This window comes from Neobacillus niacini, from assembly GCF_031457145.1.
Lineage (GTDB): Bacteria > Bacillota > Bacilli > Bacillales > Cytobacillaceae > Neobacillus > Neobacillus niacini_J.
In genome coordinates, this window is sequence record NZ_JAVDVZ010000012.1 from 57,672 (window position 1) to 170,869 (window position 113,198).

Consider the following 113,198-nt stretch of genomic DNA (forward strand, 5'->3'; position numbering starts at 1 on the left):
GTAATAGGAAATTCCGGCCACCACTAAAAGAATCGACTTTATACCATCTTCCAATTGTCTTTGTTGCTTCTTTGTTTTTCTCTTGCTCAATTAAATTCCCCCATTAAGAGCAGCATTATTTCTCACTCTCATTCTACCATTTTCAACCAATCCCCAACCTTACTCCGAATATTATCGTAGATTTCTTTAGTAAATCTTAAGGGATTCTCAAGACAGCCGCCATATTAGAAATTTATTCACGGCAACTGGATTCATTTTTTAAATGACCTTTTTCTATTACTATTGGATGGTGCCCCAGGTTTATACAGTTTTCCAGTTACACAGTATCTATTGAACTTGGGTATTTTTACTTTGATGGACAATTATGAAGGATTTCACTATAGTTGTTTTAAAAAAGGATTAGGAGAAAACAGTATGTATTTAATGGATTATCATCATCACACCAATCATTCCTTTGACTCCATCGCTAGTATGGTGGATATATGTAAAAAGGCGGTAGAAAACAAGATACAAGAAATTTGCTTTACCGAGCATTTCTCTGTTAATCCCCTTGCGCCAACCTATGGGCACATGATTTTTGAAAAATATTTGAATGAGATTCGATATTGTCAAAAACAATTCCACACCCGATTAACTATAAAGGCTGGCATTGAACTTTGTGAGCCTCATCTATTAAAAGATCAATACGACGAAACACTCAAACCCCTAGACTTAGATTTCATCTTGGGTTCCGTCCATAATCTCAACAACCAAAAACTTCGTCTGGCCCTCAATGAGGATCAACCAACTGCCTATAAACGGTATTTTAATGAACTATTGTCTATGGTATCTGCAGCGGATATAGATATCATCGCTCATTTCGATTTAATGAAGCGATATGCACATAAAGAAATAGGACTGTACACCTTCGATGAACATTATGAAATGATCAAGCAAATATTGAAAAAGGCGATTGATAGAAATATAGGGATTGAAATCAATACCTCTGGTCTCAGAACTAGTTTAAAACAGACACTGCCATCCATTGAAATTATAACGCTGTATAAAGAATTAGGCGGAGAAATCTTAACCATTGGTTCTGACTCCCACACAGTAGACGATGTTGGGGCAAATATGACCGATGCCTATAAGCTAGCCAAGGAATGCGGATTCAATTATGTATTTACCTTTGAAAAAAGAAAGCCCATTCCAGTAAAAATTGCGAATATCTACTAGCTAGTTGTACCAAAGAAGATATATTAACGCAAAAACTCGCAGCTCCTTGGCAAGTTTTCTTTATAAGGCGTATGAGGACCAAATCCCTTCAGAAAACCGGAGAACGTGGTCTTCATCAAGGCTGGAGTGACCGAAGAACATGTAGAAAAGACGTTTGGGTAAATGCAGGGAGCCTGGAGTGACCGAAGAGCATGTAGAAAAGGCTTTTGGGGCAATGCAGGGGGCCTGGAGTGACCGAAGAGCATGTAGAAAAGGCTTTCGGGGCATTGCAGGGAGCCTGGAGTGACCGAAGAGCATGTAGAAAAGGCTTTTGGGGCAATGCAGGGAGCCTGGAGTGACCGAAGAGCATGTTGAAAAGGCTTTTGGGGCAATGCAGGGAGCCTGGAGTGACCGAAGAGCATGTTGAAATTGCATTTGGGGCAATGCAAGGAGCCTGGAGTGACCGAAGAGCATGTTGAAATGGCGTTTGGGGCAATGCAGGGATCCTGGAGTGACCGAAGAGCATTCAGAAAGGGCATTTAGGTCACTGCATGCAGGCAGGAGTATCACTTTAAAAATATTATTACATACCCTCAATTCCCTATTCTAAATATTCTCTAGTTTAAGAGCGAATAAGGAAAGGGAGCAATCACTTTTTCAGCGCTATCCACATGAAAATATTCCTTTAACTTTCCTTCATACACAAATTGAAATTTGCAAACCTTCTGCAAGTCATGTGGTGCGATAAGGGATAGCGGCTTCTCAAATTGGATGATGTTACATTCGATTAATATCGTGGCAACAAACTGAGAACAGAAAAAGGCTTTCTTTCGATCAATTGGCTTATTCAACATAACCCCGAATAATCCTAAAAAATTATAACGATACTGTTTCTTTGCTGCTTCGATTTCTTGTAAATAGTGTTTCATCTTTTGCATTTGAGCCTCTGTTACGGTAAAGGAATAGATGGCACAGTCTGCTTGCTTAAATAAACTTGCCCTTACATCCTCCTTTACGAATCCTCCAATAAATGGGTTTCCTGCTATTTTCCTCCCAAAACTATATACCTCTGTTAAAGCGTAATCAAAGGCGATGGACGCATGATTATATGGTTTTTTTGTATATAGCCTTATCAATTTTGTTAATACCGAACGAGTATTTGTTAAAAGAATATACACCTCTGTCATCATTAGCCTCCTCAACAGTTACCACGAAAACTTCTATGTTATAACTATACAAACAAAAACCTAAGAAAAGATTAATAGAATCCTTAAGAAATTCTTAATCTTGGGTACGTTACTAAGCCCACACAAAAAGGAGTAGGAAAACTATCCTACTCCTTTGTTAAAATGGGATTATTCACTATACTTAGGCAAAGAGATCATCGTCTTGAATAAATCTCCATCGACTTGAATAATAAATTTCCCCTTTTGGATTTCTATTAGGCTTTTCGCAATGGATAGCCCTAATCCGCTTCCACTACTAGTTCGGGATTCATCGCCTCTTTTAAAGCGCTCCATTAATTCATCTGCTGAAATATTTAACTCATACGCTGAAATGTTCTTGAAGGTTAGTAGAATTTCGTTTCCTGCATCTTCGATATCGATGTAGACCCTTGACCCATTGAGAGCATATTTAAATATATTGGATAAGACATTCTCGATGGACCTCCATAATAATTTTCCATCAGCTGTAATATATACCTTATCCTTCGGATGATTGAACTTAAATGCTAAACCTAGATCTTCAATTTTATCATTAACTTCACCAAGCCCCTGGCTTATTAATGAGATAATATCAATTTGCTCCAATTGAACCGGGATACTTCCGCTGGACGCCTTTGCCGCGTCAAATAAATCATCTGTTAGGATTTTTAGTCTTTTTGATTTTTGGTCCAGTACCTCGATATATTGTTCTACCTTTGCAGGGTCCCTTTCCGTTTTCAATAAATCCACATAGGTAATAATTGAAGTGAGTGGTGTGCGGATGTCATGAGACACATTGGTGATCAGTTCTGTTTTTAATCGCTCGCTTTTGAGTTCACTGTTAACGGCTTTTTTCAGACCATCAGTGATGCTATTAATATTGGAGGCAAGTTTTGCAAACTCTCCCTTTCCATCTACATCGATGATATGCAGAATATCACCATCCTTTATTCGCTCAACTCCTTCTTGTATAGCCGTAAACCTCTTGACCCGCTTAAAAGCAAACCAGGCTGCAATCCCGAGGGTGACCGGAAACATGAAAAACGTTACCGCCACCAATAGTGGATAGCCGATGACGATCAATACCGTCTTTACTCCAACACTTCCGCTCTTATATACATCTCCTACAAAACGAATCACTTTACTGACCATTTTAAAAATAAAGGTATGTGTAAAAAACGTTCCATTTTTAAAATGCTTCACGAGTGATAGAAGTAGTATGAATCCCAGAATGGCAATCGGAATCGTGATGGGGATGATCACTTTATTGATATTTTCAAATAAATTATCTACCAAGATTATCCAAAGTGATAAAAGACTGATAAAAATCACTATATTGATATCATTATATAGTTTATCACCTGAATGTAAGTGCAGTTCTTGATCCTTAAATGACTTTCTTCCAATGACCAGGACAAGATATACAAATGAAACGATAAACCCTGCCAAACATACAAATAATAGATAAAAGCTCTTTGTAGCAAGTTCTTTATTCTCTTTCCATTCTTTTATGTTAGAGTTTAAAAACTCCTCCGTGAAAGCAACATAAATAACTTGGCTTTCTGGTTCCAACTCATACACTCGTTCGGTAATCTGATGTACGTATTGATTCTCTTCTAATTCCTTTGGGTAAATCTCTCTTTTATAGCCCTCAAATAGTATTAAGAAGGATAGGTTTTAAACTGTTCACTTTCTGTCTTCGTGGTGTTCGTATAGACATTTACACCATCACTTGCATAATAGAGTGGTCCTTCGACCTCTTCTAGCTTTTGAAGCGTTAAATGAAAGTCTCTTACATCATTTTTTATCAACCTATCCCTTACTTGAGAGATTTTATCTGCATATTCTTCTTTAAACTTTTTATAATTTTCCTCTTCACTTAAATTTGGATTGTAATTTCGGGAATTAAATTGATACCCATCAAATAGGCTTTCTTCTTCACTTTTTAATTGATCCTCATTGATTGTCCCGCCATTTACAATATGCTCCTCACTCTTAAATTCCCCTATCAGTCTGGTTAAGTCGCCCGCAATATTTTCACCTTCCTGGACAAATGTACTGCTAGAAAGGTAGTCATCTTCAAAGACGATTCCAAAATCACCATCATTGACTACTTCTGCCTCAACGAAGGCTTTGATGACACCTGTAAAACAGAGAATCATGATAATAAAAACAATAATCTTTGTTGTCAGTAAGTGGCTATATTTTTTCAACTTTATATCCAACTCCCCACACCAGCTCTTTCAAATCATAGCAAATCGTAACATTTGCCTTAGATTTTTAAGTAAAGACACTTGTCCAACCCTTCGCTGGTTTAGGGTTTAACCTTCGTATGAACACCTATGTCTTTCGGTCTCTTCTATCAGAGCACACCATAGGGCAGGGGTTACCTGGGCTACCTTTATCCTCTTACGGCAATCCTTCCGTGGGAATTTTCACATTCTGAGAATGTCCGCACTAAAATAAAGGCTTGAGTATCGTTATACTAAACATGTACGTCTGATAAAGTCATCTATCCACCAATGTTTGTATGGTTCATGATTTTGATTAGCCAGTTCCCTTAGGGATGAAAACCAGGCCTGTACTTTCTTCCAATGTTTAAATAAATCACTCAACGAATGCCCCTTTTCTGCTTCCTTGGCAAAAAGGACTGACATTATCTGTTTTGGGATTTTCTCATTAAAACCCATTGCACGACGGGCTAGTACTAAGGCTGCACTTTGATGAATCGATAACCCGTATGCTTTCTGATATTTAACCCGTCCTATTAAAGAAGAATAATAGGCGGGAACCTGCGCAAGAGTTACTCTCTCCTTAATGCTTTTAGATATCAAAATGGTGATGATTTTTCGATACACAAAATGACTGCTCATGCGATTAAATTTTTTATTTTTGCTCAAATCGTTTTTGAAATATAAATCTTCAATGGCGATGATGTCGATGCCAAACGATTTTACCCAATCGATGACGGAAGCGACGATATTTCCGATCATCCAATTCCCTTTCTCGGAGCGAACGCAATTGACATCATTCATCCAAAATACTTTGCTTACTCTAAAATTCCCATTAGAATGGACGATGGTCACGGCTAAATTGTCTGGATTGATGTCGATGCCTGCACAGCCATTTGTAAAATCATAGGCGAATTCTAACTGTTGATTGAGGGTTAGGTGAACATAGTATTTTCCGTATTCTCTTAGAATTCGGACACTATAGGCCTTTCTACTTGAAAGATAGTTGAGTATTGTCAAGATGTGTTTTTCGGAGAATTGGACCTCAAATTGTAGTCGGTCATTTCTTTTAGAGGATAATGGGTTTAGTATATTCATATCTACGGATCGGTCTTGTAAATAATGCAATTTGATATTTTCATTCCCGGCTTTTGAGGATTCCCCGCGAGAAAAAAGGGCGTTGGAACGTGAATCGACCCACTCCTGTTTAGTGATTTTTTTCTTATTTAAAAGGATTAGCCTTTTCTTCGTACCGTCCACTACTTTCGGAACGCTGTCATTTTCAATATGAAATTGATAATACTTCATTTTCTTGGTTAACTTTTTGATTCGGTCCTGCTTATAAAGGATGAGGTCTTCCTTATTGGGCTTTCTGGAATTTTGGATTTTCTCTATTTTCTTTTCAATTTTTTGTATAGCTGTCTTGTATTGCTCAACATATAAGGGCAACAATTCCTTTTGCGAGGAGATGGAAGCTTCTGCTTCAAGAAACGCGTCCCTCATGAAGCGGGAATTATTTAGAAATAGTGGCTTAGCTTTCGCAACAGCATTCTTTCGGTCCAATCCATCAAAGATGCGTTCGCGAATAAAACGTTTAGCGGATTGAAATTTACGCATGAGTTCGTCCAGAATCATCGATTCGCTTACCGGTGGATTTATGATAACCCCTGTGAATGTAATGGGCTGTTCATTCTCACTCTTTGACATCCTGATCCTCCTTTTCCAACTCTAAAAACGTCTTTTTCATTTTCTCAGAACCTCTTCGACCATTTCCTCATTAAGCTCCTTTTTCTCCTGTTGTTCAATACCTTCGGTGACCGTCGCTTGTTTTATAGACTTTAATTTTACCCTGTCCTTCCCAACGTAATATGGTGGTTCGAGTAATATATAAAAAATACCCGCGCCTGATTCTGCGATAAAAAAGTAGACATAGAGAATCACCTCTATTTCTATTTTACTACTATTCGGAATACTTTTTACAATATGTTATTGTACATTTTATTATATTTTTTTATATTTTATTGACAGCTGTTTTTACCACCTTCAAATATTTTGGCTCCTTCGGATTGATCTCTATTTTCTCTCTGATTTTCCTAATATGAACAGTTACCGTATTTTCCGGACTAAAAGCTGTTTCATTCCAAACCTTCTCATAGATCTCCTCTATCGAGAAAACCCTGCCGGCGTTTGCTGTCAGCAGCTTTACGATCTTATATTGCACCGGTGTAAGGTGGACGGCCTCCCCATCGACAGTGATCGTTCTCGTTTCGTCATCGATGACGAGCCCCCCTGTTTTAAAAACATTGCTCTTGGTTTCAGCTCCACCAAAGGTTGTATACCTTCTCAACTGGGATTTAACTCTCGCAATCAGCTCTAATGGATTAAAAGGCTTCGTTATGTAGTCATCTGCCCCTATATTTAATCCTAGTATTTTGTCGTAATCCTCCGATTTGGCAGAGAGCATGATTAAAGGTATTTTATTATCTTCTCGAATCTTCATCGTCGCTCTTATTCCATCCATCCTCGGCATCATAATATCCATGATAATGAGATGGATATCCTGACGGTCAATGATTTCGATGGCCTCTATTCCGTCAAAGGCTTTGAAGACTTGATAGCCTTCATTTTCTAAGTAAATTCCGATTGCATCCACAATCGCCTTATCGTCATCACAGACCAATACGTTCATAAAAGTCCACTCTCCAATTTCCCCTTTTTTCTCTTATACGTTCATGATACACATGAAATCTTAACAAACTCTATATGTAAATCTTAAGATTTTCTTAGCATTTTTTATTCTTACATTATAGTGGAATTTAAAATGTTTGTTTGAAAAAAAAAGTGAAGTGAATGCTCGAAAGAATAAGGTGGATTTTTATGGGGGCTAGAGTGAAATAAAAGCATAGTAGAAATGAAAAACGCCTGGGTTTAGACCCAAGCGTTGATAGGTGTAATGTTAGTTTTTTTTCGATGTCTATTTCAACTGTTTGAATAATGGACTTACTGTTAAAGATTATCTGTACTAATCCTTGGTGTTTCTGTTTCAAGAGCCGCTGCTGCCCTAGCATTATCATTATGTCGGTCGTTTTCTAATGTATTGTATTTTTCTTTTTCTTCGGAAGTTTCCTTTTTGTCAGCCACCTTATCACCTCCTACGGATAATATGTCCAACTTTTCCTCGAAAAAAATAATAACACATATTTTTAGACTTCCTTCAATCGGATGGTATTCATGATTGACACCAGCATGAAGGCTTCATGGTTACCACTTTTTCATATCCCTAAAAGATTTCGGTCATCTAAGTAAACAACTGTATCGCTATATGCTCAATACTTAGCAAAAGGCTGCCATTTCTGCTGGCAGCCTTTGTTAAGTAAAAGTAAATTTAACCTTTAATATATTCCATCAAGTATCTTCCCGTGAACGAATGCTCCTTATTGATGATTTGCGAAGGTGTGCCCTCGAACACCAACTGGCCGCCGTTACTGCCTCCGTCCGGTCCCATATCGATGATGTAATCAGCCTGACTGATTACATCAAGGTTGTGCTCGATGACAATTACCGTATTGCCGGCATCGACGAGGCGGTTCATCATCTCGAGAAGGTGACCGATATCTGACATATGCAAACCGGTTGTCGGCTCGTCCATCACGTAAATGCTGCCCTTCTTATGGAGCTCGCTTGCTAGTTTAATGCGCTGGCATTCTCCTCCCGAGAGCGTGCTGAGCGGCTGGCCGAGTGTAATATAGTTGAGCCCAACATCACTCATCGCCTGGAGCTTACGCACAACCTCTTTTAGCTGAAAAAATTCTAATGCCTGCTCCACATTCATCTCCAGCACATCTGCAATGGACTTACCGTTCAGTTTGTACGCAAGCACTTCTTCCTTGAACCGCCTGCCTCCGCATACTTCGCATGGTAGCTTCACACTGTCGAGGAATGCAAGGTCTGTATACACAACACCAAGTCCTTGGCAGTTCTCGCAAGCCCCAGTGGAGTTGAAGCTGAACAAACCTGGTTTTACCTTGTTCGCTGAAGCAAACGCCTTCCGAACATCATCCATAATGCCCGTGTAGGTCGCGGGATTCGAGCGTGTTGACACTCCTATCGCCGATTGATCAATGACAATCGCATCCGAATGCTGACGGAGGAATACTTCGTTAATCAACGTACTCTTGCCAGAGCCGGCAACTCCCGTAACGACTGTTAGCACTCCGGTTGGGATATCTACACTCACGTTCTGCAGGTTGTGCAGTGTGGCATTCTTGATGGACAGCTTGCCGGATGGCTGCCGAGAGTCTGTCTTCAGTTGGAGCGGCCGCTTCATATGGGTGCCTGTCAGTGTACCTGACTCCAGCAGTCCTTGAAAGCTTCCTTCATATACAATGGTACCACCGCGCCCACCGGCATGAGGTCCAACATCTACGATATGATCCGCCACTTTGATCACATCGGGATCATGCTCAACAACAATCACGGTATTGCCCTTATCGCGCAGCTTCCGAAGTAAGTCATTTAACCGGTGTACATCACGGGGGTGCAAGCCGACGCTAGGCTCATCGAAGATGTAAGTGACATCCACAAGACTACCGCTCAGGTGCTTCACCATCTTGACGCGCTGCGACTCACCGCCGGACAATGTATCCGTCTCACGGTCCAGTGTCAAGTAGTCAAGACCAATATCCACAAGATGCTGCAGCCTCTCCGTCAGCAACCTGACGATTGGCGCAGCTTTCGCGTCGTCAATTTCCCGAATGACACGGATGAGTTGTCCGACTTCCATGGACGACATCACCGCAATGTTTAGCCCATTGATCTTACAGCTGAGCGCAGCCTGACTAAGCCTCGCACCGTGGCAGCTGGGGCATGGACCCTCGGAAATGTACGGTGCAACAGCTTTTTGTGTACGCTCGGACTTCGTCTTTACATCCTGCTTGATATATTTGTTAGTGAACTTCTCAATGACGCCTTCCACCGTAATATTCATTTCCTTACCGGCAAAATCCACCTTCACCTTCTTCGCCTTGCCGTAAAGCAGCTGCTCCAGCTCCTCATCCGAATAATCGCTTAGTTTCTTATCGGGGTCAAAGGAACCTGACTGCACAATTAAGTTAAAATCCCAGCCATCCACCTTATAGTCCGGCAGCATAATGGCCCCTTCTTTCAACGACTTTGACATATCCACTGCCTTGCTCATGTCTACACCAAGCTTGCGCCCGATCCCGTTACATTCGGGACACATGCCATGTGGATCATTAAACGAGAACATGTTCGCTTGTCCAACATAGGGCTGACCCACTCGGGAGAAGAGAAGACGGAGAATAGGAGAGATATCGGTAATCGTGCCCATTGTAGAATGGGAACCGCCGCCTAGCCGTTTTTGATCCACAATAACAGCCATGCTCAAATTCTCAATCGAGTCTGCATCCGGCTGTGGATAGCGGGGCAGGAATGTACGCACGAACATACTGAAGTTCTCATTTAGCAAGCGCGTAGATTCAGCAGCAATCGTATCGAAGACGATCGATGACTTGCCCGAACCGGATACCCCGGTAAAAATCGTAATCTTTCGCTTGGGAATGCGTAAGGATACGTTCTTGAGATTGTTTTCCCTCGCACCCGAGATGACGATATATTCCTGATTCAATTCGCTCATGAATAACATCCTTCCGATAGTGTTAATTTTTCTACTATCACATTGTACATTCATCGTGAATAGAAAGTCGAGCAACTGACAGTCAGCGAAAAGGACCGTCTTTATCCAAAATCTTGGCTCATGAGAATTTCCATATCGATCACAAAAAAATCATGGAGCCTCCTCCCTCCGCTCGGGCTAGAGAGGGAGGAGTACACCCATGATCAAGATGTTTATATTTAGCTATACCGTCAAATTTAGGCTGCTACATCTCTCCGTGTGAATAGGAGCCAGGAAACCAGATTGAACACGAGGAAATAGACAGCGAGCACGCCGATGGAAAAAGACAGTGTCATTCCCTCTTGGAAAGGGTGTCCCTTCAGGTACTGGGTGAGGTCGGTGTTGGCGAATAACAAGTACTTGCTCCAGTCGTACCGCTGCAGTACTTCGAGAATAATATTGCCCGCAAAGAAGGCGCCGATGGAAAACCCAATGGCCATTGTGCTGCTTCGGAAGGCGGACGAGATCATAAAGGCCATGGTTACGTACATGACCGTGGAGACACTGTTAAGCATATACGTTTTCCACAGGTTGAGGACCATATTGCTTTCGACGTTTTTCCCTTCCGCATTCATGCTAATCAACGGTAGATCCATATATCCTAAGCCGTATAAAATTCCATTCATGACAATGGATAGTACAAACAGGATGAGTAATAACAGCATGCCGAACAACAGAAACGAGATATACTTGGAGAGGAGGATCTTGACCCGGTTAGCCGGCCTTATTAGCAGCAACTTAATCGTACCGGTTGAAAATTCAGACGCTACACTGTCTCCCGCAATGATGATGGTGAAAAGGGTAATTAAGATGACCAGATTGGCCGAACCGTTTACGCCATCCCACATCGTTCCTTTCGTCGAGCGAATATTCTCTTCCAAATGATAGTTGTTAATGGAAATCTGCTCCTGGTAGAACGTTCGGTTCTGCTCATTCAGTTCGGGCAGCTTCAGCATTTCACTCCATTGTTGATTTTCCTGTTGCAGCTCTGTCCGCCAACCTTCGCCTACTGCCTTTTTTCCGCCGGAATGCCATTCGATAAAGTTGATATACAGCACAAGAGTGGCCATGAGTCCGATCAGGACCCAGGTTCTTACCCGTCGATATATCTTCATATTTTCATTGAGTACTAGATTAACCAATCTGCTTACCCCCCGTTATTTCCAAGAATCGTTCTTCCAGAGATTGTGAAACCATCTGGACGCCATAGATGCGAATATCGTTTTGCATCAGTCCGACTAGAAGATCCGGGACACGTTCCTGTTCGGTGCTGACCTCGACGAACCCTTCCTGAGTTAGTTTGACCCCCTGGACCCCCTCCATCTGACGTAAGGTCGCCAACGCCTGTTCCGGTGGCTGCGCTTGAATCAGATACGTTTGGGCTTTATCGGTTCTTCGGGTAAATTGCTGAACTGGCATGATATCGACCAGTTTTCCGCGCTGGAGGATAGCGACCCGGTCGCACATGAGCTCCATTTCAGACAACAGATGGCTGGAGACGACCACGCTGATTCCTTCCGTACGAGTCAAATGCCGCAAATAATCGCGCAGATCACGAATCCCCGCTGGGTCAAGACCGTTCGTCGGTTCATCAAGAATCAACAATGACGGCCGATGCAGCAGGGCTTGGGCGACTCCCAAACGCTGGCGCATGCCGAGCGAGTACTTTTTAACTTTGTCATGAATGCGTTCCTCCAGTTTGACAAGCGCTACCACTTCGTCAATCCGTTCCTTGGTTACCCCCGGCACCATGCGGGCGTAATGGATAAGGTTTTGGTATCCGCTCAGATATTTGTACATTTCCGGACTTTCCACGATGGCGCCGACGTGGCGGATCGCTTGCTCGAATTCGGTTTTAATATTTTTCCCCTTAATCAATATCTGACCATTGGTAATCGACATTAGTCCCACGATCATGCGGATGGTGGTCGTTTTACCGGCTCCATTTGGACCAAGGAATCCGAAGATTTCTCCTTGCGGTACATCAAACGTAAGATCGTCAATGATGGTAGTCCGGCCAATTCGTTTGGTCACATTACTCAAGCTGATGATAGTTTCGTTGCTCATACATGCCCTCCTTAAATCACGTTGAATTTGGATGTTTCGTCCTTTTGTTTACATTGCCAATATGAATTTAACATATAATTTATCGTTTTACAATAAAGTATTATTGAATTTAATAATATTATTATTGTTTCATGGAATGTCCTTTTATTTTTAAACAACATAAAAAGCATTTCAAATTATATAGAAATGCTCAATATCCTTATTGCAACGTGGCTGTTTTAGCATCGTTGGCGACATTCTGTTTATCCCACAAAGGATTGGCCGAATAAATAAAAGCCGGAACATCATTCCGGCTTCCTTCTATCTATTCTAATGCTGCCTTCACTTCTTCAACCATGGATTGTGTTGAAACAATCCCGTTTCCTGCGATGTACCAGTTCACAGCGTCTAGGTAGATAATCTTTCCATTTTTATACGCATTTGTTTTCTGTACTAACTCATTCTCAATGGTATCTTTTGCTCCTAATTCTCCACCAATCGCGGCAGAGCGGTCGATGACAAATAGAACATCTGGATTTTTTTCTAAAATATATTCAAACGTGACACTTTGACCGTGCTGTGAAACTTCCAGGTTTTCGTCTACTGCTTTGAAACCAAACACATCATGGACAAATCCATAGCGTGATGCTGGGCCAAAGGCACTTACTTTTCCTTCATTTGCTAATAAAATTAATGCTTTGCTGTCAGAGGCGGATGCTTCTTTATTTAACGTTTCAATACTCGCTTTTAGCTCATTCATTTTTTTATCCAGCAGGTCTTCCTTTTCAAAAACTTCAGCTAAAAGTTTGAAATTCTTTTCAAGCGAGGACATGTAGTTTGCATAATCTACATCTACAAAAACTGTTGGAGCAATTTCTGCAAATTGATCATATAGCTCTGCCTGTCTTCCAGAAATGAAAATAACATCTGGCTGTAATTCATGCAGCGCTTCAAAATCAGGTTCTTTTAAGCTTCCAACATTGGTATATTCTGAACCTGCATACTTCTCTAATGTCTTAGGTACAATTGCTTGCGGAAGACCCGCGATTTCTACACCTAATGTATCTAATGTATCAAGTACTCCGAAATCAAATACAACTACTTTCTTCGGGTTCTTTTCAATGGTAACTTCTCCGTATTTATGGGTAATCGTGACTTCTTCTGTTTTTGCTTCTTCAGAACCTGATGATTTACTCACTTCCTCTGCGCTGCCGCACGCAGCTAATAAGAAAATCATTGCGATCATAATAGCTATAAATTTTAATTTTTCCATCCTTTTATTCTCCTTTAGAAATAAATTTGGCCATAATCCCTATGTACAACCATCCTTTAGAACATCCGAAAAGTCTCTCTGTCTATCAGTTGAACTTTGTGATCAGCCCCTTCTCTCTATCGATTCAATTGAAAATGATTATCATTATCATATTTATATATTATTATCATAAGAAAATTGTGTCAATAGGTAATTGAGAATTATTTTCAACTAGAAATCTCAAAAGGAATGAAATACGGATACAAACATAAATATTGGGGTAGTTGAAACGAAGAGGATACTAAATTAAGACAAAAAAAAAGGGAGAAATTCTCCCTTTTCTTTACCATGAAACAACAATCCACTCATCCTGCTTTTCGATGGTAAAATCATCGCCAAATTCCTGCGGACCTGTTAATTGAACACTTTCTCCCGTTTCCGCCACCTGTTTGATACCTTCGATAATTTCTATTGCATAGTCTCCTTTATCAACCATCAAGTCACTAAGAATATCGATACGGTTTGGTGCAGCACTCGCAACCCCAGTACTCATACCGACCAGCACTTCCCCCTCTTTCACAATGGCAAAAACATCAGAATACGGAATCGCATAAAGTGCTGCCCCGTATTTCTGTGCAACATTTATCCAATCTTGAAATTTTTCTTCCTGCATGAGATTAATATATTTCGAATCTCCGATCATAATAGAATCCTCGGCAGGTGTTTCTTCCTTTTCCTCTACTAGGAGTTCCGAAGGTTTCTGTGATAGGGTTGGGATTTCATATTCCTTTTCTTCTCCTGTCTGAGAAGAAATTACAAGGGGACTTTGCGTTCCAACATTGTCATTATTTTCACTGTTTATCAGTTGAATATCTTGATTGCTCTCAATCATTTCTTTTTCAGTAATCATTTGGGTTGGTTCCAAGGTGATAGTTTGTGGAGTCAATTCATTGGTAGTATCTACCTTCTCCAGAGAGACATCCTCTGAAGAACATGCAGTCATTAACATTAAAAGAGTGATCAAAATTAAACCATGCTTCATCTTTTCTACCTCCCAAAATTATCCTATACTTATTAAACGATTTAGAATTCAAAATGTTCCCTATTTTTTCAAAAATAGTCCAATAGTTGCGGTTTTGAAATTCAACCACAAAGTCACGCCCATTAAATTTGCTAGTTTAAACGAAGTTTCTAAGTCTCTTTTTAATTACCCAGATCCCCATTGAAATAAACCACTGTTTATGAATTTTTCACTCACTTTGCCAACTGTGACCTATCCCTCGAATTGATGGTTTTAGTAGAAATTCCGGCAGTAGTTTTAAATGGAAGTTTGTATTTCTTTTGAAAAATGGTGAAACAGAGGAGTTTGGACCATTTGCCTACTCAAAAAAGACTCCCTACATATTAAAGAACTTTTAGCTGACAAAAAGATCTCTCTTACTACCGATCAATTATTTGCTAAAGAATGGGACTTTGTTGAGATTGACATGGAATTTGAAGAAGATGCTAATCCTGAAGATTTTTATTCAGTTTTTTCAATACAATCCGGAAACAAAACAGTACTATAATGTCTCGTATGATTGAGTATTGTTCGTTTGAAAAAAGGCAAAGTACGAATTTGCATGCAGCCATCAATCACTACAATTTTAATGTCATCTTAAATCTTTAAATAAATCGAAGTAACAAACGCTCTGTAGAGTTAACACAGTCTTAAAAAAGGTTATTTTCACCAAAAGGAGAATTTATAAAGGAGTACTAAAATTTTGATTAGAGGGAAATGAAATGATTACATTAAATCAAGTAAATAAACATAACTGGCTAGACATTATAAGACTTAGCAGTGCAGAAGATCAACAAAACAGAGTATTCGAAAAAACAATTGCATCAAACTGTTTATCGTTAGCACAAGCCAGTATTGAAGAGGCTTGGACAGTTAAAGCAATTTATCAAAATGATACGCCAATAGGTTTTACCATGTATGGTTATTCGGACGAACTCGCTGGATATGAAATTTGTAGAATTATGATTGATTACAAGTTTCAAGGAAATGGGTATGGTAGGGAAGCATTACTCTTAATCATAAAAGAAATGGTAAACCAATTTAAATGTGACGAAATATTTATAACCTTTGTTCCCGAAAATGAAAAAGCAAAACAACTATATTTATCAGTAGGATTTAAAGATACCGGCAGAGTAATAAAGGCTGTTGATGATGAATTACTCTATTCCATAAATAGAGGAGATTATCATTCATAATACTTTTTATGCCGCAAAATCAGTTAAATAAATTGGTGTCACAACTAAAAAAATCCATTTCGATGAAAATGGATTCTTTTTATGTCTTCAACTTTCCATTCATAATCCACACCTGATCGTTACTGAATCTCTCAGTCTTCTATTTGTTATTAAACGTAGGAAAAATTAAATAATATCGAGGAGTGAATAGATCCGGTTAAAAGTAGTGAAGTCAGTCCATTATAGCCAAATAACACCCATCTGTTAGAAGACGGGGATTTTTAGCGTCAACATAGAACGTTATCTTTTTTTTCATTTCTTACTAATTATTTTGCATTACCGATTTAAGCGATAAAATCCCTCTTGCCTCGTCAGGGATGAACGTGTTATATCCCTGTAATTATTGCCCCATTTTGAATGAAAATGCTTGTATTAATAAATCTTTAAACCTTTGTTCATAGTTTATTCATCAGTTCGGGTTATGATAGATACATGAAGAGGAAAGCCTTTTTAAAACTTTTTCATAACCCCCCTTTTTTTTATATAGTTTTTGGATTCGGCAATCGGCCGGATCTATTTTTTTGTCCATAATCGACTAACATAATGGCATTTATAACTAATCCCAATAATTATAAATTACCTCCCCGGCCGTTTGAGGCTTCCAGAAAAAATATCTTGTAAATCATCCTTATTTAAAGTATTTTCGTTCTCAACAGGAGCTTTCGTCCATCAGGTTGTATAGGTTCATAAAGTTCACTTGTTGTTAAATCCCGATAATCCTTGTTAAAAGCTACTATTTCTTTTGATAGTGTCTGATAATCCATAAAGTGGATGTTCATGTATTCCACTTTAGAAGCAAACGCAAAAAATGGGTAGGAGCCATTTCGTAAAATATAGATCCCCTCATCATCCAGGTTAACTTCCGCATGATAAAAGTTTGTCCCATTTGCGAAAAGGGCTGTCAACGGGCTTGAAGTTTGTGAGGTTTTTTAAAAGCTCTTCTTAGAAAAGGTCACAAAGTTTGCGAAGCGCTAGCGTAGCACCCTTGGCTGCCCAAATGAGCAAACGATTACAATCAAGAGAACAAAGAAGGAGATAAATAGGGTCCGGGCGTATAAAGCGATCCAACGGGCTCCCATTGGCTGGGTTTGGGCGAGGAGCCCAAGGTCTTAACGGTTTATGGCTCGTTTGGTACGGCGGCCTGCCGTAAATGGAACAGGAACCTACGGAATGTAGGCGTCAGCCGTACAGACCGTGGTTATCGGGCCATATAGTGCCAAAGCGACACGTACGGAATGACAGAAAGATGTTTTTCCTTTCTGATTAATCCGTAGTGCTTCCGCCCAAAGTAAGTCCTTTATACTTTTGACCTAAACCTTTAAAGTACTTGTTTTTCTAAAGAAAACACACAGCCTTAAGGCTGTCTTGCTGTTAAAAATGGTTTATCTATAGGTAAAAACTAGAACATAGATTATCATAGTTAATTAGTTTACTAATAAACTACTTTTTATTCATAAAAAACACCAGGTATCTTTTTAAACTGATGAACAGTATCTGGAGATTCCTGGTGTTTGAAAATAACTAAATAACAAAGTAATATAGGTAATCTGTGAGTGTATAAACACATTATTATAATAATTCAATCAATTATTTTTGTTTATAATTGATTCCAAACGACAAGTTTCGTTTCAGTCATTTCATGGATTGCATATTTTAAACCTTCTTTACCAGTGCCACTTTCTTTCACACCACCATAGGGCATTTGGTCTACACGGTAAGTTGGAATATCGTTAATCATGACACCGCCTACTTCAAATTCTTTTGAAGCTTTGAATGCTGTTTGAATGTCATTTGTGAAAATCCCTGCTTGTAGACCATAATTTGAATTATTAATGGCTGCAATTCCTTCTTCTACAGAAGAAATACTGTTCACAACTACAATTGGTGCAAAAACTTCCTGGCAAGATACCTTTAGAGTGGGGTCTACATTTGTTAAAATGGTTGGCATGAAGACACCGTTTTTAATATTGCCGCCTGTTACGATTTTAGCACCGTTCTCCACTGCTTCTTGTACCCAGCTAAGTGCTCGTTCTTGTTCATTGGGATTGATCATTGCTGAAATATCCGTTGTTTCTGCAAGTGGGTTTCCAATGACTAACTGCTTAGTAGCATTTGTAAATTGTTCAATAAATTCATCAAATAATTCATCTATTACATAGGTGCGTTGTAAAGAAATGCAAACTTGACCTTGGTTTGAAAAAGCTCCATTCACACATTTAGGAACGATTTGGGATAAATCAACATTTTTGTCGATAATTAACCCAGCGTTTGAGCCTAATTCAAGAGCAACTCTTTTTAGGCCAGCTTTGTTACGAATACCGATCCCAACAGCAGGAGAGCCAGTGAATGTAATCATTTTTACTTTTTCGCTTGTAACCAATGTATCACCAACGGTTCTGCCACTACCGATAATAACGTTAAAGGCACCTTTAGGTAAAGCTGTTTGATCCATTAACTCAGCTAAAAACAGTGCTGAAAGAGGTGTTTGCGATGCAGGTTTAAGAACGATTGGATTACCAGATGCAATCGCAGGTCCCACTTTATGTGCTACTAAGTTTTGTGGGAAGTTAAATGGTGTAATGGCTCCAATTACCCCAAGTGGTTGCTCAATCGTGTAACCGAATCGATTTGCGCCGTTTTTCGCTGCATCTAACGGAATCATTTCTCCAGTTAAACGTTTTGCTTCTTCTGCTGCGAATTTATAGGTTTCAATCGTACGATCTATTTCACTTAATGCGAACTTTATTGGCTTTGCTGCTTCTAAGGAGAGAATTTCAGCTGCCTTTAATCTATTTTCACGTAACAAACTGACTAGTTTTTCTAATATTTCAGCCCTTTCATATGCCGTAAGCCTTGCCATTGCTTCTCGCTTCTTATAAGCAGCATCAATGGCGAAATTTACCTGTTCATTAGATGCTTGAGGAATCTCAGCAATTTTCTCTTTTAAATAAGGAGAATGTAAATCTATATATTGTTCAGATTCATGCCACTCACCATTAATATACAATTTCTTTTTCACTATTTATTTCACACCTTTTTTATTTTCGCCTACATAGTAATCCACACTTTACTGGGATGAACGTATTTTTATTGAATAAAACAGGTCGGCCTCTGATAGACTTTTAGTGATCAAAATAACAATAATATACCAATAATAAAAATCATTGAATGAACAACCTTAAAGAATGACTTTTCTGATATTTTATTATGAACCCATTTACCACCTAATGCTCCCATATAGATAAACGGAATATATAATACAACTAATAGGAAGTTTTGTATGGATAGTATACCGAAGTACATGTAAAAAATAATTTTTATAGTGTCCATTATGGCTAACATGACAACAATATTTGCAGTGAACGCATTTTTATTTATTGTTCGATCGTTCATAAAGAGTACTATCAGTGGAAGTCCTCCAGAATTTGCAGTTGCTCCTACAAATCCGGATATAAATGCCCCTAAATGATATATAATTCCTCTTTTTTTAGGTTGATCGGCAATATTTTCTTGGTTTTCTTCTTCTCTATCATCATCTTCTTTTACTTTATTTCGAGATATAAAGAGCAAGATACCCATTGTTATAGCAATAATCCCAATACTGGGTCTTAACAACTGGTCATTTACATAGGAGAGTACAAAACTGCCCAACAATGTACCTGTTAGGGCCATCGGTAACATTTTTTTAATTAGATCCCACTGTATTGATTTCCTATGAGATCTTGCTCCAGTAAAATTACTAAACCAAAGAATAGGTGCTAGTAAGGTAACGGCAGATGCCGATGAAACAAATAATGTTAAGATAGGGTTTAAGATAATACCAGCACCAAAACCAAAGCCTACTTTTGCAAGACCACTAAGTGTAGCGAATAGTATTAAAACCCCCACTAATATGTCCATTTTACTTTTGCCCCTTTAGAGGTTTTGTTCATTTAGTTCGAACATAAACGGTTTTCCATTCTGTATAAAACTTTATTGCATGAGTGCCTAATTCGCGAAAGCCGCCAATTCCTGTAGATTTTATTCCGCCAAACGGCATTTGTGGCTCACTGTAAGTAGAAGGTAAGTTAATATGAACAAGCCCTGACTCAATTTCATCCACATATTTCATTGCAGCAGATATATCTTTTGTGTATATAGTTGATGATAATCCGTACTCGATGGCATTCGCCTGTTTTAAACACTCATCAAAGTCTGAAAACTGAATTAACGCCAAAACGGGTCCAAATATTTCTTCCTTTGCAATCGTCATATCCTGTGATACGTTATCGAATAATTTTGGTTTAATAAAATAGCCATTCTTCGCCCATTCTTCCTCGGGTTCGTCACCACCGTAGATGAGTGTAGCCCCATCTAATTTTGCTTGATTGATGTAAGACCAAATATTTTCGTATTGTCCTTGGTCTACAACCGGTCCAATAATCGAGGCTTCCTCGGTTGGTGGTCCTAATTTTACCGTTTCTAGTACTTCCAACATTTTTTCCCGGAAAGCAGGATAGATCGAAGTATGAACAAAAATTCGACTAGTCGCTGTACAACGTTGGCCTGCATCTAAAAGACCACCTGCGACGATGTCCTTACATGCTTGTTCAATGTCCGCATCAGCCATGATGATGAATGGGTTTTTACCACCCATTTCAGCTTGAAAACGAATACCTCTTGTCGCTAAAAGTTTATTAATAATTTTGCCCGTTTTATTAGAGCCAGTAAAGGAAACAGCTTTAATATTCTCGTTTTCCGCAAACGTATCACCTACTACTGGACCTTCAGCTTGAACCATTGCCACAAGATTTTTAGGTAATCCAGCTTCTTCAAATAACGCAACGAGCTTTTGAGAAATGAGTAATGATTGATTTGCAGGTTTCCACACGACACTGTTTCCGGCAACTAATGCTGGTGCAATTTTCCAAATGGGAATAGCTAAAGGAACGTTCCACGGCGTGATCACTCCAACCGTCCCTAAAGGTTGTTGCTTAGTATAAGCTAAGACCCCTTCTTGTTTAGAAGGGATTGTTTCTCCCGTCATACGGTACCCTTCTCCAGCAAAAAAACGTAATATCGAAACACTTCTATAAACTTCCGCAACTCCATCTCGTATACATTTTCCAACTTCTGTTGTCAGTAATTGTCCCCATTCATCTGCACGCTTTTCCAATAGATCTGCAATTTTTAATAAAGCCTCTCCTCTCGATGGAGCAGGTATTTTCTTCCACTCTTTTTGTGCTTCTACTGTAGCCAAAATGATTTCTTCAATTTCCTCTTTGTTCATCATTTGAAACTCGGCGACAATTTCTTTCGTTGTTGGATTTAATGAAAGATATTTTTGTTTCTCTATAATATGTTTCATAAATATTCCTCCAGGTATTTTAGTAATAAAAGTTTTTAAATGTTCACTACGAAATATGGTAGAAACAGGTAAGCGACCAATTATTCTTTGTATAATGAACAAGGTCGCTTACTTTGGGGGATTGGATTATTCGGTCTTTTGATGAGAAAACAATGTGATCAAACGATTCCTCTTAAATCATTTTCTAGACTATCATCTATTAACTTACATGTATCGAGCTGTGACCATTTTTTTTCTTGTATAAAACTCTACACCATCTGTACCATTTGCATGAAGATCCCCGTAGAAGGAATCTTTCCACCCAGAGAATGGAAAGAATGCCATTGGAGCTGGTACCCCTACATTTACGCCTAACATGCCAGAATCGATCGTTTCACGAAACTTACGAATGTGCCTGGCGTCATTTGTATAGATACAAGCACCGTTGGCAAATTTCGAGTTATTGGCTGTTTCAACAGCTTCTTCTAATGTTTTGACACGGATGACGGATAAAACAGGAGCAAAAATTTCATCTTGCCAAATTTTCATTTCTTGTGTCACATTGTCAAAAATAGTCGGGCCAACAAAATACCCTTCGCCTTTAACAGCTGAATCTTTTCTACCATCGCGAACGAGATGAGCCCCAGCTTTCACGCCAGATTCGATATAGTCAAGCGTACGTGATTTGTGTTCTTCACGTATGACAGGGCCTAAGAATACATTTTCATCTAATCCGTTTCCGATTCCCATGTTGTTGGCTTCTTCTAATAGTTTTTGAATCAAAGCATCCGCAACGTCTTCTTGTACTGTGACAACAGAAGCCGCCATACAGCGCTCACCGGCAGATCCGAATGCAGCACTTGCAATTTGAGAAGCTGCATCAGCAAGATTTGCATCGTTTAACACGATGGAGTGATTTTTTGCACCGGCCAATGCCTGCACACGTTTTAAGTTTTCTGTTCCTTTTTTATAGACAAACTCTGCTACTGGCTGAGAACCTACAAAAGAGATAGCTTTTACTAGTTTGTGTTCCAAGAGACCATTTACGACATCATGAGCACCGTGTACGAGATTCAAAACTCCTTTTGGTAATCCAGCTTCTTCAAATAACTCAGCCAGACGATTCGCTAAAAGGGGCGTGCGCTCAGAAGGTTTTAACACAAAGGTATTTCCGCAAGCAATAGCAAGAGGAAACATCCAACATGGGACCATCATCGGGAAGTTAAAAGGTGTGATACCTCCCACAACTCCAATGGGATAACGATACATGCCAGATTCCATATTAAGCGCGATATCTGGAAGTTGTTTTCCCATCATTAATGACGGAGCACCCGCTGCAAATTCCACACACTCAATTCCTCGCAATACTTCACCATGAGCTTCTTTGAAACTTTTTCCATTTTCAATCGTGATGAGCCTTGCCAGTTCATTCCAGTTATCGACTAGTAATTGTTGATATTTAAATAGAATACGAGCACGCTTTGGAACGGGTACTTGAGACCATGATTGAAAGGCATCGTTTGCTACCTTTACAGCTTTATCCACATCTTCCCTTGTGGAAAGAGGGACCTCTGCGATCACTTTGCCTGTCGCAGGGTTATAAACGGGCTGTGTAGCCGTTGTTGAACTTTCAACCCATTTTCCTCCTATATAGTTAAGTAACACTTTTGATTGAACAAGCATAAAAATTGCTCTCCTCTAGATAAATTTATACGCCACTATACCAATTTCTGTCATACTAACTGTTTTTAGTATGCTTGGCTTGCTATTGCACCTTGTTTTTTCGTATCCATTGCTTGGCGATATGGCATTGTTGGTGCTTGCCATTCATCTGTATATACATTAATAACACTTGGACGGTTTGCAGCTAGTTCTCGTTTTAAAATCGGACCTAAATCTTCTATGTTTCTTACATCTTCTCCAACGATTCCATAGCTTTTAGCAATAGCTCCAAACTCGTAGCTTCCAAGTTCAACAGATTGATTGTTTCCAGTGAAGTTTAGTTGTTGAGTCCATTTTGACCAAGATAGAACGGCATTGTTAAATACTACATTGATAACAGGTATATTTAGTTGTTTTAAAGTTGCTAGTTCTCCAACATTGTAACTGAATGCTCCATCTCCACTGATCGCGATTACACGAGATCCTGGACGAGCCATCGCAGCACCCAACGCAAACGGCAATGAAGAACCTAATCCTGCAGCTCCACGCGGAAGGATGATTTGACGACCTTGTTGTTTTAATTCAAGGAAACCGCCAGCCCATCCACTAGAGAAACCAGCGTCACACGTTACAATGTCATTTGGTCCCAATTGGTCTACAATAGCTTGAACGGCAGCCTGAGGCCAAATTGGATTGCTTTTGCTGGAGGACTCCTCATTACGAGCTTGCAACCATTTTTCCTTTTCTACTTTCACGGTATTTAACCATTCACTTGATGTTTCGAAGCTTGAATTTTTCAACCCAGCTAGGACTTGTTTTAGAACTTCGCGCGCATCTCCCCAGAGGGCAACATTTGCATTAATAATGCGGCCGAATTCAGCAGGATCGATATCAATATGAATGAATTGCTGATCTTCTCTTGGCCATGTCCAACGATACGAGCTATTTTGAGAATGCTTATATCCGATAGCCAAAATAACATCTGCTTGGTCCGAAATGACTTTTGCACATGGACTTCCTAGTTCGCCTAATACACCAAGGCATAGTTCATTGGTTTCAGCGACACTTCCTTTACCAGTCAATGTAGTAACTACTGGAATCTTATATGTTTCAATTAATTGAGTCATTTCATCGTACGCTTGAGAAAGCTGAACTCCTCCGCCCGCAAGAATAACAGGTTTTTTAGCAGTTGAAAGAAGACGAACAGCTTTCGCTACTTCTGATTCAGGGGCAGAACTTCTGTATTTTGGATGATAACTAGTTCCTGATAGTGGTTCTAGCTCAGTTGTCGCTAGAAATACATTTTGTGGAATTTGCACAACGACTGGTCCAGGACGGCCCGAAACAGCTGTGTGAATCGCCGCGGATACGACTTTTGAAAGCATTTCAATGCTTGGAACATTAAACGTTTCTTTGGCAAATGGCTTCAACATATCCAGTTGATTTCCGCCTTGGCTAATACGGCCATATTGTTGTAAAAGAACGGAATTTTGTGGGTGATCACTGACAAGAACGAGAACTGGTACAGAGCTATTAAATGCTTCCATTAGTCCGGAAGGAAACTTGGTTGCTCCTGGACCTACTGTCGCATCACAAACCCCGATTCGGCCTGTTACTCTGGAAAACGCATCGGCTGCGAACCCAGCAGTTGTTTCATCTCGAATTAAAATATGTGAGATTTCTTCTTTCCGTTGAGATAAAGCATCGTAAAACGCATTCGCCTGTCCTCCAGGCATTCCAAATACATGAGTAACTCCATGATTAATCAGTGTCTCTACTAATACATATCCTCCGTGACGTTGCATAACAATTCCTCCTAAAAATTCATATATTTTTTTATAAAATAAAAGAGTAGAAATTTACTAGAAGACTATTTTATAGCTTGAAAAGTACTTTGGCTTTTTCCTTATTTTTAAATGCATTAAAGGCTTCTTTCCATTGTTCGAGGTGATAGAAATCCTCAATGAAATGTGAAAGATCGACTTTACCAGCTTGTAGGATACGAAGAGAGTTTTCCCAATCGAGTTTCGAGTGACCGATACTTCCGGTAACTTTAATTTCCTTATAGGCAATTTTCATAAAATCAACCTTAATCGGTGTGCTTCGCGTACCGATTTGCACATATTGACCGCCTCTTCTGCACAACTCTAACCCTTGATTTACGCCTCCACCAGTTCCTGAACATTCTAAAACAATGTTTGGTCCTTGGTCGTCGGTTAACTCCATCAAGGCGGCTTCACTGTTTTCTTGATCCGAAACTAAAACGAGATCGGCTCCCATTTTTTGAGCTAAATCTAGTCTTTTTTGGTCTTGTTTGAGTCCAGCTACCACCACTGTTGCACCGTATGCTTTGGAAAGGAGGACAGACATGAGTCCAATCGGTCCAGGACCAATGATAAGTACCACATCCGATGGCCTAATCGTAATGGGGTTTAATGCATGGACCACGACTGTAAACGGTTCGATGAGTGCAGCTGTGATCAAATCAATTTCTTTTGGCAAAATGTGAATTTGGTCTTGATGAACTTTTACATACTCGGCAAAAACGCCATCGTGGTCAAAGCCAATTCTCGTTTTTTTCGTACATAGGCTTTGTCTTCCTTTAATACATGATTCACAATTTCCACAAGAAGAGTAGATGGTACGAGCCACAACGTTTGTACCAATTGCTATATCTTTCACCTCAGCACCCACAGTCTCTACTTGACCACTAAATTCGTGACCAAGGACCAATGGTTGTTTGTATGAAGGATAATGATTATCAAAAATTTTCATATCCGTTCCACAAATACCGGCAAAATGTACTTTCACAACCACTTCATATGGGCCAGGTTGTGGTTTTTCTATGTGTTGCAATGATACATCTTCCGGTTCATAACTTTGTTTTAGTAAGGCTTTCACCAAAATTCCTCCAATATATTTCTATAGAAATGTTCAAGTAACTCTAATCATTATCTACATCATTAATCTCCCACCGTTTATGTCTATCACAACTCCAGTAAGGTAACTGGATTGTGGTGTAACAAGAAATTGAATCGTATTGGCTACTTCTTCTGGCGTACCTAGTCGTCTCAATGGAATATTATTAACGATTTGCCGGTTCACTTCTTCTGGAACGTCTTTAATCATTGGAGTGTCAATACGTCCTGGGGCCACAGCATTTACATAGATCCCACTCGGACCAAGTTCTCCAGCCATTTGCCGCGTAAGAGAGATCAAACCTGCTTTACTGACCGCATAATGAGCTCCCGTAACGGGGCTATAGGATCTTCCTGCTTGAGAGGCGATGTTGACAATATGACCACCGGCATTTTCCTTCATCAACCTCACAGCCACTTGCGAACAGTAAAACGCTCCGTGTAAATTAATGTTGACCACTCGAAGCCATTCTTCTGCATCCATGTCTTCGACCGGGACTCGACCTTGTTCTCCTTTTGGAGAAATCCCTGCCCCATTTACCAGAATGTCAAGTCGACCGAATGTTTTTTTTATGATCTTACCAACGTTTTCGACAGCTTTTTGATCTGATACATCCAGTTGTAATGGTAATGCCTCAACACCTTCATCTTTTAATTGGATAGAAAGATCCTTAGCACGATCAAAATCTATATCTGAAACCACGACATGACTCCCAGCCTGAGCTAAAACTTTACATGTAGCACTTCCGATACTCCCTGTAGATCCAGTTATCCAACTGACAGAATTGTTTAATATCCTCATACAGCCTTCCTCCTTTTTTTGAAAACGTTAACAATTCGACAGGTAAAGAACTTTCTTATTTATTAAACACTTAAATTGATAGTTTCTATTGAAATCTTGATTGAAAAAGGATAGATTATCCGATAGAATATACCTCCTATAATATTTTTAAATATTTCAAATATTTAACTTAGTTCAAGTGTAAGAAAACCTTATCGATATGTAAAATACCAAAATGATATGATATCCATATGAAATTAATATGCTTATGTTTATGTATTAATTTCCATCCCTATAAAAAGATGAAGATGGAAATCTATTTTTCTTTTATATATTCAATCAACAATATTACTAGTTTTAGAAAAAGAAAGATCACTAAATTGCACAATATTGGCTTATTAAGTTCTTTAATTTTAATACAATAGGATTGGTTTCATTTTTTCGCCAGATGACAGCAGTAGGGATGTAAATGTCTGACTCTCCAAATGGTACTACTTTCAAATCCTCTGTTGAGTGAGAACTACCCGTCTGTGGAGCAAGCCCAATTCCCGAGTTATACTTTACCATCTTAAGTAGAGTAGAGGCTGTTTCCGTATGTGCAATGATATTCGGTTTTATCTTAGCTTCTTCAAAAGTCTGCAAAATTTGTGTAAACGCACTATGAAACGTACTTCCCCGAATTAATATTAACGGTCTTCCATTTAGATCTTTTGGAAGGATCTTTTCTTTGAAAGCTAATGAATCATCCTTTCGAAGAAACACTCGAATCGGATCATTTCCAAGAATAGAATAATTCAGTTCAGAATTATCAATAGGTAATCGCGAAATCCCTACATGGGCTTCTCCACTTTGTACTAATGAAACATTTGATTTTGTATGACCTTCTTTAATGGAAAAATGAATATTTTCGTTTTCTCTCCGCATATGGGCCAATGCTTCACTTATCGAATCCGAAAAAATAGGTAAAATAGCCAATGAAATGTTACCAAAAGCTAAATTTTGAGGATCTGATAAATCGTCTAGGAGTTCATTATACTGGCGAAGTAAAGGTCTTACTTTTTGTAAAAGGAGTTTTCCTTCATCTGTAAGGAGAACTCCTTTTTTATGTCGCTCAAATAACTTTACCCCTATTTCATTCTCCATATTTTGAATCTGCTGACTAAGGGGGGGTTGTGACATATTTAATTCTGTTGCAGCCTTTGTGATATTACCAACCCTTGCCACAGCCTCAAAATATTTGATATTTCTAAAATCCACGAGTTTTCACCTGCCATTCTTAAATGAATCAATTATTAAATAGATACATAATCATTTTTCCTACTAATCTTCCAAATACGTAACTTCATGAATATAGTGTCATAGTTAATTTTGTTTAATTAATAATCATCATATGCTGTAGATATGTCACTAATATTAGAATGGTATTGTACATTTGTAAAGAGTTTGTTTAACATAAAAATACAATATTTGAAATAATCAGCATACTCTAAAATTTGAAAAATAAGGAGGAGATTTTCTGCCTGAAACGAATATGTAAAAGGAATTGCTATTCTAATAGTATTTATCGTCTATTAAGTTGAAATGATCTTCTTTATACTTTTTACTGCCTATTCTAGATTCTTTTTTTGTCAAAAATACAAGCGCTTACAATGGAAGAGTTGTTTCTAAACTATTAAAAGGAGCATTCAAAACAAACATTGGGTTTGACAACCCCCCCCAGAATTTACATTAAGTGTATTGCAGAGCGAAATGATGGTATTCATAATTGTTCTCCTCTGTGCGAGCAATTCGAAGTCTTAAACAACTCGTGTGTTCCATAAACATCATATAAACCTTGAAGCTTCAGGAAAATTAATGTATTCAAAGTAACTATGAGAATAATGAGGAGTGTGGAAAATTAATGAAAAAGCTGAAAATGAAAAATCTTTTTTTGGGCTTAGGGTTGATGGCCACTATTCTAGCAGGTTGTAGCTCTAATCAAACTGAAAATGCATCTACAGAAGAAAAAAATGATTTTCCAACAAAATCTCTGAATCTAATTGTTCCTTTTGCTGCTGGTGGAAGTACCGATACAGTTGGTAGAGGGGTTGCAGAGGTCGCTCAAAAATATCTTGGGGAATCCATGATTGTTGTGAACCGTGCAGGTGGTAGTGGTACGATCGGAGTTTCTGAAACAGCTAAATCAGAAGCAGACGGACACACGTTGGGGCTTATTACTGGTACGACTATTGCAATGCAACCATTTTTAAAAGAATTAGACTACTCTATCGAAGATTTTAAATTTATTTCAAGCGTTGTGTACAATCCTTTACTATTGGTAGTTGATGGGAAGAGTGACATCAATTCAATTCAGGATTTAATTGATTCATCAAAAGGTAAAACGCTGAAAGTTGGTCACCCAGGCGTGGGTACAGTAAATGATATTGCTCATGCTGCATTGTTTAACACGGCTGGCATTAAAGCGACAAATATTCCATATAAAGCAAATAATGAGTCGATTGCGGCTATTATTGGTGGACACATTGATATTGCAGCAGTTCATCCAATGGAATCAGCAGAATATATTAAATCTGGAAAATTAAAGGCTCTAGGAATCTTTACACCTGAAAGAAATGATTTATTCCCAGAAATCCCAACAATTGCAGAAGAACTAGAAAAAGCTGGAGTTGAGTTTGAATTTAGCGATGTTGACTTCTCAGCCTGGTATTACTTAGCAGTTCCGAAAGATACTCCAGATGATGTGGTAACGATTTTGCGTGACAATATGAAAGAAGTTATCGACGATGCTGACTTTAAGAAAAATGCAGAAACATTAAAAATGTCTGTTCGTTTAGTTGAAGGTGATGAAATTACGGACCAACTGAATGAGATGAAAAAAGTAAATCAAAAAATGATTGAGAAGTTTAATATCGGTAAGGAATAAGATACAGTTTGAATCAATTACTCTATTTGATTCAAACTGTTATGAAAAATTTGAATCAGTAGGTGGTGATACTTTGAATAAAAAATTGATAACAAACATATCGAATGCCGGTTTATTTTTGTTTTGTGTATTGTATTTATTTTTTTCATTCAAAATGTCTATTGGTAGTCCTGAGATGCCAGGTCCGGGCTTTCTACCTATTACGCTGGGCGTAATAGGTAGCCTTCTATCTTTAGGGTTATTGATAAAAGGGGCAGGGATAGGGACAAAAGAGATGAAAGAGAAAATAGATGATTTCTCAAAACAAGGCGTTCTCCGTTTTGCTAGTTATTTCCTCAGTATTGTCCTATTTTTATTATTCTATAAAACTATTGGACTTCCAATGTTGTTTTTATTAGTTTTTAGCCTTGCTAAGATTTCTGGTTTTCGCGGATGGGTTTATCCAATTCTTTTTGCAGGCATTTTTACAACGCTTGTTTACCTCTTACTAACTTTTCTTCAAATTCCATTCCCTTCTGGGATCCTTTAAGGGAGGGTATATATAAAATATGGATGCACTTGCAAATTTATCAAATGGGTTAATGTCTGCTCTCTCATTAGAAATGTTATTAGTATGCTTTATAGGAGTATTGGTGGGACAAGTTACAGGTGTTTTGCCGGGAATTGGGCCAACTGGAGCGATGGCGATTCTATTACCTTTGAGCTTCGGAATGGATCCAGGGGCTGGTCTCATTATGCTAGCAGGGATTTATTATGGATCGATGTATGGGGGTTCTATTACGTCTATCCTCGTGAATTTACCAGGTGAAGCAGCCTCTTTAGTCACGACGCTGGATGGGTATAAAATGGCAAGAAAAGGCAGAGCAGGCGCAGCGTTATCAATTGCAGCGATTGGTTCTTGGGTTGCTGGGACACTTGCTATTGTCGGACTAATGTTTTTCGCACCGATTTTAGCAAATGCAGCTCTTGCATTCGGAGCGCCTGAATTTTTTGCACTAGGACTATTTGGACTGATAGTCTTAAGTAACTTAACGGGAGGCTCCTTTGGAAAGTCCTTTTTAATGGTTATTATTGGATTAATGATCAGTACGGTAGGGGTTGATTTGGTAACGGGTGAAGACCGCCTTACCTTTGGAGTCATGGAACTGTCGAAAGGATTTGATTTAGTACCAGTCGTAATGGGACTATTTGGTCTTGCAGAAATTTTTTCAGTAGCCTTAACACCTTATACAAGCTCCAATATGATTAAAGTTAAAATGAAAGAGATGTATCCGAATAAACAAGAAACGAAACGATCGATATGGCCGATCCTTAGAGGAACACTTGTTGGATTTCCGATGGGATTATTGCCAGGTCCAGCTGGGTTTATGTCCACTCTCATTTCCTATCGATTGGAAAAGAAAATGTCTCGCCATCCTGAAGAGTTTGGAAAAGGCGCGATTGAAGGGGTGGCTGGACCGGAATCAGCCAATAATGCTGCTTCAACTAGTGCAATGATTCCATTTCTAGCACTAGGGTTCCCATTTTCTCCTCCCACTGCACTATTACTTGGAGGATTACTCGTTCATGGAATTACCCCTGGTCCAATGTTTATTTCTCAACATGGTGATTTATTTTGGTTAGTAGTAGCAAGTATGTATATAGGTAATGTCATGTTGCTTATTTTGAACCTTCCTCTAGTAGGAGTATTTGCCTCATTAACTAAAGTTCCAATTAAGATTCTTATGCCAACTATTACAGGTATTATGTTTATCGGAGCCTATAGCATCAATAACAGCATATTTGATTTATGGATCATGCTTGTCTTTGGATTAGTTGGTTTTATCATGAAATATTGTGATTATGAACCTGCACCATTAGTGGTTGGATTAGTATTAGGAGCAGTTTTTGAAGAAGGTCTTCGTCAAGGATTAATAATGACAGAAGGAAATTTCCTCATGTTCTTTGAAAGACCAATAACAGCGACTTTATTAGGGATTGCTATTGTCATTGTGTTATGGAATATTTTTAAAAAGGCGTTACCGTTTAAAAAGGCCTCAGCAAGCAATGAACAAGAAGAAAAAGAAGAAGACATTACTATCAAAACATCATAATCCTAAAACTTTTGCTAGCTTGAATTAATAAGGAAAAACATGAGCTGACCCAAAAAGTCGTGAGTCACGGCTTTTTGGAGTAAGCTTTTCTTTTGTTTTACAGAGTATACATAGGATTTGAAAATTGAATGTGAAAAGAGGCGGGTTTCATGACAGCCCAACAGGAAGCGTTACTTTCGATCAATAAGGCGCAGAAGGTACAAGGAATGTTACTGGGCGGCCTTGCAATTAGTTATGTTTTATTGCAGGTACTTCCCTTTGCTGAGATGGAGTTATTTTCAGCTTATTTATTCTAAATATTTTCATTTGGATATTACCTGGAGTTAGAGGAACAACCTTGATCTTGATCATCATATACCTCAAGAAGGAAAAAAAGAGGGATTTACCCCTCTTTCCTCTCTTCCACTTCTTTCATCATGGATTCGATCCACTCAATGGCTTCTTGTTTGCTGCTAAGATCATCGTGAGTCGAACAAATGGTGTCATGACTTCGTCTTCTTGAAAAAATCTTCCGACATAATAGCCTTTACTTGATTTTGCTACCTTCAACCCATAAAAACTTGTTTCCATTCTCGATCACTCCTTTTTTGTTTGACCTCTCTGAATCTTTGCGAAAAGGGCTGTCAACGGGCTTGAAGTTTGTGAAGTTTTTAAACGCTCTTCTTAAAAGTTCACAAACTTTGCGAAGCGCTAGCGTAGCACCCTTGACTGCCCTAATGAGCGAACGATTACAATAAGGAGAACAAAGAAGGAGATAAATAGGGTCCGGGCGTATAAAGCGATCCAACGGGCTCCCGTTGGCTGGGTTTGGGCGAGGAGCCCAAGGTTTTAACGGTTTTCGGCTCGTTTGGTACAGCGGCCAGCCGTAAATGGAACAGGAACCTACGGAATGTAGGCGTCAGCCGTACAGACCGTGGTTATCGGGCTATTTAGTACCAAAGCGACACGTACGGAATGACAGAAAAACATCTTTCCTTTCTGATTAGTCCGTAGTGCTGCCGCCCGAAGTAAATCTCTTATTCTTTTAAACTACATTTTTAAAACACTCATTTCTAAAGAAAAACCACAGCCTTAAGACTGTCATTCTGTAAAAAATGGTCCATATCATTGCTTGAAGGTATCGTGTTGATTCCTTGAAAGTTAAGCAATCATTAAAGCAAAATGTCTTAATTAAAAGAATTAATAAAAGAGTTTGACAATTCAAAAATATCTATGTATTATGTATAATGTACAATGTATACATAATACATAGGAGTGAAACAAAATCGATAAGCTAAATGTAAATCCAATTAAACTCCAGACAACAAAGGAAATTGTTTATGACGAGATTAAAAATGCCATTTTCAACGGGAACATTAAAAAGGATGAGATTATTACCGAAATGATCCTTGCTCAGTCTTTTAATACTTCACGTACTCCTGTGCGAGAGGCGGTAGGTGACTTATTGAAAGACGGTCTATTAGTAGCTGTTCCTAGGAAAGGGTTAAAGGTTCGGGAAATTACGCCGAGCGAAAAGGAACAAATTATTTTTCTCAGGGTTTCAATTGAAACGGAAGGATTGAGAAGAGTTATTCCAAGTATTACTGCTAATCAAATTCAATTTTTAAGGGAAGTAATTGAGCAGCAGAAAACGGCTATGGAGAAAAACGATCGTATTGAATTTATCGAATTGGACCAGAAATTCCATAGAAAAATTCTTTACTTTGCTGAACAGCACTTGTTAGGAGACATCTTGTTAAATTTATACAATTTAACAAGATTAATAGGGCACAAGGCATTAGCCAAAAATGGCCGTATGGAGGAGGTCATAGAAGAACATTTGCGAATTGTAGAAGCTTTGAAACTAAAGGATGTTAAACAAGCAACAGAGTTAATGGAAGAACACTTGGTTCAGACAAAGGAATCCATTGACATTGTCGAAGGTAAGTGAAATTTTTTAATAATCGTTTGAAAGCATTATCAAACATAGGGGGAGAAAAAATGAAAACAATGAAAACAATGAAAGCAATGAACTCAATATTATTACCATTGACAGTTAACAACGTACAAAAGGAAATCAAGGTCAAGCATGTTTATTGCATTGGTTACGCAGGACGAAATATTGAAAAAACAATGGAGCACATCGTTGAACTTGAAAAAATTGGGGTTCCTAGACCAACTGAAGTTCCTACCCTTTATCCAGTTCGTAGAAACAGCCTTAGTCAGACTGAGGAGATTGAAGTACTTGGCGATAAAACAAGTGGTGAAGCCGAAATTGTTTTAGTATTTGGAGATACTGCAGAGGAAGTATACATAACCGTTGGAAGTGACCATACAGATCGTTCATTGGAAACAATTGATATTAATCAATCTAAGCAAATTTGTGATAAACCCCTAGCTCAAGTGGCTTGGAATATCAATGATGTTATTGATCATTGGGACGACCTAATTTTAACATCTCAAGTGTATTTAGATGGTGAGTGGCAAAATTACCAAGAAGCAAAGATTAACGAAATTATCCCTTTGAATGAAATAAAAGGGTTCCTAAATAAAAAAGAAATAACCTTACAAAATACCGTTGTATTCTCAGGAACTGTACCGTTATTGGAAGGTTTTAAATACGGTTCCAAATTCAAAATGGCATTTATAGATAAGGTCCGAAACAATGAAATACATGCTGAATATGCAATTACACGATTGGATTCGGAGGAATAAAAGTATGAAAATTTCAATCTATCAAATGGAAATTATTCCAGGAAATCCATTAGAAAACTTTAAAAAAGTCGAAGAATGGTTGGAAAAGGAAATAAAGAATTCTGCGCCGGATGTGATTGTCCTGCCAGAAATGTGGACAACTTCCTATACATTGGAGGATATTCACATTCTTGCTGATGATAATGGGAAGGCGACTGTGCCATTTCTTCAGACGTTGGCTAAAACATTTAATATCAATATTATCGGAGGCTCTTTTGCCAATAAAGTTAATGGAAAAGTATATAACACAGCAGTTGTTATAAATCGACAGGGAGAAGTCGTTTACCAATATGACAAGGTTCACTTAGTGCCAATGTTAAACGAGCCGGAATATTTAACAGGCGGACAAAAGGTACCTGAGGTATTTGAGCTTGATGGTATCAAGATGGGACTAATCATTTGCTACGACCTTCGTTTTTCAGAAATTATCCGTCCGCTTGCTTTGGAAGGTGCAGAAGTATTATTTATCATTGCAGAATGGCCGATTGCCCGTCTGAAACATTGGAAAAATATCCAAATTACTCGGGCTATTGAAAATCAGATGTTCGTTGTATCATGCAACAATGTCGGCACGTATAAAGAAGTTACCTATGGCGGTAGCTCCATGGTCGTAAATCCTTGGGGAGATACTTTAATAGAAGGATCGACTACTGAAGAGGAAACCCTAACGACTTCAATTAAGGTTGAGGAAACAGTAGCAATTCGAGAAAAAGTACCTGTGCTCACAAGTCGGGTACCGCATTTATATAAACAAGGGTTATAAGGAGAAAATCAATCAGATAAACGGGGGAGAAATGTTTATGAGTAATCTTGCTGAAAAGAATGTTCAAAACGGTCATATTGATCACGGTAAGCAACAAAAACTTGCCGGTATCTCGAGTGTTTTAGGGTCAACAATAGAATGGTATGATTTCTTCCTTTATGGAACTATGGCTGCCATTATTTTTCCACAATTATTTTTTCCGATGCATGATCCATATGTTGCTACATTATTAACGTTTTCAACTTATGCGATTGGATATATTGCTAGGCCGTTAGGTGGAATATTTTTTGGGCATTTAGGTGATAAAATTGGTAGAAAAGTATCTTTAATCGCTACCTTAATCATCATGGGGATAACGACTGTTCTTATCGGTTTACTACCTGGCTTTGCAAGTATTGGGTTATGGGCACCTGTATTAGTCACAATCCTTAGATTTATTCAAGGGATTGCGATTGGAGGGGAATGGCCAGGATCTGTTCTCATTTCTATGGAGTGGGGAACAAAAAATAATCGAGGTTTTATGGCCACATTGCCTCAAATTGGCGTGCCGCTTGGATTAATACTAGGAACTGCAGTCACATCCCTTTTTATTATGATTTCAGGCGATAGCTTCCAAACATGGGGTTGGAGAGTACCATTTATTCTAAGTTTAGCTTTAGTTATTCTTGGGTTACTCATTCGAATGAATTTAATGGAAACGCCTTCATTCCAAAAGGTTCTTAATGAAAAAGAAATGCCGAAGTTGCCATTTGTTTCTGTTATAAAAGATTATCCTAAACAAGTAGTTTCGGGCGTATTTGCAAATGTAAGTAGCGATATTGCTTTTGGAGTATTTGCTTTTTATACGACAACGTATGGAATCACACATCTAGGACTAGATAAATCAATTTTCGTTAACGCGACATTAGTAGGGGCAATGATCGCTGTTGTATCTATTTTTGTCACTGGATATGTTAGTGATAAAATAAGTCCTAAAAAAATTCTCGGATTTGGTAATATACTACTTATTCTATGGGCTTTACCATTTTTCTACTTATTGAATACGAAAAGCACAGGCTTAATTTTCCTAGCAATAATTGTTGCATTTATCATTCATTCTACAATGTGGGCACCATTAGCCCCAGTAATCGCTTCGAGTTTTCCAGCGCATCTCAGGTACAGCGGCTCAGCTATCACATTCATGCTAAGGAGCGTTATTGGTGGAGGATTTGCTCCTTTGATTTCTACTCTTCTTCTTCATAAATTTGAGAGCGGTTACGCGATTAGTGCATATATAATTTTAGCGGCAATAATAGCGCTATTTGCACTCAGATATGTGGATATTAAATATCATAAAGCAGATTGATGTTCCAATTGTTAGGATAGACGATAACCGTCTATCCTGTTTTTATTAAAGAATGTAATATTGAAACCTTATTTTTCAATACTCTCACTTCAGTATTGAAAAAGAGCACTTCGTAGAATACGATAAATGTACCAACAAAAGGGGGGCTATGATGACGGTATATGCAAGCATTTCTCTCATGCTTGCATTTGGTGTGTTGATTATAGCACTGCTGTCATTCGGACAAGGAATTCTAGTTCCTACGGATATCATTACAGAGCCTTATCCAATTATCTCAGCTGTCCCAGAAAGAACAAAAATACGTTTTGACCGCCGTACCCTGCTTGGTGAAAAGGATGATGATTTTGGATAATATTAGCGAAGTATTGTGCAATGCTGGTATCAAAAACTTTAAACTTTAAGTCAGCGTAAGTGAGTTGACTGCTTATACTGGCGAAAAATATACGAGAAAAGTGTCGTTAGCACCTCTTCCCCATTATTTAAGGCGATGAATGATGGCACTAAGACGGTTTTAGGTGAGGAGCCTGTTGTAACTACATGGACCTGCTGCACAAATGGTTCAGAGACTTCTGGTCATCGTAATATCCCGACAATTGGTATGGGACCAGGTTCAATTTTGCAAGGACATATTGTTGATGAATATATTGAAATCGAACAGATAAATAAGGTTACTGATATTTATTTAGAGTTTTTAAAGAATTGGTCTCCAGCGGATTTGATCTAAGAAGTACAATTAGCAAGTTAATATAGGATTGAAAAAGAGTTTACTGTTAGAATAATATAAATACAGTAAACTCTTTTTCTGTATTATACAGATGAATAAGTAAAAGATATTAGGGGGTTACATGATTTGAATAGCATTAAAATAGTATATGGCGGTGTTTGTCAAGTAAGTTTTTACATTTAACTCAACTTTCGCAGAGTGAAATTACTAATTTGCTGTAGCATCTACTTATCGGAAGATACTCCTATTTTGACATGTTTCTTCTATTATATAGTGACCATTTTAAAGTCTTCCAGATGAAGATGTACGTCGCTGTATATCTCTAGGAATGGAAAGTAAACGTATCAACAGTGCCGAAGAATACTTATTCAGAGGCCATTCGTAAACACTTTGAAGAAGAGCCTGATAGCCTAGATCCACGCACTTTAATGACATCTCCGGTATTAATAACTATACATTGACTGATGTTCCCTATCTTGATCTTGATAAAATCCGCAATATTTCTTCATTTCATAACGGCCAATAAGGTATTGAGAGCATTCAGTGCGGCTATTTAAATATTCGTTGAGCACCTTTTTTGCCATCAGTTAAAGTAATACGGTCATAAATATGATTTTTTTGTGGTATACCGGTAGTGACTCTAACAAGTCCAATTAAGAAATCGCCAACCGGGTCAATATCATTTCCACCATCGATAAAGGGTTTATTATTCTCTAGAAAATTGTTAAATAGTTCTTTTTTTATACTCCCTTTATCCATGGAGATGAATACAAAATCAGCAAAAAGGGATATAGGATTGTTACCATGACTTAAAATTTCGGCAAGGCATCAACAGCATCCGCCAAATCACTATACGAATCCTTCAAATATCTACTTGTTGTTGCAATATTGCTGTGACCGGCCAATCTTCGCACTTTTTCAATATCATTATTCGTAGCTTTTAGCATCCACTTACAAAACGTGTGCCGGATAATCTCCCGGGTCTTGACTCGGGAGATTGTGTTACTAGTCGAAGCTGAAGGCAATAATGAAAGCTCGAACGTTAATAGAAAGGCTCAGAGTCGACTCTGAACCTTTCTTTCTGATTTCGCTCCATCCTAAACCTTTCCTTGAAGGAGGGAGTGTCCGCCTGAGGTGGAAAGTGTCCACGGGCGGTGACAGGCACCCCTAATTATTTTGCATGACCGATTTAAGCGATAAAATCTCCCTTGCCTCCTCAGGCGTAGCAAGCTCTTTTCCTACTTCCTTTACCAATCTTTTTGCTTGTTCCACAAATTCAACATTGGATTTCGCCAGTACCCCTTTTTGAATAAAGATATTGTCCTCCATCCCTACTCGCAAATGGCCGCCCAATGCCAATGTTGTCATCATAATCGGAACACTCATTCTTCCTACTCCAAATGCACTCCAGGTTGTATTTTCCGGAAGTAATCCCTTTAAAAAGACTAAATTCTCAACCGTAGCTGCTATTCCGCCAGGTGCTCCAAGGACAAATTGAACATGCAGCGGTTCCTTAAGAATTCCCTTTTTTACATAGTACAGGGCATTATACAGCATCCCCGCATCAAATACTTCGATCTCTGGTTTCACATTGACCTTTAACATCTCGCTTCCTAAACGCTCTAAAAATTTAGGATTGTTATCAAAAACGGTTTCGTGTCTCCAGTTCATTGTCCCTGCATCAAAGGTCGCCAATTCGGGAAGCAATTCAACAAATGGACGAATGCGGTCATCTTCGTTTAATCCTATACCGCCTGAGGAAGTAAGATTAATCACGATATCGCATCGCTCTCGAATTAACGCGACGGTTTCTCTGAATTTTTCTATATTCATAGAAGGTGTTCCATCATTCTCACGAACATGAATATGGGCAATCGCAGCTCCTGCCTGATAACATTTGAACACTTCATCCGCTATTTCTTGTGGGGATTGAGCTAAGTAGGGGGTATCTTCTCTCCTGGTGACCGCACCTGTAGTGGCAACCGTTAGGATTACTTTATTTCTCAAATGGTCCATGCTCAACATTAACACTCCTTCTTATTAATCTAAAATTGCAACTGCCCTCACCCATCCGGCGCTGGCATTCTTAATTTTCACTGGAAAACAAGAAACTTTAAATCCGCAACGTGGTAGTTTATCTAAATTTGTTAGTTTTTCAATTTGGCAATAGGCCTTTTCAATTCCTGCAAAATGACCTTCCCAAATCAGGCTTTTATCATGAGTCCTAGCAAAATCCTCCGCAATGAAGCCGAGTGGACGATCCCAACTCCAGGCATCGGTTCCCATTGTGCGAATTCCTTGATTGATCAGCCATAAGGTGACTTCTCGACCCATTCCGCAACCTGTTGTTAAATACTCCTTTGTGCCCCACTTTTTAGAAGCACCTGTGTGGATTAATACGATATCGCCCTTTTTTAAGGTATAATTGATTTTCTCGAAATACAGTTTAAAATCCTCTATAGTTGTGGCATACCCATCAGGTTTATCTGAAAAATCTACGACCACACCATCACCATAAAACCAATCTAACGGAACCTCATCAATGGTCCATGACCTCTCACCACTATTCATCGTTGGGTGGTAATGCCAAGGGGCATCGACATGTGTTCCGGAGTGTGTTGTAAGCTTTACATTTTCTAGTGCCCAAGCCAAACCATTTGGAAGGTCGTCCTTCGTTGCCTCAGGGAAAAAACTTAACATATAATCGATTTGATCTTCATGACTTTGATAATCAATTTCGGGAATCATTTTAGGTGGATCAGACGGAAGATTACTTTCAATCGCAACACTTAGATCGATAATTTTCATATAGAACCTCCTTTCTACTACTTTAGAGGAAAATAGGAACCTTGTTTTTGGAAAATTGGGTTCGGGTACTAGTCTGATTCCCATTAGCATGATTTTTCAGGCTCAACGGTAACCAAGGGGCTCGTTTGATTCCCGCTAGCATGATTTTTCTGGCTCAACGGTAACCAAAAGCCTCGTTTGATTCCCGTTAACATAATTTTTCAGGCTCAACGGTAACCAAAAAGCTCGTTTGATTCCCGTTAACATAGTTTTTCTGGCTCAACGGTAACCAAAAGCCTCGTTTGATTCCCGTTAGCATAATTTTTCAGGCTCAACGGTAACCAAAAGGCTCGTCTAATCCCGCTCCCATGTTTTTTCGCGTTCAACGGTAACCAAAGTGTTTGTAAATTTCGGACATTATTGAAAGCAACAAAACCTTAGAAATGCCTATGTAAAGGAGGAATTCATTTATGTAATAATTCCGAGGTGTCTGCAAGAATTCCTCTTTTTTAGAGATTACTAGTTTTCTAGCGTTTCTTTTTGAAGAATTGGTTCTGTCATCTTTTTCAATGCTTGGCCAAAGGTAGCGGATGGATTAATGTTCGGGTCGAGTTTGCCTTCCCAGTCAAGTTTCTCCCATTCCACTAAATTAACAGAAGTTTCAACGACCAATTTAGACCGTTCAATTCTTTGCTCCATAAACTTAGCTAGTAATCTATCAATATCCTTCTCACGAGCAACTAGATCGGCTAATACCACGGCATCTTCAATCGCAAGTGCTGCACCTTGTCCCAATTGTGGCGGCGATGAGTGGACAGCATCACCTATAAGCAATACACGCCCTCTGTACCAAGGTGACGGCATTAAAATTTCCTCGTATGGTCGGTAAACTACTTGCTTTGGATCGACAATCTTTTCCCGTAGCTCTGCCACCATACCGCCAAATTCTTTTAATCGATCGCGCATTAACTCGTGCAATTGATCCTCCGGCATGTGAGCATCACGTGCCTCTGGAGAAACCGCTGTAAGATAGATCGAATCCGGACCCATAGGGACGATGACCGCTTTATTTTTTTCACCGTAAACAAGTCCACCCCATTCAAGGCCTTCTGGTTTCGCCATTGGGTATCTCCAACCGCCCTGCCCAACAAAATTAGGCTGGTATTCGTTACCAAACACCTTGCTTCTAACCTGTGACCGAACCCCATCTGCACCAATGACTAAATCGTATTCACCGGAAGTACCCTCTGTAGATTCTACATACACACAATCCTCACGATTCTCTATTTTTGAAAAAGTAATGCCCATTTTAACGGTTGCACCGTATTTAATGGAATTATCGAGTAAAATTTGATGCAAATCTCTGCGGGAAATTCCATTATTCGCTGGATAGTTGTCCGCCCTAGGAGTTGGTACCTCAGTTAAAACATCGCCCTTGGCATTATAAAATCGCCACCCTGGGAATTCGCAGCCCTTAGCTAAACATTCATCCGCCACTCCTAATACGCCTAATTCCCTTAATTGATTCGACGCTTGAATAATTCCCACTCCATAAACATTCCACTCACTGTTTTTTTCCCATACTTCTGTTTGGACACCCTTTTTTTGTAAAGCAATGGCAGTCGATAAACCGCCAATCCCGCCGCCAACAATTAGAACCTTTTTAATTTCTCCCACAATAACATCCCCTTTTTTTACGGAATATTCAAAACCCTTTAGGCAGACCGGAACTGAACAATTATTTACTGCTGACTAACTCGCTCTTTGGAAGTTTCGCATTAAGCTGCTGCTGAATCCAATCAAACAACGGAAAGGCTTGCGTTAGATTATCCGATTGACAGTGAGCTGCACCTGTTTGATCAGGTGTCACAATGTTTAATACTTTTTCACAGGTTAATGCATTGTAGACACGGTATGCTTGGTCAACATTAGCTTGTTTATCCTCTTCACCATGAAGAACATAGGTAGGACATGTTATTTTTTCAGCTACGCCGCGTAAGTTGTAGTTCTTCAATTTTTCTCGTGCCTCAGACATACTTTCTACACCCATTACATGTAGTAAAATATTGGCTAACGGATGATCATCTGCTCTAGTTTTCCACATATCGTTATAATCATAGACTGCGCTATAGATTCCACAAGCCTTAAATCTTGGTTCGAATGCAGCGATTCGAGCAGCCATATATCCGCCCATCGACCAAGCCATGATCGCCATTCGGTCCGAATCAATAGCTGGATGGTTCTCAGCCCAATCCGCCACAGCAGAACCTGCCACTTCAAAATCATAGCGAGAAGCAATATGGTTTAATCGTAAGGCAGCACCCTGCCCTGGGCCATCCACGGCAATCAGTCCCAAACCACGGTCGTATAGACTTTGAGATAAAGCAAAATAAATTTCCTCAGCGGTAGAATCAAGTCCTCCGAACATCACGACAACAGGCGATTTTTCTGCTTGAGGACCACGGCAGAAATAACCCGGTAAAAAGGAATCCTCATAAGGGATTTCAATGATTTCAGGAGGGTTTTCCATCAATTTTGCCCCTTTTCGAAACACTTCAATTCCCTTTACATACGTATCCATTTTCCTTGGGTCATCCGGCTGAAGGAAAAATTCACCGAGACGAGTATAATTTGAAGCACGTAAGAAATGAGTACGCGCTGTGACAAGATTTCCTTGATCAAATGCCTCATGTCCTTGAGCTAACACCCTGTCCCCTAATCTCGTCCATTCGGTGTACCAGCTATCATAATCTCCAAGCTTAATTCGTTCAGCCGCCTGTAAACATTCACTAAAATTACTGCCGCCAAAATTAGAATGTCCAATGATTCGTACTAACTGATACGACCACATATAGCTTTCTGGCCAATAATGCCACATATTATATAACGCATCCTTCCTAGTAGGTTCTTAATTTATATGTTTAGCTGTATTTTAAACTTCCATCTGGGTTAAATAGATTAAAGGAAGACCAGGCATCATTTGGGTTTTCAGACACTTTCCACTTTTTTGGACCCCAATCAGGTGCAAAGACTAAATGTGCTCCAGCGTAAAGTTCGATTCGATTTCCACCTGGCTCGATTGCATAAAGGTTTAGTCCTTCCGCAACCGCATGTTTACCTGGGCCGGATTCAATTTCAAAACCGTGCTCGCGGATGGTATCGGCAGCGTTTAGTAATTCTTCTCTACTCTCAACCGCAAAGCATACATGATGGAATCCACCTTTAAATCCCGCATTAATAAACGCAATATCGTGGGAAAGGTTTGACACAGACATCCAAGCGCCAATCTCATCACCAAAGTCTGAATAAATCCCCTCATTGTAACGAATCCCTAAATCTTGATAGAATAAACGATCCACAGTTGTATTATCCGTTAGTACCGTAACGTGGTCTAAGCGACGTACCCCAATTCCACGGCGCACTTGCTTTTGCGGGCGGTTTTTCCAAACGCTCTCTTTTCCTTCAGGTGCCTGATACCATTCAACATCCCAAAACACCTCAGATAAGTGACCTCCAGGAGTGATAAATTGATAGGCTTTACCGTGCCCCAAATCCCCTTCAATCCAGCCTTTTCCTAGTTCTGTCCGCTCAAGGTGCTGAACAACATTCTGCAATGCACCTTCACTGTCAGCTCTCCAGCCGATATGACCCAATCCAGGACCAGCAGCTTCTGTGATTTTTAAAGAATGGTGAAAGTAGTCTCCCCAAGCTCGTAAATAGACAGACTGTCCCCGTCTAGTAGTCTCTTCTAGTCCCCATACTTCCTTTAAATAATTAACGGTTTCCTCAGGTTTAGGAGATAGCAATTCTACGTGAGCCAACTGCGATAAAAAATGTGGATTTACCATTATTCGTCACTCCTTAGGTTTTATAATTTCCAAAAAAAAATCACCATTTTTTAAAAAGTGAAATTCCTCATTAGAATGTCAACGCTTTCAAAAATGATGAATAGAATAACAGTTGTTTTGTTAATAGTTAACATGACAACTGTTTGAGATTATTCTATCAACAGGTGAATTGTTGTGTCAATATAAAAATTTAAATATTATGAATATTTCACATCCATTCTTGCGGCAAATTTACAAGAATGAAACATTTCTATAAGATAAGATAGTAGTATGAGAACGAACCATTAAAGGAGAAACACAGAGTGGAAAAAAGCTTACTTGACTCATCCGTTGGTTATTTACTAAATAGAACAGCCTTAAATTTAAATAATTTGTTTGCCCGAAGATTAAAGGACTACAATATAACGCCTGAACAATTTGTGTTAATATCACGATTAGTGGAGGAAGAAGGCATCACCCAAAAAGAACTGGCCTTACGCTCTGAAAAAGATCCTCCTGGTATTACCAGAATGTTAGACAACATGCTGGCAAAAGGATTAATCACAAAACAACCTAACGACAGACGCTCCCTCGCGATTTTTTTAACGGAAGAAGCCCGGACGATCTATAAAGACCTTTTAATCATTGAACATCAAACCATGAAGGATATTATAAACGGGATGACAGAGGAACAAATTCATTGTCTTAAAACCTTGTTAATACAGATTAAGGGAAACATTGGGAAATCGGATTGAGTTTTTGCTTAATTTAGTGGGGCATGCATAGGGAAGATCCTTCATGAGGACTGCTTTTTCTATTTTTTATTGATTTTGGTCACCATGGAGCCTTCATGGTGACCACTTTTCCTATTTTTCTTTGACTTTGGTCACCATGGACCTGAAAAAAGGCTGGGGATTGGAACGTTTTTACATGACTCTCTTTTCGACATTATCCTCGCAACAAAGGTCGCAAAAAACTATTCGTGGCAAGCATGAAAGGGAATCTAATTAAACGTTTAGTTAATAGCGATTCCACTAATCAATCAATTGATTAAATTGCGGCTAAACCCTTATAGAAGGTGGATTTCAGCCTTTTTTCTTATAAAAAAATTGTCGATAGAAATAAATGACCTTTTTTAGAAAAGACCAAGAGAGCCAGGCAACAGCCTGGCTCTAGTAATACTATAGGGTAATCAATCCAAAATAGAACTAACTTTTTAAGCTCTTCGGCCTTCTTTGATAAAACCGATGTTTATTTTTCAAAGGCAATTTCACCACGGCAGAGAGTTAGTAATACTTCCCCTTGACGGTCAATGAGAAAAATATCTGCATCTTTTCCTTCTTTAATGGAGCCTTTTCGATCGAAAACGCCTAATTCTTTTGCTGGGTTGACAGATGTCATTTGGATCATCTCTTGAATCGTGGCATTCGTCCATTTTTGCATATTGCGTCGTCCCTCAGATAGCTTTAGAACACTTCCTGCTAATGATCCAGTTGGAAGAACAGCACGTCCATCTTCCACAATGACATCCTGTCCGCCTAAATCATACGTACCATTTTTCAAGCATTTCGCTCTCATGGAGTCCGTAATTAATACAACTTTTTCAGGACCCTTTACCTGAAAGGCTAATTTGAGCATTTCTGGGTGACTATGAATACCATCCGCAATCAATTCAACCATTAATTCGTTGTGCAACAGCGCACCGCCTAAAGCACCTGGCTCACGATGATGAAGAGGACTCATCCCGTTATATAAATGGGTAACATGCGATACACCCTTTTCAACCGCTTCCTTCACTTGTTCAAAGCTTGCACTCGTATGACCCATGGAAGCAATAACATCGGTTTCAACCAAATGACGCGTTAGCGCTAGATCCCCATCTAGTTCTGGTGCCAATGTCACTAATTTAATGCTGTTGTTTGATAGGTTTTGCCATTTTTTAAATAATTCTACATTTGGTTCAAGGATATAATCTTCATTTTGGGCACCCTTTTTTTCTTTATTAATAAAAGGTCCTTCTAAATGGATACCAATAATCTCGGCCTGGCCCGGGATGTTTTCAGCAAAAATAAATTCACCAGCATTCGTTAATGCTTTTTCAATACTTTCTTTCGGGCTCGTGGTCGTCGTAGCCAAAAATGAAGTTGTCCCTTCAGCAGGCAGTAGTCTTGCCATGGTTTCAAGGGCGTTTGGTGTTCCGTCCATTACATCACTTCCACCAGCCCCGTGAATATGTACATCAATCATTCCTGGAATTACCCATTCTGCTTGTTCACAATTGATGACCCTATCAGCATGTTCGAGAGATGGACAGTTTTCCATATCACCAACAGCCTCGATGTTATTACCTTTAATCACTAAATACCCATTTTCAATCACATTCGTTTCAGCAGCAATGCGGGCATGAATAAGGACAATTGTTTTCATATAATCACTCCATATTTTATAAAATTTAAATAAAAAAACGGGCAAAGCTCCGCCCGATTTTTAAACAAATATGTACTCAGCATTCATCTTACTCAATCATGTTTTCAGACTTGAATGCTAAGAATGCAGCCCCCATGATACTCGCATCATTTTTTAAAACGGCTGCTTCTATTGAAGTAGTAGATTGATAGATGGTCATCACTTTATTCTCAAACGTTTTTCGAATATCATTGATTAATCGATCACCGTTTTCAATAATGCCGCCGCCGATAATAATACTTTCAGGGTTGATAAAATGAGCAATGGTCACAAGCCCACTAACGATATAGTCAATGAATCTTTGATAACAAGTGATCGCAATCGGATCATTTTGAGATAGCCTTAACATATATTCCTCACCTGAAATTGCCTTACCATCAAGTGATTCCTTTTGGTAATCTCTCAATAATGCTGAAGTGGAAGCATATTGCTCGTAACAGCCCGCTGCTCCACAGCCGCACAATCTACCCTCTTGCTCAATGATCATGTGTCCTAATTCTCCTGCAAATCCATTGTTTCCTTTTATTAATTTCCCATCAATGACCACAGCCCCGCCGATGCCCGTTCCTAACGTTAATAAGACGAAATTCTCTTTTCCTACAGCACTGCCTTTCCACATCTCTCCCAGACCAGCGCAACGAACATCATTTTCTACGTAAACGGGAAGGGATAACCTCTCAGACAATTGCTTTTCAATCGTAAAACCGGTATAACCAGGAATATTAGCCGAAAGCAACACTTGACCGTTCTTAATGATGCCGCATGAGGAGATTCCGATAGCGGCTATAGTCCCCCGTAATTGATACTGTGAAACCATTTGTTGGATTTCAGCTAGTAAATTGGTTTGTGCTTCAACTTTTGGAGTAGGTAATTTACCTTTTTCGATTATTTCTCCATCCTGATTAATCAACGCATGCTTCACAAAAGTCCCGCCAATATCAAACACGGCTACATTCACTATTGGTAACCTCCTTTCTCACACGTTCAATTTGAATCTCATTCAGTAGTGTCTCAACCTGCTCAAGTTCCACATTTCCAGTCTGTGGATTTATCGCATTACTTACACCGCAGGCACATCCATATCGAAGTGCTTCTGGCCAACTTTTCCCATTTGAAAGAGCATACGTAACGCCTGCTAATAGACTATCACCCGATCCAACGGGGTAAGCCTTTTTTAAAGGAGTAACATTCGCCTTCCAAACTTCCTTATCACTTACTAATAAAGCTCCCTTTGCCCCTAAAGATACAAGAACATTGGCTGCACCTTTTTCCATCATATCCTTGGCAGCATCAATAATATCTTCCTCGGAATCTATCGCGGTACCACTAAATAGCTCTAATTCTTCTAAATTTGGCTTTACAAAAAGAGGCTTTGCCTTCAATGACTGATTTAGCACTTCTCCACTAGTATCCAGATAGACAGGTACGTTCTTTTTATTAAAAATTTGTATTAACTCTTGATAATACGTATGAGGAACTCCTCTTGGGAGGCTGCCAGAAATAACACCCGCAGTCATCCCATCACCAAGTGCCTCCACAACTTCCTTAAGCTTTTCCTGCTCTTCCGCTGATATCTCTGGTCCTGCTTCTAACACTTCAAATGGCTGGAATTCTTCCGGGCCGCTGAAGGACAAACAAATCCTCGTATCACCTTGAACCTCAACAAAATGTTGTTGTATTCCGTGATTCATTAAACTATCTTGAATCCACTGTCCATTATATCCCCCAGAAAAACCAGTACAGACAACATCATTTCCGAGTTTTTTTAATACCCTTGCAACATTTAATCCTTTTCCGCCCGCGGTTCTCTCTACCCTCGTAACCCTTTGGACCCCCGGTTTAAGAGGGGAATCCATAAAGTATTGTGTATCAATAGAGGGATTTAATGTTACAACCAATATCTTAGGGCTCATTACCCCATTCTCCCATTACTTTTACACATGATAATTTTTTGTTCTACCACTTGTTTGAGCTCATCGATACCCGGCTTAAAATAATGACGAGGATCATTTGCATTAGGATTCTCATTTAGATAGGTTCGAAGACCATGAACAAAAGCATTTTTCAATTCGGTTGCGATATTCACCTTACAAATTCCTAGATCAATCGTCTTTTGCACAAGTGCTTCAGGTAATCCTGATGCCCCGTGGAGGACGAGAGGAATGGAGACTTCTTTTGCAATCGCTTCTAATCTCTCAATATCAATTTTCGGTTCTCCATCATATAAACCGTGAGCCGTTCCAATGGCTACAGCAAGGGAATCAATTTCTGTCCGGTCCACAAATTCAGCAGCTTGAAACGGGTTTGTGAATTTAGAATCCTTCTCATCTACTACAAGATCATCTTCGATTCCGCCTAAACGTCCAAGTTCTGCCTCAACAGCGACATCATATTTTTTTGCAAATGTTGTCACTTTCCTTGTTATTTCAATGTTTTTTTCAAAATCATGGTGCGAGGCATCAATCATCACGGATTCTGCCCCTTTCTCAATTAAGGCAAAAATATCGTCTACACTCTCATGGTGATCTAAGTGAAGAAATACAGGAACGTTATACTCCTTTTGAGCCACCTTCACAAGGTTAACGAGAAAATTGTCACCCATATAACGAACGGTTCCAGGTGTAGCTGCAAGAAGCACTGGTGATTGAAGCTTTTCTGCCGTTTCCATCACAGCTTTTAGAATTTCTAAATTGTGGATATTAAAAGCTGGAATCGCATATCGTCTCTGTTTGGCATCTTTAAATAATTCTTTAGCACTTATGGTTTGCATGATCATCAGTTTGATCCCCTTTCACTTGTAAGACGATTTTCAATTGGGTAAATGGTAACTCCCTTAACCACTCGATTTACCTGGCCGCTAGGGGAAGGATTATCGGGTGCTATTCCTAATAATAGTGATTTTTCAAGGGCAAGCTTTTGTGCCACCATGACCATTGGGAAGGCCAAATACACATCATTTGGTGCATCATAATTCAAATTAACAAGGTGATCACTATACTGTGCAGCTTCCTCATCTTCTCTATGAGAAACAGCGATTATTTTTCCACGATTCGTTTCATGATACAACTCTTCCAATATCGATATATCGTACTTACGGGTATGGGGATTACTAGATAACAAGACAACCGTAAGTGTTTCCTCATTCATAATCGATTTCGGACCATGTCGATAGCCTAAGGATGTATCGAAAAATGTAGCTACTTTTCCTGCAGCCAGTTCAAGTGATTTAAGTGCTGCTTCACGTGCTAACCCTTGAAATACACCAGAACCTAAGTAAACAAGTCGATTATATGAATTCTGTGCGATTTGTTGGACATGATTTGTTAGCTTCCGTTCTACTTCTTCACCAGCTTGAACCAATGCTTCGATTCGTTCTTCTTGCTTATCAATTTCTTTATCAAATAATAAAAATGCCGTTAACATCATCGTGGTAAAACTGCTCGTCATAGCAAAACCTTTATCATTTGATCCTTCAGGCATGTTTAGCACTAAATTACGTTCCCCATCTATCTTCGCTAACTTACCTTCCGGATTACATGTAATGATAATATGATAAATATCCTTTACCAGCTGAGAGGCCAAGTCAATTGTTGCTACGCTCTCAGGACTGTTACCTGACCGGCCAAAAGAGATTAATACCGTAGGAATATCTTCGAAAAAATACTCTAAAGGATTGGATACAAGATTGGTGGTCGCAATACTTTCCACGGTCACTTTATCCTTTGGTTCAATGACCTTAAGAACATGCGGCAGCAATGTATCACCCACAAACGCCGACGTTCCCGCACCTGTAAAAATCACTCGAACCCTAGCATGTGCTGTATAAATCTTTTCTAAATACTGTTGGATTTTCTCTCGATGCGTATGAAAATATTGATACGCTTCCTTCCACAATCTCGGCTGATGCGCGATTTCTTTTACTGTATTTCCCCCCCCTAAAATGGAGTGGTTACGATCTGTAGTTGTACTCAAAAAACTCATCCTCTCATAATGTCATCATTACCAGATAGCGTAAATGTATGGTACTTTTCCATACATTTACGATTTATTGGTTGGATTTAATTCAATTGAATACGAGAATTTATCTCCTCTCGCATAAGATACAGTATATTCAACGACTGTATGATTTTCATACGTGGACCGTTCAATCCTCAGACTTGGAATGGACTCTGGTACATGTAAGATATCCATTACTTCTTTCTCTATTAAGACAGCGTGAAATCGTTCATGAGCCTTTGTAATCTGCACTCTGTAGTCTTTACTAAAAATTTCATACATCGGTAAATCTTCTAAACGCTCTTTCGTAAAGTTCGGAAACCTTTTCGTTGGCAGATAGGAAGTTTCATACATCATTGGTTCCAGGTCTGCTAAACGAAGTCGTGTAATCATATAAACTTCTTCACCTTTTTCAAGATGTAATTTCGATGCAATTTCAGTATTACAAGCAACCTTTTCAAAACCAAGTACCTGTGAAGAAGGTGTTTTACCAAGGTTCTTCATTTCATTTGTAAAGCTATAAAAGTTAACAAGGCTTTGATCATAAACTTTCGGTGCAACAAAACTACCTTTGCCATGCTTCGTAACAATGTATCCATTTTGTTCTAATAATTGCATGGTCTTTCGAACAGTAGTACGGCTCATTTGATAATGATCGCACAGCTCTCTTTCAGAGGGTAACTGATGGTGCTCTGGCCATGAATTATCTTCTATTTTTTTTACCAGCATTTCCAACAGTTGATAATACAGTGGCAGTCGAACATCGTGAGTCATAAATACAAATCCCTCTTTCATTTAATCAATCATTTTATTCACATTTTATCATTTCAATTAAGGAAGCGATACCAACGTCCGATGATTTTCAATAAATTCATTAAAATCAACCGTCTTCCCCGTTTTTCTAGATTCTTCAGCGGCAAATACAATTAAATGACTATCCACTGAAACAGATGGAGAAGATAAACTATCCGTAATTCCATTTGCTACACGATAGACAAAGTCTTCCATAATACTTGTATCCGCACCCATATGACCTCCATCCATGGTCATTGGCGTTACTGTTTCTGTTTTTCCATTGAAGTAAGATACAAGGATTTCATTTTTCGTATCATCACCCTCAATGGTCCCTTTTGTCCCCATAATTTTAAACTGACGACAATTATTTGCTGTAAATCCAGACATCGTAAAGGCGACTGTAATATCTTTGTCAAAAAGTAAATTCACGGTTTGATGGTCGACTACATCATTGTCTGAGCGCCACACACAACGGCCATATGGTCCTTCTTGAATGGCTTTCAACCGGCTATCGATATCAGAATGAGCCGTTATTGTATTTGCTGGCCATTCGTCCCTTTCATGCAAATACCATTTAACTGCCGAATATGGACATTGTTTTTCTATTGCACAATCCACACAGCGGTCTCCCGATCCTTCCGGTGCGTTTTCTTCCTTGAAATAGGATAATTGACCAAACGACGATACTTTTTGGCACTTTTCGCCAATCAACCACTGAAGCATATCCATGTCATGACATGATTTCTGTAAGAGCATCGAGCTGGATGTTTCTTCTTTTCCCCAATTCCCACGAATAAAGCTGTGAGCTTGACGATAATAGCCAACATTTTCAATCCATTGGATAGACATGATGTCTCCTATTACCTTTTTATCTAAAATCTGCTTCAGCTCTTGATAAAATGGGGCATAACGTAATACGTGACAAACACTTAGCAAAACACCTTTTTCTTCTGCTGCTTCCGCAATCGCTAGTGCTTCACTTGGTTTAGGGGACATTGGTTTCTCTAAGAGGATGTTGTACCCCTTATCAATCGCCTCCATGACGGGTTCATAATGCATTTGATCTGGTGTACAAATCAGGATCGCATCACAAAATTTGTCTTGAGCTAATAATTTTTTCCAATCATCAAAACATTGATTCTCTTCAATGCTATGAGCTTTAGCAAACTTGTTACGTTTTTTTTCGTCCGGGTCAGCTACAGCTACAAATGAAATTTCATTCGGATACTTTAAAGCATAAGTACCGTATGAATAATATCCTCTACCACCAGCTCCAATTAGTGCTGCTGTTATCATGTAAAAACCCCCTTATTTTCCACCTGTAAGTGCAATACCTTCAATAAACTGCTTTTGTAAGAACATAAATACAACCAACATCGGGATCATCGCTAAAAACGAACCTGCCATTAATACCGGATAGTTTGTCGCATACTGTCCTTGTAAAGAAGCTAATCCAACCGATAAAACCATTGATTCTGGCGAGCTATTCACAATTAACGGCCACATGAAATTGTTCCACGCGAACAGCGCTGTATAGATACCAAGGGCAATGAGACCTGGTTTTGCTAGCGGGAGCATAATTTTCCAAAAGATTTGGAAATGGTTACAGCCATCTAAACGTGCTGCTTCTTCTAGTTCTTTTGGTAAACCCATAAAGAACTGGCGCAAGAGAAACGTCCCAAAAGCACTAAACAACCCGGGTATAATAATCGCTGGCAATGTATTAAGTAATCCTAAATTCGCCATAATTTCATACTGAGGTAATAAAAACACCTGACTAGGCACCATTAATACAGAAAGGACGAGTAAGAATAAAACATTCCTGCCGGGAAACTCGATTCGAGCAAACGCATAAGACGCTAATGAACAGAATACTAATTGTCCAACCGTGATTCCAATCGTGACAATGAACGTATTCTTTGCGAAAGTTAAAAACGGCAGTAATTCAAATACTTCTACATAATTACTCCAATTAAATGATGTTGGAAACAACAATGGAGGTACTTGAACGGACTCTGCATATGTCTTAAATGTTGTAAGGATCATCCAAACAAAAGGGGCAAGCATGGATATCGAGCCTATGATCAGTAATAGATGGACAAGATATTTCCCCTTATTGGAACTAACTTCCATTTCATTTCCCTCCTTAATCGTAATGAACCCATTTTTTTTGTAACTTCATTTGTATTGCTGTAATTAAGAGAATAATCACGAGCAATAATGTAGTGATAGCTGAAGCATAACCCTTATCACCTAATACAAATGCATGTTGATAAAAGAGGTAGACAATTGATTGAGTCTTATCAATGGCAATACTCTTATCGCTGACAATCATAAAAATTAAATCAAACACTTGAAAGGCATGAATAAACGATATAATTGATACAAAAAAGATGATTGGTGAAAGTAATGGTAACGTAATACTAAAAAAGGTTCGGTAGGGACCAGCACCATCGATTAACGCGGCTTCATAATACGTTTTAGAGATTCCCTGCAAACCGGATAAGAAGATGATCATGTTGTAACCAATACCACCCCAAATTGCAACCACAATAACAGCATAAAGGGCGAATTTAGGATCTGATACCCAATTTGGTCCTTGAATACCAATCTTGGATAAAAGGAAATTAATTAGCCCATAATCACCGTTATACAACCATTTCCAGACCATCGCAATGGCTGCTGGCATCGTGATAACCGGCAAGAAATAAATCGTACGATAAATGGATTTGCCTTTAATCTTTTGATTTAGCAATACTGCTACAAGGAAATCGTTAATCCAATCATAACGGGCGCGATCATGAGGTATCCCCAAAAATAATCAGACCGTTTTCTTGATTTTCCATAAGATGTTGCTTTAGTTTTCCTCGCTTTGTTTATTTTCCCCATCTCTTGGATTTCGGTCATAGACTTGCTCATACTGTCACCTCACTTAATTGAATGGAAGGTCAAGCACTACACACTTGTACCTTCCTTGTATTTTACTTATTCAAAATTTTATCAGCTGAAGCTGCTAGTTCTTTTGCCGCATCCTCAACGCTTATTTCTCCACTAAATGCTTTCTTTAAAATGTTTGTTTCTTCTGCCCATAATGCACTGGTTTGTTCAATATTCGGTAATGGGTGTGAATATTCTAATGCGTCAATAAAGACCTGTAAGTTCATGGTAGGTACTGATTCTAACCACGCCTCCTGCATACCATTTAATGCCGGAATAACCGTACCTGTTTCGGCAAATACCTGTGCTGCGTCTTTAGATCCAAGGTACTTAACAAATGTCCATGCAGCCTCTTGGTTTTTTGTTTTAGCTGAAATGACATTCGCTAATCCGTGAATCGTAACGGCACGCTCTTTTCCTTGTGGCAATGGCGCTACATCTAAATCTGGATTGTCTTTAAAAACAGCTACCCTCCATGAACCGTCAAACGTCATAGCCAATTTACCAGACATAAACATGTCCGTAGAACGAGTTTCTGTTAACTGTGCATAAGTAGGTGATGCTCCTTCTTCGGTGAAACTATACCAATACTCTAACGCTTCAATCACTGCTGGATCAGCAAAACCGGTGCTCTTACCATCTTTAGTGATGATTTCCCCGCCGTTTTGCCAAATAAGATCATAGTAGGAACCTTGATTTTTCAATTCAGCTGCAATGCCATAAATTCCAGCCTCTTTGTTTGTTAGTTTGACGGCAGCTTCTTTTAAATCTTCCCAAGTCCATGTCTCATCAGGATAAGGAACACCGGCCTCGTCAAATATTTTTTTGTTATAAAATAGTCCTGTTGTATCAAAGTCTTTTGGAACGCCATAAATATCATCATTAATGGTGTATAGGGATGTCAGTGTTTCTGGATAATTGGACATCTCAAATTTATCTTTTTTAACAAGGTCAGTTAATGGTAAAAGCGCTTTACCATTTGCGAAGCGAGCCACATTCGGACCATTCATCCAAAATACGTCAGGCATTGCCCCACCATTGGCAGCGGTTTCAAGTTTTTGAAAATATTGCTCACGAGGTGTTAATTCGATTTCCACCTTAATCGTTGGGTTTGCTTTCTCGAAATTCTCAATAATTTTTTCAACTGCTGGTACTTGATCCTTATTCCACATCCCATATTTTAGAGTAACGTTTTCCCCAGCTTTTTTTTCTCCACCTGAATTACCACATGCCGCCAACACAATCATTGTAATTAGTAGCATTAAAAAACCAATACTCTTTTTCATCCTTGTTCCTCCCTTAATCATGTTCAACAAATAATGATGTCATTACCAGTTTACCACCGGATAAAGAATGATGGTATTGCCAGAATACCGATGACAAGTAATGTTGTCATTACCAGTTGAATTAATTTCATTATAACACATAAAAAAACGCTTTCAATACTTTTTTTCATAATTATTTATCTACTAAATTGGCTGCCCAATCCAGTGCCTATTAGGTGGAAATCCCGCTCATGAGGACTGCTTTTCCTATTTATCTTTGAATTAGGGCTTCATGGGGGCTTTCATGAGGAACATTTTTTCTATTTATCTTTGAATCTGGGCTTCATGGGGGCTTCTTACCTAAATATGTAGTTGCTCAACCTGCTAATTTTATTCGTTTTTTATCTGCCTAATCCATTTGTTTATCTGCCTAATTAATTTCAGTGGGCCCAAAATCTAAAAAGCCTGGCGAACATTCGCCAGGCTTAACCGGTGAGTGACAGTGCGCCCCTACCGAGCATGCATAGTGTTAGGATGTGACCCTCTACGTCGATTGCGATTAAGTTCATTGATTTGGTTCATTTCATTGGAAGTTAGTTCGAAATCAAATACATGAAAGTTTTCTTCGATTCTTGATGGGGTAACAGATTTTGGAATGGCAATAGTATTATTTTGCAAATGCCAGCGCAACACCACTTGTGCTGGAGATTTTCCGTGCGCCTGAGCAATCTCTTTAATAACTTCATCTTGCAGCACATCTCCACCTTGCTCTAGAGGACTCCATGCTTCAACAAAGATATTATGTTTGGCACAAAACTCTTTTATCTCATTTTGAGCAAGATAAGGGTGACACTCAATCTGATTCAATACCGGCACGACTTCACATTCTTTTAAAATTCGCTCCAAGTGTTCAATTTCAAAGTTACACACCCCAATGGCCTTCACTCGACCATCATGATAAAGCTTTTCTAACGCTTTATAGGTATCCACATATTGATCAAAATCAGGAGTTGGCCAGTGAATCAAATATAAATCAACATAATCAAGACCTAATCTCTCCAAGCTTTCTTCGAATGCACGAATCGTACGATCATATCCCTGATCGCTATTCCAAACTTTGGTGGTAATAAATAACTCTTCACGAGGAATGGAAGATTCAGCAATCGCCTTCCCAACGCCCTTTTCATTTTTATAAATCATTGCCGTATCAATAGAGGTGTAACCACCCTTGAGTGCGACGGCAACCGCCTCAGCTGCTTGATCACTCTCCACTTGCCAAACGCCAAATCCCAACTGCGGCATTTTTAAACCATTATTCAGAGTTACAAAATTCATGGTACCTTTCTCCTTTTCCAATCAATATGTATTTTTCTTTAAACGTTGTTAATTAACTTCATCCCAAAGGTTAAGATCTCATAATTATTTTTTAAAATAAAACCATAATTATTTTTATGGTCGATCACGATATCACCGTCCAGATGGCTAATCACCAGTGGGTCTATTAAGATTGAAATTTCACCGGCCTTAAATACCTCTTCATTTTTCATCTGCTCGACCTGAGCAAGTTCGTACATATAGGTGGCACCTCAACCCGTTGTTCGGATTTCATTAAGCCTAATAGTTGGTTCCGCACCAAGGACTTTGATAAGCTGCTCATTTGCATCTTTCGTTATCGTAACCTTCATTTTTTCACCCCTATATAAATTTACCCAACCTGCCTAAATTCAAACAAGTTAAGTCGTCGCTCCTGCGGAAGCAGCTCCTTCGTCTGCCTTCACACAATCAATTGCGACCACAAGTGCAATTATAATGGCTTCCATCTCTTCATTCACTATTTGAACCTTGTAGCTATCGCCCCAAGTAAACCACTCCTTGCTCACATTACCGACGACTTCACCATGCTGTAAAACCTGAAAATCCATATCCCACCAATTACCATGGACTTCAATGCCTGCCGCATCAATCGTATAGCGTGCTTTAAAGAAAGAAAACTCCTTCTTAATCGTTAACTCCTCTCGCCCATTCACCTCAACAAAAAACTTCGGTAAAAAGCTAAATGTCTTTTTCGTAATGAGCGCAACTTCCTCTCTTTTAGAATTCATAATGGAGAAAGTCTTTGGAATTTGCATAAAACTGCCCTCCACAAAGTAAACATCCTTCTCCTGCTGATCCTTTACGGTAAATTTGCCACTTAGACTGAATACCTTCTGCTTGATATAAAGTTGCTTCATAACTATACCTCCTTTGATAGAGCATATTTCTAAAAGTATATTATGGTTCTATCTTACATGATTACATTTCATTCGACTATGAATGAGACGAGTGAGGGTCCCAATAGCAGAAAAATTAATTCTTAATAGCAAATTTAAATCCTATGAAAAAAAGTGAATCATTCATTCGTTCACCCTAGATCTGAGAAACTTATGATTTATAACTAGGTATTTTATGAAAAAGTACTCCACTGACGTTACTATCAAATTTGGCCAATAACCAAATAGAAAGTTCTGAAAAAATAAACATTTACAAAGTTCATAACATAACATATAATCCGTATAAGATTACTTGGTATTGAGGACGGTGAATTATGAAAAAGTTAATTATTTTTTCAGTAATTGGGTTTTTAGCTCAGCTAGTTGATGGTTCTTTGGGAATGGGATTTGGAGCAACATCTTCCTCATTACTATTAATGTTTGGGATAGCCCCTGCGGCTGCCTCTGCCTCGATTCATATGGCAGAAATTGTAACAACTGCGGCATCTGGTGCATCACATCTATGGTTTAAAAATGTAGATAAGGGAATTTTATTGAAATTAACGATTCCTGGTGCGATCAGTGCGTTTATAGGGGCGGCCTTTCTAAGCAGTTTACCTGGTGAAAACATCAAACCATTTATCTCGATCTTTTTAATAGTATTAGGAGTCTATATTCTAATCCGATTCCTATTTTTTAACCATACATCATCTAAGAATCAAGGATCACCCATTTCAAAAAAGCTCTTAACTCCCCTTGGTATTGTTGGCGGCTTCTTTGATGCCGTTGGAGGCGGCGGATGGGGACCAATCACTGCTCCCGTATTGATTGCAAGAAGAGGAATTTCCCCTAGAAAAGTGATTGGAACGGTAGATACAAGTGAATTTGCCATTGCTGTATCGGCAACGTTAGGATTCATCCTGTTTCTAGGACTGGACCAGTTCCAATGGCAACTGGTCATAGCCTTTATGATTGGCGGAGTGATTGCGGCACCGATCGCGGCTTGGCTAGTAAGAATCGTTCCTTCCTATATGTTAGGAGTGTTAGTGGGAGGATTTATTATCCTAACCAATTCCATGACGATTATTAAAACCGTCGCATTACCCGTTTCTTTGGCAACGATAGCTTATGCTCTCATTATCGTATTATGGATCGTTGCGATTTTCTATCAAGTAAAGAACCGGAAACGTTTTGTCGCAGTTAATCACTAGGCAGTACCACAGGGACGGTTCTCATGGTTCGATGGAAGCAAAAGAATTATTCCCATGCTTCTCTAAGTTTTTCTGATTACCTGGCAGCTTCTTTTTTACTCGTAGAGTTCAGAATATCCATTATTTTTTTCTATTCACATTTCCAGTAATCTGGTATTCTATAAGATGAGTCTAGAAATATTGTAGATTCTTGGAGGAATGCGTTAAATGAGAACTGAAAAAAGGAATAAACGCAAATGGCTAAAAATAACTGGAATCGTATTATTGTTATTACTCGTAGCTGGAGTAGGCTATGGGTATACTGTATATAAATCACTAAACAATGCAGTTGAGACGATGCATGCACCGCTTCAACGTGAAATATCAGAGAAGCGTCCTGAACCGGTGGTATTGGAAGAGAAAGATCCCTTTTCCGTCTTAATGTTGGGTGTCGACCAGCGAGAGGGAGATCGTGGGCGTTCGGATACGATTATTGTCTTGACGGTTAATCCAAACAACAATTCTGTGAAAATGCTCAGCATTCCGCGCGACACACGAACTGAAATAATTGGAAAAGGCGTTGAAGATAAAATTAACCATGCCTATGCCTTTGGTGAAGTTCCGATGGCGATGGATACCGTTGAAAATTTCCTTGATATACCAATCGATTATTACGTGCAAATTAATATGGAAGGTTTTCAGGATATTGTCGATGCAGTAGGCGGTGTAACCGTCCAAAATGATTTAGATTTCTCTGTGGGTGAATTTAATTACCCGATTGGAGAAATAACGTTAAATGGCGAAGAAGCATTAAGTTACTCTAGAATGAGATATGAAGATCCAAGAGGAGACTTTGGCCGCCAAACGAGACAGCGCCAAATTATTCAAGCTGTGATTAAAGAAGGTGCAAGTTTATCCAGTCTTACGAACTTTTCAAATATATTCGCAGCGCTTGGGAACAATGTAAAAACAAATCTTACATTTGACCAGATGATGGATATCCAAAAAAATTATAAGGGTGCCGGAAGTAACATCCAACAAATGGAAATAAAGTCACAAGGTACAAAAATCAATGGAATTTATTACGGGCTGGTATCAGCAGAAGAAAAGCAACGTATCCAAACGGAATTAAAAACCCAGTTAGAATTGAATTAGATAACAAAGCTGATTGATAAAAATCAATCGGCTTTTTTTTGCAAATTTTCGTGTCATGAAATTGATAAAAATTATTCGTTGCTCACTCGGCACCACCGAGCACACTACAGAGAGGGCAGCAGCATTTGTGCGGTAAAATCCCCGCCATTCCCTATTTTAAAATCCTGAATGTTCTCCCATTGATTCGCACATTGCTCCTGACCTCTCCCATTTACCTCATAATAAAATACAAAACCATCATTAAAACCGAGACTCCCTGCCCAACGGCGAGCCCAATCAGCCATTTTTTAAACAGCCCTTCTCTCCTTACACCACTCTTAACACTTAGCTCCCACTTTTCTTCCCACTTGTCCTGGACATCTTTTTGGACTTGCACAACCTGCTCCTGCAACTGCTCGAATTCCGCCTTGTGCCTGTTTCCAACCGCCGTAAGCTCCTGTAAAATCAAATCTAACCGATCGCTCACCACTTCATATTTCACAATCAAGACGGCAGACTGCTCACTCAATGCTTCAGTCAGCTGCCTAACACAAGTCAGCACCCTATCCGTTTCACCAACAATAAACGCTTGATCCTCCTGCTGAAACCCCTTTGCGTCTGCTAACAGCTTGTCGGTCTTCTCCAGATATTCCTGATATTGCTGGTGCCAAAAGGAAATCTTCTTTTCCAGCACCAAAATATTTTCATCCAGCCGTTCCATGCCACGATCAAATATCTCGGTCTGATGGTCAATGACCCCTTCCTTTAGCTGCTCGCTGACCTGTCCGGGGAACCTTTCCATCGATTTCTTCATGTTTTCAATAGATTCATAGACTTCTTCATTCAGTCCTGCAATCATTTCTTCCCGATCTTTTATCAGCTTCTTCAGGTCATCATAGAAAAGTTCGTTATTAATTTTCTTTAGTGATTGAATGGCCTCAGTATATTTCTCATCAATTGTATTCGAAGTATTCATTTCCAATGATCCTCTCCGCTTGCTTTAAGATAATTTGACAGTACTGGTGATACACCCAACGTTCCTCATCAGAAGCATTCTCCGCGAACAGCTTCTCCTGCCAACAGGTCACAGCTTTCACAAACTCTTCTTTTAAAAAATCATCTAACAACTTAGGCCGCAGCGAATCTTGTTTCCACTCCTGCTTCGCCCAAACCAATTGGTCCTGTAGTTCTACAAGACGAGCCGCATTTTTCCTTTTCTTTTCCTGCAGCTCTAATACGTTTTCGTCTACTAAACGTTTGTGCTCATTTTTCATCGTCCATAGCTGTACCATTTCATCCTTGCAATTGGTAATAAACTGGCTAATCTGACTTACATAATAGTCATAAACAATACTGTTATTTCGCTCCAAGGTATCAAGCACAATCCTATAATCCTCTTCAAAATTGCCAGGCTTTAAATATTGATCCAGACCCCGTCCATGATTCAATGAAACGCTTATTAAAGGTGGATGGGTGTTAAAATCAAACTTGGCAGTAGATGAAATATTCTCCATGCTGCGCGTCAACAACAACCATATGTTGGATAACTGCTTTTCGTAATAATCAAGCATTTCCATCTCGACCATCTGGTAGCTTTCCATCAACTTGGATATTTTCCGTTCCTTGAAGATTACTTGATCCTTTTTATCAAAGTTGAATTTTCCATCTAAATAGCACGTGAATTTCTCTAGTTGAATCCCGTCCAAGCCCTTCTGTTCACCCTTATAAACCTCAAGTTCCTTATGTAAATAATCAAATGTTGACTCCAAACTCTCGAGAGTTCGCTGATCTTTTTCCATGCATTCCTCAATCGAAATAATCTCATTCTCCATCCGTTCCAGATCAAGATTCTTCTGCTTCCTCATGCTAAGCTCAAAATTTTTAAGCTGGATCATCTGATCTTCAGGCGTTTGTTCCGCCGCTAACTCATATTTTTGACCACCAAACCGCTCATAGAAACGGTCAATCGCTTCATAAATCCATTGGTCCTTTTCTTCTTCCAACCTAGTAAGCAAACCGGCAATCATGCAATCGTCACCTTCAAATCAAATGCCCGGCACTCCCCTGCCATCACTCTCATCCTGTTATAAAGATTCTCCAACATCCATTCCCCCTATGGGACTATATATTTCCATTTTACTATATTACCAGGCAGACTTCGACAATTCACCACCAAAATTCCTTCCAATCAAACGTTTAATTAAAAATGAGTTTATTCTTGCTAATAAAGGAGTTTAAGAGATTTTCCTCCAAAAAGCTTGTCGGAGTAGGAAGCAATTAAGCTCGAATACAGCTGCTACTCTAATAAAAAGAGTAATTCCCCGATAAATCAACAACCATTGACAGCATTCACATTTTATCGTCATTACACAAACGATTGATTAAAAGCGTTACGAGCCCTTTTAATAAACGAACTTTGGCTTCATTTCAAGAAAATTTATAGTCGAGGATTGGCGCGGTTTTTTATTACGATTCTCCAAATGAAAATTTTTGACATCGACCCAGGAAGAACGACGGAAAAGGTTTATATTAAAAACTGAACTTTGGTTCTAGGTATATTTAAATGACTTTGTTAATAAGATTAGAACAATTGCATTATTAAGGGGGGGGTTTTAAGAATGAACGGAGATGAACACATGTTACATGCTGATACTGGTGTGACATCTGGATTGTTTGTTGAGCGCTCTTTAAATGAAATACGTTTTTGGGCTAGGATCATGAAAGAACATTCTTTATTTCTTCGATTGGGTTTTAGAGCAGAGGATACTCAACTAATTCAAGAGGCTAATCAATTTTACCGAACATTTGAACGCATCGAACAAGTCGCACATTCATTAACTAATCAAACGGATCCAGAACAAATTAGAAGATTTAATTCAGAAGTACAACAAGCTGCTTCAAATATATATGTATTTAAACGGAAAATATTAGGCTTAATTATTACATGTCAGTTGCCGGGAGCCAATAATTTTCCACTGCTAGTTGATCATACAAGTAGGGAAGCTAATTACTTTAGAAAACGACTAATTCAATTAAATGAAGGCAAATTGGATGCCCTTCCAGACGCCATTATTAAAGAAAATGTCTTCTTCTTAAGGATTATGGCTGATCATGCTAAATTTATTGGTCATTTGCTGGATCCATCCGAAAGAAAATTAATTGATACTGCACGTGAGTTTAGTAATGATTTCGATCAATTATTGTACCAAGCCAGAGATTTGGACTCGATGAAACCACAATCTCAAACAATTCCTCTTTTGGATCAATTTTTGGACCAAAACCGTGTATCGGTCTCATCCCTTCGTGACTTTAAGAAGACTGCACGTGATTTAATTGAGGAATGTAAAATTAAGAGTATCATTCATCCACTATTAGCAGACCATGTTTTTCGGGAAGCCGACAGGTTCCTTGAAATCATTGATATGTTTGATGCCCATCTTACTGCCGGTAGCCCACAACCTAAAAATTCATATTAAGGACCTCTTTTATATAACGTTAGAAACTAAGCATGAACTCTTTATCAGTAGTTAGTATTCCACTATGTATAACATCGTTTTTACGTTTGATTGAGGATTTGTACTTAAACTATAGGTTGCTCTAGTTATTATCTAAAATTATTAATAAGTCGAAAATATGCATATTTTCATTCATTTCATGCATATTTTCGGTTTTTCTTTTTCAAAAAACATTTTTGTTAGTTGTAGGGGTCCATCTCTCTTTCCCAATACCGCCAATTAAAAAGCCATCAGAACCGTCCCCACGGTCTCGGGATTTTTAATTAATTTAAACTATTCACTAAACTTTCTTTTTTATTTACCGATACTATGTACATAGTCTTTTTTTGAGGTGAGAGAGTGAAAGAACAGCTGATTAAACAATATCATAAATTGCGTTATAATTACTTTTACCAACTTTATAATGATTGCTTAGATACTAGCTTAAAACAAAAAATATTAAAGTTGGCAAATTATCATCGAGAAAAACTTTTAGAGTGCTATGATTAATAGCACTTTTTTTGTTTATTTTTCAACATTCGTATCTCATTAACTTATGATACTGCTCTCCGTTATCTACATCAGGTTTTACAATTTTATTTCTATACTTTTTAAATGTTTAGCAAATACTAAGTACATCTTGTTTTCTGATGGAGTGATTTGAGTGCCACGTAAAAAAGGAAGTTCGATCCATTTTTTCTTGTTATTTGTTGTTATGCTTGTTCTTATTTGGTCCCTAATTAAACCTGAGGAAGGTTATAGGGTTTTGTTGATGGAGACGCTACCTTCAGTAGTAGTTTTAATATTCTTGATATCAACATACAATCGGTTTCGCCTTACCACTGTTTCCTATGTCATTATTACCCTTCTTGTCATTTTAACGTTTATAGGAGGGCATTATTCTTATTCCAAAGTTCCTCTCTTTACATGGATCAAAGATTACTTTGATTTACAAAGAAACAATTATGATCGGTTTGGACATTTTCTTAAGGGGCTTATGGTTATAGTTGTAATAGAGATATTATTAAGGAAAACAGCTTTATTAAAAAGTAAAACGACAAATTTTATTGCTGTATGTATAACACTAGCAATCGGGGCTCTCTACGAAATCATTGAGTGGGTAAGTACAAAAATAGGGAAAGAAGGGAAAGCCACAAAAGATTTTTTAGGCATGCAAGGAGACATATGGGACTCCCAGAAGGATATGGCACTTTTACTAGTCGGTTCGATTCTTTCGCTTTTATTCATAAAGATCCTTTATCAATCATTGGAAAAATATAGATAATAAGTTGTGAAAGCGACTGTTTATAACAATATCCAAACAAAAAATACCTTTGATTTATAAAATCAAAGGCCAAAGATGAACTTAGTGGTCTAGGCTAAGTCCAATATAGGAGGTCTAAACTCAGAAGAATTTAAACTATTATTATAATAACACTTGGTGAATAATTATGCAATATATTAAATATTTATACAATCTAGATCAGGGCGCACTCGAAACGAAAAAGGAAGCTACTAAAATAATGATTTAGTGCTTCCTTTTAAAAATGAGTTATCAGTTACAATAACTTATTTTTAATAAAGTGGATTCGTTTTTAATTTCGTATAAACAGTGGTGCGTCCCCTACCACAGGCACCGGTATTAAAAAGCCATTCCGCTGCAAGTTTGGAATGACTTTTTCATTTTAACTTTCGTTCTTTGTCGTAAAATTTGGTACGAGCCAATGGATGAGCAATCCAGCAATGGTAGCGTAGGCGATACCATTATGAGCATATCCAACTCCGATGATGAAGATAATCGCGACAATGACCAAATTTTTCATATTAGCCAGACTCACCTTTTCCTCAATGAGGTGACGGATTCCCATTGCAGCAATCATTCCAAACAACAGGATACATATACCGCCCATCACTGCAACTGGAATGGACTGGATAACAGCTCCAACTTTACCGAACAAGCCAAGAAGAATCGAAAGAACAGCAGCGCCTTGAATAATCCTACTGGAAAACTGTCGTGTGATGGCTAAAACCCCAAGGTTTTCAGCATAAGTGGTTTGCGCCGGTCCTCCAATGAATCCGGAGAAAAGGGTGGCAAGACCATTACCCACAAGAATACGCCCGAAGCCAGGATTTTTTGTGACGTCTTTTCCAGTGATCTCGTTTAATACAAACATATGACCTAAGTCTTCTATGATGGTAACAAGCGCAATCGGTGCCATGCCAAGGATGACAACCCATGTGAACTCAGGCATCACAAAATGCGGAAGTGCGAAAATGGGTGCATCGGCAATGTTTTGAAATTCAACATAGCCTTGCACAGCGGAATAAACATACCCGACTAAAAGTCCGATGATGATTGGGAAGAGGCGGATCGTCTTTGTGCCAGCAAGCGTCGCAATTATTGCTGCAAGAAGGCTTACGATGGCAGCGTCCCAGTTTGTCGATGCCATATTGGTGACAGCCGTTGTGGCCAAGGAAAGCCCGATAATACTGACAACCGGCCCTACGACGACCGGTGGAATCGCCTTACGCACTTTATCAAAGCCAACCGTTGCTATGATAAGTGATACGAGTGCATAAACAACGGATACGCTGATAAGTCCAGCGACGGCTTGACCCGGTGAATTCAACTTCCCCACGTATAACGCAAGTGGAGCAATAAAGGCAAAGGATGAACCTAGATAAGTAGGAACCTTTCCGCGTGTAATAAGGTGGAAAATCAAGGTACCTACACCACTGGCAATAAGTGCACTTCCTGGATCAAGACCGGTGAGTGCGGGCACCAAAACTGTTGCACCAAACATCGCAAACAAATGTTGTAATGATAACGGTAGTGCGCTTAAAAAATTTTTCAATCGTGTTTCCCCCCTTTAATAGTTCCTTATTACCTATTTTTCTATTTGATCAGTTGTTTTTTTCGTACCTCAACTGTAACCCTCCTAAAAAGGAAGAGTGTGTCTTGTGAATAGCTTCTCGACCAAAATGAGAATAAGAGATTTTTACAATCTTCATGATTTAGGGCTGAATTAATTCTTCTAGACATCAATCAACCCAACAATTAAGGGTGGGTTGATGTTAGTTGCATGTGTCGTTTTCTGCCAGGACGTTTTTAACTTCAAAGAATAAAGCCATTACTAATACACCAATTAACATACCTTTCGTAATAGCATTGTAAAAAATTCTTTGATTTTCATTAATGTCCTCCTTTCAATAGATGACAATCAAACAACACGTACGACCCCCCCATCACTAACAAGATAATGCTACGACAATTAAATAATATGCTATTAAATATAGCCTTATGTATCTTTGTACTATTTAGGTTAGGCATTGAAAATGAGGAGATATTTGATCATTTATTAAACTAAAAATGGCCCTAAAGCTCAATATGAAACCTCAACATTATAAAAGTGATGGTAACTAATCAATTGATTAGAAATACTGCGAAGCCATGATAACAATGATGAATAAAAAAATTCTGCTTGAAAAAGGTGCCATATGGTACAAGCAGGTAATGGGGGTTTTTGTTTTGATTTACCCTTTACTCCTAGATAAAGCCAGCCTTTCATACTAACGGGTTCTGTTACCTGTCACTTTTTATAAAAATGCGTTTAAAAATGTCCTTATATTTGTTATACATTTTGTCCTGCAAAATGCAGGGCTTTTATGAAAAAATAGTACAAAGTGCCACCTAATGTATTTTATGGCCAAGGCTTTGTTATACAACTGAATGTTGATTTCACTGTGTTTGAAAAATAACCGGAAAAATTCCGTTTAAATTGGGAAATACCCTTATTCCCTTAAAAATAAGCGGAGTTTTTCCGCTAATATGATCCAAATCTTTGATTTTTAGCTTATTTAGAGCAGTTAACCGGAATTTCTCCGCTTATATCTGCTTCTTCTGCTTCCTCTTTATCCATTAGCCGGAAATTCTCCGCCTATGAATTCTCATACCTACACGAAAATCAACAATCAATAATAACAGGGCTAAGGACAAAGAAAAACGTGGTTTTGTAAATAAAAAACACAGCATTTTGCAGTCCAATTTGCAAGGTACAGAAATCTCTGTAATCTTACATTTTGATATACAAATTGGACTACAGTTTCACGCCTATTTTTATAATTTTTCACGTTATATCAATAAAAAATGACCATCAAATTCAAATACAATTTAATGGTCATTTTAATATACATTTTGGACTTTTGTGACAGGTAACAGAACCAGTTACTTTCATACCGCTTCTCTTTAACCCTCTGATTAAAGTATTCACAAAATGAATACTATGAAGGATTGGAAAATGGAAACCGTATCGTGACTGTAGTTCCATGACCTATAGAGGAATGGATGTCAATCGTGCCTTTAAATTTTTCAACGATGTTAAAGCATATCATCATCCCTAATCCTGTTCCTTTACTTTTTAAAGAATAAAAAGGAGTACCCAAAGATGCTACTTCTGCTTCTGACATTCCTCGTCCATGATCAATTACTTGAATGACAACAAATCCCTTTTCCCTTCCGGCGGTCACAAGAACTAGGTCACCAATAGTGGAAGCTTCAATGGCATTTTTTATAATATTTATGAGTAATTGTTTAAACTCTATGGTGTTAGCTGAGATCGTACAATCCCCGGTTACTTTTAATTCAATCCGATTATCATGTAGTAGTCCATATGAATGAAGCAAATCTGTTACACTCTGAAGAACAGTATTTACATCGACATTTTCAGTTACATTCTCTTTATCTGGCTTAGCAATCGATAAGAATTGCGAAATAACCTGTTCAGCCGTATTTAATTCATCAATCATTAAAGTAAAATGTCCTTTTCGCTCATCGCTAAAGGAAGAGTCTTGCTCAAATAGCTGCAAAAATCCTTTCACAACGGTCAGAGGATTTCTAATTTCATGCGCAACAGCCGCTGCAAGCTGGCCGGTTGTCTTTAATCGCTCAGAATGTTGTATTTGTTCGTAATAGATTTGTTGTTTTTTAATTCGTCCATTCGTTAAATAAAAAATAAAATAGATAATGATTTGACTCGCAATAAAGTTAATGAAATTTCCTATTAAATCCTCTTCTATATAGGGATATTGCAGTCCTCGATCTATCAACATAATATATCCAAATATAATCGTGATTAATATAGCGTTTAATAACAAGGAAAAGTAAAAAAGCCTTGAATCAAAAAATAAGATTGAAAGTGCTGGAATAAAACATAGAAAAATAAAGGTAGACCACGTCTCTGGATAAAAAAGGAAAAGTGCATAAAAGTAAACAGATGCGACAATGATGATGGTCAATCTTAGAATATCAGTACCATTCTTAGGATATAGCAGTAAACATACAGACAGTATGAAAACCAGTATACTGTGGGATATGTAAACAACTCCGGATTCACCAAATCGCGGGTTATCAATTAACAATCCAGATATCATAATGGCTATTATTATCCACACGATAATATAATATATTTTTTTATTAAATGTAATCGAATTCTTCTTCATACAAACCCCTTTTGTTATAATCTGAAATGCACACTATAAAATATACCATTTATAGATATATAGGGGAATGCTACGTATCCGCGGGGACGGTTCTCATGGTTCGATAACGGTTTGGTATCGCCCAAAATGTGGTAGGTATTGATCATTGAACTATTTCTCACTGGGAACTCCCCTGATTTGTCTTTCATCAACCTTTTATTTCGTTTTACTAATAATCAACAATGAAATTTAACAAAGCTAATTAATAAAAAATAAATAACTACATATATATTAAGAATGGTAAATGATTAGATGTTTCAAACGAATCGAAGGAAACTTACTACGGTAATGTTAAAAATTTTACCATTTTTTAATAAAAATTGAATTATAGAATGAACCACCTTGATAGTATTAGCATACCTATAGTAATAGCTTTTAATTATTCAAATAAGGGGTGTTTTTTTTTGCATATTTTTAATTTATAATTTTGGAGGGAGTATATGAGCAAAGTAAAAGTCAGCATTTTAATCTTACTTTCTCTTTTATTTTTTGGTGCTGCGGGCTATTTTGGGTATACCTATTTTGCAGATGATAAACCTCACAAAACAGCCGAGCCCGTAACGACAACCGATTCAAAAAGTCAAGAAACCCTTCTTTCAGAAGAAAATAATTACTACGAACTAAAAGAGATTGTGATATCACCTGAAAATCTAACAGCCAAACCTGGAGAAATGATTGAATTAGAGATTCTGGGCAAATATGTGAATTTACATGATGCAACCGAGTTGGAAAAGAGTTTATTAGTCGGAGATGAAAATTATAAAAAATTAGAATTGCACTCATCTGACTCACAAAGCGCAGAGGTAAGTATTAGAAAGGCAGCACCAGTTTCAGGAACCATAACGGAGAAGAAAAATGAACCAACGATTAAAATAAAGGCGGAAAACGAATACAAAGCCTACGTTACAATTCCAAAAGAACCGCTAGAAGATACTGTTACCATTACGGTCGAATACGATAATAAACATACCGCCGAGGTGGTAGTAAAGATCGAAGGAGTGGTCAAAGCCGTACCAAAAGAAGAAGTAAAAGAAATTGTTCGTTCGCTTATGGAAGGAGTGATGATGACTTTTCGGGAAGCAGGAGAGAAATACAATTGGGCAAACACAGCAACCAAAGCGGATTTCTCCCTTTTGCGTCCAGAGCTCATTAAATTTGCTTCTAAGAGCTTAACCGATGGGGAATTAAAAGAACTGTCACAAGAATATTATTGCCAGTGTGATGCACCTTTTTTCCCATCTGTTGAATATGACGTACGATTTACCATTCACGAGAACACCATTAAAAAAATGGTCGCTTCGTCGATTGATATTATGAATGATTTGGGTAACGGAGGAAATACGGTTTATTTTACGGTCATCCAAGAAAATGGTAAATGGGTGTTGGATGACTGGGAATATGTAGACTCTAACCAAGAACCACTCCAGCTAACATGGAAAGAAATCGAAACGTATGAAAAACAATTTGATATAAACGTGAAACTAGTAAAAGAAACAACGTATCAAAATCGTAAAGTGTTTATCTATCACCTAGAATCTTCTAATAGCAATAAGTTGATGTTTGCGGACACCAGCGAGGTGTTGTATGAAGTTCCACCAGAATTGCAGGAATAGAACCAAAGAACTTTTACCTGCATGCTAGGAAAAATCATGTCGATGGTAAAATTCCTCTTGGCGAATTAATCTTGTTCCAATATTTTCGATAACTAAAATGCGGTGGAATGGGGGTCTTACCCACAATTCCACCGCATTTTAGTTAATTATTTAGTACCAATTTTTCAATAGCATAGGCTACTCCATTTTCATTATTGGACAATGTATGGAACTGAGCCACTTCTTTTACAACAGATACTGCATTGCCCATTGCCACTCCACAGCCGGCATACTCAACCATACTTAGATCATTTTCGCCATCCCCGATTGCTATGACCTCTTCCTGTTTAATCGAAAGTTTCTCGGCAAGTAGTTTGACTGCATTTCCTTTGCTGACACGTGGGTCAAGGATTTCTAAAAAGAACGGAGTACTTTTAACAAACGTATATTTATCCCAAAATGATTCAGGGATGTTTGCAATGGTCGTTTCCAAACGTTCCGGTTCATCAATAAACATTACCTTCGGAATAAGCATGTCCGTTGGTACTTCATCCATTGGCCGATAATGGATAGGAACTTGATTGATATGGGCTTCATGAACGGTGTATTTGCTTATCTCTCGATTCGGTGTATACAGATTTTCTGTATCAAAGAACTGGAGCGGTGAATGGAGCTTTAGGCTTAATTCGTATAGTTCTTTTAAGTTTTCATAGGCTAAGGTAATTTGGGATTCTACTTCATGTGTGTACGTATTTTGCACAAGAGCACCATTAAAGGTAATCACATAGTCATCTTCGTCGTTTAATTTTAATTCCTCAATAATTGATTGAACCCCAACGATGGGCCTACCGGTACATATTACCACCTTCACACCTTTTGCTTTAGCAGCTTGAATGGCCTCATTTACTTCTTTAGTTATTTCTTTCCGATCATTCATCAGCGTTCCATCAATATCTATTGCCACTAATTTATACAATTCTTGTCCTCCTGCTCTAGTTGTGAATAAAGCGCATAGTACTATACTATAAGAAGAAAAGCCAAAAAGCCACAGGGACGGTTCGGTTCTCATGGTTCAATTACCGTTAACTGCTTACCCCGATTACAAAAAGCCAACAGAACCGTCTAACGGGTTCTGTTCCCTGTCACTTTTTATAAAAATGCGTTTAAAAATGTCCTTATATTTGTTATACATTTTGTCCTGCAAAATGCAGGGCTTTTTGTTATGAAAAAATATTACAAGGTGCCACCTAATGAAATTGTATAATGCATTTTATGGCCAAGGCTTTGTTATACAACTGAATGGTGATTTCACTGTGTTTGAAAAATAACCGGAAAAATTCCGTTTAAATTGGGAAATACGCTTATTCCCTTAAAAATAAGCGGAGTTTTCCGCTTATATGATCAAAATCTTTGATTTTTAGCTTATTTAGAGCAGTTAACCGGAATTTCTCCGCTTATATCTGCTTCTTCTGCTTCCTCTTTATCCATTAGCCGGAAATTCTCCGCCTATGAATTCTCATACCTACACGAAAATCACCAATCAATAAAAACAGGGCCAAGGACAAAGAAAAACGTGGTTTTGTAAATAAAAAACACAGCATTTTGCAGTCCAATTTGCAAGGTAACAGAAATCTCTGTAATCTTACATTTTGATATACAAATTGGACTACAGTTTCACGCCTATCTTTATAATTTTTTGCGTTATATCAATAAAAAATGACCATCAAATTCAAATACAATTTAATGGTCATTTTAATATACATTTTGGACTTTAGTGACAGGTAACAGAACCAGTTAAGAACCGTCCCTCCGATCTGATGTATATCTGCGTTAATTCAATAATATCTGCGATACTCACTTTCCACCTATAATACGAATTAAAAAGACGATTCGCGGGGAACGAATCGTCTTTTTGTGCCTACTAGTTAGGCTGTTGCTTTATATTTTTTAGTATTAGTCTTTGTTGCTTTGCGGATGAATGGTACCACCCAGCATCAGAACCGTCCCCATGGTTTTAGGAACCCCTATGATTTTTAATAACAACCTCTTTGACAGAAAGGTTCTTTCTTGGTTTCATATTGTCCATAATTATATCTGCGATGTCATCCGGATCCATCAAATCCTTGATTTCATCCTTTTGGTAGATTCCATCCCAAAATTCCGTTTTCATCCCACCCATGTATGCCGCATAGATTTTAACTTGTGAATCTTGCAGTTCTAGGAATAGGCTATCGGAGAAGCCGCGTACCCCAAATTTGCTGGCACAATAGACGCTTTCAGTAACTTTTCCTTCCAGTCCCGCAGTTGACACGATATTAGAAATAATTCCCTCATTTCGATCTTTCATATCTGGCAAGACCGCTTGTGTACAAAATATTGTCCCTTTCAAATTGATATCAATCATTTGGTGAACAGCATCTTCATTTATGTTTTCGGCAAGGTCGAATACACCGATACCCGCATTGTTGATTAATATATCAATTGGTCCAACTTCTGCTTTTATCGATTGAAAAACTTCAGTTACCTCATTCTTTTTTGAGACATCCAATTCGTATATGGAATAGTCATTTGTTAACATGTCTGCTGTTCGCTGCAGTCTTTCGCGAGTTCTACCAAGTAAACATATACGGAAACCTAAACCGGAATATTTTTTTGCTAATGAAGCACCTAGTCCGCTTCCTGCTCCAGTAATGACAACATTTTTTTTGACCATCACAATTGCCTCCTATCTATATTTTCTATCAATCAATTTTACAATTTTCATATTAACGTAAATGGACAAGATTATATGTTGACGTTTACACTAGTTTGAATGTTATTTAACTAATATGCGGGCAACAATTCTTGTCCATATATTTTAATCTAATTAAAACCAAATTTAAATCTTTTGCCCCTTCTTTGGAGCGATAAACAGGCTCGTAACGAATGCTAGGATGGTGATGGTAATCGAGATCCACAAGGCTGTGGTATATCCGGTTAAAGATCCTTGAGCGGCAAACGGAGCCACTAACCCAATACCTAATCCTGCCCCTACGCCGAATGCGGCCCCGTTAATTCCTGGTAACGCTGATGGTGCATCATCCGGTGAAAGAAGAACTCCCAGTCCATTAATAGTGGTAAGAATCAATCCGTTGTAGGTAATACCTAATACAGCAACCGCAGCGAATACGATCCACTTGCTTTCCGAAAATAAAGCGATAACAATTAGGACTGCAATGGAAACGAGAATACCAATTCGCAACATACGAATCCATCCCAATTTACCTGCAAGCCAACCAGATAACGGAGCAGAAAAAATACCAATTAAAGCAGCTGGCGTTAGAAATAGCAATCCTGACATAGCAGCGTCAAGTCCGAATCCAGCTTTCTGATCCTGACTAAGCAGGACAATAGTGAAGTTGATAACGGCAAAGACACCAGTTAGAGCGAGCAAAGTGGAAGCAACCACTGGCCAAACCTGACGCGAACGAAGATGTTGTACCGCAATCATTGGGCTCTCACTTTTCTTCTCAATGTACCAGAAGGCAATAAATGAGACAAACATACCTAAAAGAAAGATAAGCGTGATAGGCGCAAACCAACCAGCCGAAGAACCTTGAGCTACGAAGTATGTTAAGAAAATTAATCCAACAGAAAGTGCCGCTGTACCCCACCAGTCCATCTTACCAGTTGTTACAGATCCCTTTTCTTTTGGAACAAAGCGCATAACACACGCTATTGTGATAAGGACCACCACGAAGATGACAACGAAGATTGAACGGAAACCATACTTGTCACTGAGCACACCGCCAAGGTAACCATCAAAGCCTCCGACTCCTCCGTTTACAGCTGTGAGGATACCAAGAACAACTCCGAATGTCTTAGCATTTAGCTTCTCTCTTAAGATTACATAAGCTATCTGAAATGTAGCACCTGAAGCCCCTTGAAGCACGCGGCCGAGTAACAGAACTGTAAGATTTGGTGCAAAGATACACAGGATTGTTCCTACTGCCAGTGAAAGAAGAACGATGACTAAGGCATGTCTTCGGCCGATAAAGTCACCCCAGCGACTAAGTGCAACGCCGCCGATTGAGCTTGCTAGGAAAAATAAAGATGACACATTCGATACAAGATCAACACTAACATTCATCGACTTTGCGATGTTTGGAAGCGATGGTGTGAGCATACTCGCATTCAATTGGAAAGCTAAAACGCACAAAATCAGTGTTACTACTAAACTCACAAGACGGCTACCTTTATACGATACTTGACTTTCCTTCTGCAGTTGTTTCGCTACTGCTGCTTGTCCCATGATATAAAACCCCTTCCATTTCTACCAAGAATATAAAAATATGAATACTATTGCAGATAAAACGGTTACAATTGTTTAAAAAATCAGATATGAAATACGAATCATATTTTCATATCTAGCATATTTTTTATTAATTCCCACTAAATTCCTTCACTTTAACTGTTTGAAATAGAGACAATAAAGTTTCATTTAATTCTTTTACTAGATATGGTGAATCTACTCCAATACAAACTTTTACATTTGGGTTAGGATCTCTTAATTTTTTCGGATCTCCTATTGTTCTTCCCTCTGCTTCTCCCTCAGTAATGACAGTCATATGCATTGGCAGCATAGTAAAATATTCCGGATGAACAGCGTTTATTGCAGCAGACGGATCGTGGAGATAGCAGCCTTCGACTTCAAAATGTTGAGAGATATAGTAATCTACCATATCTGCATATGTCTTTCCTGCCACGCTTCCAGTCTCTCTCCAGATTTGTGTATCAGCCTTCGTTAATAGAGAGCGCGTCGTTACATCTAAGCCAACCATCGTAACATCGATACCACTTTCAAAAACATATTTGGCCGCCTCTGGATCTTGTGAAATATTAGCTTCTGTATATTGATTTACATTGCCTGGTATTGTTAAGGCCCCTCCCATAAGCACAACTCTGCCCATTATGTCCTTAATTTCCGGAGCTTTTTTAAGAGCCAAAGCAAGGTTTGTCAAAGGTCCGGTAGGGACAATTACTAATTCCTTGCCATATTTCTTTACAGATTCAATCAGAAAATCAACCGCACTTTTTGTTTCTATTTCCCTCGGGGATGTTTCGATCGCAACTTGTCCTACACCATTATCTCCATGGATACGTGCACTAACTTCTAATCTATCAAAATGATTTTGATCCATTGCATGTGTTGCCCCAGCAAAAACCGGAATTCCATTTTCATTGCACATATTCAGGATATTTAGCACATTTTGTACGCCTACTTCTGTATATACATTCCCAAATGTTCCTGTAACACCAATTAACTCAGCCTCTTTAGTCCCGATAGCATAAGCTAGGGCCATTGCATCATCTATCCCTGTATCTAGATCCAAAATCATCTTAATCATAAAAATTCCTCCTATTTATAAAAACCTTTTTAATTCTTCTATTGAAGGCATTCCGCTTTGTGCACCAAGGGCTGTTGTCGATAGAGATGCACCAGCACCTGACATCGTTATTGCTTCTTGTAATTTCATTTCCTCTGCGATTGCGTAAGCTAAAATTCCATTAAACGTGTCGCCTGCACCTGTAGTATCCACTACATCCACATGAATGCATGGAACAGTATGGACTTTTCCATTCTCAATATAAGATGAACCTCTTGATCCCCTTGTAACAATTAAATTCACATGGTGTTTTTTGCTCCATTCAAGCATTTCTATTTCCAAGTGTTCTGGGTTCTCTATTGTCCTTCCAATCAAACTCTCAAATTCAGTCTCGTTTGGTGTAATGTAATCAATATACTCAAACAATCCTGTTGGTAATTCTTTGTAAGGAGCAGGATTTACTATGGTTTGAACTCCAAATTCCTTCGCTTTCTTTAATGCAAATTCAACAGTTTCCATAGGAATTTCTAATTGAGTTAGTAACACATCAGCTTGTTTTATCATTTCGATATTTTCTTCCACGACTTGTTGATTGCAGCACTCGTTAGCTCCCGGTATCACCACAATGGCATTATCGCCTTTTGTTTTAAAAACGGTTGCTATACCTGTAAAGATATTTTTTTCACTTTTTACGGAAGAAATATCTAGCTTCTCTTCGGATAAATGTTTCAGTATTTTTTCACCAAATGTATCGTTACCTACACAACCGATTAATGATGTCGATATGCCCATACGAGATGCAGCTACAGCTTGATTTGATCCCTTTCCGCCCATCATATAGTGTATATGATCACCGTGGATCGTTTCACCGATTACTGGTAATCGTTCGGTAGTTAAAACCATGTCCATATTTAAGCTTCCTAACACGACAATCTTCTTCATTCAGTCAGTCACCCCCAGCTATCTATACACAAGTAATACAAACCGTGTATACTTGTATGTGTTGTTGTATGCTTTATACATACAATAATAAATCCGTTTGCAAACGTTGTCAACACTTTTATTAATGAATAAAACAAAAAAACTTCCTGGTTTTGATTTCTCAAAACCAAGAAGTTTTCATACTAAATCAAACTTTAATTATTCCTAAAAACTTTAAAAACCGCACGTTCAAAAGGGATATAGTATTTGTTATAGGCGATAAGGTTTCCATTCTTATCACTAATACGTTCAATAATCATTTGGTAATACTTTGAAACATTCCCCTTGTTGGCTTCTTTTATATTTTCCATAGCCGGCACTAAGCGAATTTCAAGCATAGAGGAAAGTCCATATTCATAAATCTTTGTTTCTAGGAAATCTAAAACTTCATTTTCATTATTTAAATTAATTGAATTAATATAATCAAAATCAGTAGCGACATGGGAAAAACACGAGCCTTTTATACTATCTTTTTCTTTATAATACCTATATATAGCAAGTGCCACCGAAGTTTTCCTGTTAAAAATCCGTTCGACATGCTCGGTTGCTGCTTCAAATTCCATCATGATTTCAACATTATCAATAGTATCGATGCAGCTTTTATAAAACGGATTTCCCATTCTTTCAAGCCCAACATTGTCTTCATTTAGAATTTTACGAACAAAGTTCCCTATTCCCTTTTTAGCTTCTATAATACCATCTTCCTGTAATAATCCTAATGCTTGTCTTAAGGTAGACCTACTTACACCAAGCTGCTCTGCTAATAAAGGTTCAGTAGGCAACTTACTTCCTTCCGAATATAAACCATCTCTTATCATTTTTAAAATTTTATTATAGGTAATAGCATATCTTGCCGCTTTTTTATTTGACCGATTATTTTCAATCATTTTATCCTCCATCTAATTCCAATGCTTACGTCATGTCTCTAATTATAAAAGACATCTTATAAAAATGGGATAATATCAATTTCCAATTGCACCCATTACCACAAAATTATACATCTCCTGTCCTTTTCATACAAGCTCAACTTTCACACCAATAGAATAAGTGCTATTCATCGATAGTATTATGATGGAGAAAATGGATATAGGTAAGTATTCTAAAAATCCGCTGGTTTACAAAGACAGCTGGCATAATTGTGTATGTGTTGTACATGCACAACGAGATTTATACAATGCATTTTAGCTAGATATGTAACAAAATCAAATCATGTGGATTATTTGTGAAAACCACCCTTTTGCTCGCGACGGCGTAGGGTACAAAAAAACGCCTACTCCAATACAGGAGTAGGCGCCTCCACCACTGGCACCGGAATATCAGAACCTCCCATACTTTAAGAGTGCAGCAAACTCATCTGCAGGTATTGGTTTGGAAAATAAGTACCCTTGGATATGGTTGCAGTTGTACTCTTTTAATATTTCTAGTTGTTCTGTTGTTTCCACGCCTTCAGCAACCACATCCATTTCTAGATGGTGTGCTAATTCGATAATCGTTTTTGTAAAAAAATTAGAGCCATCCACGTTTGTTCGGCTTAACTTGTTAATAAAGGACTGATCAATTTTTAAGGTATCTATCCTCTTTTTAAATCGTTTAAGGGAGGAAAGTGATGAATAGCCTGTGCCAAAATCATCCATAAAAATCTTAATTCCTATCTTCCTTAATTCATCTAAAATAGAGAAAACCACCTTTTCATTTTCTAGAAGAGATGTTTCCACGATTTCTACCTGAAGATACTTTGGATCAAGTTTCGTTTTTGCTAATATATCTTTAATATTTTCAAGTAAGTCCTTTTGTAAGAAACGATGAGCCGAAAGATTGATAGAAATGGGGATTGCTGGTAAGCCGGCATCCTGCCATGCCTTATTTTGAAAGCATGCTGTTTCTTTAATCCATTTCCCTATTTCTATAATCATTCCTGTTTCTTCTGCTATCGGAATAAATTCACCAGGGGAAACCAGCCCCCATTCCGGATGATTCCAACGAATAAGGGCTTCAGCCCCAATAATTTGCTGAGTACCAACAGAATATTGGGGCTGATAATATAATTCCAATTGATTCAATTCCAATGCTTTCCTGAGGTCAGACTCCAATGCAAATAATTTATAGGCTTCTATATTCATGGATGAGGTGAAGATTTGATAAGTATTCTTCCCTTTGGCTTTCGCTTTATAAAGAGCCGAATCGGCATGCTTGATGAGAGTTTCAGCGTCTTCTCCATCATAAGGGAAGGTACTGATTCCAATGCTTGCTGTAATGAAAAGTTCGTAGTTCTCAATATGAAAGGGTTCTTCTAATGATTCTATGATTGTTTGTGCATACTCTACAACTTGGTTTGTATTTCCTGTGTTTGGTAATAGCGCAACAAATTCATCGCCGCCTATCCGTGCAAGAACATCATCATCCCTCAGATACATATTTAATCTTTCGGAAACTTTTTTGAGTAATTTGTCCCCTATGGAATGACCTAATGTATCATTAACATACTTAAAACGATCCAAGTCTAAAAACATGACGGTTAATTTTTGTTGTAAGGTTTTACTGCTAATTAACGCATGTTCCATTTTTTTATAAAATGACCTTTGGTTAGGGAGATCTGTTAAAAAATCATGATAGGCTAAATACTCATTTAATTCTTCCGCCTCTTTACGTTCTGTTATATCTTGAAGTGATCCTACTACATGTAACTTATTTTGGAGATAAACATTTGCTGCATGTGACTCAATATGCAAGACACTGCCATCTTTCTTGACGATTCTAAATGCATGGGTAATACCTTTTTCGCTATTAATTAGGATTTTACCGAGAGAATCCAAATTAGGCCTATCTTCTGGATGAACATAATCTCGAAAATACACCTCGGTTCTACTGTCTGTTATTCCTACTATTTCATAGAATTTCTTATTTCCATATGAAACTTTCCCATCTTCTTGTACAATATAAACTCCAATAAGGGCTTCTTCTACAATACTACTAAATTTCAATTCAGACTCAGCCAGCCTGATTGCAGACCTCTTTATATTCGTCATATCTTTTGCTATTACAAAAATGCCTATAACCTTGTTTTCGGATATTGCAGGTATCATATCAAGACTAATATCAATGGTATTACCATTTTTGTGTAATACTGTCGTGTAAGCATATTGTGTTTCTCCAGCAATAACCTTTTTAAAAGTCTCTTTATAAATTGAAATTTCACTTACTGGCAATAATTGTTCTAAGGGGCTTAATCTGATTTCCTCTTGTGTATATCCAAGGGTTTCTGAAAATGCCCCATTCGCTTTTGCAATGATTCCATGAATATCCAAATAGAAGACCATATCAGGGTTATACTCAAATAGCGAACGATAAAACAGATCAGAATCTACAATTGCATTCGTACTAGAGCAAACATTCTGTGGATTTTTAATTAAAGTGTTAACCATAATCTTACCCCTTTATATCCTTCGATACTATTGACCAATACACATGGTTTTTTCTAATTTTGTATTAATTTCCTATATTTTCTCTTATATGTAACTATAACACGATTCCCCTATGTTTATGTGATTTAATTCACAACTACTTTCTACCAGTTTTCTAATGAACATTAGCAGACTAGTTGAGACACAAATTGAATATTTTACAACAATATCCAAACAAAAAAATACCTTTGATCGATAAGATCAAAGGTCAAAGTTGAACTTAGTGGTCAAGGCTAAGTCCAGTATAGGAGGTCTAAACTCAGAAGAATTTAAACTATTATTATAATAACACGAAATGCATATATATACAATATAACAAATATTTATGCATGTACTATTTTTTAATTTTTTCAATAACTTATGATTTTCACAATCGTTCTTAGTACAGTTTCTCTAAGAATCTACAAAACTATTCATGGAAGACAGTCTACGACAAAAAATGGATTAATTAAACGATTAGTTAAATGTGAAGGAAATCCCACCCGCTATCTATTACGACCTAGGCTCGGCCGCACAAACGATTGATTAAAATTACCTTATTCCTTTTTAATAAAAGACCTTTGAATATTTTCTAGGAAATTTTTTGTCGAAGTTTGGGTATTATTTGGTCCTCTAGTTCTCGAGAACCACAGGGACGGTTCTCATGGTATTTAAAATGGCTAGTGCAGACCATGAGAACCGTCCCCATGGTCCTTGGGCACTCATCCACCCTTTGAGTGACAACCGGAAGGTGTCTGGCACTCCATCTTATTTAAAAAGATGGCTTTCAAATATATCTGCTTTTGCTTTATCCAAATGCTCTTGCATATACTTTACTGCTTTTTTTGCATTCCTTTCATAGATTGCCTGAATGACAGCACCATGTTCCTTGCATCCGCTCGTGATTCGTTTTTCATTTTGAACCGCAATAATCCTTAAAGACAACGAGTTATTCCACATCTTTATGATTAAATTCTCGAGTTCTGAATTTCCTGAAAGATGTGCAATCATAAGGTGAAACTTTTTATCATATTCCTCAAACTTTTCAATTTCATTTGGTTGAATGTCTAGCATGATCTTTTTGAGTTTATATAATTCTTCAATCTCTTCCTTTGTTGCATTAAAAACGACCTGCTTTGCCGCATAGGACTCTAGCATCGTCCTTAAATCCCAATTATCCTCTACGAATTTCGCCGATAATTCTGCAACCGAAACCCCTACATACCGAGTGTAAGTCACTAGCCTTTCACTTTGAAGCATTCGAAATGCCTCTCTTAATGGTGTTCTGCTGACATGCAGTTGTTTACATATCTCTTCTTCTTTTAACTTTGTTCCTGGTTTCAAGGTTCCACTAAGAACGAGTCTCCGGAGCTCAGAAGCTATATTTTCAGCGGTTGAAAAATTGTCTTCCTTATTAGATTCTATAATTGAAAACATAAAAAAAACCTCCTTTGAAAAATTCTAATTACCCGTAATAAATCTAGATACAAAAATTGAAATAGCCCCCCATATTGTACTACAATACGAGGGGTTACTTCAATTTCGTATACAATTAATTCGCAAAATATATCTTTTCCTGTCAAGATTTCCATATTTTTATGCGATCCTACATCTTGCTAATACTCGAGAAGGGCAGCTGAAAATATTTCAACTGCCCTTCTCTACATTCCATCATGATCATCGTTTCTAACTCACATTTTGCTTTTCTATAGGAACGCTACTAACCGCTGTACTTCTGTCCTTCAGTGTTAAAGTCAAAATACCTGCAAGCACCAATGCACCTGCCAAAATTAAATACGCCATTTGGTAGGAGCCTGTATGCGTTTCACTAAATCCAACTAAATAAGGGCCAACCCAACCACCAATATTTCCGATTGAATTGATTAAGGCAGTCGCAGCTGCTGCGGCTGAACCTGATAAGAATGTAGTTGGTACTGACCACCAACAACCTTGACCAATATATACACCTAAACAAGTGATACTAATAAATATTAAGCTTAATGTTGGATTACTCGTAAATGTACCTGCTGCCATACCAAACGCACCAATAAACAATGGGGTCGCGATATGTCTTTTTAATTTACCAGACTTAGAAGCCGTTACACCATTAATAATAAAACCAATTAATCCAATAGTCATTGGAACAAGCGTTAAGAAACTTACACCTGAATTACTTAATCCAGATACGGATCGTAAAACCGTTGGCAACCAGAATCCAAAAGCCCAGAATCCACTAATCCACAAGAAGTAAATGAGACATAACTTTATTACTGTTTTATCGGCAAACACTTGCCATATCGTATATTGCTTTACAGAGCTTTTTGCAGCTACTTCTTGCTCATACGCTTCCATAGTAGCCTTTCTTTCTTCTTCCGTCATCCATTTAGCATCTTTAGGCCAATCTTTCAACCAGTATAAAAGGAAAATTCCAAAACCAACTGCTAAAACTCCTTCTAACAAGAATAATATCTGCCAACCATGAAGCGTAAATAATGCAAAATCTAGATCCAATCCTATTAATAGACCAGCTAGAGGTGCACCGACAATGCTAGAAACAATCAGAGAAGTGACCATAATGGAAAGTGCTGCAGGTCTTTCTTTCATGTTAAACCAACGCGGGATAATAACTGAATAACAAACCGGATAAAAACTCGCTTCTGCTGCACCGATTAGAAAGCGCACAAAATAGAATTGACCTGGTGTTTCAATAAATGCCATAAGGGCACATGACAACCCCCAAGTAACCATGATCCTTACTAGCCATTTGCTTGGACTTCTTTTCTCAGCAAATACAGAGCCTGGTATTTCAAATAATACATATCCAGCAAATAGAATTCCTGCCCCCATTCCAAAAACCTCAGCAGAAAAGCCTAATTGCTCATTCATGGTTAAGGCAGCATATGAAAGATTGAGTCTGTCAAGATATGCTAGTATCGAACCAATAAAAAGCGGTAATATAATGTGTAGGTATTTCCTTCTTGCAAGGCTGCCTCTTATTGCCATACATTATTCCCCCAGTAAAATAAATTTAGAGATAATGGTTGAATCTTAACATTTCTCCTATTTTGTCTAGCAAATTTTTTGCATTGATCGACCCTATCAAGCTAATTCGTGTTGAATCATGACTTTATATTCGAGAGCCGTGCGCCTAATAGGGTATTCTCAAACTCGTTTCTCCCTTAAATATGCGCTTTCAAAATCTAAAAATTAGTTGGTGAGAAACGACATGCTCAAGATCAACTCTAATGAGCATGTCGTTATTTCACTAATCCTATCGTCAAACCTTAGATCTCTTCATCTGTCGGAAAGTAGAAATTCAGGATTTCTCTAGCCTACCCATGTTGAATTCATATAATGTTTCCAATTAATATTATCGCTCACATATTTTATAGTTCCAACTTTTTAGGATAACCACTAAATAATTCATCAATTTCTGTTAATCCTGCAAAAACTTCATCAATTTGCGGATTTTTTACTTCTGAATCAGCACTGGATGGTGCCTGGCACTGGGTTTCCCTTTTCTGGAACAACTTTATTGACATTAAACATCTAATTTTTGGTTTTTGGTGTTGCTTTCCCCAGTGGCCCCTGAAATCCAGAATCGTTTCTGTACATCTATATGATACAATCAATACGGTTGTAACTTTTATTTGGAAGACATCCCGATTTCAAACGAGTTAAAAAGCGAATCAATAAAATGGGAAAATAAGTATGGGGAATGTATTGATTAGGGTAAAGATCAATTAATTCCAAATGAATTAAAATGGAAGAAGAACAAATGAACAAACTGCTAAATTAACAGAAAAGTAAAGAAAGAACTTAAAGGAAAAAATACTCAAGTTCAATCTTTAAAAATATTACTTTCAAATATATCCGCTTTTGCATTATCAAGATGCTCTTGCATATACTTTACTGTCTTTTTTGCATTCCTTTCATATATCGCCTGAATGACATTTGTGTGCTCCTTACATCCACTAGTGATTCGTTTTTTATTTTGAACAGCAATAATCCTTAATGATAATTAGTTATCCCACATCTTTATAATTAAATTTTCGAGTTCTGAATTTCCTGAAAGACGTGCGATCATAAGGTGAAACTTTTTATCATATTCTTCAAACTTTTCAATTTCATTTGGTTTAATTTCTAACATTATTTTTTTGAGTTTATATAATTCTTCAATCTCTTCCTTTGTTGCATTAAAAACGACCTGCTTTGCTACCGGGACCCCATATAGTTTTAATCTCTTACTTTTATAAAAACCACGTTGTAAAGATCGGGAAGAAAGTAATCAATAATAAAACAAAGATCGACGCTCCTAAGAAAATAAACGTATACTTAAGCATGTTCATAACAGGAACTTGATTAATCTTGGCGGATACATATAAATTCGCTGCCATTGGAGGTGTTAAAAGACCAATCTCAATATTTGTAACTAAAGCAATTCCAAAATGGATAGGGTCAATTCCATAGTTTAGAGCAACAGGGAACAATAATGGTGCCATCAGTAATACCGCTGTGTTCGTTTCCATAAACATACCGACGATTAATAGAATCAAGACAACCATCATTAAAAATACATATTTATTATCTGTAATCGATAAAGACATTTCTGTTAGCACTTGTGGAATTTGTTCTAATACTATGACCCGATTAAAAATAGATGTAAAAGAAATCAACAGCAAAATAGTTGCACTTACAATACCTGCTTTTAGAAAGATTTGATAGATAGACTTCCCTTTAGGCTTACGATTGACGATGTAGATGATGAGTGCGTAAACGGCCGCGACGGCTGCTGCTTCAGTAGCGGTAAAAATACCTCCATAAATCCCTCCAAGGACAATCACTGGTAAAAATAAGGCCGGAAGGGAAGATTTAAAAATTTGGAAAGGGCTCGATTTAATTTCTATTGTGGTAGCGATTTCATCTTCTGATTGCATCTTTACTACTGAAGTTTTCGAGCTTTTTAATAATAATTTGTGTACGAGAATATAGGTTAAAGTCATGATGATTCCTGGAACAAGTGTTGCTAAAAATAAATCTGATATCGATACGTTTGCTATACTTCCATACAAAATCAGAGGAATAGACGGAGGGATTAACACTCCTAATAGACCAACAGCAGCTGTAAGACTAGCTACATATTCCTTTTTATATCCATCATTCATCATACGTTTACCCATAGTTGAACTAATCGCAGCAACAGTTGCAACAGATGAACCAGTAATTGCTCCTAAAAAGGCAGCGCACACAACGGTGATATATCCTAAACTTCCTTTTAATTTCTTTAAAAAAAGTTCTGCCAGATTAATCAGCTTATCGATAAGTCCCGCTTGATTCATTAATTCCCCTAACAGAATAAATAACGGGATGGCGATTAAAGGGAATGAGGCGACCGTTGTATAAGGCAGGCCTGATACCATCTCCATGGTTAAGCCGAGACCATTCATTCCGAATACAACCGGAAGAAAGAATGCAAATGCAACAGGTATCCCAATGACTAATAGTAAAAAGATAATAACAACAATGAGAATCATATTAAGCCTCCCCTCTAACGGATTTGAACATGTGGTAAATGGAATAACATCCCATTAAAATGGCGCTAATCACCATAATGATTATAGGAATCGTCATCGGTATATGTAGTTGCAACGATGATTCACCAGATAGTTGCACTTGCTGGTAGAAATTGAATGCAAGTTGAAAAAATATTACAGAGAATACTAGATTGATAACAGCAATTAAAAATCGATGTATTTTCCGAATTAGGGGTTTATTCTGCGTAAACTGTTCAAAAATTTCAATGGTAATATGTTCGGATTCTCTTAATGCAATAGAGGCCCCGAAAAATGTAACAACAATCATCATCAAAATCGCAACTTCTTCTGTGCCTTTAATAGGAGCTCCTGCGAATCTAGTGAGAACTTGTAAGAAACAAGCAACCAGCATCGTGATAAGACCTACCACTAAAATTTGCCGTTGAATCGTGATTAAAATATGGTCTACCTTCTTCATATAATCCTCCTTATCTGGTAAAAGTACCTATACTAGAATGTATCCTTAAGGTTGACTCATCAGTAGCTATTCAACCTTAAGGATCTTAGCAATCTTATTTCAGGTTGCTTACTTCTTCTTTTAATTGATCAATTCGTTCCTTACCATACACATCTTCCATTTCTACCCAGACGTTTTGAGCAATCTCTTTGAATCGATTCATCTCTTCTTCTGAAAGCTCATTAACCTTAACTCCTTCTTTTTTCAGAGATTTAACAACTTCATCGATACGTTGTCTATTATTTTTGATTTGCTCTTGCAATGCTTCATCTGCAGCTTTTTGAATAGCCTCTTGTTGGTCCTCAGTTAAACTTGACCATTTTCCGTCATTGATAACAAGTGAACCCGTTGCATAAACATGATTCGTTAGCGTAATAAACTCCTGTGCTTCTTGGAATTTAGAATCATATGAAAGCAACACACCGTTGTCTTGTCCGTCTACTGTTCCTTGCTCTAACGCTGTATATAGTTCAGGGAAAGGAATCGCTGTTGTTTGAGCGCCCACTTCTTCAAAAATTCCTTGAATTGATTGTGATCCCGGTACCCTTAGCTTTAATCCCTTGATATCCTCTACTGTTTCTATCGCTCTTTTTGAGTTAGAAACTGCACGAAATTCATTCTCGAAAAAGCCTAATGTGTACATTTTATGTTTTTGAAGAGTTTCCTTTAAAGTCTGAGGAATAATTCCATCTCCGTAAAAAATTTGATCGGCTTCTTCAAAGTTTCCAACAATATAAGGTAAATAGTGAAAATCAAGTAAAGGATCTAATCCAGCTAATGAACCTTGATTAATGTAGGCGATATCTAAAGATCCCGATGAAACTGAGCGACCTAATTCCTCGTCCCCACCTAATTGACCGGATGGAAACACTTTTACCTCAACAGATCCTTTAGAATATTCGTTCACTAAATCGGCAAATTTCTGTGCAGCTTGTCCATTTAAATTTTGTTCTGGAAATATATGACCCAGACGCAAATCTACTTTACCATCACTATTAGCTCCGGCAGATTTAGTAGAACTCTCAGAACCACATGCCGTAAGCGTTAACAACATAGTAATTAATAAGAACAACAGATACTTTTTCATCATTTACCCATCCCCCCAAATTTTAGATTGGATACAATATATCCAATCTTATATGCAAATATTTTTTGGACTTCTACATAATTACTGATAATCAATTACTCAACTTTCGCACCTTGAAAATCGACCTTGTTTTAGGTCTATTAAAGCTTTTAGAACGATCAACCTTGTTGCTTGACTAGTACTTTTAAACAGAAAAAGCACTATTAAAACTTGGAAAGTTATAAACCTTTAGAATATCAGAGTAATATCTTACTGGTTCTTCTCATCCTAATTTCTTTTTACCCTAAAAAAGTGCTTTCAAAATCTAAAAATTAGTTGGTGGGAACGACATGTTCAATATTAACTTGAATGAACCTGTCTTTATCCCACCAGATCCTATCGTCAAACCTTAGATTTCAAATAATTCCTTTTCATTCATAGTTTCCCCAAATAACTCTTCATTTGTCGGAACGAAGAAATTCGGGATTTCTCTAGCTACCCATGTTGTATTGATATAATGATTCCAAGTGATATTTCGCTCGCATATTCTATAGTTCCAACTTTTTAGGAAAACCACCGAATAATTCATCATTATCCGTTAACCCTGCAAAAACTTCATCAATTTGTGGATTCTTTACTTCTGAATCAGGAAAAGTGCGGTACACCCATGTTGTATTGTAATAATGTTTGAAAGTGTTATTTTCAGAATAAGCATTTCCTCCCCATGTTCCACATCCTAATGTGAAAGTCCATGGCATTGGATTGTTATTACCACCGCCATTATTTACACCAGTATTTGCATTAACAGCAATACGAGCTGTTTTCGTTCCAAATGCGAACTTTTTAACGTTCTCTTCATTATGACTTTGAATTGCACAAGAATGACCTGAACCTGAAATTGCATGTAGCGTATTAGTTAATTCAATAGCATCATCCACATCTTTTACTTTCCAGACAGCAATTACTGGGGCCAATTTTTCTCCAGTCATGGGATTATTAGCGCCTGTATCCGTTTCTTCAGCCATAATGAATTTTGTATCTTCTTTTACTTTAAATCCGGCAACTTTAGCAATGTCTTGTGGTGAATGAATGATACAATCTACATTTAAATGGCCATCTTTCCATAAAGCATCAACCAATAAATCACGCTCTTCTGGTGTACACACATATCCACCTTGTGCTTTAAGAGCATTAATCATTTCTTCATAGACCTTTTCATGAATGGCCACTGAGTTTTCAGTAGAGCAACCTGCTCCCCAGTCATTTGTTTCTGCTTTCATAATTCCTAGAGCAGCATCTTCTAAATCTGCACTTTCATCTACAAAAGATACAGAGTTTCCAGCACCTACTCCGAATGCAGGTGTTCCAGAAGAATAAGCTGCTTTAACCATAGCTGCTCCTCCAGTAGCAATAACATAATCTGATTTCTCCATTAATTCGTCTGTTAAATCTTTAGAAGGCCTCTCGATACACTGAATTAAATCTTTAGGTAATCCTAAACGGCCTAAGAGTTCTCTAAAATCATTTACAACAAAATTAGTAATCTTTTTTGTTCTTGGATGTGGAGAAAAAATGATTGCATTCTTAGCCATAATGCTAAAGATTGATTGAGCAGAGACTAATCCTTCAGGAACCGTCATTGGTACTAGAGAAGAAATTACACCAATAGGTTTTGCAATTTTAACTAAGTTTCCTTTTGGATCCTCTTCAATAACTCCTACCGTTTTAACACCATCTAATTGTGCCGCTAAACCTAATGGTCGAGCTGTATTTCTCGTTAATTTACTTTCAAGTCTTCCACTTCCACCATTTTCTTCAAATAATCCTTTTGAATAGACTTCAGCTCGAGAAGTTGCTAAATATGCAATTTTCCTTGCGATTTCACGAACATCTTCTTGAGTTAAATGGGAAATTGCTTCCATAGCTTGTCTACCACGTTGAATAATTTCTTCAATTGTTAGTACCTTTAACATAATATTTATCTCCTTTTATTATTGGTATTTTGTTATTTTTTCCATTTTATTAATTAAACTTTTAGCTCGTTCTACTATTGGAGCATCAATCATTTTTCCGTTCAGTGAATACACGCCTATACCATTTTGAATGGCTTTTTCGTATGATTCAATAATTGTAACAGCTTCTTTAATTTCTTCTTCACTAGGTAAGAAAGTATTATTGATTGTCTCAATTTGTCCTGGATGTATACAAACTTTGCCTGTCATCCCCAAAGATTTGGCCCTGTTAATGTCAAAGGTCAATCCCTCTATATCTTTAAAATCCACATATGGACAGTCAATGGAATCCAGTTCGAAAGCTTTGGCAGCAAAAACCACCTTGTTTCTTGCATATAACAGTTCGTCACCAATTTTTGTCCGGGTAACACCTAATTCGTTTGTAAGGTCTTCCCCTCCGAGATGAACGCCGTCTATACGTTTTGCAACGCTTACAATTTCATCAACATTTGTAACTCCGTCAGCAGTTTCTATTAATGGGATTAGTTTGATTGTATTTTTTACCCAACCTAATTCCGCTTCGATTGCAGTCATGATGACATCTGCCGTCAATATCGATTTCACACTTGCCTTAGGGATCACCAGTGTATGGGGTCCTTTCGGCACGATCGCCATCAAATCCATGATTCCTAAATAAGTATCAATTGGATTGGTTCTTACGATCACTTCTTTATTCGTTTGTTTGGCAGTAGCGATAAATTCTGAAATACTTTTTCTTGCTTCAACCTTTTCTGAAAAACTAACAGCATCTTCAAGGTCAAAAATAACGCTATCTACTTCCGTTTCCAATGCCTTATTCATCATTTTAAGGGAGCTTCCCGGAACGTAAAGCAAGGATCGTCTTAAGAAATGGTTCCTCATCATATCACCATCCCTATTTATTCGGCTCGATGATAGCCCTTTGTACTTCTTTTGATGCCGCTTTTTCAAGAGCAAGCTGTACCTCATCAAGGGAATACGTTCGATCTGTAAGAGAACTAAATGGATATTTATCATGATATTTTTCTAAAAACAGTAGTGTTTTATGAAGATACCATGGTTGGTAACGAAGAATTCCTTTAATAGTGATACACTTTCTCGTAATTAATCCAGGAACGATGGTTGTATTAAGTGACTCATCAACAAGAACATTCCCTAATTCTAAGTAAGTACCGCCCATCCTTACAATCCTAAGTCCTTCGTCAAAAGCTTTAGGTACTCCCGTTACTTCTAAAACAACATCTGCTCCGTGTCCATTCGAAATTTCGTTAATACGTGCGATTCTTTTATCAACTGTGTCATATTCCCTCATGTTTATGACGAAATCGGCACCGAACTTTTTGGCTTCAGTTAGTCTTGATTCCACACCATCAATAACAATGACATTTGCGCCCATTGTTTTAGCGATCGCTGATGCAAAAAGCCCAAGCCCACCAGCACCTTGAATAACAAAATAATCGTTTACTTTTAAATTGGAGTTATCCATCGCATACATAATTTGAGCAATCCCACAATTGGAACCTGCTGCTACATTATCAGGGATGTTATCTGGAACTTTATAAAAATACTGGTTAGTATGAATAAAGTAATGAGTTCCAAAACCACCGGTAAAGTGTGGATGCTTTTCTGAAACTTGCCCCATGAAATCGCTTCCATGTTCACATAAATTAAAGTGACCACTTAAACAAGCTTGACACTTTTGACATGTCAGATAATAGACTGGAACAACTCTATCTCCTACCGCTATGCTTTGACCAGCATAGTCAGTTGTTATACCTTCACCAATTTCGACTATTTTTCCAACCATTTCATGTCCTAGTACATGATTTTTCAGGACATGCTTGCCTTCCCACATATGAATATCTGATCCACAAATATTAGCTTTGATAATCTCTAGTATGACTTGCCCTTTTTCTGCTTTCGGCAATTCATATTCCTTAATAGTCATTTCTTCTAAGCCCGTCATTGCCGCTACTCTTCCGTTCATTTCACGTACCTCCAGCTTTAGTAGATTATTTTTGTTTATTATATATGAAAATGTTATTTTTATAGTTTCATATACAAAAAATGCTCACATTATTATATTTAACCGTAAATAATAATGATTTTCTAAGTAATTTGTATATGAAATCACTTTTTAATTAATTTTCGTATACAATTTTCTTACAATTCCTAATATACAAACTTTCATAGATCACGTCAATGGATTGGAGATTGTTGTACAAAAAAGAGTGACAGGCACCTTCCAGAAACCTGGAGGACGACTGTCACTCTAACTTGTAAATGAATTCGCCATTCTTTTTAGGCGAAGAATTTACGGCTAATGTATAGAGGGGAGAATTACGAAGCAGATATAAGCGGAGATATTCCGATTAACTTCTCTAAATAAGACAAAATCCAAAGATTTGGATGATATAAACGGAAAAACTTCCTTTATTTTTAAGGAAATATGAGTATTTCCCAATATAAACGGAATTTTTCCGTTTATTTTTCAAACACAGTGAAATCAACATTCAGTAGTGACCGCTTTTCCTTCTTTTAACCGTTTCCGGGCACTCATCCACTCAATGAGTGCCATTCTCTCTTCCTTACCAGTTATTGTGGAACAATTCTATAATTCTATGAAACAAGAATATTCGGGTAGTGACACCGCTTAAAAACCCTGTACTTTTGCTTTATGCCCTTGATCTAGTTCCTTCCGAGTTCCAAAAATCATTTTTAATAACGGAGGTGTAACGAGTGTCGTCAAAATGACGACAATAATCATGGCCGTGTAATATTGAGCAGGCAACAAGCCACTCTCTAATCCCATTGCAGCTAAGATCAAGGCAACCTCTCCCCTTGAAATCATCCCCGCACCAATCCCCATTTAAGACCTTGCATTAAATCCTGAAACCTTAGCACCAACACCACATTGCGTGAACGTATCGTCAAATCCTTTTTTATACGGTTATTTGGTTAACGCACACAATTTTGTAACAACTCTCTAAAAAACACCCTGTCCTTTTGCCCTCTTCAAACCTATATAGAGGGTAGAAAGGGTGGTGCATTTTTATGAATTTAAAATCAGGCAAGATTGAAGGATTCGAAGGGTATTCTCAGTTTAAGAGTGTGAAGGAATTTAATACCCACGTGGAGATGTGGTTGGCTGTAAAGAAGCAGGAATTCTCAAAGGGGGAGCTTGTCGGTTTGAAAAGGCTGGTTCGTTTTTCTGTAAAAGTACCAGGGGTTTCAAATGCAAAGATTGGCACCTTACTAAAAGCAATTAATGATGACTATCAAGGGAACGGAATCTCCCGCTCTACGTTTAAACGGATGATCATCAAAGCGAAGGAAATAGGAATCCTCTCCATCTATGAAACGGAACGAAAAAATGGATCACAGTCTAGTAACTTGTATAGCTTTAATCGTTTCCCACAAAGTGAACCACCCAAGGCGGAAAAATTGAACCACCCTAAAGAAACTAATAATCTTTTAAAAACTAATAATCAAAAGACTACTAAACGTAACGAAGCGCCGATTGAACTCGATTACACGTTTGTTAGCGATAAAGTTCCACAAGCTTTTGTCCAGCTTGTAAAATACTTCTTCACTGATGCGAAAACGATCGAAGAATATTGGCATATGGTACAAATCGCTGCTTTTCGTTTTGAATGTAACCAACAAACAGAGGATATTCTCAGCATAGCGATTAAGTCTTTTAAGCAGCTGATCCGGAAATTAAAATCTACCAAGCAGGTAGCAAAGCCGATTGCTTTCTTTTATGGAATTTTAACGAACAAATTAAAAGAACTCTATCTCGATCAATTACCTGAAGACAGACATGAGAGTAAGCCATCGCGCTATGTGCTCGGAAACGGCGAAGTCATGTACTATGATTGGCTGCATACGGATGCATAATTTTGTGAAGGAAACCTGGCACATGTCATTTTATTATAAATTTATAGTATTTTTATGGAATTTTCCAAATACGTACAGTTCGTGTTAAAGATTTGGCAGGTATCATGTAAAAAGGAGAAATCCCTTGACTGAGGCCAATGCCCTTTTAACAGAAATATTCGGGGACACAGGCACAGATATTTAGATTTTGTATATAGTACCTACTATGTTAAGATAGGATAGTTTTCATTTTGTTATAGTAAGGTGGGAAAACATGTTAAAAGCATATTCATTGCTAACGATTTGTGTCGTGGTATGGGGAAGCAATTTTGTATTTGGAAAGATTTTAATCCAGGATTTTTCCCCAACTCTACTAACCATGCTTAGACTTTTGTTTATTGTACTATTTTTACTTGGATTATCCTCATTTAAAAAACACTTTAAACGTGTGAATAAATCGGATTTACTTGCGGTTTTGTTTCTTGGGGTTATTGGTGTATTTATAAACCAATGGTCTTTTTTTGTAGGATTACAAACAGCTGACCCAACAACATCTGCCCTAATTTTAGCAACAACCCCTATTTTAACCGGCTTTTTAGCATTTATTTTTTTAAAAGAAAAATTAACCATTCATATGTTGATTGGGTCTATTATCGCAATCATAGGTATTTACTTTGTTGTAACAACAGGCAATCCATCCTCTTTACATATTGATAAAGGTTTATTGTGGATTGTAATAACGATGATTACATTTGCCATAATGATTATAATGACGAGACTTCTATCTCAAAGAATAGATCCACTTATCATTACTTTATATTCGAATATAGTAGGCTTTATTGTGTCAATCCCTTTTGCCTTTTTATTAGACACTCCATTACGAATAAGCACTAAGTTGTCTGATTGGACTTTTCTGATTGGAACCGCCGTTGTTGTACACGGTATAGCTACACTGATTTGGAATAACAACATTAGATATGTTGATGCTTCAAAGGCATCCATATTATCTAATTTAGAACCTTTTGTAGCAATGATCATGGGATTAATATTGCTATATAAACCAATAACTGGTGTAGAGATGTTAGGGTCATTATTGATTGTGGGAGGAGTAGTACTATCTACATTTCAACGAAAAAGGCTTAATAGTGTTAATTAAATATGGTTATTTTATTGACACTTCTAGCACTAAAGGAGAAAGTCCTATATCGACATTCTATTAATGATGATTCATTTTAATAATAGTTAATTGTTTTAAGAAATACTAAAATGGCAAAGAAGAGTTTGAAAAATCAAACTATTCTGCTTACAATTTCATATTTATACTTTTATTATTGGCTTTTTAAAATAAACTCTTTCGCCCTTTTATAAACAGGATAGTCAATCATTTCATTTTCGTACTGAATTGCTGCAATTCCATTGCTTTCGGTTTCCTCAAATATTTCTATTACTCTACTATATTCTGCAATAGAACAGTAAGCGTCAAATAATCCCCACCTTCTGAAGAAGATGGGGATTATCTGAATTATTATTTAGATAACTCGTTAATACCGATTAACATGCTGTATGGCTTGGAATTAGTTGTTGTAAGCCCTATTAAAGATGTCGTTCAGCACTTACCAGTTAAGTACTATTCTTTTATCATTTTTCCATTTTAACGTAATCACGAAAGCCTTTCATTTAACCTTGTTCAGTTATGATAGAAAGCCTTACTTGCTGTGCCCAGCTGGCGTGCGTACCGTAATGGAGTCGGTCAGCGTGATCTTGTCAGAAGAGTTACCGACATACACCTTGTACGAACCGTCAAGAGTTTTCCAAGCGTCGGTATCGGCATCCCAAATGGACAATGGGTGGTTGGTCGCTGACGGATCGATGGTAATTGTGACATGCTTCTTCTCACCTGGTTTTAGCCAGATTTTATCGAACCCTACCAAGCGCTTAGGCGGCTGGTTCGCGTTTGCAGGCAGACCAAGGTAAACCTGAGGCACTTCTGCACCCGCAACTTCACCAGTGTTCTGCACGAAGAACGATACCTTAATTGGCTTGGTACCATCGGTGGTCTTCGGCGTGACTACGAGCTTTGAAATCTCGAAGTCGGTATAGGACAAACCATAACCAAATGCAAAAAGAGGTTTGATGCCCTGAGCGTCGTACCAGCGGTAGCCCATTTCTAGACCCTCAGAATAGTATACTTGCGGGATCTCTCTTCCAGCACTATCTAACACTCCTTGATTGATTCCTGGGTAGCGGTCAGCAGTGCTAGTAGGTGTGTCCGCCTTTGAAACCGGATAGGTCACTGGCAGCTTACCCGATGGGTTGGCGAGCCCGAATAACAAGTTGGCGACAACATTTCCGTCCTCCTGGCCAGGATTCCATGCTTCGAGTATTGCTGGAACCTCGTTAACCCAAGGCATAAGGACTGGATCTCCATCTTTGAGCACAAGTGCTGTTTTCTTGTTTGCTGCGGAAATGGCTGATATCATTGCATCTTGGTTGTCAGGAAGGGACAGGCTTGGACGGTCTCTGCCCTCGCTAGTTACGACGCCGGCCATAAGGATTACGACATCGGCGTCCTTCGCTGCAGCAACAGCCGCGTCGAGATTGCTATTGTCATTGGCCACTGTTACCTTGGTAATCGTCGCGTCCGAATTTAGTTTTGCTAGGGTGTTTTGCAGACCCTGAAGCGGCGCAACCGTGTAAAGCGGACTTACCCGTGAGCTGCCACCACCTCCGGCAACTGCAGCATCGACGAATGTGCTCTTGCCGATTAAGGCGATTGATTCAACAGAAGAGTCGAGCGGCAGTAGGTTATTCTCGTTCTTCAGCAGGACAGCTGTCTGCTCGGCAATCTCACGTGCTTTAGAACCGTTACCCTCAGCATCGATAGTGCCCCGCACGATCGGACGGTCGAATATGCCATATTTGAACATTTGTACGTATCTGCGGTCGAGTGCCTGGTCGATTGTTTCCATCGTTAGGCTTTTGTTGTCGAGTGCAGCCTTGATGCTCTCGTTATTGAAGAACCTGTTCGACTGCATCTCAAAATCCAATCCGGCGTTTAGCGCAGGTGCAGTTGAATGCGTAGCGCCAAAGTCCGACTGGACATAGCCCTTGAAGTCCCACTGATCACGAAGGACAGTGTTCAGCAGATACTCGTTCTCACAAGCATAGGTCCCACCTACCCGATTGTATGAGCACATGATCGAGCCAACGTTCCCATCCTTGACTGACATCTCAAACGGCAGCAGGTAGAGCTCATGAAGGACATTTTCGGCGATGTTAACGTTAACTGACATACGGTTTTGCTCTTGATCATTGAGTACGTAATGTTTTGACATTGCGATAATGTCGTTGTCTTGAATACCCTGAATCTCTTTCGAAGCTAGAAGACCGGCGAGATAAGGATCCTCACCCATATACTCGAAATTACGGCCGTTCTCGCCCACACGCGCAAGATTGATGCCGGGTGCCTCGAGTTCGTGTAGCCCAAGCGTCCTCGCCTCTCCACCCATCAAGTTACCGAAGTCGTATGCGAGGCTGGGATCGAAACTGGCTGCAAGCCCAAGTGCAACCGGTAGAGCAGTAGCCTTATCCTGTGGGCTGCAATCACCTCCGCCAAGACCGACTGGACCATTAGTGATCCGGAACGTCGGAATCCCAAGCTCAGGGATGCCGGGTACGTGCCGACCAGAGGTTCCGCATTCCGGAAGCTCAGGAATTACTCCGCGAGCCCCGGCAAGCTGCTGGATCTTCTGTTCCAGTGTCATTGCATCGATAAGAAGTTCCGAACGTGCCTCAGGCGAAAGGGACGTATCCATCCAGGGCAGCGGTGACGAGACAGTACTTGTAGACTGACTTGGAGACACCGCGAGTGCCCCAGTGGCAATAGCCGTAACAGTAAAAATTGTTACAAGTGAAGACAACACAAGTTTTCTTAAATTTTTTGCTGATTTAAACATTTTTCTACCTCCTTTTTATTGAATGGATAAAGTGACCTTTTATACTCTACTTGCACCTCCTCACCCTCAAATGAAAACGCTAACAATACAAAGCACGTTAATTATATTAAATTTTCTGATTATTTAGTTTGTTTTATTTTTAGGTTTTTTTGTATTTTTATTAGATTTTCATTATTAAGTCACAAAATATACATATTTAGGAAATCTAGGGTCGGTGTTTGTTGTGATAGTTGCCGCATTTTCCTTGTTTGCTAGAATATTAAATCGGCAATCGGGTGGTTAAGAAGTTATTTAAAACCTTTAGAAGGATCTAATCATGATGATTTTCACATACGTATTGGAACCCTCCGATTATTGTCATAAACATTGGACCACGTGGAGATATTTACAAATGAGATTCTAACGTACATGAGTATCCCCATAGCTAAAGCAAGGGGTTTCGAAAGAATAGTCTTTAAAAGCACCATTGTCTTTACGTGGGCTACCACATGTCCCGCTACTACATCAGGCCGAGGCCTTCAGCTTTGCATGTTTATTTTTCATGATGATGATTTTCTGTGGAGCTTGAAGGAATTGTTTTCTTTCAAGTCCATCAAAGGCATTCTTTACATGTTTTCGTACGATATTAAAGGCGCCATTTACATCTGCATGGATTAAAACTTTTGAGCCCTTGATTTTGTAAAAAGCTCTAGAATAGCGATATCCACTAAAAATCGTTTGGTGTTCTACTCCAAATGTCGGAATGGGGTCTTGATTCAAGAAACTGGACTTGGAAGTATAGCTTTCTTCCCTATCAATAACTTGAACGCCTTTTCGCTCTGCTTTGTATCGAATCATTTCAATGAAAGTCGCATACGGAATTTGGATGAAGGTTTGCTTATTTGCCTTTTGCATATCGACCTCCAATTTCCAGCCAACATTCCTCCCAATGATGATGGTATCGATGTTTCTTACTAGAGCAATTTCTACCACTTTAGCGCTAGCCTTATGCAAAAAATCCATGACCCGATTATTTCTTTTTCGATCCAATGAAATCATTCGGTTGGTGGTAAATATCCCTTCTTTCGGACCTTTACCATTTCGAATGATACTCATGTACTTGGCCTTTAATTTATTATAATATTGATTTATCGATTTTAACCTTGAGCCCTTGATAAGCAGAGGCTTAAGCCCCGTATTATCGACGATAGTTGCCAGGTTATCAACACCTAAATCAATACCCATTACTCGTTTCGGCTCAAATACTAATTCATTAATTTTCTTTTCAGACCGTTGGATTTCCTTGTCTTGTTTACCTTTAAAAACGACTTCAACAACATAGCGACCATAGGAGGGGAGAATTCGAACCTGTTGAAGTTTCCCTTCGGATTGAGCCACCTTCCCCAATTTTAATTGAAGATGGGTTCCTGGTAATTTTAGAACATTTCCATCTTTAATCTTGGTAATTTGATTGGTTAAATAACACGTGGTACGTCCATTCTTTGGCTTGTACTTTGGAATTTTTGGTTTACCGGTAAAACTTGCAGGATTCATTTTATATTTCTTTGAGGCTTCGAAGAAACTTTTCCAATCGTCATATACTTTTTTCATCGTTTGTTGATTGGACTGGGGGGGCATAGAAGTGTAATCTACTTGTTTCATCACTTTAAATAAGGCTTCTGCAAAGCCGTATCCAATAAATGATTTCTCATGATGGGGCATTTCAAATAGCTTCAACTCTGGATTAACTATATTGCCATTTTTGTCTATTTTCTTAGGTTTCGCCTTCGCTTTTTCATAGCTTTTCTTGCGAATCTTATTCATTTTAGGTAAATGTGTTTCAATATCCATTAGAACCTGAAGTTGATTTTCATTTCTCGTGTCCTTTTTTATGGCTGTGTAAACCTGTCTGATATAGTAGTTGGTAATGTTGTACAAATTTTTAGCCTTAAAACATAGAGTATCACAGTATTCAAACAAATCATGGTCCGGATGTATTTGTATTTTATAGGCACTATACATTTCGTTCACCCCCAAAAAGGAACAAATGTTCTGTTTACAATTCTAGTATACCAATAGTTTCATAGAATGTATAGTGGGAGCACATATTTTTCCCTAAAAAAATAACAAATACAGCTTATATCCCCATAGCTAAAGCTAGGGGTTTTACGCTGCACTTTGATAAAAGAAGAGAGTATATCATAAATAATGATCACTCTCCTTTTCTAATTTTCTTATAGGATATAAATCTTTCATTGCGCCATGGGGGAAATTCTCCTAGTTTAATTAGGGTTAACTCCAATTAATAGAACGGTTCAATGATGACAGCCAGCTTTTTTGGTTACTGCTAACATGACTATATTTTAAAGGTACCCATTATATTACAGAAAGCTAGTTTACTATTTTTTATACCAATAGGATTCTATTTCAACACCCGCATCTTTTAATAAGTTATAAACAGGGCATCTTTTTTCTACTTCTTCTTTTAATTCCTCAACCCGTGAATCACTTTCCCCCGTTTCAAGGATAACGTCAAAACTCACACTTTGAAAATGTGGTGACACCCCTTCAACTCCCATTAATCCTTGTAAATCGAGTGTTCCATTATTTTTAAAATCTACTCCTTGAAAAGAAAACTTCTTTTCTTTAGAAATTAAAGCAATCATAACGGAAGTACAGCTAGTCAATGCAGCTAATACATACTCAACAGGATTGGGTCCTTCGTCTGTTCCACCTAGACTTTTCGGTTCATCAACGATTAATGTTGAAAAATCTCTAATTGAAATGGAAGTTTTTAAGCCGCTTTCCCACTTACCACTTGTTTCTACCTTTAACAATTGAGCTTTAGACATATAAGCACCTCTAATTCACAGTATTTTTATAGGCTTAATTATATATTAAATATTTTGAATTGTAAAACTATTATTCTGTTTTAATAAGGTTCTCTTCGGTTCACAAATTGATTCTATCGAAGGCAAAAAGGAGAAGGTTTAGGGGTGAAACTTCTTCCCCCATCTCACCATCTCCGATTAATTCACCAATATCATCAATAAACCCAAATCCCAACAAAATTTTCACATTTAAAATGGATGAAAGCCCTAAATAAAAGGAAATACAGCGTTTTTAATCAAACGATTGATTAACACTTTACTTTATTAATTAATCGTTTGATTAAAAGTACTGAAAACCCTGTTGTAAAAGCGATCTTATCCTCCTCATTAGAAGAAACCTGTTGAAGATTGTGTTCTTACTTTCGACACAAAAGGCTGATCGATAAAAAATATGATTTTACAACTTATCCTCCTATGGAAGGCACCCGACACCTTCTATTGATTAGTAACATCTACCTTTTCTCAAGAATATAGATAAAATCTTCCATCGTATAAAATGGATAGACTGCATACCGAGGGATTTCCAGGATGTGCTGTGATGGAGCTGCGTAACCAGGCTGGACGGTAAAGGCCATTTTAATATTCAGTTCTTTTAAAATATCTAATGTAGTGGTATCATACTCTCCATATGGGGCTGCAAAGCCTATTGAATGTTCGAGCCATTCATTTGCTAGGGTAAGATCTTCTTTTACTTTTTCCCTATCATATGCTTCTAAGTATGACACTCCGTTATCATTCCTCTGGTGAAAGGAATGTGTGTGGTTTCCGTAATCAAAGACATCTGTTGCTTCTTTCAATTCATCAATACTTGCATATTGGAGAAATGTTGAGTCATAGGCAACGGTTCTATTTGTAATTAATCCCGTAATGATTAAATTAACAGCATAAAAATCATGCTTTTTTAAAACAGGATAAGCAAATTCAAACACATTTTTAAATCCGTCATCGAATGTAATCAGTACACTTTTGGCTGGAACCTTTTTCTGGTTGGTCATAAACCCTTCAAATTCTTTTAACGATAAAACCGTATAATTTTGTTCCTTCAAATAGTTCATTTGCTTGGTAAACTCTTCGAGCGTCACGACCATTTCATTGATGTCGCCCTTTTCTGTAAAATGTTGTTTTTTTAATTGACGCTCCGGAATAATTTGGTGATACATGAGGACTGGTACTTTGTCGGCAAACTCTTCCACGCCAGAGAAATCACGATATACAGAAATGGGAGCTGTGTTCGTTTCACTTAATGACTGTTTGGCTGCCACAGGCGGCAGACCAAAGTTAAGAAGATAATCGTAAAGTAAATAACAAAGAGGGCTAAAAAGAGCGAGGAAAAAAACGGTAAATAAAAGATTGGAGATGGCGTATTTTTTCATTTCATTACCCCCCGAGTGTATCTTTAACGCTTGCTTTTACCCCCATATCAAGCATAATTGGCTGTCCAATTCGTTCTGAACGGCTCCATCCATCTTTATCAAAGAAATAGAGGATGGTTCCAATCGTAACAAAAAACAACCCTGTCATTCGAAAGAATATGACTTCAATCGGAAGAAAAAAAAGCAACGTAATAGAGTCTCTTAAACTATAAGAATGTCCGAATCTTTTGGAAACTAATAACGTAGCAATATCTTGCATGATGGCTAACACAATCGACATGATTAATAGGATGAGGGATAATTTCAGATGGCTCATTGTGGCAATTACGATTATGGGAACCATTAGGGTTGGATAGGCGGATAATGTTCCGAGTAAAAAAGAATCTACTAATAAATAGGTTGATACTTTGAAATTCATTTTCCGAAAAAATGACTTGCGGTAGGTAATGACGCAGTCTATAAACGCTTTTTGCCAACGTATTCGCTGTCTGTATAAATTCTTAAAGCTTGCAGGACATTCCGTATAACAAACGGCTTCAGGTACAAAAACAATCCTTTTCCCTTTCAAAACTGTCCCGATTAATTCTTGGATCCTTAGTGTAATGTCCATATCTTCACCGACCGTTTTTCTGTAGCCTTTTGCTTGAATTAGTATACTTCTTCGAAAGGCCCCGAAGGCCCCAGCTATGACCGTGATCGTTCCAAACCTTGATTGGGTGGTTTTATGTAAATAAAAAGCGTTCAAATATTGAACGACTTGATAGCGAATAAGTCCAGACAGTTTAAAACAAGGGATTAATTTCTGTCCACTACGTTTAAATCCTTGGACAATGTTCACCAATCCACCTGCAGCTACGACAGAGTCATCTGTAAACGTTAGGTTCATTTCGTTTAATGAGTTTGGCTCGAGAATGCTATCGGCGTCTAACGTAATCACGATTTCATTCTTGGCAAAGTCTATTCCGGCATTAAGTGCATCGGCCTTTCCACCGTTTCCTTTATCAATCACCCAAATATAAGGATATTTTTCCGACCGATAAACATCCTTTACACTCTCATATTCCAGCACCCCTTGTTTGGACTTTGAGGTTTTAACAAGCATAAGGTGTTTGTGGAATGTTTCAAGTGTGTCGTCAGTGGAGCCATCATTTATAAACAGAATCTCTAAATCGTTGTAATCCACATTGAAAATTCCCATCAGACAGTTTTCAATGACAAGTGTCTCGTTAAATGCAGGAATCAAAATGCTAATTCCCTTTTCTTTTGTTGGATAAACTCTCTTTTGCTCCCGGCTTGAATAAAGTGGAATAAAAATATATAGGGTATGAAACAAAATAAAAAGGCAGAAAAGAATCATTGTGATCGTTAACATCATAGTAACTTCCTCCAACTTTCATAAATGGATTTTGTGAAGGATAATAAAGGGTTGGGTTGTTTTTTGTGCTTTAAATAATATTCGATGGTTCCGAATTAAGAAATAACTGTTCAAAAAAAAAATAATCTCACTCTTCATTTCCCTTAAAAACCCTTACATAGTCTATTTCAAAACTGACAGGAAATACCGTCGATTGGTCTGGTGCCCCTGGCCAATTCCCCCCAACCGCTGTATTTAGATATAAATACATACTTTCACTTGGAATGTTCCTACTTATTGTGAATCTTTCCATATCGTCGATGAACCACGTTATTGAATTTGGGGTCCATTCGATACCAAAAGTATGAAAATCTTTGGAGAAGTCTGGACCTTTAAAGGTGTCAGAAACACTTTTTAACTTTCCGTCCTCACCTAACCAATGTGAAACCATCCAAACTTGATTAGGCTGGTGACCAAGCATTTCCAAAATATCGATTTCTGGAAGCCACGTATTTTCCTTATCTGTCATCATCCAAAAGGCTGGAAACATCCCTTGACCAGCAGGAAGCTTAGCCCTCATATCTGCTTTACCATATAAAAAATTAAATTTCCCTTGGGTATGTACCGCCCCAGATGTGAATTCCTTACCTTTAAATTGTTCTTTTTTGCTGATTAACTTTAATACTCCATCTTCGACTTTTACATTATTAGGAGAATAGTATTGTTGTTCATTATTTTTCTCAGCTGCCCAATCTTCTATACTCCACTTGCTGGAATCTAGGCAGTTGTTTTCAAATTCATCTTGCCAAATTAAAACCCACCCGTCTTGTCTAGCATCTGAAATAGAATCAGGTTCATCAAATTTAAAAGCGTCTTCCACACAATCACCACCATCATTCCTTGACATGTTTGTTTCAATACTGTCTTGAGTGGCCGGCTCATTTTGAGGTTCGAGGGTTTTGTCTTCTTTTTCATTAGAAAAATAATGGAAATAAACGAGACATAATATAATTGAAATCGTTAAAAGGATAAAAAGAAATTTATTAAATGTTTTCATAAATCGGCTTCTTTCTCCAAAAGGTGGATGTTTTAACGCGCTCATCGTTCTAAATAAAAAACAATATATTTATACTATAAGATGATAAGTGGGTCTTTAGTTATATTTTGATTCAGGATTGGCTGGCTGTATTCTAAGCAAACCTCATAAAGTCTTGCTTCACTGCATGACCCTTTTATTGAAGTAGGTAATATATATGTTGTTGGTAAGTAGAATATTCATAATAAGGAATTTTTTAATTGTGAGGATAACAAAGAACTTCAAACCTATTGAAACATAAAGAAGAAATCGAATTTGTAAAAGTACGAAGGAAAATGTAATGAAATTCCTTATCATATAGCACTTTCGAATGGTGTGGAATTAGAGGATTAACTGCTAAAGAAATGGTGCCTGGCAGAAAACAAGAAAACCACCCCGGCCCGTTGCAGGCATAAGGATGGTTCGAAGGATCTTCCTGTTTTTGATACGATCATGATTAATTACTTTTCAGGGTGTCTAACCCATTTTTAGCTAGTTCATTTTTTGGATTCACTTCTAAGGCTTGAGTAAAATACTCCTTCGCTTTTTGAGTGTCACCCATTTCTAAATAACTTCCCCCCATATTGGATAAGATCAATGAAATAACTTCTGTATCCTTTTTATCGATTAAATCCAATGCTTGATTGTATTCAGTAAGGGATTTATCGTACTGCTTCTTTTTATAATAAACATACCCTAAATTTAAATACGAATTGCTATTTTCAGAATCGTATTCGAGGGCTTGTTTTAGATTCTCTTCCGCTAATTCAAGGTTGGACGGTTTCCCTTTTCCATCCGCATACATCAAACCAATCGTCGAGTACGTATCTCCAATGGCAACGTTTGTGTTGAGCTCTTCCCGATTCATTTTGACTTGATCATTCTCGGTCACCACACTGATTTCACTCGTTGCGTTTAAGACTTTGTCATCATAAAAATCCTTTACGGTAACATCGACCGTAAATACATTTTCATTTTCGGTAGCTTTGACATCGGCTGACATTAACTCTTCTTTCTCATCCAATAGTGTCTGCCATAAAACAAAATCCTCTTTTTTTACGATTTGTTTCGATTTTTCACTCAGCATACTATATGCTTTTTCGAAATCACCATCGATGACAAGGTCATAGTAGGTCTTCACCGCTTCTATTTTTTCGCTTTTTTCATTTGTACTTGCTTTTGGATTGCAGCCGGCTAATACAAATAGAATGGTGATACCGGTCAGTATTTTCTTCATCCGTAAACCTCCTTTTTGGTCATTTTCTGCCAATTGTTAACTCGTAGAAGAATAGAGTTGCAGCTGAATAGAAATGAGATGGTTGGTTGTCGGTCTACCGTTAAGGGAAGGGTATGTACGTGAAGTAAGCGCTGTTTTCTTTTGAAAGAGTCTAGTCAGGAAAACCCGGCAATGAAGGGAAACGATGCACTATAAGAAAAGCTGGGTCATGGTAAGAGGTGAAACAACATTTCTTTTAAGATAATTATATATGTCATATCCGTGTCCTGTCACTCCTCGACTTTATCCCTCCCAAAGGTCTCTCGACAAATAATGATGTAATTCTTCTCAATTAACCGTTTAATTAAAAGTGCCGCGAACCCTTTTGAAAAACGAACTTTAGCCTCATTTCAAGAGAATTTCTTGTCGAGGAAAAGTTTTGCTTTCTTCTAGAATGCTTCAAAGATAGTCAATAAAAGTTGCTTTCTACAATTAACGACGGGTTGCTCCAAGATGTCATTGTAATCAAACGTTTGTGTAAAAATGAAATTATTTCCGTTATTTAGGGCTTTCTCTCTTGATTGTGGCAAAATAATTGTCGGTATTAAAGTAGAATTTATAGACTATTTTACAAAATTCCCTTAAATGAACGGGTTCCCCTTAAGGATTCCCCTTAAAACTACATGTTCTAGCAAATACCTTGTAATTCCCCTTTTACACAATCGATTGATTAAATTGGGCTTTACCCCCTTAAAGACAAGCTTTCTGACCAATAGTACAAAAAAATGATGTCTAAATTTGATTTTCACTATTTATCTAGATAACTCCAATCCCTTTCAGGATTGTGACGTCGAATCCTTCTACAATGCCAAAAGCTGCGGAGTAAATTGGAGAGATACGGAGGTCAAACCGTCGAAGCCATTCAACCACGCTTAACTGTTTATGTTTATTGACTGCTGATAACCGAAAAATTCTCAAGTGACGGATACCATTTATTGGATTAAAATTATCTCGATGAAATAATATTGGGGGAATGTAAAATGAAAATTACTTTGGAAATGAGTAAAGGTGCTTATGAAATAGCAAAAAAAGTATATTCAGGAAAAATGACGGACTAATCGACCGCTCCTTCAGATGGATTTGTCCTTAACCCGGGGGATTGAGGACTAATCGACCGCTCCTTCAGTTGGATTTGTCCTTAACCCGGGAGATTGAGGACTAATCGACCGCTCCTTCAGTTGGATTTGTCCTTAACCCGGGAGATTGAGGACTAATCGACCCGCTCCTCCAGTTGGATTTGTCCTTAACCCGGGGGATTGAGGACTAATCGACCCGCTCCTCCAGTTGGATTTGTCCTTAACCAGGGGGATTGAGGACTAATCGACCCGATTCTCCAGATAGATTTGTTCTTAACCCAGGGGATTGAGGACTAATCGACCGCTCCTCCAGTTGGATTTGTCCTTACCCCGGGAACCCGGGGGTTTGAGGACATATCGTTCGAGCCGGCTTTATAGAAAAATGCGGTGCATTGTTAAAGTTACAAACAAAAATATGCTGTTGAGACTTTCTCGACAGCCTGAAGGCCAGTTATTGAAACTGGCCTCTTTTTTTAGTCTTGATTTAATTCGCCTTTCAATATTATTGAACGGAAACTAAAGTCAATTTTTGACCTCTCTTACCTTCCAATGTCAGTGTCGCTTTCTTTCCTTGATGGTTAAATAATTCATTGATCATGTTGCCTGATGCTTTTGCAGTATATGTTGTACCTTCTTCTGTGATAAACCGAAACGTTCCGTTATCATCTACCCCACCTATTTGAGCTTCTATTATTATTTGATTGACAGTAGGTGCAGTAGTCGAAGGGATTTTGATGTTTTGTCCAATTTTCAACTTTGTTGGTTCAACTCCTGGATTTAATTCTTGAATCTGTGAAACAGACACCCCTAATGTTTTAGCGATTTGGGTAAAAGTATCACCGCTTTTAATAACATGAGTGTTTGTTTTATTCACCTTACTCGTGTTTGTTTTGTTAGGTTCATTTTTCGTTAAATAGGTTTCACTAACAAACGCTATTTTGCCCTTGAATTGAATCTTAGCCCAACCATTAGAAGTGGATATCATGGACACACGATCGTTTAATTTCAAAGAGCCAAAGATAGCACTACTCGTAGAAGCTGCTTCTCTTACTCTCAACGATGTTGCTGTTACATACATGGTTTTAGTAGGTTGGCTTGTTAGTGATTCAGCCGCTTGTTTTGATGTAAGATAATCCGCACTCACAAAACAAACTCTTCCTTTAATCAAAATGCCGGCCCATCCCTCTTCTTCGAATACAACCTTAACCACATCACCTTTTTTATATTTTCCGGTAATACTGCTTTCAGTGGTCGGTTGGGATCGAATATTTAGCACAGTGGCGGTAACCATTCGATCTTCTACCTTTGGTAAGAGAATTTTCTTCCCGTTAATGGAAGTTAGCCCATTGGCATTTAATATTCCTTCTGCTGTTACCCCATGTTTCGCAGCGATCGCTTCTATTTTTTCACCACTTCTTACCTGATAGGTATATTCTTCTATCACTGTTGCGGCACTCGAAGTAACGGACGAAATACCAAGAACTACGGTAAAAATTCCCGTCACGACCAATCTTTTTACTGGATTTTTTTGAATCCATTGGTTCACTTGTGCTACATATGTATTCCAATTGGCACGAATATCGTTTAAGAATCCTTTAACATCTAAGACATTCCGGATATCAAAATGATTTACGCTCTTGTAATATTCCCGTTTTTCCATCCTTGAAGTGAAAACTGGTAAATTTTTAGGTTGCTTGCTTTTTCCATGCGCTTCTTTCCTGCTTACCTTTAATTCCCCATTTAAAAATAACTCTGTAGTCAAAATAACTGCTTCCCCTTTTCTCTCTATGTTGAAAGTCATCCATAATATTTCCTATATACAATACGATGGTTTATAAAATTTTTTGTCCCTTTTTGTCAAAAAAAGTAGAAATTAGTTTAATATGGTCCCACTTCCATATTCATGGTGAATATCCTGGTTATTATGCAAATAGTGTACAAAAAAATTTTTCGTCCCTGTCCTTTTTCCTTTATAGAAAGTGAAAGCACAGTGAGCCACTCTAAGATACTAGCCAAGTCTTATTTCACTGCTTTCCAGTTAAAAAAGAGATAAGCTTCGAATGAGCCGTTTATTGATTAATGAAATCCCATTGATGATGGTTCCGTCTTTGGCGGTAAAGATTGGTGTAAATGAGGCGGTGATTCTGCAGCAGGTTTATACTTGTCTTGAAAAGAGTTAGCACGAAATGGATGTCTCGAAGGTAAGATGCACCGCGGGGAAAGTGCGAAAAGAACATTACTTCAGGCACAAAAAATCAAAAGAAGTGTAGTGTTATAATGGAACACACAAGAGGCAGGTAATCGTTAATGATTACCTGCCTCTTCTCTTAAAATATTACCACTTTTGTCATTAAATTAACGATATTTATAATGCAGCAGATCCACTATCGATTGAAATGACAGCACCATGAATATAGGATGCTTCATCGCTAAGCAGAAATGCTACTACATTCCCCACTTCATGGGGTTGACCTAATCGGCCCATCGGTACCGCATCCGCCATTGCTTTAATCGCTTCTGCTGGGAATGCTTTTACCATTGGTGTTTCATTGGTTCCTGGAGCAATGGCATTGATACGAATATGATCTCTTCCATATTCTCCAGCTATGGTTTTTGTTAAACCAATGACAGCATGTTTTGTCGCGGAATAAGCTCCTAATGTAGGCATTCCAACTAAGCCGCCAAGAGAGGCAGTATTGACAATGGATCCACCGCCCGTTTTTAGCATCTCATTCACAACATATTTCAAGCCGTAGAAGACACCTTTTAAATTAACATCAACAATGGTATCGAATTCTTCTTCGGAACATTCTAACGTTCGAACGCCAGAACCGGAAATTCCAGCATTGTTAAAAAATAAATCGATTTTTCCAAAGCGGTCAACTGTTTCGATTACATATTTTTTTACATCTTCTACTTTACTCACATCTGCTTGAATAAAAATAGCATCACTGCCTAATTTTTCACAAAGATGTACGGTCTCTTCTCCTTTTTCTTTAGACAAATCTACTACTGATATATTTACTCCCCTTTGAGCAAGTTTTAATGCCGTTTCTCTTCCGAACCCACTGCCCCCGCCTGTAATAATCGCTGTTTTTCCTTGCATTTGATTCACTCCATTATTTATTATTTGTGATGTTCATAATATAACCGTAATAAGGATTTCCTTTATGTGAAATAGTGAGCAATCAATACTTTTATTATAGCACTTTATAGTTTTTTCAACACAATTCACGGAAAGCGCCATGTGTCAATTTCTTGACATCTTTTTGCACAATTGTTAGATAAAGAAGTCAATAAAAATGACTATCTACAATTAACTACGGGTTATTCCAAGATGGTCTGATAATTAAATGTTTGTGGAATAATGGAATTAATCCCTTTATATAAAGCTTTCTCTCTTGATTCAGGAAAAATAATTGTCGGTGTTTAGAGTATAATCAGGAACTCCCATTCTTTGATACCTGAAATAGGGCTTTTCTGTGATTGCTATTCTAAAAAAGGAGGCAATCCGGTTCCAAATCGCCTTTCTTTGATACTAGATATGCAGTTGTTTCACCCCAACCTATCAATCTTAGACAGACTTAGGGGAGTGCGGCACCGATATAAGATTTATTACTTTTGTATTAGATAAAATCGTCAATTGGTCCATCATGTAGGCGGCCGAGTGAAAATGGTTTTTAATCCAGAAAAAGATTAGTCCGATGGTAGCACTAGTCTGATAGTGTAAAAACATTTCATAGTTCACTTCCCCTACTTCGGACTGTAGTTCCATCCGAATGTCTTTTGAAAAAATTTCAAAAAACAACTCCTCCATTTGATGTTTGAAGACTGGATAACTAACGTAGAGTGCATGAAAAGCTTTCTTATGCTTATCGATATATTCAAAAATCCGAACAGTCGTCGGTGTTAACGTTTTGATTTTAATTGTATTCTTTTCTTTGAATGGAGTTAAGATCTCCTCTTTTAACCCATCACGCACATCACATAAAATTTCCTCTAGTAGATCGGATTTATTTGAAAAATGATCATAAAACGTGGCACGGTTTACATCTGCATATTGGGTAATCATAACAACTGTTATTTGATCATCTGTAAACTTTTCTAGTAAATCGATATAGGCATTTTTTAATGCTAACCTCGTTTTCTTAATTCTTCTATCTATCATTTCTTTCATTTTTCTCACTCCCGTTCTAGCAAAAAAAATAGACGACACTTTTCGGATAAGTGTTGGTTATACATCAATTATACCACTTCTGTTTTTTGCATTTATAGATAGAATGTTACAGTTAAATGGTAATGAATTAAAGGGAGGCAAGACATATGAAAGCAGCGGTTTGGTATGATCAAAAAGATGTAAGAATAGAAGAGCGAGCAGTAAAGGAAGTTAAAGATTATGATGTTAAAGTGAAAGTAGCTTGGTCTGGAATATGTGGTACCGACCTGCACGAATACGAAATTGGTCCTATTTTACTCCCTAAAGAAACACCAAATGCCTATACGGGTGAAACGACTCCAATCGTTCTAGGCCATGAATTTTCAGGTATCGTTGAAGAAATCGGCAAAAATGTAACTGAATTCAAAAAAGGTGATAGAGTTGTCGTTAATCCTGTAACAACTCGAGGAAATCATGCATCAGAAATTGACCGTTATTACGAGTTTTATTCTCTAGGTTTGCATACAGATGGTTCTTTTGCAGAATTTGTAGTCACCAATACAGAAAATGTAGTTCGTGTTCCTGAAGAACTACCTTTAGATAAAGCAGCACTTACTGAACCATTATCTGTTTCAGCTCAAGCCGTTAAAGAAGGAGAAGTAAAAGACGGGGATACAGTAGCCATCTTTGGATGCGGCCCGATTGGTTTATTTGCGATTGTAGCGGCAAAAGCAGCAGGAGCAAAAGAAATTTATGCTTTTGACTTATCAGATGAACGTTTGGAAAAAGCAAAGCAAGTTGGCGCAACACATGTTTTAAACACAAGAAATGAAGACGCAGTCGCCTACTTGAAAAACAGACATCCAGAAGGTGTAGATGCAAGCTTTGAAGTTGCTGGTGTAAAACCAACGTTTGATTCTGCAATAAGTGTTACAAAACCAAAAGGTAATGTCGTGGTCATCGCCATCCATGCAAGAAACTTTGAATTCAATCCTGTACAATTAATGCTTTCAGGCGTTAAACTATCATCTTCTCTAGGATATGAACATGAAACATTCAAAAAATCACTCGACATTTTAATGAACAAAGAGATTGATGTAAGTCCCATCATGACAAAGAAAATTGAACTAGATAACTTGGTTGAAGAAGGCTTCCATTCTTTATCAAACGACCTCTCACAAGCAAAAATCTTAGTCAAACTAAGTGGAGAAGTGTAGGTTCAGTCACTGTGACGGTGCCTTTCACGCCCCGAAGTTTGTAAGATTTTGTTCTAAATTGTAATGGAAATATTTAAAAAAAGGTTGCCAAATAATCAAAAATAGCTAAGAACCTAATTTTTAAAAATTGGGCACTTAGCTATTTTGTTGATGACAACCTATTGATGTTTTTCTCCCGCCTTTTTACCCAAAAATCCCAGTTGTAAGTTAGCGGTTACTTTTTTCATTACTTCTTATAATTTTGCTGTAAATGTGAAGTTGTTTTCTTTAGTGACAGGCACCTCGATATTATGGAAAATCTCTTTTTTTAGAGATTTTTTACAAGCTTAATCTCATCATTTTTAGGGATGAATTCACTGATGTTTTCGAATTTTTTGTCTATTTTCATTTGATCTTTGTTCTCTATTTCATATTTCATAAAAGAATAACAAAAGAGCTTACGTGCTATTCTTCCTTTTTCACCAATTATGTTGAACCACCCTTGTCCAACATAAAAAGGGTTCGTTAACATTCTATCAACAATAAAAGATATATGGTCATTTTCTTCCTTTGTTTCAAATTTTGTTTTTGAGGAAAGAGCCAATACAAAATAGTTTTTAAACCTATCTAATTCAAGTAATTGAAGATGGTACCTTTCATGGTGCTTTATATTAAATTCCTTCAGAACTGTTTTAATACTTTTGTCAACATCTATATCATATTTAACAGCATCTTTCCAAGTCGTTAAACGCGAATTAAAAATAGACAGTGTCATGATATAATGTGAAGCATAATTTTTTGGATCAAATGATTCCTTACCAATTAGCTTTTCATCGACCGGTGTAACAATAAACTTTTTATAGTCAGCAAAAAAATTTTCGTTCATACCGCATACCTTCTTTCATAAATTGATTGTGCTGGATAAATAAAATGATTCCAATACTTTTCTATCTGCAGCTACCTGAGTTAAGGGAAGGTCTTCCTGGTGGAAAGAATCGATTGGTTTTCCTATTACCGTTTCTTATCGTATTTTTGAGGCCAAGCTGTCAAAACAACTTAGACAACCTGGAGATACTAGTTGTTATATATATTCATTTTAAATAATTAAAATCCTGCTTTTTCTTCCATGAAACAACATTTTTCACTTTATTTAATCAAAAAGTCCTATTCCTGAATACAACCTGTTTCCAGTTCTAAAATATAAAAGGTTGTCTGTGACACCTCACTTATTCAAAATGTTACGGATGTATGGAAAGGATCCCAAATAAAAATCCCCCTCAACACTACTGTTTAGGGGGATTTTTATTTGGGATGATTCAAGGAACTTAATTATTGTTTTAGGAAATCAATTTCTATTTCATTTTTTCGTGGTTCACGTTTAAACAGATATTCACCATTACGAATGGATGCAAGTACTTCTGAACGCTCACGAATGGCTTCATATGCATCTTTTGCATCTAAAACGATAAAGTTTGCTGGTTTTCCTGCTTCGATGCCATACTCATCGTTAACTCTCATAATGTTTGCGCCGTTGTATCTGATGCTCCACATGCATAAATGCAGTGGGTTCATAACTTCCTAGTCTTCTCCTATTCGTACACACACTTTTCTTCGAGAAGAAAACGGCTTTGGAAAC

The 113,198-nt window shown here is 38.0% G+C and carries 97 protein-coding genes and 4 pseudogenes (1 of these 101 only partly in view); 23 read left to right on the forward strand and 78 right to left on the reverse strand.

Annotation, left to right across the window (positions count from 1 at the left end):
- Positions 1–90: the beginning of a restriction endonuclease gene (locus J2Y03_RS22260; protein WP_310198453.1), read on the reverse strand. It extends 639 nt beyond the left edge of the window; 90 of the gene's 729 nt are visible here — the first part of the coding sequence; the start codon lies at positions 88–90; the stop codon falls past the left edge of the window.
- 324 nt (positions 91–414) lie between these two features.
- On the opposite strand from J2Y03_RS22260, the gene J2Y03_RS22265 reads away from it, so the two are divergent.
- Together J2Y03_RS22265 and J2Y03_RS22270 are read left to right on the forward strand one after the other, a co-directional pair.
- Positions 415–1,215 carry a histidinol-phosphatase HisJ family protein gene (locus J2Y03_RS22265; protein WP_310198456.1) on the forward strand — a complete coding sequence of 267 codons (801 nt, stop codon included), beginning with the start codon at positions 415–417 and terminating at the stop codon, positions 1,213–1,215.
- Between the two features lie 399 nt (positions 1,216–1,614).
- A complete protein-coding gene (locus J2Y03_RS22270; RefSeq protein WP_310198459.1) occupies positions 1,615–1,737 on the forward strand; it encodes a hypothetical protein in 123 nt (40 codons plus the stop codon).
- A 74-nt stretch (positions 1,738–1,811) separates the two neighbouring features.
- Here the strand turns inward: J2Y03_RS22270 and J2Y03_RS22275 are convergent, their stop codons facing one another.
- From J2Y03_RS22275 to J2Y03_RS22330, 12 genes are all read right to left on the reverse strand, one after another.
- Positions 1,812–2,381: a hypothetical protein gene (locus tag J2Y03_RS22275; RefSeq protein ID WP_310198462.1), complete on the reverse strand. Its 570-nt coding sequence runs from the start codon at positions 2,379–2,381 to the stop codon at positions 1,812–1,814.
- 168 nt (positions 2,382–2,549) lie between these two features.
- Positions 2,550–3,980 carry a HAMP domain-containing sensor histidine kinase gene (locus J2Y03_RS22280; RefSeq protein WP_310198463.1) on the reverse strand — a complete coding sequence of 477 codons (1,431 nt, stop codon included), beginning with the start codon at positions 3,978–3,980 and terminating at the stop codon, positions 2,550–2,552.
- A gap of 80 nt (positions 3,981–4,060) precedes the next feature.
- Complete coding sequence (locus J2Y03_RS22285) at positions 4,061–4,612, reverse strand: hypothetical protein (protein WP_310198464.1); 552 nt, start codon at positions 4,610–4,612, stop codon at positions 4,061–4,063.
- A 267-nt stretch (positions 4,613–4,879) separates the two neighbouring features.
- Positions 4,880–6,337: a hypothetical protein gene (locus J2Y03_RS22290; RefSeq protein WP_310198468.1), complete on the reverse strand. Its 1,458-nt coding sequence runs from the start codon at positions 6,335–6,337 to the stop codon at positions 4,880–4,882.
- 36 nt (positions 6,338–6,373) lie between these two features.
- Positions 6,374–6,571 carry a hypothetical protein gene (locus J2Y03_RS22295; RefSeq protein WP_310198470.1) on the reverse strand — a complete coding sequence of 66 codons (198 nt, stop codon included), beginning with the start codon at positions 6,569–6,571 and terminating at the stop codon, positions 6,374–6,376.
- A gap of 70 nt (positions 6,572–6,641) precedes the next feature.
- Complete coding sequence (locus tag J2Y03_RS22300) at positions 6,642–7,319, reverse strand: response regulator transcription factor (RefSeq protein WP_310198472.1); 678 nt, start codon at positions 7,317–7,319, stop codon at positions 6,642–6,644.
- Positions 7,320–7,636: 317 nt separating this feature from the next.
- The gene (locus J2Y03_RS22305) at positions 7,637–7,771 is read right to left on the reverse strand and encodes a hypothetical protein (protein WP_310198473.1); all 135 of its coding nucleotides are present in this window, start codon (positions 7,769–7,771) and stop codon (positions 7,637–7,639) included.
- A gap of 244 nt (positions 7,772–8,015) precedes the next feature.
- A complete protein-coding gene (locus J2Y03_RS22310) occupies positions 8,016–10,286 on the reverse strand; it encodes an excinuclease ABC subunit UvrA (protein WP_310198475.1) in 2,271 nt (756 codons plus the stop codon).
- Between the two features lie 236 nt (positions 10,287–10,522).
- Positions 10,523–11,467 carry an ABC transporter permease gene (locus tag J2Y03_RS22315; protein WP_310198477.1) on the reverse strand — a complete coding sequence of 315 codons (945 nt, stop codon included), beginning with the start codon at positions 11,465–11,467 and terminating at the stop codon, positions 10,523–10,525.
- Positions 11,460–12,392 (reverse strand): ABC transporter ATP-binding protein, encoded by a 933-nt coding sequence (locus tag J2Y03_RS22320; protein WP_310198479.1) that lies wholly within the window; start codon positions 12,390–12,392, stop codon positions 11,460–11,462. The genes J2Y03_RS22315 and J2Y03_RS22320 overlap by 8 nt, the downstream gene beginning before the upstream one ends.
- 304 nt (positions 12,393–12,696) lie before the next feature.
- The gene (locus J2Y03_RS22325; RefSeq protein ID WP_310198480.1) at positions 12,697–13,644 is read right to left on the reverse strand and encodes a siderophore ABC transporter substrate-binding protein; all 948 of its coding nucleotides are present in this window, start codon (positions 13,642–13,644) and stop codon (positions 12,697–12,699) included.
- Between the two features lie 322 nt (positions 13,645–13,966).
- Complete coding sequence (locus tag J2Y03_RS22330; RefSeq protein ID WP_310198481.1) at positions 13,967–14,665, reverse strand: hypothetical protein; 699 nt, start codon at positions 14,663–14,665, stop codon at positions 13,967–13,969.
- A gap of 740 nt (positions 14,666–15,405) precedes the next feature.
- Between J2Y03_RS22330 and J2Y03_RS22335 the strand changes: the two genes are divergently transcribed.
- Positions 15,406–15,879 carry a GNAT family N-acetyltransferase gene (locus tag J2Y03_RS22335; protein ID WP_310198482.1) on the forward strand — a complete coding sequence of 158 codons (474 nt, stop codon included), beginning with the start codon at positions 15,406–15,408 and terminating at the stop codon, positions 15,877–15,879.
- A 671-nt stretch (positions 15,880–16,550) separates the two neighbouring features.
- Here J2Y03_RS22335 and J2Y03_RS22340 read toward each other — a convergent pair.
- From J2Y03_RS22340 to J2Y03_RS22380, 9 genes are all read right to left on the reverse strand, one after another.
- On the reverse strand, positions 16,551–16,823 hold the full coding sequence (locus tag J2Y03_RS22340) for a hypothetical protein (RefSeq protein WP_310198484.1): 273 nt from the start codon (positions 16,821–16,823) through the stop codon (positions 16,551–16,553).
- A gap of 692 nt (positions 16,824–17,515) precedes the next feature.
- Positions 17,516–18,937, reverse strand: a complete 1,422-nt coding sequence (locus tag J2Y03_RS22345; protein ID WP_310198485.1) for an aldehyde dehydrogenase family protein — start codon at positions 18,935–18,937, stop codon at positions 17,516–17,518.
- Positions 18,938–19,047: 110 nt separating this feature from the next.
- Positions 19,048–19,818: a sulfite exporter TauE/SafE family protein gene (locus J2Y03_RS22350; RefSeq protein WP_310198486.1), complete on the reverse strand. Its 771-nt coding sequence runs from the start codon at positions 19,816–19,818 to the stop codon at positions 19,048–19,050.
- A gap of 28 nt (positions 19,819–19,846) precedes the next feature.
- Positions 19,847–21,265, reverse strand: a complete 1,419-nt coding sequence (locus J2Y03_RS22355; RefSeq protein WP_310198487.1) for an aldehyde dehydrogenase family protein — start codon at positions 21,263–21,265, stop codon at positions 19,847–19,849.
- Positions 21,266–21,469: 204 nt separating this feature from the next.
- A complete protein-coding gene (locus J2Y03_RS22360) occupies positions 21,470–22,927 on the reverse strand; it encodes a CoA-acylating methylmalonate-semialdehyde dehydrogenase (protein ID WP_310198489.1) in 1,458 nt (485 codons plus the stop codon).
- Positions 22,928–22,992: 65 nt separating this feature from the next.
- Positions 22,993–24,711 carry a thiamine pyrophosphate-binding protein gene (locus tag J2Y03_RS22365; RefSeq protein ID WP_310198491.1) on the reverse strand — a complete coding sequence of 573 codons (1,719 nt, stop codon included), beginning with the start codon at positions 24,709–24,711 and terminating at the stop codon, positions 22,993–22,995.
- 70 nt (positions 24,712–24,781) lie between these two features.
- Positions 24,782–25,807, reverse strand: a complete 1,026-nt coding sequence (locus J2Y03_RS22370) for a zinc-dependent alcohol dehydrogenase (RefSeq protein WP_310198493.1) — start codon at positions 25,805–25,807, stop codon at positions 24,782–24,784.
- Positions 25,808–25,861: 54 nt separating this feature from the next.
- Positions 25,862–26,626: an SDR family NAD(P)-dependent oxidoreductase gene (locus J2Y03_RS22375; protein ID WP_310198495.1), complete on the reverse strand. Its 765-nt coding sequence runs from the start codon at positions 26,624–26,626 to the stop codon at positions 25,862–25,864.
- A 354-nt stretch (positions 26,627–26,980) separates the two neighbouring features.
- Positions 26,981–27,862: a LysR family transcriptional regulator gene (locus J2Y03_RS22380; RefSeq protein ID WP_310198499.1), complete on the reverse strand. Its 882-nt coding sequence runs from the start codon at positions 27,860–27,862 to the stop codon at positions 26,981–26,983.
- A 643-nt stretch (positions 27,863–28,505) separates the two neighbouring features.
- On the opposite strand from J2Y03_RS22380, the gene J2Y03_RS22385 reads away from it, so the two are divergent.
- The 4 genes from J2Y03_RS22385 to J2Y03_RS22400 all read left to right on the forward strand — a co-directional run bounded on the left by J2Y03_RS22385 (position 28,506) and on the right by J2Y03_RS22400 (position 31,917).
- Complete coding sequence (locus J2Y03_RS22385; RefSeq protein ID WP_310198501.1) at positions 28,506–29,528, forward strand: Bug family tripartite tricarboxylate transporter substrate binding protein; 1,023 nt, start codon at positions 28,506–28,508, stop codon at positions 29,526–29,528.
- Positions 29,529–29,601: 73 nt separating this feature from the next.
- Positions 29,602–30,057 (forward strand): tripartite tricarboxylate transporter TctB family protein, encoded by a 456-nt coding sequence (locus J2Y03_RS22390; protein WP_310198504.1) that lies wholly within the window; start codon positions 29,602–29,604, stop codon positions 30,055–30,057.
- A 19-nt stretch (positions 30,058–30,076) separates the two neighbouring features.
- Positions 30,077–31,621 (forward strand): tripartite tricarboxylate transporter permease, encoded by a 1,545-nt coding sequence (locus tag J2Y03_RS22395; protein ID WP_310198507.1) that lies wholly within the window; start codon positions 30,077–30,079, stop codon positions 31,619–31,621.
- Between the two features lie 149 nt (positions 31,622–31,770).
- Positions 31,771–31,917, forward strand: a complete 147-nt coding sequence (locus J2Y03_RS22400; RefSeq protein WP_310198509.1) for a hypothetical protein — start codon at positions 31,771–31,773, stop codon at positions 31,915–31,917.
- Positions 31,918–32,035: 118 nt separating this feature from the next.
- Here J2Y03_RS22400 and J2Y03_RS22405 read toward each other — a convergent pair whose 3' ends face one another.
- Entirely contained in the window at positions 32,036–32,191 is a 156-nt protein-coding gene (locus tag J2Y03_RS22405; protein WP_310198513.1) for a hypothetical protein, read from the reverse strand.
- 237 nt (positions 32,192–32,428) lie between these two features.
- Between J2Y03_RS22405 and J2Y03_RS22410 the strand changes: the two genes are divergently transcribed.
- The 7 genes from J2Y03_RS22410 (at position 32,429) to J2Y03_RS22440 (ending at position 37,186) form a co-directional block, all read left to right on the forward strand.
- Positions 32,429–32,554 carry a hypothetical protein gene (locus J2Y03_RS22410; protein WP_310198515.1) on the forward strand — a complete coding sequence of 42 codons (126 nt, stop codon included), beginning with the start codon at positions 32,429–32,431 and terminating at the stop codon, positions 32,552–32,554.
- Between the two features lie 379 nt (positions 32,555–32,933).
- Positions 32,934–33,551: a GntR family transcriptional regulator gene (locus J2Y03_RS22415; protein ID WP_310198680.1), complete on the forward strand. Its 618-nt coding sequence runs from the start codon at positions 32,934–32,936 to the stop codon at positions 33,549–33,551.
- A 50-nt stretch (positions 33,552–33,601) separates the two neighbouring features.
- The gene (locus tag J2Y03_RS22420; protein ID WP_310198518.1) at positions 33,602–34,315 is read left to right on the forward strand and encodes a DUF2848 family protein; all 714 of its coding nucleotides are present in this window, start codon (positions 33,602–33,604) and stop codon (positions 34,313–34,315) included.
- A 4-nt stretch (positions 34,316–34,319) separates the two neighbouring features.
- Positions 34,320–35,117: a carbon-nitrogen family hydrolase gene (locus J2Y03_RS22425; RefSeq protein WP_310198520.1), complete on the forward strand. Its 798-nt coding sequence runs from the start codon at positions 34,320–34,322 to the stop codon at positions 35,115–35,117.
- Positions 35,118–35,154: 37 nt separating this feature from the next.
- Positions 35,155–36,462, forward strand: a complete 1,308-nt coding sequence (locus J2Y03_RS22430) for an MFS transporter (protein ID WP_310198523.1) — start codon at positions 35,155–35,157, stop codon at positions 36,460–36,462.
- Positions 36,463–36,613: 151 nt separating this feature from the next.
- Positions 36,614–36,814 carry a putative holin-like toxin gene (locus J2Y03_RS22435; protein WP_310198525.1) on the forward strand — a complete coding sequence of 67 codons (201 nt, stop codon included), beginning with the start codon at positions 36,614–36,616 and terminating at the stop codon, positions 36,812–36,814.
- Positions 36,815–36,901: 87 nt separating this feature from the next.
- Positions 36,902–37,186, forward strand: coding sequence for a M20/M25/M40 family metallo-hydrolase (locus J2Y03_RS22440; protein WP_310198683.1), 285 nt, complete (start codon positions 36,902–36,904; stop codon positions 37,184–37,186).
- Positions 37,187–37,735: 549 nt separating this feature from the next.
- On the opposite strand, the gene J2Y03_RS22445 is transcribed toward J2Y03_RS22440, so the two are convergent.
- From J2Y03_RS22445 to J2Y03_RS22475, 7 genes and pseudogenes are all read right to left on the reverse strand, one after another.
- Positions 37,736–37,945 carry a hypothetical protein gene (locus tag J2Y03_RS22445; protein ID WP_310198528.1) on the reverse strand — a complete coding sequence of 70 codons (210 nt, stop codon included), beginning with the start codon at positions 37,943–37,945 and terminating at the stop codon, positions 37,736–37,738.
- A gap of 50 nt (positions 37,946–37,995) precedes the next feature.
- Positions 37,996–38,169: pseudogene (locus J2Y03_RS22450) on the reverse strand (tyrosine-type recombinase/integrase); the annotation flags it as partial.
- Between the two features lie 184 nt (positions 38,170–38,353).
- The gene (locus J2Y03_RS22455) at positions 38,354–39,202 is read right to left on the reverse strand and encodes a 3-keto-5-aminohexanoate cleavage protein (protein WP_396954248.1); all 849 of its coding nucleotides are present in this window, start codon (positions 39,200–39,202) and stop codon (positions 38,354–38,356) included.
- Between the two features lie 24 nt (positions 39,203–39,226).
- Positions 39,227–39,994, reverse strand: a complete 768-nt coding sequence (locus tag J2Y03_RS22460; protein ID WP_310198535.1) for a cyclase family protein — start codon at positions 39,992–39,994, stop codon at positions 39,227–39,229.
- 498 nt (positions 39,995–40,492) lie between these two features.
- Positions 40,493–41,650, reverse strand: coding sequence for an FAD-dependent monooxygenase (locus J2Y03_RS22465; RefSeq protein WP_310198538.1), 1,158 nt, complete (start codon positions 41,648–41,650; stop codon positions 40,493–40,495).
- 61 nt (positions 41,651–41,711) lie between these two features.
- Positions 41,712–42,851: an alpha/beta hydrolase family protein gene (locus J2Y03_RS22470; protein ID WP_132096330.1), complete on the reverse strand. Its 1,140-nt coding sequence runs from the start codon at positions 42,849–42,851 to the stop codon at positions 41,712–41,714.
- Positions 42,852–42,894: 43 nt separating this feature from the next.
- The gene (locus tag J2Y03_RS22475) at positions 42,895–43,821 is read right to left on the reverse strand and encodes a VOC family protein (RefSeq protein ID WP_310198540.1); all 927 of its coding nucleotides are present in this window, start codon (positions 43,819–43,821) and stop codon (positions 42,895–42,897) included.
- 302 nt (positions 43,822–44,123) lie between these two features.
- On the opposite strand from J2Y03_RS22475, the gene J2Y03_RS22480 reads away from it, so the two are divergent.
- Entirely contained in the window at positions 44,124–44,555 is a 432-nt protein-coding gene (locus J2Y03_RS22480; RefSeq protein ID WP_310198541.1) for a MarR family winged helix-turn-helix transcriptional regulator, read from the forward strand.
- A 496-nt stretch (positions 44,556–45,051) separates the two neighbouring features.
- Here the strand turns inward: J2Y03_RS22480 and nagA are convergent, their stop codons facing one another.
- The 14 genes and pseudogenes from nagA to J2Y03_RS22545 form a co-directional block, all read right to left on the reverse strand.
- The gene (nagA, locus tag J2Y03_RS22485; protein ID WP_310198544.1) at positions 45,052–46,227 is read right to left on the reverse strand and encodes an N-acetylglucosamine-6-phosphate deacetylase; all 1,176 of its coding nucleotides are present in this window, start codon (positions 46,225–46,227) and stop codon (positions 45,052–45,054) included.
- Between the two features lie 88 nt (positions 46,228–46,315).
- Positions 46,316–47,224: an ROK family protein gene (locus J2Y03_RS22490; protein WP_310198546.1), complete on the reverse strand. Its 909-nt coding sequence runs from the start codon at positions 47,222–47,224 to the stop codon at positions 46,316–46,318.
- Positions 47,205–48,179: a 1-phosphofructokinase gene (gene pfkB / locus J2Y03_RS22495; RefSeq protein WP_310198550.1), complete on the reverse strand. Its 975-nt coding sequence runs from the start codon at positions 48,177–48,179 to the stop codon at positions 47,205–47,207. The genes J2Y03_RS22490 and pfkB overlap by 20 nt, the downstream gene beginning before the upstream one ends.
- Positions 48,179–49,042, reverse strand: coding sequence for a tagatose-bisphosphate aldolase subunit GatY (gene gatY / locus J2Y03_RS22500; RefSeq protein ID WP_310198552.1), 864 nt, complete (start codon positions 49,040–49,042; stop codon positions 48,179–48,181). Before gatY ends, pfkB begins: the two co-directional genes overlap by 1 nt.
- Positions 49,042–50,238, reverse strand: coding sequence for an SIS domain-containing protein (locus tag J2Y03_RS22505; protein WP_310198555.1), 1,197 nt, complete (start codon positions 50,236–50,238; stop codon positions 49,042–49,044). The genes gatY and J2Y03_RS22505 overlap by 1 nt, the downstream gene beginning before the upstream one ends.
- 66 nt (positions 50,239–50,304) lie before the next feature.
- Positions 50,305–51,036, reverse strand: a complete 732-nt coding sequence (locus J2Y03_RS22510) for a GntR family transcriptional regulator (protein WP_310198557.1) — start codon at positions 51,034–51,036, stop codon at positions 50,305–50,307.
- Positions 51,037–51,093: 57 nt separating this feature from the next.
- Positions 51,094–52,353, reverse strand: a complete 1,260-nt coding sequence (locus J2Y03_RS22515) for a Gfo/Idh/MocA family protein (protein WP_310198559.1) — start codon at positions 52,351–52,353, stop codon at positions 51,094–51,096.
- Between the two features lie 12 nt (positions 52,354–52,365).
- The gene (locus J2Y03_RS22520) at positions 52,366–53,190 is read right to left on the reverse strand and encodes a carbohydrate ABC transporter permease (protein ID WP_310198562.1); all 825 of its coding nucleotides are present in this window, start codon (positions 53,188–53,190) and stop codon (positions 52,366–52,368) included.
- A gap of 13 nt (positions 53,191–53,203) precedes the next feature.
- Positions 53,204–53,824: pseudogene (locus J2Y03_RS22525) on the reverse strand (carbohydrate ABC transporter permease); the annotation flags it as partial.
- Positions 53,818–53,976 carry a hypothetical protein gene (locus tag J2Y03_RS28985; protein WP_396954249.1) on the reverse strand — a complete coding sequence of 53 codons (159 nt, stop codon included), beginning with the start codon at positions 53,974–53,976 and terminating at the stop codon, positions 53,818–53,820. The gene J2Y03_RS28985 and the pseudogene J2Y03_RS22525, both read right to left, overlap by 7 nt.
- Before the next feature lie 62 nt (positions 53,977–54,038).
- A complete protein-coding gene (locus tag J2Y03_RS22530; protein ID WP_310198565.1) occupies positions 54,039–55,280 on the reverse strand; it encodes an ABC transporter substrate-binding protein in 1,242 nt (413 codons plus the stop codon).
- 489 nt (positions 55,281–55,769) lie between these two features.
- Positions 55,770–56,594, reverse strand: coding sequence for an aldo/keto reductase (locus tag J2Y03_RS22535; RefSeq protein WP_310198568.1), 825 nt, complete (start codon positions 56,592–56,594; stop codon positions 55,770–55,772).
- Positions 56,595–56,632: 38 nt separating this feature from the next.
- The gene (locus tag J2Y03_RS22540) at positions 56,633–56,833 is read right to left on the reverse strand and encodes a hypothetical protein (protein WP_310198569.1); all 201 of its coding nucleotides are present in this window, start codon (positions 56,831–56,833) and stop codon (positions 56,633–56,635) included.
- A gap of 159 nt (positions 56,834–56,992) precedes the next feature.
- Positions 56,993–57,490, reverse strand: a complete 498-nt coding sequence (locus tag J2Y03_RS22545) for an LURP-one-related/scramblase family protein (RefSeq protein WP_310198571.1) — start codon at positions 57,488–57,490, stop codon at positions 56,993–56,995.
- Between the two features lie 353 nt (positions 57,491–57,843).
- Between J2Y03_RS22545 and J2Y03_RS22550 the strand changes: the two genes are divergently transcribed.
- Positions 57,844–58,719, forward strand: coding sequence for a sulfite exporter TauE/SafE family protein (locus J2Y03_RS22550; RefSeq protein ID WP_132096317.1), 876 nt, complete (start codon positions 57,844–57,846; stop codon positions 58,717–58,719).
- A gap of 207 nt (positions 58,720–58,926) precedes the next feature.
- Positions 58,927–59,853, forward strand: a complete 927-nt coding sequence (tagU, locus tag J2Y03_RS22555) for a polyisoprenyl-teichoic acid--peptidoglycan teichoic acid transferase TagU (RefSeq protein WP_310198573.1) — start codon at positions 58,927–58,929, stop codon at positions 59,851–59,853.
- A 211-nt stretch (positions 59,854–60,064) separates the two neighbouring features.
- Here the strand turns inward: tagU and J2Y03_RS22560 are convergent, their stop codons facing one another.
- The gene (locus tag J2Y03_RS22560; RefSeq protein WP_310198575.1) at positions 60,065–60,814 is read right to left on the reverse strand and encodes a hypothetical protein; all 750 of its coding nucleotides are present in this window, start codon (positions 60,812–60,814) and stop codon (positions 60,065–60,067) included.
- Complete coding sequence (locus J2Y03_RS22565) at positions 60,786–61,847, reverse strand: hypothetical protein (protein WP_310198576.1); 1,062 nt, start codon at positions 61,845–61,847, stop codon at positions 60,786–60,788. Before J2Y03_RS22565 ends, J2Y03_RS22560 begins: the two co-directional genes overlap by 29 nt.
- A 603-nt stretch (positions 61,848–62,450) precedes the next feature.
- On the opposite strand from J2Y03_RS22565, the gene J2Y03_RS22570 reads away from it, so the two are divergent.
- Together J2Y03_RS22570 and J2Y03_RS22575 are read left to right on the forward strand one after the other, a co-directional pair.
- Entirely contained in the window at positions 62,451–63,308 is an 858-nt protein-coding gene (locus tag J2Y03_RS22570) for a DUF2935 domain-containing protein (RefSeq protein WP_132097483.1), read from the forward strand.
- Positions 63,309–63,990: 682 nt separating this feature from the next.
- Complete coding sequence (locus J2Y03_RS22575; protein WP_310198580.1) at positions 63,991–64,611, forward strand: DUF2238 domain-containing protein; 621 nt, start codon at positions 63,991–63,993, stop codon at positions 64,609–64,611.
- A 400-nt stretch (positions 64,612–65,011) separates the two neighbouring features.
- Here J2Y03_RS22575 and J2Y03_RS22580 read toward each other — a convergent pair whose 3' ends face one another.
- Both J2Y03_RS22580 and J2Y03_RS22585 read right to left on the reverse strand, forming a co-directional pair.
- Positions 65,012–66,181: a solute carrier family 23 protein gene (locus J2Y03_RS22580; RefSeq protein ID WP_310198581.1), complete on the reverse strand. Its 1,170-nt coding sequence runs from the start codon at positions 66,179–66,181 to the stop codon at positions 65,012–65,014.
- Positions 66,182–67,607: 1,426 nt separating this feature from the next.
- The gene (locus J2Y03_RS22585; protein WP_310198584.1) at positions 67,608–68,825 is read right to left on the reverse strand and encodes a HAMP domain-containing sensor histidine kinase; all 1,218 of its coding nucleotides are present in this window, start codon (positions 68,823–68,825) and stop codon (positions 67,608–67,610) included.
- Between the two features lie 479 nt (positions 68,826–69,304).
- Here J2Y03_RS22585 and J2Y03_RS22590 point away from each other — a divergent pair, with 479 nt between their 5' ends.
- Positions 69,305–70,477, forward strand: a complete 1,173-nt coding sequence (locus J2Y03_RS22590; RefSeq protein WP_310198585.1) for a hypothetical protein — start codon at positions 69,305–69,307, stop codon at positions 70,475–70,477.
- Between the two features lie 142 nt (positions 70,478–70,619).
- Here J2Y03_RS22590 and yidA read toward each other — a convergent pair whose 3' ends face one another.
- The 18 genes and pseudogenes from yidA to J2Y03_RS22680 all read right to left on the reverse strand — a co-directional run.
- Complete coding sequence (gene yidA / locus J2Y03_RS22595) at positions 70,620–71,432, reverse strand: sugar-phosphatase (RefSeq protein WP_310198588.1); 813 nt, start codon at positions 71,430–71,432, stop codon at positions 70,620–70,622.
- 1,038 nt (positions 71,433–72,470) lie between these two features.
- Entirely contained in the window at positions 72,471–73,169 is a 699-nt protein-coding gene (locus tag J2Y03_RS22600) for an SDR family oxidoreductase (protein WP_310198591.1), read from the reverse strand.
- A 165-nt stretch (positions 73,170–73,334) separates the two neighbouring features.
- Positions 73,335–74,747, reverse strand: a complete 1,413-nt coding sequence (locus J2Y03_RS22605) for an MFS transporter (protein ID WP_310198595.1) — start codon at positions 74,745–74,747, stop codon at positions 73,335–73,337.
- A 130-nt stretch (positions 74,748–74,877) separates the two neighbouring features.
- Complete coding sequence (locus J2Y03_RS22610; protein WP_310198598.1) at positions 74,878–75,843, reverse strand: nucleoside hydrolase; 966 nt, start codon at positions 75,841–75,843, stop codon at positions 74,878–74,880.
- A gap of 15 nt (positions 75,844–75,858) precedes the next feature.
- Positions 75,859–76,764, reverse strand: a complete 906-nt coding sequence (gene rbsK, locus J2Y03_RS22615) for a ribokinase (RefSeq protein ID WP_310198601.1) — start codon at positions 76,762–76,764, stop codon at positions 75,859–75,861.
- 194 nt (positions 76,765–76,958) lie between these two features.
- Positions 76,959–77,690 carry a GntR family transcriptional regulator gene (locus J2Y03_RS22620; RefSeq protein ID WP_310198604.1) on the reverse strand — a complete coding sequence of 244 codons (732 nt, stop codon included), beginning with the start codon at positions 77,688–77,690 and terminating at the stop codon, positions 76,959–76,961.
- A 429-nt stretch (positions 77,691–78,119) separates the two neighbouring features.
- On the reverse strand, positions 78,120–80,225 hold the full coding sequence (locus J2Y03_RS22625; RefSeq protein ID WP_310198607.1) for a sensor domain-containing protein: 2,106 nt from the start codon (positions 80,223–80,225) through the stop codon (positions 78,120–78,122).
- 786 nt (positions 80,226–81,011) lie between these two features.
- Positions 81,012–81,680, reverse strand: coding sequence for a GntR family transcriptional regulator (locus tag J2Y03_RS22630; protein ID WP_310198610.1), 669 nt, complete (start codon positions 81,678–81,680; stop codon positions 81,012–81,014).
- A gap of 249 nt (positions 81,681–81,929) precedes the next feature.
- A complete protein-coding gene (locus tag J2Y03_RS22635) occupies positions 81,930–83,246 on the reverse strand; it encodes an MFS transporter (protein ID WP_310198613.1) in 1,317 nt (438 codons plus the stop codon).
- Between the two features lie 383 nt (positions 83,247–83,629).
- Positions 83,630–83,785 (reverse strand): hypothetical protein, encoded by a 156-nt coding sequence (locus tag J2Y03_RS22640; RefSeq protein ID WP_310198615.1) that lies wholly within the window; start codon positions 83,783–83,785, stop codon positions 83,630–83,632.
- 479 nt (positions 83,786–84,264) lie between these two features.
- Positions 84,265–84,450 (reverse strand): annotated as a pseudogene (locus J2Y03_RS22645) (FCD domain-containing protein); the annotation flags it as partial.
- Between the two features lie 43 nt (positions 84,451–84,493).
- Positions 84,494–85,777 (reverse strand): TRAP transporter large permease, encoded by a 1,284-nt coding sequence (locus J2Y03_RS22650; protein ID WP_310198618.1) that lies wholly within the window; start codon positions 85,775–85,777, stop codon positions 84,494–84,496.
- Position 85,778: 1 nt separating this feature from the next.
- Positions 85,779–86,255 (reverse strand): TRAP transporter small permease, encoded by a 477-nt coding sequence (locus J2Y03_RS22655; protein WP_310198621.1) that lies wholly within the window; start codon positions 86,253–86,255, stop codon positions 85,779–85,781.
- Positions 86,256–86,349: 94 nt separating this feature from the next.
- Positions 86,350–87,384, reverse strand: coding sequence for a TRAP transporter substrate-binding protein (locus tag J2Y03_RS22660; protein ID WP_310198623.1), 1,035 nt, complete (start codon positions 87,382–87,384; stop codon positions 86,350–86,352).
- Between the two features lie 524 nt (positions 87,385–87,908).
- Positions 87,909–89,333, reverse strand: coding sequence for an aldehyde dehydrogenase family protein (locus tag J2Y03_RS22665; RefSeq protein WP_310198626.1), 1,425 nt, complete (start codon positions 89,331–89,333; stop codon positions 87,909–87,911).
- Between the two features lie 18 nt (positions 89,334–89,351).
- Entirely contained in the window at positions 89,352–90,233 is an 882-nt protein-coding gene (locus tag J2Y03_RS22670; RefSeq protein WP_310198629.1) for an HpcH/HpaI aldolase/citrate lyase family protein, read from the reverse strand.
- A gap of 13 nt (positions 90,234–90,246) precedes the next feature.
- Entirely contained in the window at positions 90,247–91,338 is a 1,092-nt protein-coding gene (locus J2Y03_RS22675) for a zinc-binding dehydrogenase (protein WP_310198631.1), read from the reverse strand.
- A 666-nt stretch (positions 91,339–92,004) separates the two neighbouring features.
- A pseudogene (locus J2Y03_RS22680) lies at positions 92,005–92,262 on the reverse strand (cation:proton antiporter domain-containing protein); the annotation flags it as partial.
- 143 nt (positions 92,263–92,405) lie between these two features.
- On the opposite strand from J2Y03_RS22680, the gene J2Y03_RS22685 reads away from it, so the two are divergent.
- Together J2Y03_RS22685 and J2Y03_RS22690 are read left to right on the forward strand one after the other, a co-directional pair.
- A complete protein-coding gene (locus J2Y03_RS22685; protein WP_310198633.1) occupies positions 92,406–93,251 on the forward strand; it encodes a hypothetical protein in 846 nt (281 codons plus the stop codon).
- A 253-nt stretch (positions 93,252–93,504) separates the two neighbouring features.
- Positions 93,505–94,386 (forward strand): DMT family transporter, encoded by an 882-nt coding sequence (locus J2Y03_RS22690; RefSeq protein WP_310198636.1) that lies wholly within the window; start codon positions 93,505–93,507, stop codon positions 94,384–94,386.
- A gap of 550 nt (positions 94,387–94,936) precedes the next feature.
- Here the strand turns inward: J2Y03_RS22690 and J2Y03_RS22695 are convergent.
- The 10 genes from J2Y03_RS22695 to J2Y03_RS22740 form a co-directional block, all read right to left on the reverse strand.
- Positions 94,937–97,186, reverse strand: a complete 2,250-nt coding sequence (locus tag J2Y03_RS22695) for a beta-glucosidase family protein (RefSeq protein ID WP_310198639.1) — start codon at positions 97,184–97,186, stop codon at positions 94,937–94,939.
- Positions 97,187–97,690: 504 nt separating this feature from the next.
- Positions 97,691–99,187 (reverse strand): RNA-guided endonuclease InsQ/TnpB family protein, encoded by a 1,497-nt coding sequence (locus J2Y03_RS22700; RefSeq protein WP_310198642.1) that lies wholly within the window; start codon positions 99,185–99,187, stop codon positions 97,691–97,693.
- A 377-nt stretch (positions 99,188–99,564) separates the two neighbouring features.
- Positions 99,565–100,017 carry an OsmC family protein gene (locus J2Y03_RS22705; protein ID WP_310198645.1) on the reverse strand — a complete coding sequence of 151 codons (453 nt, stop codon included), beginning with the start codon at positions 100,015–100,017 and terminating at the stop codon, positions 99,565–99,567.
- 491 nt (positions 100,018–100,508) lie between these two features.
- The gene (locus J2Y03_RS22710) at positions 100,509–101,429 is read right to left on the reverse strand and encodes a polysaccharide deacetylase family protein (RefSeq protein WP_310198647.1); all 921 of its coding nucleotides are present in this window, start codon (positions 101,427–101,429) and stop codon (positions 100,509–100,511) included.
- A 4-nt stretch (positions 101,430–101,433) separates the two neighbouring features.
- Entirely contained in the window at positions 101,434–102,804 is a 1,371-nt protein-coding gene (locus J2Y03_RS22715; protein ID WP_310198649.1) for a glycosyltransferase family 2 protein, read from the reverse strand.
- A 127-nt stretch (positions 102,805–102,931) separates the two neighbouring features.
- A complete protein-coding gene (locus J2Y03_RS22720) occupies positions 102,932–103,840 on the reverse strand; it encodes a glycoside hydrolase family 16 protein (RefSeq protein ID WP_310198651.1) in 909 nt (302 codons plus the stop codon).
- Positions 103,841–104,315: 475 nt separating this feature from the next.
- Complete coding sequence (locus J2Y03_RS22725) at positions 104,316–105,095, reverse strand: tetratricopeptide repeat protein (RefSeq protein WP_310198653.1); 780 nt, start codon at positions 105,093–105,095, stop codon at positions 104,316–104,318.
- A 1,617-nt stretch (positions 105,096–106,712) separates the two neighbouring features.
- Positions 106,713–108,011, reverse strand: coding sequence for an SH3 domain-containing protein (locus J2Y03_RS22730; RefSeq protein ID WP_310198656.1), 1,299 nt, complete (start codon positions 108,009–108,011; stop codon positions 106,713–106,715).
- 564 nt (positions 108,012–108,575) lie between these two features.
- Positions 108,576–109,316: an SDR family NAD(P)-dependent oxidoreductase gene (locus tag J2Y03_RS22735; protein ID WP_310198660.1), complete on the reverse strand. Its 741-nt coding sequence runs from the start codon at positions 109,314–109,316 to the stop codon at positions 108,576–108,578.
- 468 nt (positions 109,317–109,784) lie between these two features.
- Positions 109,785–110,387 carry a TetR/AcrR family transcriptional regulator gene (locus tag J2Y03_RS22740; RefSeq protein ID WP_310198663.1) on the reverse strand — a complete coding sequence of 201 codons (603 nt, stop codon included), beginning with the start codon at positions 110,385–110,387 and terminating at the stop codon, positions 109,785–109,787.
- Positions 110,388–110,533: 146 nt separating this feature from the next.
- On the opposite strand from J2Y03_RS22740, the gene J2Y03_RS22745 reads away from it, so the two are divergent.
- Entirely contained in the window at positions 110,534–111,583 is a 1,050-nt protein-coding gene (locus J2Y03_RS22745; protein WP_310198665.1) for a 2,3-butanediol dehydrogenase, read from the forward strand.
- A 307-nt stretch (positions 111,584–111,890) separates the two neighbouring features.
- Here J2Y03_RS22745 and J2Y03_RS22750 read toward each other — a convergent pair whose 3' ends face one another.
- On the reverse strand, positions 111,891–112,448 hold the full coding sequence (locus J2Y03_RS22750; RefSeq protein ID WP_310198667.1) for a hypothetical protein: 558 nt from the start codon (positions 112,446–112,448) through the stop codon (positions 111,891–111,893).
- Between the two features lie 443 nt (positions 112,449–112,891).
- Positions 112,892–113,113 (reverse strand): hypothetical protein, encoded by a 222-nt coding sequence (locus J2Y03_RS22755; RefSeq protein ID WP_310198668.1) that lies wholly within the window; start codon positions 113,111–113,113, stop codon positions 112,892–112,894.
- Positions 113,114–113,198 lie beyond the last annotated feature (85 nt).

Bases quoted from the DNA above. Each gene is read 5' to 3' on its own strand.
- J2Y03_RS22265 (WP_310198456.1), top strand. From the start codon at position 415: ATGTATTTAATGGATTATCATCATCACACCAATCATTCCTTTGACTCC.
- J2Y03_RS22270 (WP_310198459.1), top strand. From the start codon at position 1,615: ATGTTGAAATTGCATTTGGGGCAATGCAAGGAGCCTGGAGTGACCGAA.
- J2Y03_RS22275 (WP_310198462.1), bottom strand. From the start codon at position 2,381: ATGACAGAGGTGTATATTCTTTTAACAAATACTCGTTCGGTATTAACA.
- J2Y03_RS22290 (WP_310198468.1), bottom strand. From the start codon at position 6,337: ATGTCAAAGAGTGAGAATGAACAGCCCATTACATTCACAGGGGTTATC.
- J2Y03_RS22300 (WP_310198472.1), bottom strand. From the start codon at position 7,319: ATGAACGTATTGGTCTGTGATGACGATAAGGCGATTGTGGATGCAATC.
- J2Y03_RS22310 (WP_310198475.1), bottom strand. From the start codon at position 10,286: ATGAGCGAATTGAATCAGGAATATATCGTCATCTCGGGTGCGAGGGAA.
- J2Y03_RS22320 (WP_310198479.1), bottom strand. From the start codon at position 12,392: ATGAGCAACGAAACTATCATCAGCTTGAGTAATGTGACCAAACGAATT.
- J2Y03_RS22325 (WP_310198480.1), bottom strand. From the start codon at position 13,644: ATGGAAAAATTAAAATTTATAGCTATTATGATCGCAATGATTTTCTTA.
- J2Y03_RS22330 (WP_310198481.1), bottom strand. From the start codon at position 14,665: ATGAAGCATGGTTTAATTTTGATCACTCTTTTAATGTTAATGACTGCA.
- J2Y03_RS22335 (WP_310198482.1), top strand. From the start codon at position 15,406: ATGATTACATTAAATCAAGTAAATAAACATAACTGGCTAGACATTATA.
- J2Y03_RS22350 (WP_310198486.1), bottom strand. From the start codon at position 19,818: ATGGACATATTAGTGGGGGTTTTAATACTATTCGCTACACTTAGTGGT.
- J2Y03_RS22355 (WP_310198487.1), bottom strand. From the start codon at position 21,265: ATGAAACATATTATAGAGAAACAAAAATATCTTTCATTAAATCCAACA.
- J2Y03_RS22360 (WP_310198489.1), bottom strand. From the start codon at position 22,927: ATGCTTGTTCAATCAAAAGTGTTACTTAACTATATAGGAGGAAAATGG.
- J2Y03_RS22365 (WP_310198491.1), bottom strand. From the start codon at position 24,711: ATGCAACGTCACGGAGGATATGTATTAGTAGAGACACTGATTAATCAT.
- J2Y03_RS22375 (WP_310198495.1), bottom strand. From the start codon at position 26,626: ATGAGGATATTAAACAATTCTGTCAGTTGGATAACTGGATCTACAGGG.
- J2Y03_RS22385 (WP_310198501.1), top strand. From the start codon at position 28,506: ATGAAAAAGCTGAAAATGAAAAATCTTTTTTTGGGCTTAGGGTTGATG.
- J2Y03_RS22395 (WP_310198507.1), top strand. From the start codon at position 30,077: ATGGATGCACTTGCAAATTTATCAAATGGGTTAATGTCTGCTCTCTCA.
- J2Y03_RS22400 (WP_310198509.1), top strand. From the start codon at position 31,771: ATGACAGCCCAACAGGAAGCGTTACTTTCGATCAATAAGGCGCAGAAG.
- J2Y03_RS22405 (WP_310198513.1), bottom strand. From the start codon at position 32,191: ATGGAAACAAGTTTTTATGGGTTGAAGGTAGCAAAATCAAGTAAAGGC.
- J2Y03_RS22420 (WP_310198518.1), top strand. From the start codon at position 33,602: ATGAAAACAATGAAAACAATGAAAGCAATGAACTCAATATTATTACCA.
- J2Y03_RS22425 (WP_310198520.1), top strand. From the start codon at position 34,320: ATGAAAATTTCAATCTATCAAATGGAAATTATTCCAGGAAATCCATTA.
- J2Y03_RS22430 (WP_310198523.1), top strand. From the start codon at position 35,155: ATGAGTAATCTTGCTGAAAAGAATGTTCAAAACGGTCATATTGATCAC.
- J2Y03_RS22435 (WP_310198525.1), top strand. From the start codon at position 36,614: ATGACGGTATATGCAAGCATTTCTCTCATGCTTGCATTTGGTGTGTTG.
- J2Y03_RS22445 (WP_310198528.1), bottom strand. From the start codon at position 37,945: ATGGATAAAGGGAGTATAAAAAAAGAACTATTTAACAATTTTCTAGAG.
- J2Y03_RS22455 (WP_396954248.1), bottom strand. From the start codon at position 39,202: ATGGACCATTTGAGAAATAAAGTAATCCTAACGGTTGCCACTACAGGT.
- J2Y03_RS22460 (WP_310198535.1), bottom strand. From the start codon at position 39,994: ATGAAAATTATCGATCTAAGTGTTGCGATTGAAAGTAATCTTCCGTCT.
- J2Y03_RS22470 (WP_132096330.1), bottom strand. From the start codon at position 42,851: ATGTGGCATTATTGGCCAGAAAGCTATATGTGGTCGTATCAGTTAGTA.
- J2Y03_RS22475 (WP_310198540.1), bottom strand. From the start codon at position 43,821: ATGGTAAATCCACATTTTTTATCGCAGTTGGCTCACGTAGAATTGCTA.
- nagA (WP_310198544.1), bottom strand. From the start codon at position 46,227: ATGAAAACAATTGTCCTTATTCATGCCCGCATTGCTGCTGAAACGAAT.
- pfkB (WP_310198550.1), bottom strand. From the start codon at position 48,179: ATGAGCCCTAAGATATTGGTTGTAACATTAAATCCCTCTATTGATACA.
- gatY (WP_310198552.1), bottom strand. From the start codon at position 49,042: ATGATCATGCAAACCATAAGTGCTAAAGAATTATTTAAAGATGCCAAA.
- J2Y03_RS22510 (WP_310198557.1), bottom strand. From the start codon at position 51,036: ATGACTCACGATGTTCGACTGCCACTGTATTATCAACTGTTGGAAATG.
- J2Y03_RS22515 (WP_310198559.1), bottom strand. From the start codon at position 52,353: ATGATAACAGCAGCACTAATTGGAGCTGGTGGTAGAGGATATTATTCA.
- J2Y03_RS22520 (WP_310198562.1), bottom strand. From the start codon at position 53,190: ATGGAAGTTAGTTCCAATAAGGGGAAATATCTTGTCCATCTATTACTG.
- J2Y03_RS28985 (WP_396954249.1), bottom strand. From the start codon at position 53,976: ATGAGCAAGTCTATGACCGAAATCCAAGAGATGGGGAAAATAAACAAA.
- J2Y03_RS22530 (WP_310198565.1), bottom strand. From the start codon at position 55,280: ATGAAAAAGAGTATTGGTTTTTTAATGCTACTAATTACAATGATTGTG.
- J2Y03_RS22535 (WP_310198568.1), bottom strand. From the start codon at position 56,594: ATGAATTTTGTAACTCTGAATAATGGTTTAAAAATGCCGCAGTTGGGA.
- J2Y03_RS22540 (WP_310198569.1), bottom strand. From the start codon at position 56,833: ATGTACGAACTTGCTCAGGTCGAGCAGATGAAAAATGAAGAGGTATTT.
- J2Y03_RS22545 (WP_310198571.1), bottom strand. From the start codon at position 57,490: ATGAAGCAACTTTATATCAAGCAGAAGGTATTCAGTCTAAGTGGCAAA.
- J2Y03_RS22550 (WP_132096317.1), top strand. From the start codon at position 57,844: ATGAAAAAGTTAATTATTTTTTCAGTAATTGGGTTTTTAGCTCAGCTA.
- tagU (WP_310198573.1), top strand. From the start codon at position 58,927: ATGAGAACTGAAAAAAGGAATAAACGCAAATGGCTAAAAATAACTGGA.
- J2Y03_RS22570 (WP_132097483.1), top strand. From the start codon at position 62,451: ATGAACGGAGATGAACACATGTTACATGCTGATACTGGTGTGACATCT.
- J2Y03_RS22585 (WP_310198584.1), bottom strand. From the start codon at position 68,825: ATGAAGAAGAATTCGATTACATTTAATAAAAAAATATATTATATTATC.
- J2Y03_RS22590 (WP_310198585.1), top strand. From the start codon at position 69,305: ATGAGCAAAGTAAAAGTCAGCATTTTAATCTTACTTTCTCTTTTATTT.
- J2Y03_RS22600 (WP_310198591.1), bottom strand. From the start codon at position 73,169: ATGGTCAAAAAAAATGTTGTCATTACTGGAGCAGGAAGCGGACTAGGT.
- J2Y03_RS22605 (WP_310198595.1), bottom strand. From the start codon at position 74,747: ATGGGACAAGCAGCAGTAGCGAAACAACTGCAGAAGGAAAGTCAAGTA.
- J2Y03_RS22610 (WP_310198598.1), bottom strand. From the start codon at position 75,843: ATGATTAAGATGATTTTGGATCTAGATACAGGGATAGATGATGCAATG.
- rbsK (WP_310198601.1), bottom strand. From the start codon at position 76,764: ATGAAGAAGATTGTCGTGTTAGGAAGCTTAAATATGGACATGGTTTTA.
- J2Y03_RS22620 (WP_310198604.1), bottom strand. From the start codon at position 77,690: ATGATTGAAAATAATCGGTCAAATAAAAAAGCGGCAAGATATGCTATT.
- J2Y03_RS22625 (WP_310198607.1), bottom strand. From the start codon at position 80,225: ATGGTTAACACTTTAATTAAAAATCCACAGAATGTTTGCTCTAGTACG.
- J2Y03_RS22630 (WP_310198610.1), bottom strand. From the start codon at position 81,680: ATGTTTTCAATTATAGAATCTAATAAGGAAGACAATTTTTCAACCGCT.
- J2Y03_RS22635 (WP_310198613.1), bottom strand. From the start codon at position 83,246: ATGGCAATAAGAGGCAGCCTTGCAAGAAGGAAATACCTACACATTATA.
- J2Y03_RS22640 (WP_310198615.1), bottom strand. From the start codon at position 83,785: ATGTCAATAAAGTTGTTCCAGAAAAGGGAAACCCAGTGCCAGGCACCA.
- J2Y03_RS22650 (WP_310198618.1), bottom strand. From the start codon at position 85,777: ATGATTCTCATTGTTGTTATTATCTTTTTACTATTAGTCATTGGGATA.
- J2Y03_RS22655 (WP_310198621.1), bottom strand. From the start codon at position 86,255: ATGAAGAAGGTAGACCATATTTTAATCACGATTCAACGGCAAATTTTA.
- J2Y03_RS22660 (WP_310198623.1), bottom strand. From the start codon at position 87,384: ATGATGAAAAAGTATCTGTTGTTCTTATTAATTACTATGTTGTTAACG.
- J2Y03_RS22665 (WP_310198626.1), bottom strand. From the start codon at position 89,333: ATGTTAAAGGTACTAACAATTGAAGAAATTATTCAACGTGGTAGACAA.
- J2Y03_RS22670 (WP_310198629.1), bottom strand. From the start codon at position 90,233: ATGAGGAACCATTTCTTAAGACGATCCTTGCTTTACGTTCCGGGAAGC.
- J2Y03_RS22675 (WP_310198631.1), bottom strand. From the start codon at position 91,338: ATGAACGGAAGAGTAGCGGCAATGACGGGCTTAGAAGAAATGACTATT.
- J2Y03_RS22685 (WP_310198633.1), top strand. From the start codon at position 92,406: ATGAATTTAAAATCAGGCAAGATTGAAGGATTCGAAGGGTATTCTCAG.
- J2Y03_RS22690 (WP_310198636.1), top strand. From the start codon at position 93,505: ATGTTAAAAGCATATTCATTGCTAACGATTTGTGTCGTGGTATGGGGA.
- J2Y03_RS22695 (WP_310198639.1), bottom strand. From the start codon at position 97,186: ATGTTTAAATCAGCAAAAAATTTAAGAAAACTTGTGTTGTCTTCACTT.
- J2Y03_RS22700 (WP_310198642.1), bottom strand. From the start codon at position 99,187: ATGTATAGTGCCTATAAAATACAAATACATCCGGACCATGATTTGTTT.
- J2Y03_RS22705 (WP_310198645.1), bottom strand. From the start codon at position 100,017: ATGTCTAAAGCTCAATTGTTAAAGGTAGAAACAAGTGGTAAGTGGGAA.
- J2Y03_RS22710 (WP_310198647.1), bottom strand. From the start codon at position 101,429: ATGAAAAAATACGCCATCTCCAATCTTTTATTTACCGTTTTTTTCCTC.
- J2Y03_RS22715 (WP_310198649.1), bottom strand. From the start codon at position 102,804: ATGATGTTAACGATCACAATGATTCTTTTCTGCCTTTTTATTTTGTTT.
- J2Y03_RS22720 (WP_310198651.1), bottom strand. From the start codon at position 103,840: ATGAAAACATTTAATAAATTTCTTTTTATCCTTTTAACGATTTCAATT.
- J2Y03_RS22725 (WP_310198653.1), bottom strand. From the start codon at position 105,095: ATGAAGAAAATACTGACCGGTATCACCATTCTATTTGTATTAGCCGGC.
- J2Y03_RS22730 (WP_310198656.1), bottom strand. From the start codon at position 108,011: ATGACTTTCAACATAGAGAGAAAAGGGGAAGCAGTTATTTTGACTACA.
- J2Y03_RS22735 (WP_310198660.1), bottom strand. From the start codon at position 109,316: ATGCAAGGAAAAACAGCGATTATTACAGGCGGGGGCAGTGGGTTCGGA.
- J2Y03_RS22740 (WP_310198663.1), bottom strand. From the start codon at position 110,387: ATGAAAGAAATGATAGATAGAAGAATTAAGAAAACGAGGTTAGCATTA.
- J2Y03_RS22745 (WP_310198665.1), top strand. From the start codon at position 110,534: ATGAAAGCAGCGGTTTGGTATGATCAAAAAGATGTAAGAATAGAAGAG.
- J2Y03_RS22750 (WP_310198667.1), bottom strand. From the start codon at position 112,448: ATGAACGAAAATTTTTTTGCTGACTATAAAAAGTTTATTGTTACACCG.
- J2Y03_RS22755 (WP_310198668.1), bottom strand. From the start codon at position 113,113: ATGTGGAGCATCAGATACAACGGCGCAAACATTATGAGAGTTAACGAT.